This window comes from Allobosea lupini (assembly GCF_900109525.1).
Classification (GTDB): Bacteria; Pseudomonadota; Alphaproteobacteria; order Rhizobiales; family Beijerinckiaceae; genus Allobosea; species Allobosea lupini.
In genome coordinates this window covers 55,485-164,711 of sequence record NZ_FOAN01000009.1, presented here as the reverse complement: position 1 = coordinate 164,711, position 109,227 = coordinate 55,485, and the positions used below count along the sequence as shown (strand labels likewise).

Sequence of the window (109,227 nt, the reverse complement as noted above, 5' to 3'; positions counted from 1 at the left end):
GGTTCGCGTGAAGAAAATGCGATAAAGCAAGGACTTAGAGCAATTTCGCGATTCAAAGAATTGCGGAAATGCTCTAACGGAAGATGCGGCTCGCATAGAGCGCGATGGCGAAGCTGGCGAGCGCGACGCCGAGCAGGATCCAGTTCGTTCCCGTCGGGTTTTCCAAAGCCGCGTTGGATGGGTCCTGCGGATCGTAATGCACCTCGACCGGCGAGCCGGCCGGATAGCGATCGGCGATGCCCTGCGCAAAACTCGCCGAGCCCGAGACCTCAAGGCCGAGCTTGACCTGCCGGCTGTGCAGGCGGTTGCCCTCGACGATGTAGGCGAATTCGACGACAGGGAGATAGGTCGTGTGCGTCTTGCCGTTCTGCGTCGAGCGGCGCTGCTCTACGGTGCTGGAGACGACCTCCCCGGCAGTGACCGGCCAGGCATTGGCGCGGGCGAGATAGCGCCGGTGGCCGACGAAGAACAGCAGCGCCGCGCCGCCGAACAGGCCGGCGAACAGCATCACCGGGACATCCGCATCCGGCATGCGCGCCTTGAGGACTTCGGCCCCCTCGGTCGCCACCCAGTAAAGCCCCCAGACGAGGAGCAAGACGACGAGCAGCGCGAGGCCGCAACCCTTGACCGCGCCCTTCGGCGCCTCGCGCTCCAGAACGGAGTCGCTGGGATCGGCCGGGTCGTAATGGACTGTCACGTTCCTGCCCGCCGGATAGCGCGCCAGCGCCTCCTGCGCATATTTGCCGCTGATGTCGCCAAGGCTGACCCGCGTGCCCTGATAGGTCACTCCGCCGACCGAGAAGGAGTAGGTCACGGCGGGAACGTTGACGACGGTCCCGATCTCGTTGCCCTCGGGCGGGCGCCGCACGGCCATCTGAGAGCGGATGATGCGCCCCGGCGCCTGCGACCAGCTGCTGGCACGCCGCACCTTGAGCATCGCATTGACGATCATGGCGGCGACCATCACCACCATCGGCAGCGCGATCAGCGCGATATTGCCCATGGTCGTTCCGGCGAAAGGCAGCCGTTCGACCCAGCTCTCCGGCAGCACCTCCACGATCACGAAGATCAGCGCCAGCGAGGCGACGACGGCTATCACCGCCCAGGTCGGCGGCTCGCCTCTAGCCTCGGCCGCCTTGGCAGGCGAGACCTTGGGCTGCCAAGCCAGCTTGCCCCGCCAGGTCTTGTCGCCGCCGAGATAGGCGACGAGTATCCGCTTCAGCGTCGGGGCATCGACCGTCTCGGCCGCATCGAACCGCGCCTTGCCCGAGTGGTAGGCCAACCGGAACCGACCTCTCCCTTCCAGCCCCGCTTCGACATAGCCGTCATCGTCGGAGAGGGTGATGAACCAGTCGGGATCGTTGCCGCGCTGGTCGACGGCGCGGGTTATGTCCTCGGCCGTCGGATCGGTCGTTATGCGATCGCAGACATCGAGTTCCATGATCGCCCCCGATGATGGAAGGGCGAGCATGGCGCTCGTTAAGGCCTTAAATCAAGTCACGCTGACCCTACGTCGTGGTGGTCGAGCTCTGGCCCGGCCGCCAGACCAGAAGCCGGTTCTCGACCAGCGTCACGATCGAATCGATCAGGATCACGAAGATCGCCAGGATGAGCATGCCCGAGAACACGCCGGTGACGTCGAAGACGCTCTCGGCCTCGTGGATCTTGTAGCCCAGTCCGGCCGAGGACCCGAGATATTCGCCGACCACCGCGCCGACCAGCGCGAAGCCGACCGAAGTGTGCAGCGAGGAGAACATCCAGGTCAGCGCCGAGGGCCAGTAGACATGGCGGAAGAGCTGGCGCTCGTTCATCCCCAGCATGCGGGCATTGGCCAGCACGGTCGGCGAGACCTCGCGCACGCCCTGGTAGACGTTGAAGAAGACGATGAAGAACACCAGCGTGAAGCCGAGCGCCACCTTCGACCAGATGCCGAGGCCGAACCAGAGCGCGAAGATCGGCGCCAGCACGACGCGCGGCAGTGCGTTCGCCGCCTTGATATAGGGATCGAACACCGCCGCCAGCAGTTCGTTCCGGGCGAAGGCGAAGCCGAAGAAGATGCCGGCCGCCGAGCCGATGACGAAAGCGAGCACCGTCTCGGTCAGGGTGATGCCGAGATGGTAGTAGATATCTGCCCCGGTCAGCTGCTTCCAGGTCCGGGCCAGCACGTCGGCCGGGGTCGAGAAGAAGAACTGCGTCGTCTTGATGTCGCCGAACAGGCTGGTGGTGGTGACGATGTGCCAGATCGTCAGGAAGACGATCATGACCAGGATCTGGAGCGAGAGGAGCTTGACGCGGTTCATGACGAGGCCCCCTCGACCAGTTCTTTGCCTTCGCCCATCGCATAGGCCTTCTGGACCTCGACCCTGAGCGAGGCCCAGATGTCGCGATGGATCTCGTGGAAGGCCTTCTCCAGCCTGATCTCGGCGATGTCGCGCGGCCGCGCCAGCGGCACGCGATAGTCGGCGACGATGCCGGCGGCGGGGCCGGCCGTCATCACCACGACCCGGTCGGAGAGCGCGATCGCCTCCTCCAGATCATGCGTCACGAAGATCAGCGCCTTCCGGTCCTTCGACCAGAGATCGAGCAGGAGATTGCCCATGATCTGCCGGGTCTGCGCGTCGAGCGGCCCGAAGGGCTCGTCCATCAGGAGGATCTCGGGATCGCGGATCAGCATCTGCGCGAGGGCCACGCGCTTGCGCTGGCCGCCGGAGAGCATGTGCGGATAGCGCTCGACGAAGGCGCGCAGGCCGACGCGCCCGAGCCAGTCGCGCGCCCGCTTGTCGGCTTCGGCATCCGAAACGCCCATCGGCTCCAGCGCGACCTTGACGTTGTCGAGCGCCGTCTTCCACGGCATCAGCGCGTCCTGCTGGAAGAGATAGCCGGCGCGGCGGTTGAGGCCGGACAGCGGCTGGCCGAAGATCGAAACCTTGCCGGCGGACGGCGTCAGCAGACCGGCGGCGGCATTGAGCAGGGTCGACTTGCCGCAGCCGGTCGGTCCGACCACCGAGACGAACTCGCCCGGCGCGACGGACAGGTCGATGCCCTTCACCGCCTGGTAGCGGCTGCCGCCCTTGAGATGGAAGGTGATGTCGATGCCGGCGAGCTTGACCGCCGGCTGTTCCGCTGCCGCGCCCCTATCGCCGGGCGGGCTGACCTTGGACTCCATGGATATCCCATCCCCTGCCGTCGCCAGCCTTCCGGCGCGCGGCTTATTTCCGTTCGTCGCGAACACTAGGCAATCAACCCGCGAAGGCAACCCGCCCCGCCAGCCTGCTAACTGGTAGCGAAAAAGCGACGCTTCTGCTCTATCGCTCCCGGTATCGTTCGCGCCGGCTTCAGGAGAATCGCCAGCCCATGCCCCAGCTTGAGCAATGGATGCACGAGCTTGTCGCGTTCATGCGCGTCAACCAGTACTGGGCGGCGCCGATCGTCTTCTTCATCGCCTTCGCCGAATGCGTCGCGATCCTGTCCTGGCTGGTGCCGGCGACAGTGTTCTTCACCGCTTTCGGCGCGATCGCCGGCGCCTCCGGCCTCAACCTCGTGCCGCTCTCGCTTGCGGCAGCGCTCGGCGCGGCCTCGGGCTTCTGGATTTCTTACTGGGTCGGCCTCGTCCTCGGCCCGCGCGTCAATGACCACTGGCCGATCCGCAACAACCCGGCCCTGCTTCAGCGTGGCCACGACTTCTTCGAGAAATGGGGCGTGCTCGGCGTCGCCATCGGCCATTTCTTCGGACCCATCCGGGCGGTGATCGCGCTCGTCGCCGGCATCGTGAAGATGCCGTTCTGGCCCTTCCAGATCGCGAACTTCGCTGCGTCCTTCGCCTGGGGCTTCGGCCTGATCTACGGCGCCGGTCGCTTCTCCGAATACATGATGCAATTCACTGGCAAATAAGGCCGCGCCAATCGCGGCGAAAACCCGGCGAGGAGCATAACGCCAGCTGAACGCTCGCCTCAGATCGCGTTCAGCCGCCCCGGCCGAAAGTCCAGCCATCGCGCCTGGACCGGATCCTCCGGTCCGTAACCGGCGCGGCGGCGCGGACGGCCCGGCATCCGCGCAGCTCCAGCTTCCCCGGGCAGGGCTTACAGGAGTCCACGCCATGACGATGTCTCGTTTCGCTATCGGCCTCGCCGCGCTCGCGCTCGCCGCCGGCCCGGCCCTCGCACAGACCGCGACCCAGCCCACCACCCCGGCCAAGCCGGCTGCGCCCGTGACGACGCCCGCCACACCGGCCGCCCCCGCGGCGAAACCGGCCGCGCCGACCACCCAGGCCCAGACCAAGAAGGTCAATATCAACACCGCCAGCGCCGCCGAGCTCGAGCAGCTCAAGGGCATCGGCGAGGCCCGCTCCAAGAAGATCGTCGAGGAGCGCGGCAAGGCGAAGTTCAAGAACTTCGACGATCTGGTGAAGCGCAGCGTGCTGCCCTCGAACGTCGAGGCCGAGATCAAGGATCACGTCACCTTCTGATCCCCCTCAAGCAAAAAAAGAGCCGGCCGCTCTCGCGGCCGGCTCTGCCGTTTCCGGGCGGGCTAGATGCCATCGCCCTGCGCCTGCGAGGCATCAGCCTCCCGCAGGGCCTGGGCACAGTCGTCGCAGCAGACCTCGACGGTATTGCCGCTGATCGTGACCTTGATCGGGGTTTCGTCGAGTTCGCAATCGCAGGCTGCGCAGGTTCCGCTCATGGCCTTCCTCCTTCTCGGGGGCCGCTCATTCGGCCGCCCTGAGAAGGACCATCCGGCCGCCCTCCGCGCTGTCGGATTCTTTAGCGATCCGCTCGGGTGAAACCGAGGTTCCGGCGCTCAGGCCGCGCAGCGCCTGATCCACGCTTTCCCCACCCGCAAGACCGCGCCGCTCCTCGACGCGCAGCGAGATGATGCCGGTCGGGTTGCCGAAGAACGGCGCCGCCGTGGCGTCGCGCAGATCGCTGTCGCGCAGTCCGAGATCGCGCAGATCGCGTTCGCTCATGTCGCAGAGGGTGCGGTAGTCGCGGCGCGACTGCAGCCAATTGTCGAGCGCGCCGAGAATGCGGCCAAGCACGTCGAACATCGCGAGCACAGGCTTGGCCGATCCGATGATGAAGCTGATCATGACCTGTCTCCGTCGTTGTGAGACGGAACAGGACACCCTCTGGCTGTCAGCCGCTGTCAGAATCTTTCGCGATCAGTGACAGCGTCTGTCAGCGGAGATTGAGGGAGCGCTGGAACTCCGCCGGCGTGCGGCCATAGGCCTGCCGGAACGCGGCGCTGAAATGGCTGTGGCTGGAGAAACCGAGCTCGAGCCCGAGCTGGGTCAGGTCGTCAGAACCGCCGAGCAGGTCGAGCGCCCGCGCCAGCCGCAGGCGCAAGTGGTAGCGATAGAGCGGCACGGCCTCGACCTGGGCGAAGACCTGCGTGAGATAGACCGGGGAGACCCCGACCTCCGAGGCGATCTCGGCCAATGTCCAGCGCCGAGCGAGATCGGAGGCCATTACCACCTTGGCCCGGTCGACGAGCTTGCGCCGCCCGGCAGAAGCGCCGGCAGTATGCGAGGTCCGTTCGCCCAAGGCACGCCGCACCAGCGTCAACGCCAGCGTCTCCGCTTCGAGCGGCTCGGAAATGCCGCGCTGCAGGCTGTGCCGCAGCAGGGCGACGAGCACCTGTGCGCGCGGGTCGATCCGGCGGCGCTGTATCAGGAAGGAGGCCGCCCCCTTGCGCAACAGCTCTGCCGGCGCGAGTTCGTCCAGAATGCCTTGGCTGAGGCGCAAATCGAGGCAGGCATCGCCGCCAGCAACGGGGTGGCTGACCTGGTAGCCCTCATGCGGATTGAAGAGCAGGACCTGATTGCTCTCCGCGACCGCGTCGTCACGCCCGACATGGCGGACGAAGATGCCGCGATAGGGGAAGACGAGATGGGTGGCGTGCGCACATTCCTCGCCGCTGCGATGCCGGCACTCGCCGGAGCAGACGACGTCGCGCACAAGCACGATCTCGCTGTCGAGAAGCCTGCTCACCGAGAACTGCGACATGCCTGCCTTCCGCGGTGCGCTCAAGACGAGCCAGCCGGGCCAGGCTGAGTTGGCTTAGCCCTGCCGACTCTAGCGCCATCGCGAACTACAACACGCCGAAGACGATCATTGTCAGCAGTGCGAACGAGGCGCCCAGCGCCAGATGTGCGAGCTTGAACTGAAACCCCTGGGACGCAGGCATCGACCGGATCGGTGTCATCATCGCCTCCATCTGTTCAGCTTGGTCTGTTTCGTCAGTGAATGCTTTCGCCGAAATTGGCGCTCGCTCTGTTAGGCCCACACCCCCGCGACGATCCAGCCGACCACCGCGAGCGCCAGGCCTGCGACCAGGACAACCAGCACTGGCCGGTCGAGGAAGCCCTGCCTCGCCTCCACCGGGGTCTCGACCGCCGGGTCGGCGCTGGAATGGACATCCGCCCGCATCGGCGGAATCGGATCGCCACCCTGCTCAGGAATGCGCGCTTCGCGCGCCTTGACGTCGTCTTGCATGACCGCCTCCATTTGCTCCTTCGCCATCAGCCTCCGACGGCGCGGATGAGCACGCTCGCCAGCAGCGTGACGGCGAGAAATCCACCCAGGAGCAGGATCGGCAGCTGATCCTCCCACGAGACAGGCTTGGCGACATCGGCCAGCCCGTGCCGGGCATGGCGTTGATGCAGCCGTTCGATCGCCCTCTCTCTCAGTTCGTCCTGGCCGGTCATCGCACGCTCCTGCATGTATTGACTGGAGCATCAACGTCTAGCGCGGGGGCCGGTTCCCAAGCCGGGTTCCCTCAACGCGAAACGGGCGCCCGTCGAGGCGCCCGTTCCCTTTCAATTTCAAGCGACTGCAAGCTTTTCCGGAATCAGCTTGCCATCGCGTTGAATCGCGATGCGAAGTCCAGCGCTCGCCTCAGTTCTTGGTCTTGTCGACCTGAGCCTTGGCCTTGATCCCAAAGGCCCGGCGGCAGCCGGGCCGTCGCGAAATCAGGAAGCGTGGATCAACCCTCAGTTCTTGGTCTTGTCGACCAGGGCCTTGGCCTTGATCCACGGCATCATGTCGCGCAGCTTGGCGCCAACTTCCTCGATCGGATGGGCGGCGTAGCGCGCGCGGGTCGCCTTGAACGAGGTCTGGTTGACCTTGTTCTCCAGCATCCAGTCGCGGGTGAACTTGCCCGACTGGATGTCGCTGAGCACGCGCTTCATCTCGGCCTTGGTCTCGGCGGTGATGATGCGCGGGCCGGTGACGTACTCGCCATATTCGGCCGTGTTCGAGATCGAGTAGTTCATGTTGGCGATGCCGCCCTCATAGATGAGGTCGACGATCAGCTTCACTTCGTGCAGGCACTCGAAATAGGCCATCTCGGGAGCGTAGCCGGCCTCGGTCAGCGTCTCGTAGCCGGCCTTGATCAGCTCGACCAGGCCGCCGCAGAGCACGACCTGCTCGCCGAACAGGTCGGTCTCGCACTCTTCCTTGAAGGTGGTCTCGATGATGCCGGCGCGGCCGCCGCCATTGGCCGAAGCGTAGGACAGGCCGAGGTCATGGGCGTTGCCGGTCGCGTCCTGATGGATCGCGATCAGGGTCGGCACGCCGCCGCCGCGCTGATACTCGGAGCGGACGGTGTGGCCCGGGCCCTTCGGCGCGACCATCAGCACGTCGAGGTCCTTGCGCGGCTCGATCAGGTTGAAATGGACGTTGAGGCCGTGCGCGAACAGGAGGGCGGCGCCCTCCTTCATGTTGGCATGCAGCTCGTCGCGATAGATGTCGCCCTGCAGCTCGTCCGGGGTCAGCATCATCATGATGTCGGAGACCTTGGCGGCCTCGGACGGGGTCATGACCTTGAAGCCGGCTTCTTCGGCCTTCTTGCGGGTGGCCGAGCCGGCCTTCAGTGCGATGATGACGTCCTTGACGCCTGAATCGCGCAGGTTGAGCGCATGGGCATGGCCTTGGCTGCCGTAGCCGACGATGCAGACCTTCTTGCCCTTGATCAGGTTGATGTCGGCGTCGCGATCGTAATAAACGCGCATTGGATGCGTCCTTCCTTGGGTTGATCTCTAGGTTTCAGGCTTTCGGTACGGCACCCTGCCGTCCGTGAAGGGCGAGGAACTGGTCGGTGGCCCGGGCCGCGTCGCGCTGGATCTCGGCCTTGCCGGAGGCGAGCGCATCGCCCAGCAGCAGCCTGATCTGGACGTCGCGGCCAACCAGGCCGAAGAAGGTGCGGAACGCCGTTTCCGCGTCATCGAAATCGAGCAGCCCGGCGGCGCGACCGGCTTCCAGAACCGGCTTCAAACGCTCGCCGATGGCGAAGCGCCCGTTCGCCAGCACGATGCCGCCGAGATTGCTCTTGCCCGAGGCGGCATGGCCGATGGCGGCGCGGTTGAGCGCGATCGAGGTCTGGCTTGTGATCACGCTCAGCCAGTTTTCGGCGAAGTCCCGCAGGCTCTTGCGCAGCGTCGCCGCGTCGAGCGCCTGGCGGTCGTAATTGTCGGCGCGGACCTTCGAGGCCTGCCATTGCACGGTCGCGGTCAGCAGCCCGTCGCGGTCACCGAACCATTTGTACAGCGTCTCCTTCGAGCAGCTCGCGCGCCGCGCCACTGCGGTCATGGTCAGCTGGTCGCCCTGCTCCACCATCAGTGCCAGCACGGCGTCGAGCACGGCCTGCTGCCGCTCGCTCAGCGCCTCGCCTTGGCTATGGGTCGCGGTGTCGTTCATCGCTCTGGAGAGTACCGTACGTTACGGTTCTGGCGTCTACCGCACGGCTTGCCGGGGCGCAAGGGCACGCCGGAGAAATTTCATCGCCACTTGTGCTGTCAGGGCACCTATATCTTCCCCGCAAGACAGCCTCGCCGGAGCCTACGATGCCACAGACGACCCCACCTGAAGCCGCCGAGGTCCTCGCCTTCTGGCGGGAGGCCGGCCCGGACAAATGGTTCGCCAAGGACGAGAACTTCGACGCCGAGATCGCCCGGCGCTTCCGGCCTTTGGTCGATGCCGCAGCGCGCGGCAGGCTTTCGGATTGGGAGGACAGCCCGGAGGGCGTCTATGCGTTGCTGATCCTGCTCGACCAGTTCCCGCGCAATCTCAATCGCGGCTCGGCCCACGCCTTCGCCGCAGACCCGCTGGCCCGCGAGGTTGCCAGCCGGGCGATCGCGCGCGGCTTCGACGAGGCCTTCGAGAATCCGGAGCGGCGCTTTTTCTACATGCCGTTCATGCACTCCGAGGACCTTGCGGACCAGGAGCGCTGCGTGGCCCTAAGCAAGGCTTCGGGCGATGACGACTCGGTCAAATACGCGGTCATCCATCGCGACATCATCCGCGATTTCGGCCGCTTCCCGCACCGCAACGCCGTCCTTGGCCGAGAAAGCTCGGCCGAGGAGCAGCGCTTCCTCGATGATGGCGGCTTCAGCGGCTGATCAGTCTCGTGTTGCCCTTCGATGAGCCTCGGCCAGTTCGACCATGCTCTTGAAATGGAAGTCGACCTTCGGCTGGTTCGCGGGGATCTGCGTCGCGCCGCTCCCAGCCATGCCGAAGCGCCGGTCGATCCAGGCACGCGCCAGCCCGGCCCGCTCGGCCGGGACATGATCATGGAACAGGCTCTGCGCGGTGTGCAGGACATCGCCGGGCTTCAGGCCGAGATCGGTGTCCAGATGCGCCAGCAGATGGGCGAAGTTGCGCGGGTCGGGCTTGTAGGAGCCGATATCCTCGGCAGTGTAGATCGCGTCGAAGGTCACGCCGAGCTTGCGGTTGCTGGCCGCGAAGCTCGTCCGATCGACATTGGAGAGGATGACGAGCTTGTAGTGGCGCTTGAGATAGGCGAGCGCCTCGGCGGAATCCGGAAAGGCCGGCCAGTCCGGCACCGAGCCGCCGAAGCGCTCGTTGAGATCGGCGTGGATATGGACGCCCAGATCCTTGGCGAGCCGGGCATGGACGGCGGCGAGCAATGTCGAATAGCGCAGCGACGGCCCCGCCTCCTCCAGCTCAGTCTCAAGCGTGCCGAAACGCGCCAGCGCCTCCTCTCGGTCGAGCTTCAGCTGGCCGGCGCTGATCAATGGCTGCAGCGCGTTCCAGATCCCGGTTTCCCAGTCGATCAGCGTGCCGTAGCAGTCGAAGGTCAGAACCTTGAAATCGGTGAGTTTCATCGCGGGTGATCCTCATGGGTGCGGAGCTGCATCGACCATAGCGAGCGCCCGCACCGCCGTGATGAGGCGAAGCTCCGAACGATTTGACCGAAGCTGCGCTTATCGGCTCCGACCCGCGGCGCGGAACTCCGACGGCGTCAGGCCGAAGCGCCGCCTGAACTGCCGGTTGAAGGACGAGGCGTTCTGGTAGCCGAGACCGTAGGCGATCTCCGAGATCGGCAGCGCTGTCATGACCAGCAGCTCGGCGGCTTCGTCGAACAGCCTGGTCAGTTGCGCCTGCTTTGGCGACTGCCCCGTGGTCGCGCGGAACAGCGCATGGAACCGGCTCTGGCCGAGGCCCGCGGTCCGCGCCATCTCCGCGACGCTCCCTGCCCCGTCAGAGTGCGCGACCTCGATGACCCGGCCCTCCGCCCGCGACAACGGCCGAGGCATGGCACTCGGCGCAACCAGTTGCAGCCCAGCCATGGCCATTTGAGCCGCATCGCTCGGCCGGCAAGTCCCGGCCTCGACCTCGGCGCCCAGCTGGCGGAACATCCGCCACAGCCAGGGCTCGACCCGCGTCAGCGACGGCACGGGGTGGCGCAGCAGCGCCGGCTCGGCCTCGCCGGCGAAGGCTCCCGCCTCGACATCGAGGATGAGCATGCTGCAATCAGCCGTCGGCTCGAAATCGTGCTCGTGCTCGCGCGGGATGATCGCAACACATTGGCTCGACACGACGCTGCGATGCCCCTCGACATCGAGCCGCATCGCGCCCTGCATCGGCAGCAGGATCTGGCTGTAGTCGTGGCGGTGGCGGTCGCCGCCGCGATAGCTGCGGAGTTCGAGGTGGATGGACATCACCTGCTCAGGCGCAAGAGAGCATCATGCAGCCCATTTTGCCGCCGATCGGCGCAGGCGATCAAGAGCCTCAGCCGCCCGCCGCCTGCTGCGCCGCGATCCGCTGCAGAAAGATCGCCGCCACCGTCAGCACGAAGCCGGCCCACCACAGCGGCGAACGCAGGCTCTTGCCCGAGCCGAGCGGCTCGGCCTCGGCCTGGCCGGTCAGGCGCCGGTAGATCGGCCAGGCGAAACAGGCGAAGCCGATGCCGCCAAGGCCGAGCGAGATTTCATTCAGTCCGATCGTCACCGCTCAGCCCTCTCCCCGGCCAGCGCCGGACGATCGCTTTCAGCAGCAATCGCGGGCTCCTTCAACCCCAGCCGCCCCAACGGATCGCCGATCAAGCCGGCGACCAGCAGCGCCAGCATCCGGTCGATGCCGGGCAGCCGCGCCAAAGGCGGAACCACCCTGTCGCGGATCAATGGCAGCACGGTGCTGTCAGACTGGTAGAACGGCGTGAACATCCGGCTCGCGGCCTGATAGAGCCGGACATGCCAGCGGCGAAGTTCGGCATAACGGAGCAGCGCGGCGTCGAGATCGCCGGCCTGGTCGAGCGCCACCGCCAGCGCATGGGCGTCGAGCAGGGCCATGTTCGCCCCCTGCCCCAGCTGCGGGCTGGTCGAATGCGCGGCGTCGCCGATGAAGGCGATCCGCCGGCCACGAGGCAGCGGCAGCGTCTGGTGGCGATAGCTCGCGAAGGTCAGCTGCTCCGGCGCAACGATATGCGCGAGCAGCGGCGCGGTCGCCGGCCAGATCCGCTCGACCTCGGCTTTCCAGGCCGCCAGCCCGGCGCTGCGCCAGGCATCGAGCGCATCGGCCTTCAGGCTCCAGAACAGCGCCGCCTGCGGCTCTAGCTCCTCACCATGCCGTCCGACCGGCAGCACGCCGACCATCACGCTGGCGCAGCGATAGCGCTGTTCGAGCGCGTGACGATCGAAGTCGGTCCCGGCGAGCGGCACATTGGCCCAGAGTGCGCCATAGCTCAGCGGCGTGCGGGTCACAGGGCGAGCGGCATGGGCGAGCAGGGCTGAGCGCGTTCCTGACGCATCGACGACGAGATCGAACGGCCCGAGGCGGCGACCGCCCGCGGCGATCAACGAGACCTTGCCGCCAGGGGAAGCATCAATGTCGCCGACCTCGACCCCGGTCTCGATCGCGACAGTTCGCTTCTGCACGGAAGCGAACAGCGTCTCGAACAGCGCCGCGCGGTGGATGCCGACGCCGAAGCGCTCGCGCTTCAGCGCGGCGTAGCGCACATCGAGCACCACCGAGTCCGTGGTGGCATTCAGACCGAACAACCGATCGATCCGGCTGCCAGTGGCGATCAGCGGCGCGGCCAGGCCGAGTTCGTTCAGAACGGCGAGCCCGCTCGGCTGCAGGATCAGGCCGGAGCCGAGCGGCTGCGGCTCGTTGAAGCGCTCGACCAGCGTGACGGTGTGGCCGACCCGTTCGAGCAGCAGCGCGGCCGCCAACCCGGCGGTTCCGCACCCAATGATCGCGATCGAAAGGCTGCGACTCATGCCGCAACCAATCTAGCGAGCTACATCGCCTCCGCGCCGCGGCTCATCGCCGCGATGCCGGTGCGCGAGACTTCCGTGAGGCCGACCACCGTCATCAGTTTGATGAAGCGCTCGATCTCGTCGGTCGCGCCGGTGAGCTCGAAGACGAAGGAGGTCAGCGTCGCGTCGAGCGTGCGCGCGCCGAAGGACGCAGCGAGTCGCATCGCCTCGACGCGGTAGTCGCCCTTGCCGACGACCTTGACCAGGCAGAGCTCGCGCTCGATCGCCTCGCCCTGCAGGGTGAGATCGACGACGCGATGCACCGGCACCAGCCGGTCGAGATGCGCCTTGATCTGGTCGATCACGTTCGCCGTGCCGGAGGTGACGACGGTGATGCGCGAGAGATGCTTCTCGTGCTCGGTCTCGGAGACGGTGAGGCTCTCGATGTTGTAGCCGCGGCCGGAGAACAGCCCGGCGATGCGCGCGAGAACGCCCGGCTCGTTGTCGACGATCACCGCCAGGGTGTGGCGGGCGATCGGCTGGGCGGTCGGGGCGGTCGGATAATGCGTCGTGTTCATGTCTGGGCTCGGCTTCGGCTGAGATTTGGACGGAAATCGGTGAGGATCGGTTCGTCGAGCTCGTCGACGGCTACGATCCACGGCTCGGCCAGAGCGGCCTCGCGCCAGGCCTGGAAGCCAGCGGTGCCCTGTACCGCCTCGACATAGGCGGCGCTGACCGGATCAAGCGCGATCGAATAAGTGGTGAAGCGGCTCGCCACCGGCGCGAACATCGCATCGGCAGCACTGAATTCCCCGAACAGGAAATCGCCGCCGGCACCGAAACGCTGGCGCGCATCGCGCCAGATCTCGGTGATGCGCGCGATGTCGGCCGCGACCGCCTCACCGCGATCGCGCGCCGGATGCACCCAGGCGAGGTTCATCGGGCAGGCGCCGCGCAAGGCGCCGAAGCTGGAGTGCATCTCGGCGCAGATCGAGCGCGCCAACGCACGCGCCGACCTGTCGCGCGGCCAGATCGGCAATTCCGGATGCGTCTCGGCAATGTATTCGATGATGGCGAGCGAATCCCAGACCGCGATCGCTCCATCGACCAGCGAGGGAACCTTGCGGGCGGGGGTGTACTCGGCGACCGTGCGCTTCCAGCCGGGATCGTCCATGGTCGGCCCGAATGGGATCAGGATCTCCTCGAACGGGATGCCGAACTGCTTGAGGACAAGCCAGGGCCGCAGCGACCAGGACGAGTGAGTCTTGTTGGCGATGATCAGCTTCACGCCGCCTGCTCCATCGCCAGCGTGAAGTCGAGCGCAGCCTCGACATGCAGCGCCGTGGTGTCGAAGGCCGGGAGGTCGAAATCGGCCTGCGAGACCAGGAGTCCGATCTCGGTGCAGCCGAGGATGACGCCATCGGCGCCCTGCTCCCGCACCGCCCGCGCGACGATCTCGCGATAGCGCGCCTTCGAGGCCGGCAGGACCACTCCGCGGCAGAGCTCCTCATAGATGATGCGGTGGACATCGGTCCGCTCGGCATCGTCGGGCACCAGCGTCTCGACGCCAAAGGCGCCGAGCCGGTCGCGATAGAAACGCTGCTCCATGGTGAAGCGCGTCGCCAGCAGCAGCGGACGGCGCGAGGCGGTCTTGCGGATCGCCTTGGCGGTGACGTCGGCGAGATGCAGGAAGGGCAGGTTCGTCGCCTGGGTGATGTGGTCGGCGAGCTTGTGCATGGTGTTGGTTGCCAGAACGATGCAGACGGCCCCGCCCTGCTCGAGCCGGCGGGCGCTCGACGCCATCGCCGCCCCGGCGCGGTCCCAGTCCCCCTTCGCCTGCATTTCGGCGATCGGCGAGAAGTCGACCGAGTGCAGCAGGACATCGGCCGAGTGAAGCCCGCCCTGGCGCGCCCGCACGCCCTCGTTCAGCAGCCGGTAATAGACCGCCGTCGATTCCCAGCTCATCCCGCCGATCAGGCCGATGGTCGCCATGTGGTCTTTCCCTGCCGTTTCGAGAGCCGTCATTCTCGGGCGAAGCGAAGCGCAGACCCGAGAATCTCCTGACGAAGAGGCGCCGGCCGGCGCCTCCTCCTGCTCGAGATGCTCGGGTCAAGCCCGAGCATGACGATGCCCGATCAAACGAGCTGCTTGCCCTTGGCGTCGATGATCTCGCCGGTATCGCCCTCGAAATCGGGCAGGATCATCTCGTTATGCGCCTTGCCCGACGGGATCATCGGGAAGCAGTTCTCTTCCTTCGCCACCAGGCAGTCGAAGATCACCGGCCCGGGCGTCTCGATCATCTGCATGATCGCGGCATCGAGATCGTTCGGATCGGAGCAGCGGATGCCGTGCCCGCCATAGGCCTCCGCCAATTTGACGAAGTCCGGCAGCGAGGCCGAGTAGCTCTCCGAGTAGCGCCCGCCATGCAGCAGTTCCTGCCACTGGCGCACCATGCCCATGTACTCGTTGTTGAGGATGAAGACCTTGACCGGCAGCCGGTACTGCACCGCCGTCGACATCTCCTGCATGTTCATCAGGATGGAGGCCTCGCCGGCGACGTCGATGACGAGCGCGTCGCGATGCTTCATCTGCACGCCGATCGCCGCCGGCAGACCGTAGCCCATGGTGCCGAGCCCGCCTGAGGTCATCCAGCGGTTCGGTTCCTGGAAGCGCAGATACTGCGCCGCCCACATCTGGTGCTGGCCGACTTCGGTGGTGAAATAGGTGTTGCGGTCCTTGGTCAGCTCATGGAGCCGCTCGAGCGCGTATTGCGGCTTGATCACCGAGCCGGACTGCTTGTAGCCGAGGCTGTTGCGCGCTCGCCAGCCGTTGATCTGCGTCCACCAGGCGGTGAGCGCGGTCTTGTCGATCTGCGGCGAGGTCTCGCGCCAGATCCGGACCATGTCCTCGAGCACATGGGCGCAGTCGCCGATGATGCCGATGTCGACCTTGACGTTCTTGTTGATCGACGACGGGTCGATGTCGATGTGGATCTTCTTGGAATGCGGCGAGAAGGCGTCGAGCCTCCCCGTGATCCGGTCGTCGAAGCGCGCGCCGATGTTGATCATGACGTCGCAGTCATGCATGGCGAGGTTCGCCTCGTAGGTGCCGTGCATGCCGAGCATGCCGAGCCACTGCTTGTCGGCGGCCGGGAAGGCGCCCAGTCCCATCAGGGTCGAGGTCACCGGATAGCCGGTCAGCCGGGCCAGCTCGCGCAGCAGCGCCGAGGCGTGCGGGCCGGCATTGATGACGCCGCCACCGGTATAGAAGATCGGCTTCTTCGCCTTGGCGATCAGCTCGACCGCGGCCTTGATCTTGTTCAGGTCGCCCTTCACCACCGGCCGATAGGTCTTGTGCTGGTTGTCGCGCGGGCGGCTGTAGGCGCCGGACGCGAACTGGATGTCCTTGGGGATGTCGATCACGACCGGACCCGGCCGGCCATTGGCCGCGACAAAAAACGCCTCGTGCAGGATGCGCGGCAGGTCCGCGATGCTCTTCACCAGGTAATTGTGCTTGGTGCAGGAGCGGGTGATGCCGACCGTGTCGCATTCCTGGAAGGCGTCCGAGCCGATCAGATGCGTCGGGACCTGGCCGGTGATGACGACGAGCGGGATCGAGTCGAGCAGTGCGTCGGTCAGGCCGGTGACGGCGTTGGTCGCGCCGGGGCCCGAGGTGACGAGCACGCAGCCGACCTTGCCCGGCGCCGAGCGGGCATAGCCCTCGGCGGCGTGGACGGCGCCCTGCTCGTGGCGGACGAGCACGTGCTTGACCTTGTCCTGCTGGAAGATCGCATCGTAGATCGGCAGCACCGCGCCGCCGGGATAGCCGAAGAGATGCTCCACGCCCTGGTCCTGGAGGGCGCGAACGACCATCTCGGCGCCGGTCATCATCTCGCTCATAACGGTCTCCTGCGGAGGTCTGTCTGTCTGTCGGTATCGGTCGGAAAAAGGCAATAAAAAAGGCCCTCGGAGGGGCCTGGGCGTGCGCTGGCGTCGGGGACGCCCGGTTGTTGAACCGGCCCCTACCAGCGCACCTGTACGATAATAAGCTTGCGCATGTCGCAGCCCTGTCGAAACGAAAGTTGCCGGACGCTAAACGAGCAGCGTCGTATGGTCAAGCAGGATTAGAGCCGGCAATCGAGGCGTCGCTGGCCCAAGCCGCGATCGCGACATCGAGCGCTGCCTTCGGCGCGACCGCGGTCCAGCCCTCCATCTGGTGGCGGAACCATGTCACCTGCCGCTTGGCATAGGCGCGGGTATCGGCCTTGCCCCGAGCCACCGCCTCGTCCAGCGAGAGCCTGCCGTCGAGATGGGCGATCAGCCCGGGCACGCCATGGGCGCGCATCACCGGCAGCAGCGGATCGAGCCGGCGCTCGCGCAGGGCCGCGACCTCGTCGAGCGCGCCCTGGTCCATCATCACATCGAAGCGGGCGTCGATCCTGGCACGCACCAGCTCGCGCTCCGGCGCGAGGAAGAGCTTGAGCAGCTCCTGTCTGGCCAGCGGCCCCGGCCGCCTCGAACCCTGGAACGTCGCCAGCGAACGCCCGGTCGCTTCGAACACCTCCAGCGCCCGCATCACCCGCAAACGATCGCTCGGCCGCAGGCGCGCCGCCATTTCCGGATCCCTGCCGGCGAGCTCGGCATGCAGCTCGCCGGTCTCGCGCTGCTCCACCCGGGATCGGAAGGCGATGCGAACCTCGTCAGGCACCGGCGGGATATCCGAGAGGCCCTCGGTCAGCGCCTTGAAATAGAGCCCGGTGCCCCCGACCAGCACGGGCAAAGCGCCCTGCCCGGCCAGTTCCTGCAAGAGCGCACCGACTTCCGCCGCATAGGCCGCTGCCGAATGGTTCACTGCTCCGTCGACATGGCCATAGAGACGGTGCGGTACCTCGCCCATCTCCTCCGGCATCGGCCGTGCAGTGATGACCTGGAGGTCACGATAGACCTGCATCGAGTCGGCGTTGACCACGACGCCGCCGAAGCGCCTGGCGAGTTCGACGGCCAGCGCCGACTTGCCGCTCGCGGTCGGACCTGCGATGAGCACCGCGCTGTATTTCACTTGGTCTCCGGCTCCGTCATGACGCTCGTCGCCACCTTCGTCTCCGCCCATGGTCAGGCCCTGCTCGACGATGGCCTGCTCGCCCGCCTGCTCGCCGCGGCGCCCGCTCCGGCGACGGTCGAGCGCCTCGACGGCGAGATCGCGGCCGACCTCTTCGCGGAAGCGGGCGATGCACGCAAGCTCGAAGCGACATTGCGCGAGGCGCTGGACGGCGCCCCGGTCGACATCATCGTCCAGCCGGCCGCGACCCGCCGCAAGCGCCTGTTCCTCGCCGACATGGATTCCACCATGATCGGCCAGGAATGCATCGACGAGCTTGCCGCCTATGTCGGCCTGAAGGAGAAGGTCTCCGACATCACCGAGCGCGCCATGCGCGGCGAGCTCGAATTCGAGCCGGCGCTGCGCGAGCGCGTCGGCCTGCTGAAGGGCATCGCGCTCGGCGTCGTCGACGAGATCATCGAAAAAAGCATCACGCTGACGCCGGGCGGCAGCGCCCTGGTGCGCACCATGCGCGCCCATGGCGGCCATACCGCGCTGGTCTCGGGCGGCTTCACCGTCTTTACCGGCCCGATCAGCCGCACCATCGGCTTCGACGAGCACCGCTCCAACATCCTGCTGAGCGAGGGCAACCTGCTCGCCGGGCTGGTCGCCGAGCCGATCCTCGGCAAGCAGGCCAAGCTCGACGCGCTGATCGAACTGCGCACCCGTTTCGGCCTACCGGACGAGGCGACGCTCGCCGTCGGCGACGGTGCCAACGATCTTGCCATGCTGGGCGAGGCCGGGCTCGGCGTCGCCTATCGCGCCAAGCCGGCGGTGGCCGCCGCGGCCGATGCCCGCCTCGACCATGCCGACCTCACCGCCCTGCTCTACGCTCAGGGCTATCGCGGCGACGAGATCGTCCGGAACTGAGCCTCAATCCACGATGAACAGCCGCGCCCCGTTCGGCGAGCGCGAGCGATGCGGCTCGGCCTTGTCGGCAACCTGGTAGCTCATCCCGGCTCGCAGCCACATCACCCGGCCATCCGCCAAGGTGGTCTCCAGCTCGCCTTCCAGGCAGAGCAGGATATGCCCCTTCTCGCACCAGTGGTCCGAGACATAGCCGGGCGAGTATTCGACCATCCTGACGCGGATCGGATTGTCCGCCGGCCCGAAGCGACGCGTGCGCCAGGTCGCCTGCCCCTCTTCGCCTGGGAAATGTTCCGGCTCGACTGAGGACCAGTCGGTCGTGCCGAAGGGAATCTCGCTCATGCGCATGGACAGTCGCTCCGAAGCGTGTCCCGGCACCCTGCCGAAGAGGTTATCGCCCGACCAATGCAAAATGCTGATCGCTGCCATCGCCAAGGACAATCACCCGATAAAAAAGGCGGCCCGCAGGCCGCCTTTCGTTGTCTCTGGATCAGGCTGACGCGATCAGCTCATGGTCACCGCGACGAAGCGGACCTCGCCCTGGGCGTTCGAGACCAGCAGCAGGGCCGACTTCTTGCCCTCCTTCTTCAGGGCGTCGAGCCGCTTGGTGACGTCCTCCGGCGAGTTCACCGGCTCCTGGCCGACCTCGACCACCAGCTCGCCGACGAGGATGCGCTTGTCCGCGGCGTTGGAGTTGGCATCGACCTTGGTGATGACGACGCCCTTCAGCCCGTCCTTGATCGAGTAGCGCTTGCGCAGATCGTCGTTCTGCGCCGAGAACTCCAGGCCGAGCGCCGAGGCGGTCACCGGCTTGGCGGGCTCGCCCGCGGGCTTGTTGGCAGCAGCCTGCTGGACCTTCTCGCCATCCTCGAGCCGGGCGAGCTTGACCGTCTTGTTCAGTTCCTTGCCCTTGCGCATCACCTGGATCGGCACGTCCTTGCCGACCGCAGTGCCGGCGACGATGCGCGGCAGCTCGCGCGAATCCTTGACGTCCTTGCCGTCGAACTTGACGATCACGTCACCGACTTCGAGGCCGGCCGGCTTGGCCGGGCCCTTCTCGTCGATGCCGGCGATCAGCGCGCCGCGGGCGGTGCCGAGGCCGAGCGCCTCGGCGGCGGCGTCATCGACGTTCTGGATACGCACGCCGAGCCAGCCGCGGCGGGTCTCGCCGAACTCGCGCAGCTGATCGACGATGTTGGTCGCCAGCGACGACGGCACGGCAAAGCCGATGCCGACCGAGCCGCCGGTCGGCGACAGGATCGCGGTGTTGATGCCGATCACCTCGCCGGCCATGTTGAACAGCGGGCCGCCGGAATTGCCCTTGTTGATGGCCGCGTCGGTCTGGATATAGGTGTCGTAGGGACCCTGGTTGATGTCGCGGTTGCGGGCCGAGACGATGCCCGACGAGACCGAGCCGCCAAGGCCGAACGGGTTACCGATCGCCATCACGGGATCGCCGATCCGCATCTTGTCGGAATCGCCGAACTTGACGAAGGGCAGCGGCTTGTCGTGCTTCACGCGCAGCAGCGCGAGGTCGACCTTGGTGTCCTTGCCGATGACCTCGGCCTTGAGCCGCAGGCCGTCGCTGAACACCACGGTGATCTCGTTGGCATCGCCGATGACGTGGTTGTTGGTGACGACGAGGCCGGACGGATCGACCACGAAGCCCGAACCCGCCGATTGCGAGCGGCGCTGCTGCGGCGGCTGGTTCTGGTTCTGGCCCTGCTCGCCGCCGCGGCCGCGGCGGTTGAAGAATTCCTCGAACAGGTCGCCGAACGGGGTGTCGGGCCCGAGCTGCGGCAGCTGCGGCAGGTTGCGGCCGCGCGTCTCGCTGGTTGTCACCGCCGCGATGTTGACCACGGCCGGCATCACCCGCTCGGCGAGATCGGCCAACGAGATGGTGGTGCCGTGGGCCTGCGGCGTGGCCTGGACGTTGCCAGGCGCCGGCGTCACCTGGGCGAAGGCGGGCACCGTCGCGAACGCCATGCCGGCAACCGTCGCGATGCGCGCCAGGCGGTAGGCGTGGGAATGTTGGAATGCCATCGATGTCCTCATGATCATGATGATGTCGCGCCAAGAGACCGAGGGTGACGGGGTCGCCTTGACGGCATTGCAGCGCAGCCGGAATCCGAACGCAACTTAAGAACGCCAAAATACGGCGGAAGGGCGACGCAAGATTGCGTCATAATGCCGTGATCGCCGGAAAACGGCTCGGAGCCTGGGCAGAACCCGAGCGGCTCCCGTTTGAGGCCCTCAGAGCAGAATCCGCCCGGCTCGCAGCGCAAGCCGGGCGGATCTGGTTTCCATCAACTGCGAGCCAGCCAGACCAGGCCGACACCGACGATCGCCGAGACGATGCCGATCAGGCGCATCCGGTCCGCCGGAGTCTCGGAGGCGCTGCGCAGCGCCTCCTTGGCGATCTCCGGTATCGACGCGAAAAGCAGTCCCTCGATGGCGAAGACCAGGCCGAGCGCCGCGAGGAAATCTGTCATGCGCAACGCTCGGTCATAGGTCAGGGCTGTGGAGCCGCGGGCGTGGCCGGGGCTGCGTTCGTCGCCGCGCCGGCGCGCTTGCCGGACGGGTCGTTGAAGAATCGGAAGAACGGCGAGTCGGGCGTCAGCAGCATCCGCGTATCGCCGGACTTCAGGCTCGCTTCGTAAGCCTGCATCGAGCGGTAGAAGGCGAAGAACTCCGGATCCTTGCCGAAGCCCTCGGCGAAGATGCGGTTGCGCTCGCCCTCGCCCTGGCCGCGGATCTCGTCGGATTTCCGCTGCGCCTCGGCGACGATGATGATCGCGTCGCGTTCGGCTCGCGCCCGGATTTCCTGCGACTGCTGACCGCCGAGAGCGCGCGCTTCCGCCGCCTCGCGCTGGCGCTCGGTCTGCATGCGCTGGAACACGGCCTGCGAGTTGGCGGCCGGCAGGTCGACCCGGCGCAGGCGGACGTCGACCACGGTCATGCCGAAGCGGCCTGCCTCGCGGTTCACGTCGTCCCGGATGCGGTTCATCAGCCGCGAGCGGTCGTTGCGCACCATCGAGGTGAACGTCGCCTCGGCCAGGACCGAACGGACGTTACCGTTGACGATCGAGGCGAGCTGCGAATTGGCGCGCGGGATGTTGTTCACCGCCTGGTAGAAGCGCAGCGGATCGGAGATCCGGTAGCGCGTAAAGGCATCGACCACGAGCCGCTTCTGGTCCGACGCGATGATTTCCTGCGACGGCAGGTCGAGATCGAGGATGCGGTTGTCGAGATAGGTGACCTGCTCAAACGGCGCCGGCAGCTTGAAATAGAGCCCCGGCTGGGTGACGACGGTGCGCACGGCGCCGAAGCGCAGCACGATCGCCGACTGGGTCTGCTGGACGACGAAGGTCGCGGCATAGAAGACGATCGCGACGACGGCGATGACCGCCAGCACGGCGACGCGGAAAAGACCGTTCATCGCGTCGCTCCCTGCTGGGCCTGGCCCTGGGCCTGGCCGGCCGGTCGACGCTGCTGATGCTGGCCGATCTCACCGAGGGGCAGATAGGGCACGACGCCGTTGCCGGTGCCGTTCTGGTCGAGGATCACCTTGTCCATGCCGCCGAAGACGCGCTCCATGGTTTCGAGGAAGAGACGCTCGCGCGTGACCGCGGGGGCGTTCTTGTATTGGTCATAGACCGAGTTGAAACGGCTGATCTGGCCGAGCGCCTCGTTGACCGTCTGGTCCTTGAAGGCTTCGGCCGACTGCAGGAGCTGCGCGGCGCGGCCTCGCGACTCCGGCACGACCTGGTTCGCATAGGTCTCGGCCTGGTTGCGCAGGCGTTCCTGGTCGGCGCGGGCCGCCTGGACGTCGCGGAAGGCGTCGATGACCTGCTGCGGCGGATCGACCTTCTGCAGCTGCACGAGCCGGATCTGCACGCCGGCCCGGTAGGTGTTCAGCGTGTCCTGCATCAGCTGGCGCACTTCGGTCTCGATCGCGGCGCGATCGGTGGTCAGCACCGGCTGAATGTTGCGCCGGCCGATCACCTCGCGCATCGCGCTCTCGGCGACGGCCTTCACCGTGCCCGGCGGATCCTGGATATTGAAAACGAAGGCCTCGGGCGCGCCCGGATCGATCTGCCACTGCACGATCACGTCGATGTCGACGATGTTCTCGTCGCCGGTCAGCATCAGGCTTTCCTCGGCGATGTCGGTCTGGCGCGAGGTGCGCGCCGATTCGACCGTGCGGAAGCCGACTTCGGTGGTGATGACGTTGGTCACCTGCGGCTTGATCACGCTGCCGATCGGATAAGGCAGGTTGTAATTCAGGCCCTCGCCGGTCTTGCCGACATATTTCCCGAAGATCAGGTTGAGGCCCACCTCGTTGGGCCGCACCGTGTAGACGCCGGTTGCGAGCCAGAGCAGCACCAGGCCGAGACCGACGAGCAGGAGCCCGCGCCCGCCGAGATTGCCGCCCGGCATGAAGTTCTTCAGCCGATCCTGGCCGCGCCTGATGATCTCCTCGAGATCGGGCGGAGTGTTGCCGCCGGAAGGACCGCCGCCGCCCCAGGGACCGCCGCCATTGCCGCCGCCGCCGCGCTGGCCCCAGGGACCACCGCCACCGCCGCCGCCACTGCCGCCGCTTCCACCGCTCTGGTTACTCCAAGGCATGCCTCAGCCGTTCCTCATTCTTTGCTTCGACCGTGCATAGCTGAACGGTTGAACGCTGTCAGCGCCATCAGGCGCAATGGGCGTTGAATTGGGCATCGGCCACGGATTCGTCAACGACGCAAGCGCCTTTGGTCGTAGACCCTTCGTCGCAGTCTTTCATTCGACGGCTTGATCAGCTCACTCGGGCAGCGTTCCGCGAGGGCAGAAATCCGCGCTGTCGCCGAACACCCGAGCCAGAATCAGCGCCATTGCGTCAATCACGGTTCTGCAGCCGCCGGCTTGCATTCGATCGTCGGCATCTTCACCCTCGCCGATATTCGGTGGCTGCCGGGCATGCCAAACATGGCCGATCTTGCAGTCCCATGCCACATGCCATATGTAGGTACGTGCCTACATGGAGCTCAGCCATGGCCCGGATTACTCTTTCCAGTCGCGAGCTGAACCACGATGTCAGCAGCGCCAAGAAGGCCGCGCAGGAAGGCCCCGTCGTGATCACGGACCGTGGCAAGCCCTCGCATGTACTGATGACCTATGGCGAATTCCAACGCCTGAGCGGCAAACGCCGCAGTCTGGTGGAGGCGCTCGCCATGCCCGGCCTGGCGAGCATCGAGTTCGATCCGCCGCGCACCGAGATCGCGCCGCGCAAGATCGACCTGTCTTGAGCTATCTGCTCGACACCAACGTCGTCTCTGAGCTCCGCAAGATCGGTGACGGCAAGGCCGACAGCCGTGTCTTGGCCTGGATCGCGGCGGAAGACGCGGCGCGTTTCTTCATCTCGGCCATCACCATCCTCGAACTGGAACGAGGCGTGCTCGGCGTCCAGCGCCGGGACGCCGCGCAGGGCGCGCGCCTGCGAGCCTGGCTCGACAATCATGTCCGCCCGGAATTCGCCGGACGCATTCTGCCCGTCACTGCCGAGATCGCCACGCGCTGCGCACACCTCCACATCCCCGATCGGCGCAACGAAGTGGATGCGCTCATCGCCGCCACGGCGCTGGTCCACGATCTGGCCGTGGTGACGCGCAATGTCCGGGATTTCGAAGGCGCCGGCGTCGTCGTCATCGACCCGTGGCAAGGTTGACCGGATTCCCGACCGAAAACTCAAACCTGCTTGTCAAACGATGCGAAACTGAAGGCATGCTCGTCCTCGGGGCCCGCCGGATGCTCGCTGCGGGCGCTTTCGCGAAAGGCCGAGCGGTCGAAAGCCGGGAAGATCGCATCACCCTCGGGGCTGGCATGGACGAAGGTCAGCTCCAGCCGGTCCGCAAAGGGCAGCGCCTGCGCATAGACCTCGCCGCCGCCGGCGACGATGACGGCGCGCGCGCCCATCGCCTGCCCCAGCCGCTGCGCCGTTTCCAGCGCCTGGTCGAGTGTCGGCACGACGTAGACGCCGTCCGGCCCGAACTGCGGATCGCGCGACAGGACCACGCTCTGGCGCCCGGGCAAGGGTTTGCCGATCGACAGGAAGGTCTTGCGGCCCATGATGATCGGGCAGCCCATGGTCAGTTCGCGGAAGCGGCGCAAATCGGTCCGGAGCCGCCAGATCAGCTGGTTGTCGCGGCCGATCACGCCATTGTCGGCGATCGCGGCGATCAGGACGACGGGAAGCTTGCCCATCCGCTCAGCCCCCGGCGGCGAGCTTGCGCAGCGCTTCGCCGTCGAGCCTCTTCACCGTCCACTCGCTCTGCGCCACCGCGCCGATCGAGCGGTAGAACACCCGCGAGGGCTCGTTCCAGTTCAGCACCCACCAGGCGAAGCGCGACAGCCCCTCGTCGACGCAACGCTTGGCGAGGCGCACCATCAGCGCCTTGCCGATGCCGCGGCCGCGCTGCTCGGGCCTGACATAGAGGTCCTCGAGCCATATCCCGTGCCGGCCGGTGAAGGTCGAATAGGTGTAGAACCAGATCGCGAAACCGGCGGGCGCGCCGTCCCATTCGGCGATGTCGCAGAACACCCTGGGCTCGGGCCCGAACAGGGCGGCGGCCATGTCGGCTTCATCGGCCTCGACTTCGTGGAGCAGCTTCTCGTATTCGGCGAGCTCGCGCACGAAGGAGAGCACCAGCCCCTCTTCGCCCGGCCGGGCGGGACGGATCGTCAGCGTCATACCGCGATCGGGGCCTTGATCGCCGGATGCGGGTCATAGCCCTCGATCGCGATGTCCTCGAAGCGGAAATCCTCGAGCTTGCGCACCGCCTGGTTGAGCCTGAGGGTCGGCAACGCCCGCGGCGTCCGCGAAAGCTGCTCTCGCGTCTGGTCGAGATGGTTGAGATAGAGATGCGTGTCGCCGAAGGAGTGGACGAAATCGCCGACGGCGAGGCCGGTCACCTGCGCTACCATATGGGTCAGCAGCGCATAGCTTGCGATGTTGAAGGGTACGCCGAGGAAGACGTCGGCCGAGCGCTGGTAGAGCTGGCAGGATAGCCGTCCGTCGACGACGAAGAACTGGAAGAGGCAATGGCACGGCGCCAGCGCCATCTTCGGGATGTCGGCCGGGTTCCAGGCCGAGACGATCAGCCGGCGCGAATCGGGATTGCGCCTGATCTCGTCGACGAGCCAGGCGATCTGGTCGATCGTGCCGCCGTCCGGAGCCGGCCAGGAGCGCCATTGCCTGCCGTAGACCGGGCCGAGATCGCCGTTAGCATCGGCCCATTCGTCCCAGATGGTGACGCCGTTCTCCTGAAGATAGCGCACATTGGTGTCGCCGCGCAGGAACCAGATCAGCTCATGGATGATCGATTTCAGGTGCAGCTTCTTGGTCGTGACCAGCGGAAAGCCCTCCGACAGGTCGAAGCGCATCTGGTGGCCGAACAGAGCGAGCGTGCCGGTGCCGGTCCGGTCGTCCTTGCGGACGCCTTCGTCGAGGACGCGCTGCAGAAGGGCGTGATACTGGTGCATTGAACCCGAATTCGAATCTGAAAAGCGCGCGACTTTAGCGCCATCCGCGCCGGCGCGCTCCCCACCCGCCGCAGCTCTCAACCGCTTTTCACGCAGCCCTCGCGGCCAAGTCTCACGGCATCGAAATAAATCGTGATCGCCCAGGATATTGCAATGCCGAAGCGCCATCCCGATGTGAATGTCCGGTGAACAGAAGGGGCGCTTCGGGCCTGCGCTTGGAGCATCGGACGAAGGTGGCTTCCGGTTTACGGAACGACCCGATGCTCCATCAAGAGCCCGGCTGATGAGGATCGTATCATGAGCAGACTATCCATGCTGGCCGCGCTGCTTCTGGCAGTCGGCCTGGCAGGGCATGCTTCGGCGTCGGCTTCGGCTGAAGCCAAGCCTCAAAACCCGGCGACCGCCACCGCGCCGAAGATCACGGAATCGCAGGCGCGCTCGATCGCCTTCCGCCACGGCCTCGTCCACATCGAGGAGATCGCCCTCTCCGATTGGCGCTGGGAGATCGCCGGGCGCGCCCAGGGCGGTGTCGAGGTGACGCTCGATCTCAATGCCTATGATGGCTCGGTGGTCGGTGGTGCTGCAGCGCCCTGAACCCGGCTTCGGCTCCCGAAACAATGCGAAAGCCGCCGGCGTTTTCGGCGGCTTTCGCGCGCCTGCGCAGAAATTAGCCGGGAGGGCCTCCTGCTCTCTTTCCCCGCGCGCGCTCAGTGCCTATATTCGCCTTGCCGTCCGCAAGGCCGGCTATGGCGATAAACGGACTTCGGAATAAGCCTTTCGGACCCGGGGGCGGTACCCGGCGCCTCCACCACAGCCCTGCGGCGCGAGCAGCAGGGGACTTGCAGCCACAAGGTTGCAGGGCTGCGGCGGGGGCGAAATAGGATCGACGAGGGTGTAAAGGTTGTTCTTTTGCTCGGCATGGTACCGCCGTTATCGGGCCTAAAGCATAGTTGCCAACGACAACAATGCTCGGGTTGCTGTCGCCGCGTAAGCGGTGCTGGTTCCCAAACCAAAGCCCTTGCGTTTAGCCGCGTAAGGCGGGGCTCGGAGGCGCCTGGCAACAGAAGCCTCCACTTTTTTATGCGGCTGAGGCAGCCGGTGCGGAGCAGCAGAGGAGGTCTTCCTTTGCATGAGAAGCGCTCTAAACTAATGGAATCGGTCACGTTTTTCGTTTCGAGGAGCTTCCCTCCCGTCGTGGCGTGATCTAGAGGAGCGGAAACGGAACCCGGACCCGATGACCAAGGATATTCTCCGCTACGACCTGATGGTGCAGGACGCGCTCAAGGGCGTCGTCCGCAAGATCCTGGCCGAGGCGGGCCGTGACGGGCTCCCGGGCGAGCATCATTTCTACATCACCTTCCGGACCACCGCGCCGGGCGTGCGGCTGTCGCAGCGCCTGCGCGAGAAGCATCCGGACGAGATGACGATCGTGCTCCAGCACCAGTTCTGGGACCTCAACGTCAGCGACCACGCCTTCGAGGTCGGGCTCTCCTTCTCCGGCGTACCGGAGCGGCTGCTGATCCCCTATGACGCGATCACCACCTTCTTCGACCCGTCGGTCCAGTTCGGCCTGAAATTCGAGACGCAGGACGCCGCCGGCGAAGCGCAGGCGAGCGAGCCCGCCGCCCCGGCGAAGGCGCCGCGCGGCGCGGCCTCCGAGCCCAGCGTCGCCCCGGCCGCGCCCCTCGCCCTTCCGCCCAAGCCGGCGCAGAAGGCGCTGCCGGCGAGCGCGAAGAAGGAAGCAGCCGAAGCGGATGTCGTGGCCAGGCCCGAGACCGAGGAGGATGGCGGCGCCCAGGTCGTCAGCCTCGACGCCTTCCGCAAGAAGACCTGAGACCCAAGGACTTCCATCATGACCGGATTTCGCAGCGAGACCGATTCCTTCGGTCCGATCGACGTCGCCAATGACCGTTACTGGGCGGCGCAGACGCAGCGTTCTCTGCAGAACTTCAAGATCGGCGGCCCGGCCGAGCGCATGCCGCTGCCGGTCGTGCATGCGCTGGTCCTGGTGAAGAAGGCTGCGGCCACCGTCAATGCGAAGCTGGGCCTGCTCGACGGCAAGGTCGAGCAGGCGATCGTCCAGGCCGCCGACGAGGCGCTTGCCGGCAAGTTCGACGAGCATTTCCCACTCGTCGTCTGGCAGACCGGCTCCGGCACCCAGTCGAACATGAACGTCAACGAGGTGCTGGCCAACCGCGCCAACGAGATCTTGGGCGCCGGCCTCGGCAAGAAGAGCCCGGTCCACGCCAACGATCACGTCAACAAGGGCCAGTCCTCCAACGACAGCTTCCCGACCGCGATCCATATCGCCGCCGCGCTCGCCATCTCGAAGGACCTGCTGCCCGCCCTCGGCCGGCTGAAGGATGCCCTCGACGCCAAGGCGAAGGCCTTCGCCGATCTCGTCAAGATCGGCCGCACCCATCTCCAGGACGCGACCCCCGTCACGCTCGGCCAGGAATTCTCCGGCTATGTCGCTCAAGTTCAGCTCGGCATCGCCCGCATCGAGCAGACCCTGCCCGGCCTGCTGGCGCTCGCCCAGGGCGGCACCGCCGTCGGCACCGGCCTCAACGCCCATCCCGACTTCGCCAAGGCGTTCTCGGCCGAGGTCGCCAGGCTGACCGGCCTGCCCTTCCGCACCGCCGACAACCTGTTCGAGGCGCTCGCCAGCCATGGCGCCATCTCCTACAGCCACGGCGCGCTGACCGCGCTCGCCATGGACCTGTTCAAGATCGCCAACGACATCCGGCTGATGGGCTCGGGCCCGCGCTCCGGCCTCGGCGAAATCAGCCTGCCCGAGAACGAGCCGGGCTCCTCGATCATGCCCGGCAAGGTCAACCCGACCCAGGCCGAGGCGCTGACCATGGTCGCGACCCGCGTGCACGGCAACCAGGCGACCGTCACCTTCGCCGCCAGCCAGGGCCATTTCGAGCTCAACGTCTTCAAGCCGGTGATCGCGCAGGCTTTCCTGCAATCGGGTCGCCTCCTTGCGGACGCGGCCGACAGCTTCCGCACCAACTGCGTCGAGGGCATCGAGCCCAATCGCGAGCGCCTGACTGAGTTGCTCTCGCGCTCTCTCATGCTGGTGACGGCGCTGGCTCCCGCGATCGGCTACGACAAGGCGGCAAACATCGCCAAGGCGGCCCATCACAACGGCACGACCCTGCGCGAGGAAGCGCTGAAGGCCGGTGTCGACGGTGAGCTCTTTGACAAGACCGTCGTCGCCGAAGACATGCTCAACCCGGGCTGATCATGGCCGAGATCGTCAATCTCCGCCGCGCCCGCAAGGCCCGTGACCGTGCGAGCGCCGAGGCAAAGGCCGAGCAGAACCGGATCGCGTTCGGCCGGACCAAGGCCGAGCGCAAGCTGACCGAGGCGGAGAAGACGCTGGCCGAGCGGCGCCTTGAAGGCCATCGCCTCTCCGACGATCCCGGCGGCGAGGACAAGGCGTGAGCGGCAGACCATGAGCGGCCTGCGCAAGCGCTCGCTCGCCATCGCCGGCCACCGCACCAGCGTCTCGCTCGAGGAGCCGTTCTGGGATGCACTGAAGGAGATCGCGGCCGCCGAGAAACGGCCCATCGCCAGCCTGGTGGGCGAGGTCGATTCCGGCCGCGGCGAACTCAACCTCTCCTCGGCTCTGCGCCTGCGGGTGCTGGCGCATTATCGCGGGCGCCCCGAGCCCGCCAAGGTCACACCCGCGGACTGAGCAGCAGTCGCCGCGCCGTTTCGACCACGGCGCGCGTCAGATCGGCCAGCCTGTCGGCCGCGACCCGGTTGACCTGCCAGAACAGCGGCGTGTCCAGCACCCTGCCGGGCATCAGCTCGCAGAGCCGGCCGGCATCGAGATGCTCCCGCACCAGCAGTTCCGGATTGGCGCTCCAGCCGATGCCGAGCAGGCACGATTCGACGAAGCCCTGCGTCGACGGCACCCAATGCACGGGATGACTCGGGCTTTCGCCAAACGCGAGCTCCATCCATTGGCTCTGCAGGCGATCCTTCTGGTTGAAGACCAGCGAGGGTGCCTGCGCCAGCGCGGGCAATGTCACCCCGTCGGTAAAATGGCGCGCCATGAACACCGGGCTTGCCGTCGCGAGATAGCGCAGCGAGCCGAGCGGGATCACCCGGCAGCCCTGGATCGGCTTGTCCAGCGCCGTGACGGCGGCAAGCACCCGTCCCTGCCGCAGCCAGTCGGCGGTGTGCTCCTGATCGTCGACGGCGATGTCGAGGAGGTGCGGGCTCCGGTTCGTGAACGCGGCGACCGCGCCCAGAAACCAGGTTCCGAGGCTGTCGGCATTGGCGGCGACCCGCAGCGTGACACGCTGCTGCGGCTGCCCCGGCTCGGCCAGGGCCGGCAGCCGCGTCATCAGCTCGCCCTCGAGCAGGCCGACCTGCTCCATATGGCGGCACAGCCATTCGCCGCGCTCGGTCGCGATACAGGGCTGGCCCCTGATGATCAGCACCGTGCCAAGCCGCTCCTCGAGCTGCTTGACCCGCTGCGAGACGGCCGACGGCGTGACGTTCAGCGCCTGCGCCGCCTTGTCGAAGCTGCCGGTTCTGACAACGAGCGAGACGGCCTGCAGGGCGGGATAATCGAGCACAGAATTAGCTCTGCTTAATCGAGATAACGATGTTTAACTACACTAAGGCGGCGTTGACGCCTAGGCCGAACGGCGAAACGGGACCGCCGCTCATGCCCTTCTCCGTCTACGTCACCGGCTTCACCATGGGCCTCAGCTTGATCGTCGCCATCGGCGCCCAGAACAGCTTCGTGCTGCGGCAGGGCCTGCGTAACGAGCATGTCTTCGCGGTCTGCCTCACCTGCGCCTTGTCGGATGCGGTCCTGATCCTCGCCGGCGTCGTCGGCTTGAAGCAGGCGACGGCGATGCTGCCGATGCTGGAACCGGCCCTGCGCTATGGCGGCGCCGCTTTCCTGATCTGGTATGGGGCGCGCAGCCTGCTCTCGGCCTTGCGCTCATCCGAGGCGCTCGCGGTCGGCACCGCCGGAGGAGCAACACTGTCGGCCAGCCTGATCACCTGCGCGGCGCTGACCTGGCTCAACCCACATGTCTATCTCGACACCGTGCTGCTGATCGGCAGCATCGCCAGCCAGTTCCCCGGGCAGGAACTGGTCTTCGCCACGGGTGCAATGACCGCCTCCTTCCTGTTCTTCTTCGGGCTCGGCTATGGCGCCCGCTGGCTACGCCCGCTCTTCGCCGACCCCAGATCCTGGCGCATCCTCGACGGCATCGTCGCCGCCACCATGTGGGCGATCGCCTTCAAGCTGCTGCGGGGTGGTTGATGACCTCTCGTCCTTGACGCTTCCCTTCAGCCCTCATCCTGAGGAGCAGCCGAAGGTTGCGTCTCGAAGGATGCTTCACGAGGCTCCGGAACCAGCTGGACCATCCTTCGAGACGGCCCTGCGGGCCTCCTCAGGATGAGGCTCGCATGGAGAGCCGACGCCAGGGGCGAGCAAAGAATCTCGCACTCTCAGCGACTTACCAAGAAAGCTTGAATCAACCCCGCACCCGCTTGAATCAATGTCCCAGCGCCTTGAATCAGTTCTGCAGCGGCGAGCGCGACAGCGGCCGCGGCACCGGCTGGATGTCGAGCGGCGGCGGCAGCGGCGGCGCTTCGCCGCGCGGCCTGCCATAGCCCGGCGGATCGCCGGGAATATAGGAAGGCGGCGCGCCCTGCAGGATCATCGGCCCCGGTCGGCCCTCGATCGCGGCCCGGATCGCGGCTTGTCGTGCCCGCTCCTCGGCTTCGGCCTTGCGCCGCTCATCCTCGGCCTTGCGCAGTTCCTCCTGGCGTTTCGCGATCTCGGCCTTGCGCGCCTCCTCGGCGATGCGCGCCTCTTCCAGCCTGCGGGCGATCTCCGCTCGGCGTGCCTCCTCGGCCTGCCTCGCCTCTTCGGCGCGCCGGGCGATCTCGGCCTTGCGGGCTTCTTCGGCGAGTCTCGCCTCCTCCGCCTTGCGTGCCGCTTCCGCCCTGCGGGCCTCTTCGGCCAGCCTGGCCTCCTCGGCCTTGCGCGCCTCCTCGGCCCGCTTCTCCTCGGCGATCCGGCGCTCCTCCTCGGCCTTCAGGAATTCCGCGAGCTTGCGCTCGTTCTCGCGCAGCTCGCGCTCGGCCCGCAGGCGGCGGATATGCATCGCCCGCTCGCGCTGATCCGCCTCGAACGCCTCGACCCGCTCGATCTCGCGCGCCAGCGCCCGCGCCGCCACGACATTGGACAATGCGCCGACATCGGTCTCGCGCCGCGGCGCATCGAGCGGCCCGCGCCAGGCGACGCCGACCTGCGGCAACTGCTCCGGCCAGCCCTTCGGCGCCGCACCGAGCGGGCGCAGGTTGAGGCGCAGGTCGGCGGTCATCGCCCGCCAGTCGACCAGCCCCGTCGCGTCGGCCCTGAGGCCCGCACGCTCGATCGAGACGGGCGAGACCCGCAGCACGCCGGCCGCCTGGGTGAACGGGATGGTGACGTCGCCCAGCGGCCAGCTCCCCTTCTCCAGCGCTTCGCCGATCCGGTCCTGCAGGCGCCCCGTCTCGCTTTCGGACGCGTCATCGCCAGTCGCGGCGATCACTTTGGAGATCGCTGCGGGGTCGAAGCGCGCTATGCCGGCGTCCGCAACGCTGATCGAGCCGGCGCCGCCAAGCGCCGCGATCAGGCGCGCCGGACTCTCGCCCGAGCCGCCGGCCTCGAAGCTCCCCGACAGCTTGCCGGTCAGCGCCCCCTTGGTCAGCGAGGCCAGGTCGAGCCCGGTGAGGCCGAGCCTGCCGGTGATCTGCGCCAGGCCGCCTTCGCGCCGGGCCGTGAGCCGCCCACTGACCTCGCCGCCGGCATGGCTGCCACGGAGATTGTCGAGGACGAGCCCGTCCGGTCCGGCCGCAAGGTCGAGCCGCGCCTTGGCCAGGGCAATGCGATCGGTCAGGTCGAACCGCTCGGCGGAAAGACCCAGCCTGACCTCGCCGAGCCCTGTCGCGCCCTGGAACCGGCTCGGCGACCACTGGCTGCCTGCGACCGGCTGCGCCTGGCCGATCACCGCCGTGAGCGCGGGCTGCAATGCGATATAGGGGAGATCGAGCCGCCCGCCGATCCCGCGCTCGGCCGAGAAGCTCAGCGCGCCGCGTGCGGCCTTGCCGCCGGCATTGACGACGAGATCGTCGAGCCTGGCCTCATCGCCGAAGCTGACGCGCCCGGAGGCATCGAGGACGCCATCCGGAACCAGCCGCGCCAACCCGTCCGGCAGGACCTGATCCGGCCCGTCGGCCTGCAGGCTGAGCCGTGCCCCGCCTCCGGCGCCTTCCAGAACCAGCATCAGCCCAGGCCCGGCGAGCGAACCGACCGGCCCATTCGGCCCGAAGCCGAGCGAAAGCTCGCCCGAGCCGCCGCGTGCCGGGCGCGGCAGGCCGAAGGCGGCGAAGGCGCGGCGCCGGTCGTCGAGCGAGAGCTTCACATCGCCGCCGCTCCACTGCCCGGTCGCATCGAGCTTGCCATTGAGAGAGAGCCGCCCGGCCTGGGCCGATCCATCCGCCACGACGCTGGTCTCGCCATTGGGCGCGCGCGCAAGCCTGAAGCTGGCATCGATGCCGGCGAGCCCGTCCTCGATCCGCGGCAGCACGCGCCGGAAGCCTTCCGGCAGCAGCGGACCGGCCAGCGCCGTCAGCGCGGCGAAACGCGGCGCGCGCACCCGCCCGGCAATCTCGCCGCCGCCCGGCAACAGTGCCCCCTCGCCCTCGACCTTGACGCCACCGAAGCCATCGACCGCGAGACGGCTGAGACGCCAGTCGCTGCCCTGCCGGGTCAGCGCGAGCCGGGCCGAGCCCGGTGGTGTCGAAAGGTAGCGCAACCCGTTCAGTGTCAGATCCAGCGAAAGATCGCGCCGCCCGGCGAGCGCGTTGAGGCTGTCGCCGGCTGGCAGGGTCGAAAGGTCGAGCCCGTTCACCGTCAGTTTGGCATCGAGCCGGCCGGGCGTGATCGCGCCGGAGCCTTCGAGCCGCGGCCCGGAGCCCGCCCGCGCGGTCATGCGGGTGATCGCGAGACGCTCATCGCTCCAGTCCAGCGCAGCCGTGCCGTCGACGCTGCGCAATGCGGCGAAGCTGTCGGCCAGCCCGGCCTCGACGCCGAGCCGCGTCAGCGCCAGCGCCGCCCGGCGTGCATCGGGCGCTTTCGCCTCGACCGTGCCGCGGAAGCCCTGGCCGTCGAGCGCACCGCGCGCCTCGAGGACCGCATTGGCAATCCTGACCGTGGCGCTGCCTGCATCGAGCCCATCGCCATCGAGCTTGCCGCGCAAGGCAAAGCCGCTGAAGTCCTCGCCGCGCCAGACGATCTGGTCGAGATCCAGCGAAAGCTCAACCGGCCCCGGCAGTGCCTGCAAGGCGCGCTGATAGCCCGGCCGCTGCGCCAGCGCCTCGGTCAGCACATCGGCATCGAGCCGGCGCGCCTTGAGCTGGAGGCTGCCTTTGCTGTCCGCCGGATTGAACGAGCCCTCGCCCTCCAACCGCGCGGCTCCGCCGGCGATCTCGATGGCGAGGCTAGAGAAGTCGAGACGCCGGCTATCGCCGCTCACGCGTCCGGCGAGACCGACCGCGCCGCCGGGCGCGATCGTGAAGCCGCCATCCAGTCCCGGCCGAACGCTCTGCTCTGCACCAGCCAGGATCAGCGAACCGTCGAAGCCGAATTGCGTCTGCTCGCCGGTGACCGAGGCCTTGGTCCGCAGCCGCCCATCGGCTTCGATCGCGCCGGTGGCGAAGCGCAGGGACGAGCCGGCGATCTCGCCCTCGACACGCCAGGGGCCGTGCAGGGCGACGGCCGAGACGTCGACGGAGATCGGGGCCAGCGTCTGCGCCGCCTTGCCGGGCTCGCGCCAGATCACGGCCGAGCGGCGGATCGCCAGGCGATCGATGGCCGTCTCGCTCGGAAGGCCCGCACCCTCGCGGGCCGGCAGGGCGATGGCGCCGGTCTCGTCTGCAACCAGATTGAGCGTCAGCCCGTCGGCCTCGGCTTCGACCAGCCTGAACTCGCCGCGTGCCAGCGGCGCCAGGGCGAGCTCGGCCGTCAATGTCTCGATGGTCGCCGCGCTGGCCGCGTTGCCGCTGGAGCCGAGACGCACCTGGCCCAGCACCAGCCGTGGCGATGGCAGGAGCCGCAGCCCGATCTCGCCGGCGACGCGCGTCTCCACGCCGAGCGCAGCGCTGATGCGCCGCTCGAAATGGGGCCTGTACTCGCGCCAGTCGACGAAGCCAGGCCCCAGTAGCGCGGCCAGCAACGCCGCGACGAGCAGCCCGGCCAGTAGGGTCAGGGCCTCACGCACGCTCTTGCATCGATCCTCGATATGTCGACGGGGCGATCATGCACGCAAGTCGCGGCAGGATCACGACATTCTTGCGAATGATCCCCGTTCGGAATGTCACAAGGCGATGATCTTGCCGGGATTGAGGATGTTCTGCGGATCGAGCGCGCGCTTGATCAGCCGCATGGTGGCGAGCGCGGCCGGGCTGTGCTCGATCGTGAGGTACTTCATCTTCTTCTGGCCGACGCCGTGTTCACCGGTGCAGGTCCCCTCCATGGCGAGTGCCCGCTTGACCAGCCGGTCGATGAAGGCCTCGCAGCGCACGATCTCGTCGGGATCGTTAAGGTCGACCAGCGGCTGCGTATGGAAATTGCCGTCGCCGACATGCCCGACAATCGGCGCGATCAGCCCGGACGCCTCGATGTCGCGCTTGGTCTCGTCGACACATTCTGCCAGCCGCGAGATCGGCACGCAGACATCGGTCGCGACCGATTCCGCACCCGGCCGCAGGGCGCGCGCCGCCCAATAGGCGTCGTGCCGTGCCTGCCACAGCTTCGTGCGATCCTCCGGCCTCGTCGCCCAGTCGAACGCCCCGCCGCCGAACTCCGCCGCGATCTCGCCGAAGCGCTCGGCCTGCTCCTTCACACCCTCCTCGGAGCCATGGAACTCGACGAACAGCATCGTCGTTTCCGGCAGCCCGAGCTTGGAGTGCAGGTTGACGCCACGCATCATCACGTCGTCGACCAGCTCGATCCGCGCCACCGGCAGGCCGGACTGGATCGTCATGATGGTCGCATCGCACGCCGCCTTCACCGAGGGGAACGAGCAGACGCCGGCCGACATCGCCTCGGGAATACCATGCAGCTTCAGCGTCACCTCGGTGATGATGCCGAGCGTGCCTTCCGAGCCGACCAGCAGGCGGGTGAGATCGTAGCCGGCCGAGGATTTGCGCGCGCGGCTGGCGGTCTTGACGATCGAACCGTCGGCCATCACCGCGGTCAGTGCGATGACATTGTCCTTCATCGTGCCGTAGCGCACCGCATTGGTGCCGGAGGCGCGCGTCGCCGCCATGCCGCCGATCGAGGCGTCGGCGCCCGGATCGATCGGGAAGAACAGACCCTGGTCACGCAAATGCTCGTTCAGCTCCTTGCGGGTGATGCCGGGCTCGACGGTGCAGTCGAGGTCCTCGGCATGGACCGCGACGACCCGCTTCATCTGCGACATGTCGATGCAGACGCCGCCGAAGGGCGCGTTGACATGGCCCTCCAGCGAAGTGCCCGTGCCGAAGGCGATCGCCGGAACGCCATGCTGGGCGCAGAGCTTCACGATGGAAGCCACCTCCTCGGTGCTCTCAGGGTAGACGACAGCGTCCGGCGGCTGGTTCGGGATCCAGGTCAGGGTATGGCCGTGCTGCTGCCGGACCGCGAGACTGGTCACGAGCCGGTTGCCGAACAGCGCCGCCAGCGCCTGCGTCAGCGCCGCAACGGCCTGCGGCGATGGCGGCAGCTCTGCAGCAGGAGCATGGTGGGGCACGGAAGCTGTAGAAGGCATTGTCATGGCTGGAGAACTTCGCCTAGTCTGGAATGGTTCGGCCTTGAGAGGAGCGGCTCGTGTTGTTTTCACGCGCCGCGACCGAGCCGGCAAGAGCCGGCGGTGCAGAGCCGCCTACGCATCGACGAGAGACGGACCGAAAGGAGGAGCCAATGCCGGACGAAATTCGCACGCCCGCTTTGTTTTTTGCTCCCTTCGTCTCGTCCCCGATGCGGGTCGAGCCGCACTGGATCGACTATAACGGCCATCTCAACATGGCCTATTACCATGTTCTGTTCGACCGCGCAGTGGACGAGGTCTTCTCGCTGGTCGGCCTCAACCAGGACTATGTCGAGAGCCGGCATGCTTCGTTCTTCGCTGCCGAATGCCATGTGCTGTACAAGCGCGAGCTGACGGAAGGCGATCTCGTGCGCGTCACCGCGCAGCTCATCGCCTTCGACGACAAGCGGCTGCATTATTATCTCGAAATGCGCCATGCCAGCGAGGGCTGGCTCGCGGCGACCTCAGAGAACCTCTCTCTGCATGTCGACATGAACGATCGCAGGGTGACGCCCTTCCCACCCGACATCCTCGCCAATCTCGCGATCATGAAGGCGGCGCATGCGCAGATGCCGCGCCCGGCCACGGTCGGCCGGATGATCGGCATGCCGCAGAAGAGCACGATCACCCTCGGCGAACCGGCGCAGGAAGCGGAACGCGAGACGGAGACGCGGCACTAGCTCCGGAACCGGAGCTACTCGTCGTCGTCCGGTATCTTCAGCAGGTGGCCGCAGGCCTTGCAGTGCACTGCGTCTGGTTCATGACGCTGCAGGGCGCATTGCGGACAGGGGAAGGTCACCTTATGCGGCCGGAACACCGCCTGCGCCAGCCGGACGAACAGCGAGATGCCGATGATCATCACCACGATCGAGGTCAGCTTGCCGGCGATGCCCGGCAGGGTGATGTCGCCGAAGCCGGTCGTCGTCACCGTCGTGACGGTGAAATAGAGCGCATCGACATAGCCCTCCAGCCCGGGCCGGCTCATGAAGAAGAAGGTGTAGACGAAGCCGCTGACGACGAAGAGGAAGGTCGCGAGATTGACCAGCGCCTTGGCGACATCCTCCCAGTCGCGGTAGCGCGTTTCGCGCAATTGCGCCCAGATCAGGCCGCGCTGCGACAGCGACCAGAGCCTCAAGATGCGCAGGAAGCCGAAATTCTCCAGCCATTGCGGCGCCAGCAGCGTCGCCAGGATGAAGAGGTCGAGCAGCATGGTCGGCTGGCGCATCAGCCGCAGCATGTTCGACGAGGCGAGGAAGCGCGCCGCGATCTCGGCGGCGACGATGATGGCGACGGCATAGTCGAGCCAAAGAAATTCCGGCCGGTCGCGCAGCATCGGCGTCGCGACGAAGAAGCCGATGATCAGGATATCGACGATCAGCGTTGCGAGCTGGAAGCGTAGCGCCGCCGGCGTCCGGCCGTGGTAGAGCTGCCGGAGCCGGTCACGCAGCCCGGAACTGCCATTGCTGCTGTCATCTGGATCGGCGGCTGCACTCATCCGATCGGCGTAGCAGCGCGGCGGCGACTGCGTCCAGCCCCCGCCGTTTACGCCGGCCTGGTCGCAACCGCCTGCACGCTGTAGCCGCCGAACAGCCGTGTGGTGCTGCCGGTGGTGCCGGCCTCAGCGCAAAGATCGGTCACGACCGCATCGAGATCTTTCCGCGGCGTGACATGGAACAGCGCCAGCCAGCGGTTCAGCAATGCCCTGAACGGCCCGGGCAGATGCGCCTGGTCGCCGAAATCGACGATGTGCAGCGCGCCGCCCGGCGCCACCACTTGCATCGCCTGCGCCAGCGCCGCGCGCCAGGGCGGGATCATCGAGAGCGCATAGGAGATCACCACCCGCTCGAAACCCGCACGGCCGAACAGCGCCTGCGGGTCGAAACTGATCGCATCGGCCTGCGCCAGAACGATGCGCTTGGACAGCCCCGCCTTCGCCACCTGCTCGCGAGCGGTGCGCAGCATCTCCTCCGAGACGTCGAGCCCGTAGCAGCGCGTCAGCGGATAGCGCTGCGCGATCTTGATCAGGTTCCTGCCGGTGCCGCAGCCGATCTCCAGCACCGCCCCGCCGGGCGGTGGCTTCAAGCCGGTGATAAGCCCGTCGCGGCCGAGCAGATAGAACTTGCGGGTCGCGTCGTAGATGTGCCGCTGAAAACGATACATCCGGTCCATCAGACCGGCGGCATCCGCCCTGCCCTCGGCCGCGCTCACGCAGCCGCTCCGCGGACATAGAGATGGAAGGCGCCGTAGATCGAGGAGCGATCGCGCGCTCCGAGCGCGCGGCTGCGCTCCTCCTGATACTGCCATTGCGCCAGGATCGCCTCCGGCACGCGGCCGGGCAGCAGCCGCTCGTCGGCCGCGGTGCGGAAGATCACGCGGGCGCCGGGCGCGGCGCTGCGGGTGATCTGCGTCCACAGCGCCGTCAGATCGGCATCGTTCATCCAGTCCTGGGCATCGAGCAGCACGAAGCCGTTGCAGCTTTCGGCCGGCTGCTTCTCGAGGAAGGCGGTGATCGCGCTCTGATGGTAGGAGACGCGCCCGGCGCGCGCCTTCACCATCTCGAAATTGCCCTGCTCCAGATAGGGCGGCACCGCCGCATCCGGCTCGGTTCCGTAACCGCGGCCGAAGGCCTGCCAGGCGAAGTAGTTGGTCTTCAGGTCGAAGCCGCAGGCCAGCCGCTCCAGCCGGTGGCGCAGGACGGCGCGGATGCCGGCATCGCCATCGGCGGCCAGTGCCTTGTATTGCGCCGGCGGAATGCCGAGCCCGTAGAGCGAGGCCGGCTGGCGCACCAGCCAGCGCACGAGCTTCTTCTCGAAAACCGGCGCCAGATGCCGGTCGAACAGCGCCCGCTGCTCCTGCATCGTCTTGGCCTGCAGCATCACCCGCGGATCGCAGCCGAGCCGGCGGGCGAGGAAGTGCCCGGTGCCGATGAAGCGGCCGAGCAGGCCGTAGCGGTAGAAATTGCGGGCGAAGAGCTCGATCCGGCGCTGGCCGGCGAGGTTGCGCCCCTCCCAATAGGCGCGGCTGACGGCGTCGAGCCGCGGCGCGATCAGCCGGTCATAGGTCTCGACATTGGCCTTGGACTGCGCCTGCCCGAAGAAGCGGCGGAAGACCGCATGATCGTCGATTTCGCGCAGGGCCGCGAGCTTCAGATGCCCGAGCGCGATATGGGCGCCGTTGAGGTCGATCGCGCTGATCTTCGCCGGATCGGCGGTGAGATAGGATAGGATGTTGCAGGAGCCCGAGGCGATCGCGACGAGATGGTCGCCGGGCTGCAGCGCCAGTGCCTCCATGTCGACGACCGGATCCTCCCAGATCTGCGGGTAGACCAGCCCGGAGAAGGCGAGCGTGAACATCCGCTCCAGCAGGCCGGCGCGCGAGAGCGGCTTGCTGCGATGGACGGCGCTGGTCAGCCCGAGGTTCGTCGTGCGCTTCACCGCGCGGATCGTCTGCGTCACGAAGCCCCTCGTTTCCGCCCATGGCGATGGCGAATCCGCCTCTAAATTGATCTGGAGACCGCTTTTCCCCGCCTGCTTGCGGTGCAAGCTGGCGGGAGCGGGCTCTAGAGGAGTCGCGTGACGGTTGGGTGACGCAGAGCGACGCGGGAGGAGAGCGCCGTCGCCATTGAACGCAGACGTGAACGAGCTCGCGTTGCGCCCCCGTGACATCAGGAAGACAAATCCCCATATCTTGCGCGACAATCGAACAAGAGCGCACGGAAAGGAGCCTCGCATGGGCCTGATGGACATGTTCGCCAAAACGGGAAAGCCCGCAGAGCGTGAATTCCCCTTCCAGCTCAGCGACGCCGAATGGCGCGAGAAGCTGACGCCGGAGCAGTACCGGGTGCTGCGCGGCCACGGCACAGAGCGGGCCGGCTCCTGCGCGCTGAACTTCGAGAAGCGCGCCGGCACGTTCTCCTGCGTCGGCTGCGGCCAGCCCTTGTTCAAATCGCACAAGAAGTTCGAGAGCGGCACCGGCTGGCCGAGCTTCGACCAGCCACTCGAAGGCGCGGTCGAGGAGAGCGAGGACTACAGCTACGGCATGCACCGGGTCGAGGTGCACTGCGCCAATTGCGGCGGCCATCTCGGCCATGTCTTCCCCGACGGCCCGCCCCCGACCGGCCTACGCTACTGCATCAACGGCGTGGCGATGGATTTTGCGCCGGAAGTCTGACGGACTGCCGGCGGCGGCTCAGGCTTTCGTCGGCCCGCGCCCGTCGATCAGGTCGCGGACGCGGCGTGCGAAGACCTCCATCTCGAACGGCTTGGTCATGATGTGCATGCCAGGTTCGAGATGGCCGTGGTTGAGCACGGCGTTCTCGGCATAGCCGGTGACGAACAGCACCTCGAGATCCGGGCGGTGCACGCGCGCCGCGTCGGCGAGCTGGCGCCCGTTCATGCCGCGAGGCAGCCCGACATCGGTGACGAGCAGGTCGATCGGCTGCTTGGTCTCGAGGATCTTCAGCGCAGAGGGACCGTCGCCCGCTTCGATCACGGCATATCCCAGCTCTTCCAATTGCTCGACGCAGAGCAGCCTCACCAACGGCTCGTCATCGACGACGAGCACGGTCTCGCCGCCGGCGACCGGCGCAGGCTCAGCGAAATCCGACGCGGCTTCGCCGGCTTCGACGACCTCGCCCATATGGCGCGGCAGATAGATGCAGATCATCGTGCCTTTGCCGGGCTCCGAATAGATCCGCGCCGCTCCACCGGATTGGCCGGCGAAGCCGTAGACCATCGACAGGCCGAGCCCGGTGCCCTGGCCGATCGGCTTGGTCGTGAAGAACGGATCGAAGGCCCGTTCGACCACGTCCGGCGTCATGCCTGTTCCGGTATCGGAGACGCAGAGCGAGACATATTGCCCCGGCTTCAGGTCGCGCGCCTTTGCTGCCCGCTCGTCCATCCAGCGGTTGGAGGTCTCGATCGTCAGCTTGCCACCATCCGGCATGGCGTCGCGCGAATTGATGCTCAGATTGAGCAGCGCATTTTCGAGCTGGCCGGCATCGGCGAAGACCGTCCACAGGCCTGCTGCGCCCACGGCCTCGATCGCGATCGTCGGGCCGACGCTGCGTGCGATCAGGTCGAGCATGCCGTTGACCAGCCCATTCACATCGACCGGCTTCGGGTCGAGCGTCTGGCGCCGCGAGAAGGCGAGCAGGCGCTCGGTCAGGCTGGCGGCGCGGCGCACGGCGCTCTTCGCGCCGGTGAGGAAACGCTCGGTGTCGGCGATCCGGCCCTGTGCGATCCGCGCCTGCGCCATTTCCAGGCTGCCGCCGATGCCGGCGAGAATGTTGTTGAAGTCGTGGGCGATGCCCCCGGTGAGCTGGCCGACGGCCTCCATCTTCTGGCTCTGGCGCAAGGCTTCCTCGGTCTTCATCAACTCCGCCGAGCGCTTCTCGACTTCCTGCTCCAGCGTCGCATTGAGCTCCGCGAGAGCGGTCTCGGCGCGGCGGCGGGCGGTGATGTCCTGGAAGATGACGGCGACCTGCTTGCGGCTCGGCGGCTCGATGCGGACCGCAGCCAGCTCGAGATAACGGCCGGTCGCGACCAGCTCCTGCTGGAAGCGGATCGGCTCGCCGGTGCGCAGCACGGCGCCATAGCGCGCGACCCAGGCGTCCGCCTCGTCCGGCACCATTTCGCGCAGTTTCTGGCCGACGACATTGGAGATGCCGGCATGGCGCTCATAAGCGTCATTGGCCTGGATATGGACGTAGTCGCTGTCGGGACCGTGCGGCCCGTCAAAGAACTCGATGATGCAGAAGCCTTCGTCGATGGCGTCGAACAAGCCCTTGTACAGCGCCTCGCTCTCGCGCTGCGCCCGTTCCGCCAGGGTTCGCTCGGTGACATCGGCCCCCTCGATGAAGATCGCGTTGACCTTGCCATCGCTGTCGCGGAGCGGCTGGTAGACGAAATCGAGGAAGCGCTCCTGCGTCGGCCCGCCGGGCTCGGCCTGGATCACGAAGCGCGCGCCGTTCGCGGTATAGGGCACGCCGGTGCGATAGACGTCGTCGAGGATGCCCACGACACCCTGCGCAACGGCGTCCGGCAGCGCCTCCGCCACGGTTCGGCCGACGACCTCGCGATCGCCGATCAATCTGAGATAGCTCGGATTGGCGAGATCGAAACGGTGTTCCGGCCCGCGCAGCAGCGCCATGAAGGTCGGCGCCTGCTCGAACATCTGCGTCAGAATGGGGGCGATGAGGCCGGCGTCGCTGTGCACGTCGATCGTTCCGCAAATGTCGAGACGGGAATGCTCCGACACGACAGAATGCGCGGCGGCGGCGGCTGGTTCCTTCGCACGCGGGCGCAATCGAGGAAAGATCGATCTGTCCGCCTCCGTCAGACCTCCGGCACCGCCCTTCTGGCCAGCGTCACCGCATCGACCGCCAGCGGCAGGTCGCCGAAATGCCCGGACCAGTGCCCGCCAAGCCGCGTCGCGACGAAGGCGTCCGCCACGGCATGCGGCGCATGGCGGATCAGCAGCGCACCCTGTAGCATCAGCGCCAGACGCTCGGTCAGCAGACGGGCTTGGCCTTCATGCCGGATGAGATCGTGGAGGTCATTGTCCAGCATCTGCAGCGCCGCGTCATAGCGCCGGTCCTGGCCGGAGACCGTGTGCAGTTCCGCTCGCAGCGCCTGCAGCGAGCCCGGCTCACGTTCCAGCGAGCGCAGCACGTCGAGGCAGATGACGTTGCCCGAGCCTTCCCAGACCGAGTTCAGCGGCGCCTCGCGATAATGCCGCGCCATCGGGTTCTCCTCGATGAAGCCGTTGCCGCCATGGCATTCCAGCGCCTCGACGACGACAGCCGGCGTGCGCTTCGCCACCCAGTACTTCGCCAGCGGCGCGCCGATACGCGCCAAGAGCTTCTCGCTTTCCGACCGCTCCTGCCGATCGACCGCGGCGAAGAGCCGGAAGGCGAGCCAGGCCGCTGCCTCCGCCTCGATGGCGAGATCGGCGAGAACGTTCTGCATGATCGGCTGGTCGATCAGCAGGCGCTGGAAGGCGGTGCGATGCTGGGCGTGATGGCCGGCGAGCATCACCGCCTGCCGCATCAGCCCGGCGGACGCCGCGGCGATGTCGAGCCGCGTATTGTGGTTCATCGACAGGCCGGTGCGCAGCCCCCGGCCGGGGTCGCCGAGCATATGGCCGATGGCGCCGCGAAACTCGACCTCGCAGGAGGCGTTCGAGCGGTTGCCGCATTTGTCCTTGAGGCGCTGGATCGCGATGCCGTTGCGTGTCCCATCGGGCCGCCAGCCCGGCACGACGAAGCAGGAGATGCCCTCCTCGTTGCGCGCCAGCGTCAGGAAGACGTCGGAATGCGGCACCGAGAAGAACCACTTGCTGCCGTGCAGCGAATAGGTGCCGTCGCGATTGTCATAGGCGATGGTCTGGGTCTGGCGCAGATCCGAGCCGCCTTGCGTCTCGGTCATCGCCATGCCGACGGTCGCGCCTGCTTTGGCCTGAGCGGGCCCCTGAGTCTTGTCGTAGGTCTTCGACGAGATCAGCCCGCCCCATTGCGCCCAGAGCGCCCGATCCTGCTTCAGCACCGGGATCGCCGAATAGGTCATCGAGATCGGGCAGCAGATGCCGCTCTCGCAACCATACCAGAGATATTGCAGGGCGGCCCGCGCCACCTGCGCGCCCGGCCCCGGCCGGTTCCAGGCCAGCGCATGCGTCTCCTGGCCGATGGCGCGGGCCATCAGCGCGTGCCAGGCCGGGTGGAACTCGATCTGGTCGATGCGGTTGCCGAAGCGGTCATGGCTACGCAGTTCCGGCCCGTGCCGGTTGGCGAGCCGCGCCATCTCGATCGTCTCGGCCGCGCCGACCGTCCGGCCGGCGTCGTGCAAACGCTCATCGGCCCAGCCGGCATCGAAGGCCGCGATCGCCGCCCTGAGCACCGGATCGGCGGCATAGGCGTCGTAATCGGCCAGCGGCGGCACCTGGTTGGTGACCTGATGGGCCTGCCCCGGCGCTGATCCTGCTGACGGCATCGGTCGCTCCTGCGGCTTATCCTGTTCGCGGCTGCATCCTGATCCAGCAATCGCGCGCGCGACACCCTATATTGACCGTAGAACGAATCACGATCGAGCAGCGTCAACTTGTCAGACCACACCACCTCCGCCCCCCTGCCCCGCCCCGGCGGCCTCGCATCGCGCGCGGCCGCGCAGCCGGCGGCCGGCTATCTGCAGGGGCTCAATCCGGAGCAGCGCCTGGCGGTCGAGGCGACCGACGGCCCCGTGCTGGTTCTGGCCGGCGCCGGCACCGGCAAGACCCGCGTCCTCACGACCCGCATCGCTCATCTGATCGCGACCGGCCGCGCCTATCCCTCGCAGATCCTCTCGGTGACCTTCACCAATAAGGCGGCGCGCGAGATGAAGGAGCGCGTCGCGAACCTCGTCGGCCCGGTCGCCGAGGGCATGCCCTGGCTTGGCACCTTCCACTCGATCTCGGCCAAGCTGCTGCGCCGTCATGCCGAGCTGGTCGACCTGCGCTCCGATTTCACCATTCTCGACACCGACGACCAGATCCGCCTGATGAAGCAGGTGATCCAGGCCGAGGGGATCGACGAGAAGCGTTGGCCCGGCCGGATGCTGGCCGGCTTCATCGACTCATGGAAGAATCGCGGCCTCGCGCCCAAGGACGTGCCGCCGGGCGAATCCGGCGTCTTCGCCAACGGCAAGGGCGGCAAGCTCTACGCCGCCTATCAGGACCGGCTGAAGACGCTGAACGCCGTCGATTTCGGCGATCTCCTGCTGCACTGCCTGACGCTGTTCCGCGAGCATCCGGAGCTGCTGGCGAACTATCACGAGCGCTTCCGCTACATCCTCGTCGACGAGTACCAGGACACCAACGTCGCCCAGTATCTCTGGCTGCGGCTGCTGGCCCAGGGCCGGCGCAACATCGCCTGCGTCGGCGACGACGACCAGTCGATCTATGGCTGGCGCGGCGCCGAGGTCGACAACATCCTGCGCTTCGAGCACGACTTCCCGGGCGCGACCGTGGTCCGGCTGGAGCGCAACTACCGCTCGACCGGCCATATCCTCGCCACCGCCGCCAAGCTGATCGCCCGGAACGAGGGTCGCCTCGGCAAGACGCTGCGCACCGAGGACGAGGCCGGCGAGAAGGTCACCATCACCGGCGCCTGGGACAGCCAGGAGGAAGCGCGCCTGATCTCCGACGAGATCGAGGCGATGCAGTCCAAGGGCGAGAACCTCTCCGAAGTGGCGATCCTCGTCCGCATCTCCGCGCAGATGCGCGAGATGGAGGAGCGGCTCATCCATGTTGGCGTGCCCTATCGCGTCATCGGCGGCCCGCGCTTCTACGAGCGCGCCGAGATCCGCGACGCGATGGCCTATCTGCGCTGTGTCGTGAGCCCGACCGACGACCTCGCTTTCGAGCGCATCGTCAACGTGCCCAAGCGCGGCCTCGGCGACGCCACCATCCAGCTGCTGCACAACCATGCCCGCGCCACCGGCTTCTCGCTGATGCAGTCGGCCCGGGCGGTGGTCGAGACCGAGGAACTGAAGCCCAAGGCCCGCACCGCCCTGCGTGAGCTGGTCGAGGCCTTCGCCCGCTGGTCGGGACGCGCCGAGAGCATGCAGCAGGGCGAACTCGCCGAGCTGGTGCTGGAGGAGAGCGGCTACACCGAGATGTGGCAGAAGGACCGCTCGGCCGACGCCGCCGGGCGCCTGGAAAACCTCAAGGAGCTGGTGCGCTCGCTCGACGAGTTCCCCGATTTGCCGTCCTTCCTCGAACACGTCTCGCTGGTGATGGACGCCGACAGCGGCGATGGCGGCGCCCGCGTCTCGATCATGACGCTGCACGCCGCCAAGGGGCTGGAATTCGACACCGTCTTCCTGCCCGGCTGGGAGGAAGGGCTGTTCCCGAGCCAGCGCGCCCTCGACGAGAACGGCCGCGCCGGCCTCGAAGAGGAGCGCCGCCTCGCCCATGTCGGCCTGACCCGCGCCCGCAAGCGCCTCAAGCTCTATTTCGCCTCGAACCGCCGCATCCACGGCCTCTGGCAGTCGAGCCTGCCCTCGCGCTTCATCGACGAATTGCCGGAGGACCATGTCGAGGTCGTCCAGGCGCCCACGGCCTACGGCCAGGGCGGCTACGGCGCCTCGCGCTTCGAGCGCATGGAGAGCTTCGGCTCCTCCTACCAGACGCCGGGCTGGCAGCGCGCCCAGGAGAACAAGGCGAAGTTCGGCTCCGGCGGCAACAGCTCCGGCTTCTCCGAAGCCGGCCAGCGCGGCTTCGGATCAGGCGGCGGCCGCCAGCGTGGCCCGGTGCTGATCGAGGGTGAGCTGACGGCAAAGTCGACGGGAACCTCGGCCTTCGACCCCGGCGCCCGCGTCTTCCACGTCAAGTTCGGCCCCGGCTCGGTCGCCAGCGTCGACGGCAACAAGCTGACCGTCGATTTCGACAAGGCCGGTAGGAAGATGGTGCTGGACTCGTTCGTGCAGAAGGCGGGGTGAGACCCGCAAGCCGATCCCTCAAAAAGCTCAAAAAACTTTTTTCGCTTGAAACTGCAAAATCACTACCGTAACCTCTCCGTATCAACTGGAGAGAGCTCGCATGTGCGCGATGCGGACAATTGAGATCGACTTCGATGTTCATCGCAAAATCGAAACGGAACGAAAGAGCTTCGACGACACACCAAATGACGTCCTCAGACGCCTTCTAAATATTGACCAGCAAATCGTACTCCCCAAGGGATCGACAGGCCGAGGTTGGTCAGGGAAAGGTGTATCGCTGCCTCATGGCACACAAGTCAGCATGTCATATAACGGCAAGCACTATGTTGGATTGATCGATAACGGTTCTTGGCTCGTCGAGAACATTCGTTTTGATAGCCCATCCGGTGCAGCAAGCGGAGTAGCGATCACCAAAAGTGGCCGAAAGACACGTCTTGACGGCTGGGTACTATGGCAAGTGAAGCGCCCCGGTGACGCTGAATTCCAATCGCTTTCGGAGCTGAAGGTAAAAGCGTGACAATTCAGAGCGGCCCCGGCTCCGAGGTGCTCGATGCTGAACAATAGCGCCGACATCATTCGCCGCCTCAAGCGCGAGGGCTTCGTTCTGAAGAGTGTTCGCGGCTCGCATCAGAAATTCGTGCATGAGACGACGAAGCGCATGGTCGTAGTCACCCATCCGCGGCGGGACATTCCCATCGGGACGGTTCATGCGATATACAAGGATGCGGGCTGGGAACGGGATTGAACGAAGGTCGCGATGCAGCATTACATTGCGGTCGTCCATAAGGACGAGACATCCTGCTTCGGTGTGTTCTTTCCGGATGTGAAGGGCGTGTTCACTGCCGGCGACACACTCGACGACGCTTTTCGACAGGCGCGCGAAGTCTTGGAGTTTGCCGCTGAAAGCTGGACCGAGGATACAGCCTCGGAATTCCCGGAACCGCGCACGATCGACGAACTGCGTGATGATCCAGAGTTCATTGAAGCATCTAAGGATGCGATCCTTATGGCGGTTCCTTTTGATCGCGCACGCGCGCCCATGGGCGCCGAGTGAATTGACCTACTACGTCGCCATCATCGAGGACGCCGGTCCCGACCACGCCGTCGGCGTCTGGTTTCCGGATCTGCCCGGCTGCTTCTCGGCCGGCGATACGCTGGACGAGGCCATGGCGAATGCGCCCGAGGCGCTCGCGCTCTGGATCGAGTCGATGGTCGAGGACGGCAAGACGGTCCCGCGCGCTCGCGCACCCAGTGAATTGAAGGCCGATCCCGAGACGGCAGCCGATATGGCGGCTCATGCCATAGCGCTCATTCCAGCACCGAGCATGGCCTTCCAGCCAGCGGCGGAATAGGCGCCAGAACCTCGCCGTCATGCTCGCCCTTGTAGCGAGCATCCACGTCTCGAACACCGCGACACCCGAACGAAGACGTGGATGGTCGGGGCAAGCCCGACCATGACGGAACAGGCGGCATTTGGAGCAAGAGCCCCCTACCCCTCCTCCCGCTCCCGAAAGGCCCGCCGCGCCGCCGAGACTTCGGCATGATAGGTCTCGGCCCAGGTCCAGACTCCGCAGAAGGCTGCGCTGAGCTCGCGGCCGAGCTCGGTCAGCGTGTAGTCGACATGCGGCGGGATCACCGGGTGGACGGTGCGCACCACCAGCCCGTCGCGCTCCATCTCGCGCAGCGTCTTGGTCAGCATCTTCTGGCTGATGCCGCCGACGATGCGCCCGCATTCGGTGAAGCGCAGCGTGCCGTGCTCCTCCAGCGCTTCCAGCACCAGCATCGTCCACTTGTCGGCAACCTGCGCAATCACCTGGCGCACCAGCGACTCCACCGCTTTCGAGACCGGCGGTATCTCCTCGCTGCGCTTGTGCATCGCCGCCATCGCCTCACGGATCGCATGCATTGCGACACTCTCCTTTTGGTGCGTATCGAACTTTCGGGAGCCTTCTTACCGTTGAAGAGTATCGACGCCAGCTGATGTGTCGCAACCAGGAAAGGGATTTGCGATGAACATCACCGGCAACACCATCCTCATCACCGGCGGCGGCTCCGGCATCGGCCGCGCACTGGCCGAGGCCCTGCACAAGGCCGGCAACCAGGTCGTCATCGCCGGCCGGCGCGAGCAGCTCCTTCATGAGGTGACCTCAGCCAATCCGGGCATGGAAGCCCTACTGCTCGACATCCAGGACAAGGACGATGTCGCGGCCTTCGCCGGGCAGGCGGTCGAGAGCTTCCCGGCGCTCAACGTCGTCATCCACAATGCCGGCATCATGCGCAGCGAAAAGGTCGCGGCCGGCGACTTCCTCGCCACCGCCGAGGACACGATCGCGACCAATCTGCTCGGACCGATCCGGCTCACCGCCGCCCTGCTGCCGCATCTGCTGAAGCAGGAGCGGGCGGCGATCCTGACCGTCTCCTCCGGCCTCGCCTTCGTGCCGCTGGCGTCGACGCCGACCTACAGCGCGACAAAGGCTGCGATCCACTCCTGGTCGATGGCGCTGCGCGAGCAGCTCAAGGCGACCTCGGTCGAGGTCATCGAGATCGCTCCGCCCTACGTACAGACCGAACTGCTCGGCCCGCAGCAGGCGGTCGACCCCGCAGCAATGCCGCTGGCCGAGTTCACCAGCGAAGTCATGACGCTGCTCGAAAGTGCCCCAGCCTCCGGCGAGATCATCGTCGAGCGCTGCAAACCGCTGCGCTTTGCCGCCGAGAACGGCCAGCTCGGAGCGATCTTCGCCCAGCTCGCCGCCCAGCACGGCTGAACGCCGGCCACCAACTGCCGGCACAGGCGAAGCGATCCTGAGCCTCTTCGATGCTCCCCGATTGCTTCGCCGTTCGCCTCCCCCGCTATTCTGCCTCGTGACAGCAGACACACAGCTTGTTGCCATCCGGATCGCGAAAATAGGCGCCATAATAGTTGGGATGGTAGTGCGGCCGCAGGCCGGGCGGGCCCTCGCAGCTTCCGCCGCGCGCCAGCGCGGTGGAATAGCAGCGATCGACGCTCGCGCGGTCACCGGCCAGAAGGGCGATCATCTGGCCATTGCCGGCACTCGCGGCCTCACCATCGAAGGGCGCCGACAGAAGGAAGAGCGGCCGGCCGCCGGCCTGCTGCTGCCAGGCGGCCCAGGGCTTCTCGCGATCGCAGAAACGCAGCTTATGGCCGAGCTCGGAAAACAGCGCCTCGTAGAAGGCGAAGGCCGGTTCGAACGCTTTGGTCCCGACGCTGACATGCGACAACATGGCTGACCTTCCCTAACGGCGAAAAAAGTCAGCTTAGGGGAGATCATGTCCCTGCCAAGCAGGTTGCGTCACGGTGCATGACATCGGCCTCGCCCCCTGCTAAGCCGCGCCAATGCGCGAAGGCCTCCTCCCCTCGACGGTCGCGACCGTCCTCGAACTCGAAACCAGCGGCGACAAGGCGCGTGCCTTGACCGAGCTCCTTGGCGAGGTCTTCGACCCCACGGAGACGGCCGTCTCCGCCTTCGAGGTCGAGAGCGGCGTCACCACCCTGTCGCTGAATGCGCCCTGGAAGGTCGAGATCTATTTCGCCACCCATCCGGACGAGGAGGCGGTGCGCGACATGCTCCGCCCCATCGTCGGCGACAGCATCGATGCCACCCCCTTCACCACGGTCAATCAGAAGGATTGGGTCGCGGCCAGCCTGGAGGGCCTGCAGCCGGTGCGCGCCGGCCGCGTCCTCGTCCATGGCTCGCATGACCGCGACGCGGTGAAGGTCAACGATGTCGCGATCGAGATCGCAGCGGCACTCGCCTTCGGCACCGGCCATCACGGCACCACCGCCGGCTGCCTGCTGGCGCTCGACGCCGAGCTGAAGAAGCGCCGGCCCCGCAACGCCATCGATGTCGGCACCGGCACCGGCATCCTGGCGCTGGCGCTCGCCAAGCAGGTCAAGCGCAAGGTCGTCGCCGGCGACATCGACGCGATCGCGATCGAGGTCTCGGCCCACAATGCGAGGGTCAACCACGCCCCGCAGGCGCTCGACCTTTATGTCGCGCCCGGCCTGCGCCACGCCAAGGCGGACCGGCCACGCCATTTCGACCTGATCTTCGCCAACATCCTCGCCGGCCCGCTGCGCAAGCTGGCGCCCACGATCGCCCGCGCTTTGTCCGACGACGGCACTGTGATCCTCTCGGGGCTGCTGGAGATGGACGTCGCCGGCGTGGTCTCGGCTTATCGCCATCAGGGGCTGGCGCTGGCCAGGCGCTCCTCGCGCGAGGGCTGGGCGACGCTGGTCATGAAAAGAGGCGGCGCAGCCCCCAGGCCGCGCCGCCTCTACTAGGCCCTACACTTCGAAGAGACGGCGGCTGGTTTCGCCGCCGTGACTGCTCAGAAGCCGAGGTGGCCGTACTTCTCTTCGGCCTGCGCCTGCATGGCGCGGGCGTCGTGCCAGACCGCGGCGGCGAACTTGGCGGCGTCGACGATCGAGTCGTAGGCATGCTTGATCATGGCGATCATGGTCTTGGTTCCTTGGTTTGAAGCGCGCGGCGCGGTTCGCGGCCAGCGGCGCTTGACGGTCAGCGGTTGAAAGGCAGCTCGGCGTCGCTTGTCAGCGTCGTCGCCGGAAAGCCGCCGAGTACCAGCTCGCTCTCGCGCACCAGATAGCTATGGGCGCGCAGCTCGCGCATGGCAGAACGACGGCGGCTCTCGATCATTGCCGCATAGAGGCGCTGCCAGAAGCCCTGGCCGGCGGTCTTGGTCTCCGTCGTCTCGGCGCGGGTCGCGGCCGGAAGGACGTCAGTGGAATTCAGCACATAGGTCATAGGGTCTCTCCTCGAGATCACGAAGGACAGTCCCGGTCGCTTCCTCGTTCTCTTATGCGACTAAAGTGGGCCGTCTTCGCACTTGCGAGAAGATATGTTCGCATATGCACAACATGCAAAAAACGCATGACGAAAAACGAAATCCGTTAACGACTGCGCAGATCGCATAACCAAACGGCAGATCGCTCAATTTGGAGTCAGTGCGAGCCTGCTGCGAAAGCAGGGTCGAAACGGCAGTTTTGCGCTGGCCTTTCATGCACGAGGAGGCGAATGTGCCGTAAATCCCGCCTTGCCGAGCCAGACATGACCGATTCCCGCGCCGCCTGCCGCTTCCAGTCCTTTTCCGAACCGAGCGATCCGTCGCAGGTTGCCCCCCGCGTCGCGGCCTTGCGCACCGCTTTGGCGAAGCAGGGCCTCGACGGCTTCATCGTCCCGCGTGCCGACGAGCACCAGGGCGAGTACGTCCCCGCCCATATGGCGCGCCTCGCCTGGCTCACCGGCTTCACCGGCTCGGCCGGCAATGCCGTCGTGCTCGCGGACAAGGCGGCGCTCATCGTCGACGGCCGCTACACCATCCAGTCCGCTGACCAGACCGACACGAATGTCGTGACCCCGACGAAGATGGAGGAGAACCCTCTCGACAAATGGGTCGAGGCCAATCTGCCGGCCGGCGGCAAGCTCGGCTACGATCCCTGGCTCCACACCGTCGACGGCGTCGCGAAACTGGAGAAGGCGGTCGCAGGCGCTGGCGGCACGCTGGTCGCGGTGACGCCGAACCCGATCGACGCGCTCTGGAGCGACCGCCCGGCCCCGCCGACCGCCCCGGTCAAGGCGCATCCGGCCGCCTATGCCGGCGAAAGTGCTGCCAGCAAGCTCGCCCGCATCCAGGAGGAGCTCGCCAAGGCCAAGGTCGACGCGCTCGTGCTGTCTGATCCGCACGCGCTGGCCTGGACGTTCAACATCCGCGGCGGCGATGTCGAGCACACGCCGTTGCCGCTCGGCTACGCCATCGTGCCGCGCGAGGGCCGTCCGACTGTCTTCCTGGCGCCGGAGAAGATCACCAACGAGGCCGGCGACGCCATCGGCGCGCTCGGCGAGATCGCCCCGCCGCAGGCGCTGGAACAGCAGCTCAGGGCGCTCGGCTCCGCCAAGGCGAAGGTGCGGCTCGATTCGAGCACGGCGGCGTATGCCCTCGCCACGCTGATCCGGGATTCCGGCGGCACGCCGGACGCCGGCGCCGATCCGATCGCCCTGATGAAGGCGAAAAAGAACGAGGCGGAGCTGAACGGCAGCCGCCGGGCCCATCTGCGCGACGGCGCCGCCATCGTCCGCTTCCTGTCCTGGCTGGCGCGCGAAGCGCCCAAGGGCGGCCTGACCGAGATCGATGCCGTCGCTGCGCTGGAGGCCGAGCGGCTGAAGACCGGCGAACTGCGCGATGTCTCCTTCACCACCATCGCCGGCGCCGGCCCAAACGCGGCGCTGCCGCATTACCGCGTCACCGAATCGAGCAATCGCAGGATCGAGCCCGGCATCTTCCTGGTCGATTCCGGCGGTCAGTACGAGGACGGCACCACCGACATCACCCGCACGCTTGTCGTCGGGGAGCCGAGCGCCGAGATGCGCGACCGCTACACACGCGTGCTCAAGGGCCATCTCGCCATCTCACGGGCCGTCTTCCCGAAGGGCACCTCGGGCGCCCAGCTCGACGCCTTCGCCCGCGCCCCGCTCTGGCAGGCCGGGCTCGATTTCGACCACGGCACCGGCCATGGCGTCGGCAGCTATCTCTCGGTGCATGAGGGGCCGCAGCGCCTCTCCAAGCTCGGCACCACCCCGCTCGAACCCGGCATGATCCTCTCGAACGAGCCCGGCTACTACAAGGAAGGCGCCTACGGCATCCGCATCGAGAACCTGATCGTGGTCGAGGAGCGCCAGATCCCCGGCGCCGAGCGCACCATGTACGGCTTCGAGACGGTGACCTGGTGCCCCTACGAGCAGGCGCTGATCGACCTCTCGCTGCTCGACGAGGGCGAGATCGCCTGGATCAACGCCTATCACGCCCAGGTCTGGAGCAATCTCGCGCCACTGGTCGAGGGCGAGGCTAAGGCCTGGCTGGAGCAGGCGTGTTTGCCGCTGTGAGGAGAGCCTCCTTCTCCCCTCGGGGGAGAAGGTCCGGCAGGGGAAGAGGGCGGCACGACCGGGCGAGAGGCTGATAGCTTGCCCTGCATGACGGGCCCTCATCCGTCAGCGCTTCGCGCTGCCACCTTCTCCCCCAAGGGGAGAAGGAAGGCCTTTCACCCCCACAAATCCGTCGAGAGATACTTCAATCCCGAGTCGCAGACGATGACGGCGACCGTCTTCCCAGCCTCAGCCCCACGCAGCAGCTGAACCGCCGCCGCGACATTCGCCCCGGCCGAGAACCCACCAAAGACCCCCTCGAACCGCGCCAGCAGCCGCGTCGTCTCGCGCGCGTCCTCGCCCGTCACCTGCAGATAGCCGTCGACCGTTACGTCCTTCAAAAAGGCGAGATCCGCCATAGCATAGCCACCGCCCTGGATCGGATGATCGGGCCTCGTCACCGCCTCCCCCGCCGCAGCCGCGGCACCGGCCGGCTCGACGACATAGCAGCGCAATGTCGGGCTGCGCTCTTTCAGCGCCTTGGTCACGCCGGCATAGCTGCCGCCCGAGCCGATGAAGTCGACGAAGGCGTCGACCGTCCCGCCGCTCTGCTCCCAGAGCTCCGGCCCGGTCGTGCGGTAATGCGCCAGCCAGTTGCCGTCGCGATGGAACTGGTCGGCGCGGAAAGCGCTGCGTTCCCTCGTGATCCGCTTCGCCTCACGATCGACGAGTTCGAGGTCGCCGCCCGAAACCTGCCCGGGCACGGAGCCGGGAAGCTGGTCGACCAGCACGACCTCGGCGCCGAGCGCCCGCATCATCCGGGCGCGCTCCTCCGAATTGCCCTTCGACATCACGGCGATGAAGGGATAGCCCCTGATCCCGCAGACGATGGCGAGCCCGGTGCCCATATTGCCGGAGGTCAGCTCGACCACGGTCTGGCCGGGCTGCAGCGCGCCTGACGCTTCCGCCTCCTCGATGATGCCGAGCGCGGCCCGGTCCTTCTTCGAGAAGCCGGGATTGAGGTAGTCGAGCTTGGCGAGGATGGTGCCGCTGACGCCGAGATGCCGCGTCAGCCGGTCGAGCCGGACCAGCGGCGTCTCGCCGATCGCCTCGACCACGGAATCCATCACAGGGCGCATGCGTGTCCTCCCGGTCGGCTTCAGGCCACCATGCGCAAGGCAACCACGGTCGCGACGCCGACGGCAACCACGCCGAGCAGCGGCAACCGCATCGCAGCCAGCCCACACACCAATGCCGCCACCCTCTCCGGCCAGCCGGTCGCCAGCGCGCTCGGCGCGATCACGGCGATCAGCACGGCCGGCGGGATCGCGTCGAAGGCGGCCTGGGCTCTGGGCGAGAGATCGAGCCGGCCGACGAGGGCAAGGCCGGCGATACGGGTGAGATAGGTCACCAGCGCCATGCCGAGGAAGGCAGCGAGATTGATCGGATCGAGGCTCATTCGGCCGGGCTTTCGATGGGCTTCTCGGCGAGGTCGCCGGCGGCGATCCAGGCGGCGGCGAGACCGCAGAGCGCGCCCGCCAGCACATGCCAGGGCGGCCCGGCGAGCTTGTAGGCGAGCGCCGAGGCGACGCCCGCTGCCGCAACTGTCCAGGCGGTGACGCGCCCCTTCCAGAATGCGGCGGTCAGCGCGATGAACAGCGCAGTGAAGGCGAAGTCGGCGCCATAGCGCTTGGGATCGCCGAGCGCTGCGCCGATGATCGCGCCGGTGGTCGAGGTCGTCAGCCAGCCGAGCACGAAGGGCACGATCATGCCGAACCAGTAGGCGGGCGTGACTGGATGGCTGCGCGCCCGCTTCTCGGCCAGTGCCCAGTTCTCGTCGGCCATGTAGTAGAGCCCGCCGAAGAGCTGCGCGTTGGAGAAGCCCTTGAGCTTCGGCGCGATCGAGGCGCTCATCAGGATATGGCGGGCATTGATCAGCGCGGTCGAGAACACCAGCGCGACGATCGGCGCCGGATGCGTCCAGAGCTCCACCGCGGCGAACTGCGCCCCGCCGGCGAAGACGAGCACGCTCATCAGGAAGACCTCGAACGGCGACAGGCCCTTGCCGGCGGCGAGCGCGCCGAAAAGCAGGCCGATCGGCACCGCCGCCAGCGCAGCCGGCCAGATGTCATTGAGCCCTGCCCGGGCTTCGTCTTTCCAACTCATGCTTTGTCCATCAGCCGTGATGGGCGGCGCGGAAGACGCCCGGCGTCACGCCGAGCCTCGCCTTGAAGGCGCGGGTCAGATGCGCCTGGTCGCAGAACCCGGTGGCGGCCGCGACCGCACCGGGAGATTCGCCGCTCCGCAGCCGCTCGCGGGCGCGGCGGACCCGGACATCGACGAGATAGGCATGCGGCGTCAGCCCGGTCTCGCGCCGGAAGGCCCGGATCAGGTGATGCCGCGGCAGGCCCGAGCGCTGGGTGAGATCCGCCAGCGACAGGTCCTCGTCATAACGCTGCTCGAGCAGTTCCCTCGCCTGCGCGATCGGCCCACGCTCACGCCCGACATCGCGGGTCGAGAGATCGGCATGGCGCGACAGGCACCAGCCATAGGCGCGCAGCAGGCCTTCCTCGCCGGCGAGGCCATCTCCGCCCTCTTCCAGGGCCCGATGCGCGTCCGAGAACAGGGCCGAACCCTCCGGATCCTGCACGGTCGGCTCGCGAAAGAACGGCGTGCCGATCGTTTCGTCGCCGGTGAGCGAGATGGCGACCTCGCGCATCAGCTCGATCGTCGGATAGGTCATCCGGTAGCGATAGCCGCCCTCGCTCGGCGCGCCGTCATGAACGTCGAGCGGGTGGTTGAAGACGAGATCGCCGGTGCGGGCGAAGAGCGTGCGGCCGCGCGCATGCCAGAGCTCACAGCCGGAGAGGATGGTGCCGACCGCATAGGTCTCATGGGCGTGCGGCGAATAGGTGTGGGTCGAGAACCGCGCCGACAGGCATTCCAGCCCGGAGAAGCGCGCCGCCGTGAACAGGCGGGCGTGCTCGCCCTCCCGGAGCGGCATCTCCAGCAATGCTTCGCCTTGGCTGATCAGATCCATGGCGCAAGATAGAGCGAAACCGCGCCTTGATGTCTTGAAGAAAAGTGATGGCGACGATCACGCCGGCGCGCTTTCCGTTCGGCTGCTCGCAGCCGAACGATGAGAATTCGCGCCAATGCAAGGTCCGTCGCCACTTGGCAGTGCTCAGGGCCGCGGCGGCTCCTTGCCGGCGACGAGGACCAGCAATGCGCCGGCAAGCGTCGCCACCGCCATGTAGCCGATCGGGCCGAGGCCGCCGACATGGTTGACCAAAAGGCCGCCAAGCACCGCGCCGCCGGCGATCGCGACCAGGAAGGCGGCCGTCACCAGCCCGCTCACCGATTCGGCATGGTCTGCCGCGACGCGCACCATCCAGGTCTGGAAGCCGACCGGCGCGAAACCGAAGGCGAAGCCCCAGAGCGCGACCGCGATCCCCGCCACGATCGACGAGGCTCCGAACTGGAGCAAGACAAGGCCCAGGATGCCGATCGCCAGCGCAAAGGAGACGATCGCGAGCTTGACGCCGCGTCCCGCGACAACGCCACCGGCGAAGTTACCGACGACATTGCCGAGGCCGTAGCCGAGCAGGACGATAGTGATCGCGCCGACGCCGAGCTGCGGCGCTTGCTCGAGGAAGGGCCGGATATAGGTGAAGCCGGTGAACTGCCCTGAGATGATGACGAGCACCGAGATCAGCATCAGCCGGATACTCGGGCGCGCGAACAGGATCCCCAGCGTGCCCAACCGCGGCGCCGCCTGCGGCGGCAGGGGCGGCATCGTCGCCAGCAACGCCAGCAGGGCGACGCCGGCAAGGCCGGCCGAGAGCCCGAACACCATCCGCCAGCCAATCAGGGAATCGAGATAGGCCCCGAGCGGTCCGCCGCCGATGAAGGCGGCCGAGACACCGGCCGAGATCAACGCCAGCGCCCGCGGCACCGACTGCGCCGGCACCAGCCGTAGCGTCAGCGCCGGCGCCATCGACCAGAAGCCGCCGAGCGCGAGACCAAGCAGGAAACGCGCCGCCAACAGCATGACGAAGCCGTTGGCCAGCGCCGTGACCAGGCTCGACAAGGCGAGCAGCGAGAGCAGCGACCAGAGCACCAGCCGCCTGTCGAAGCGGCTGGTGACGATCGGCGTGAAGATCGCCGCGGCGACGCCGACCAGCGAGGTCACCGTGACGGTCTGTCCGGCGGCGCCGACGCTGATCGAGAGATCTGCGGCGATGGAGGTCAGGACGCTGGCGGGCAGGAATTCGGCGCTGACGAGCGCGAACACGCCCATTGCGAGGGCGAAGACCGCTGGCCAGGCGGCCGTGCGCTCTTCGGGGACGATGCCGACGAGCTCGGCATCGGCTGTGGCTGACAAGGAATCCGACATCGGATGCTCCAAAAGGATCGGAGAAGTTCGGACCCCGGAGTTAGGCGTGACCGGCTGGAGCTTCCATGCTAGAAAACCCGCTATGCTTGACCAATCGTCCAGAAGATCGGGACCGGATCCGCTGACGGAGATGCTGCGCGGCCTCCGGCTCGAAGGCGTAGATTACGCTCGCTACCAGATGACGACGCCCTGGTGCTTGCTGTTCCCGGCCCAGCCGGCGGCGCGCCTGCACTTCATGGCGGAGCGGGGCTGCTGGCTGCGCACGCCCGAGGGCGAGTGGTGCCGGCTCGAACAGGGCGACGCCGTGCTGATGCCCCGCGGCGTCGAGCATGCGCTCGCCAGCGAGCCCGGCCTCTCGGCGACGCCGAACGGGCACTGCGCCTTCCAGCACTGCTGCGGCGAGATCGCCGAGGCGCGCGGCGGCGGCTCCGGAGAAGCCGACGGCGAGGCGACCCTGTTCTTCAGCGCCAGCCTCTGCTTCAACGTCGACGCCCAGCATCCGATGTTGCGGATGATGCCGGAGCTGATGTGGGTGCATGAAATGGCGGTGGCCGAGCCGGCCATTCCCGCCTTGCTGACCACCATGGCGTGCGAACTCGCGCTCGATCGCGTCGGCGCCGGCGGCATCCTGACCCGCCTCGCCGATGTCGTCGCCGCCGCCCTGATCCGCTCCTGGGTCGAGCGCGGCTGCGGCACGGCCACCGGCTGGGTGGCCGCCGCGCGCGACCCCGATATCGGCCGTGTCCTCGCCGCGATCCATCTCAGCCCGAGCGAGAACTGGACGGTCGATGCGCTCGCCAGGGTGATGCACGCCTCGCGCTCCGCCTTTGCCGAGCGCTTCGCCAGCGTCGTGGGCGAGACGCCGGCCCGCTACGTCCTGCAGGTCCAGATGCACCAGGCCCGGCAATGGCTGGAGCGGGACCGGATGCGGATCTCGGCGGTGGCGCGCCGTCTCGGCTACGATTCGGAGGCGTCCTTCAGCCGCGCCTTCAAGCGGGTGATCGGAAAGCCGCCAAGCCATTTCCGCAATACCGAGCCGCCGATCCGCGCGACGCGGCCGGTCGACGCCTCCCCTGCCGGCAGCGCCTCGGGGCGCCTTGCCGACCACAGTCCGCCAAGCGTTCGACGGGACGACCATGAGCATCCGCCAGCAGTTGATTGAACGCTTCTTTCGCTATGCCGCGGTTTCCAGCCAGAGCGACATCAAGGTGACGACGCTGCCGAGCACGCCGGGCCAGCAGCGCCTCGCCGAGCTCCTGGCCGACGAATTGCGCGCGCTCGGCCTCGACGACGTCGAGATCGACGATCGCGCCACCGTCACGGCAGTGAAGCGCGGCACCGTGCCGGATGCACCGAGGATCGGCTTCATCGCCCATCTCGACACCTTCGATGCCGGCCTCTCGCCCGATATCCGCCCGCAGTTGCTGCGTTTCGAGGGCGAGGATCTCTGCCTCAACCGCGACCGGGATATCTGGCTGCGCGTCGCCGAGCATCCGCAGCTGCGCGACTGGCTGGGGGCCGAGATCATCGCCAGCGACGGCACCAGCGTGCTCGGCGCCGACAACAAGGCGGCGATCACGGTGATCATGACCTTGCTCGCCAACCTCGGCCCGCAGGACAAGCATGGCGATATCGCCATCGCCTTCGTGCCGGACGAGGAGATCGGCCTGCGCGGCGCCAAGGTCCTCGACCTCGCCCGCTTCCCTTGCGACTTCGCCTATACGATCGACTGCTGCGAGCTCGGCGAGGTGGTGATCGAGAACTTCAACGCGGCGAGCGCCGAGATCACGCTGACCGGCGTCAGCGCCCACCCGATGTCGGCCAAGGGCGTGCTGGTGAACCCGGTGCTGATGGCGCAGGACTTCGTCAGCCGTTTCGATCGCGCCGAGACGCCGGAGAACACCGAAGGTCGCGAAGGCTATGTCTGGTTCAACACCATCACGGCCAATGCCAGCGAGGCGAGGCTCGGCGCCCTGATCCGCGATTTCGACAGGCAGAGCTTCGAAGCGCGCAAGCGCCGCATCGAGGAGGTCGCGAACGAGATCGCCGCGCTCTATCCGACCGGCCGCGTCGCGTGCGTGGTGAGCGACACCTACGGCAACATCCACGACAGCCTGGGCGACGACCAGCGCCCGGTCGAGCTGCTGTTTGGAGCGCTGGAGCGCTTGCAGATCAGGAAGAAGCAGATCCCGATGCGCGGCGGCACCGACGGCGCGGCGCTCTCGGCCCGCGGCCTGCCGACGCCGAACTTCTTCACCGGCGCCTATAATTTCCACTCGCGCTACGAATTCCTGCCCGTGCCGGCCTTCGAGAAGTCTTATGAAGTCGCGCGGATGATCTGCACGCTGGCGGCAGGGCGGAGTTAGGCAATCGGTGGCCGACTCCTTCTCCCCTTGCGGGAGAAGGTGGCCCGGAGGGCCGGATGAGGGGTCGCGCTGCCCTATCCAACGACAGCATATTCCAGGCGCGAAGACTGCGATCGTCGTGAGACCCCTCATCCGTCTCGGCTTCGCCGAGCCACCTTCTCCCGCAAGGGGAGAAGGAAAGGCCTACCCCCCGACCAGCTCGAACCAGCCAGCTTCGTCGATCACCTTGACGCCGTGCTTGGCGGCATCCTTGAGCTTCGAGCCGGCGCCCGGCCCTGCCACCAGCAGGTCCGTCTTCGACGAGACCGAGCCGGCGACCTTGGCGCCCAGCCGCTCGGCCATCGCCTTGGCCTCGTCGCGCGTCATGCGCTCCAGCGCGCCGGTGAAGACGACGATCTGGCCGGCCACCGGGCTGGATGACGCTACCGCCTCAAGCGGCTGCGGCTCGACCTCTCGTAGCAGCCGGGCGAGCATCTGCTGGTTATGCTCCTCGGCGAAGAACTGCAGCAACGCCTCGACCACGGTCGGGCCGACGCCGTCGATCGCGTCGAGCGCCGCACGTTCCTCGCTTTCGGGACTCTCGGCGGCGAGGCAGGCCGTCTGCAAAGACTCGAACGAGCCGTAATGGCGCGCCAGCAGGCGGGCATTGGTCTCGCCGATATGGCGGATGCCGAGCCCGAAGATGAAGCGGTTGAGCGGCGGCTCGCGCCGGTCGTCGATCGCCTCGAACAGCTTCTTGGTGCTGGTCGCGCCGAAGCCTTCCTTGTCTTTCAGCTTCTTGAGGTTCGCGGCATCCCGCTGCGCCAGCGTGAAGATGTCGGCCGGCTCCTTCACCGGCAAATCCGGATCGGCGTGGAAGAACTCGATCTGCTTGTCGCCGAGCCCGTCGATATCGAGCGCGTCGCGCGAGACGAAGTGCTTCAGGCGCTCGACCGCCTGCGCCTCGCAGATCAGCCCGCCGGTGCAGCGGCGCACCGCATCCTCCTTGCCCGAGCGCGGATTGTGCTCTCGCACCGCATCCGAGCCGCAGACCGGGCAGGTCGTCGGGAAGACGTAAGGCTGCGCGTCGGCGGGACGTTTCGTCAGATCGACCGCCTCGACGCGCGGAATCACGTCGCCGGCGCGTTTCACCGTGACGGTATCGCCGATGCGGATGTCGCTGCCGTCGCGGATCGGCAGCCCCTTCGAATCGAAGCCGCGGATATAGTCCTCATTGTGCAGCGTCGCATTGGTGACGACGACGCCGCCGACCGTCACCGGCTTCAGCCGCGCCACCGGCGAGAGCGCCCCGGTGCGACCGACCTGAATATCGATCGCCTCCAGCACGGTGGTCGCGAGCTCGGCCGGAAATTTGTGGGCGATCGCCCAGCGCGGCGCGCGCGCGACGAAGCCGAGCCGGGCCTGCAGTGCTAGATCATCGACCTTGTAGACCACGCCGTCGATATCGTAGCCGAGCGTAGCGCGCTGGGCCTCGATCGACCGGTAATGCGCCAGCAGCGCCTCGACGCTGTCGCAGCGCGCCATCAGCGGGTTGGTCCTGAAGCCCCAGCGCGCGAAGGCCTCGACCACGCCGAACTGCGTCGGCGCCGGCAGGACCGGCATCTCGCCCCAGGCATAGGCGAAGAAGCGCAAGGGCCGGCTGGCGGTGATCGAGACGTCGAGCTGGCGCAGCGAGCCGGCGGCGGCATTGCGCGGATTGGCGAATTCGCGCTCTTGCCTTTCGCGCTGGCGCTGGTTGATCGCGGCGAAATCGGCATGGCCGAGATAGATCTCGCCGCGCACCTCGGCGATCTCGGGGACGTCCTTGCCCTTCAAACGGTGCGGGATTTCGGAGATGGTTCGGGCGTTGGCCGTGACGTCCTCGCCCTCCTCGCCATCACCACGCGTCGCGGCGCTGATGAGCTCGCCCTTCTCATAGCGCAGCGAGAGAGAGAGCCCGTCGATCTTCGGCTCCGCGGTGAAGGCGATCGGCTGGTCGTCCTTGCGGCCGAGGAAGGTGCGCACCCGCGTGACGAAATCGGCGATGTCCTCGTCTGCAAAGGCGTTGTTGAGCGACAGCATCGGCACGCGGTGCCGGATCTTGGCGAACTTGCCGGAGGGCCTGGCGCCGACCTTGTCGGACAGCGCTTCGGTGCCCTTCAGCTCTGGAAAGGCGCTCTCCAGGGCGGTCAGCCGGCGGAACTTCGCGTCGAAAGTCGCGTCGTCCATGATCGGCGCGCTGTCGCTGTGATAGGCCTCGTTCGCCGCGGCGATCTCGGGCGCCAGCAGCTGGTGCTCGGCGCGGGCGGCTTCGGGCGTCAGATCTTCGACGGGAGTGGGAACAGTGTCGGCCATGGCGCAGTTCTAGTTGAGGGGAAGTCCGCTGCGAAGCGCCTGTTTCACGATTTGGGTACGCCGATTTGTGGCAGGAGCGCGCCGGGTGTAGGCTCCCCTCGCTGAAATGGATGCTCGACGCCTCGCAGGTCTTGACCGGAGGATCGCGTCAGGACCGCCTAGGCGAACCGGGCCGCAACCGGGAAGAACGCCATGGCCGATACCCATATCCATCATCACCCGATGGCGGCGAACGACGCTGCGCCTGCCGATGCCCTGCCCGTCAACGAGATCGGCATCGCCGATATCAAGGATGCCCTCAGGCAGGGCTATGCCGACTTCATCGCCCAGCCGAGCCACCTGCTCTTTATCGCGCTCATCTATCCGATTGCCGGCATCCTGCTAGCGCGTCTGACGGTGAGCTACAACATCTTCCCGCTGTTGTTCCCGCTGGCCTCGGGCTTCGCCCTGCTCGGCCCCTTCGCCGCCATCGGCCTCTACGAGATCAGCCGCCGCCGCGAGGCCGGCATGGACACCTCCTGGAAGCACGCGCTCGACGTCGTGCATTCGCCCGGAATCGGCCAGATCGCGACGCTCGGCGCGTTGCTGATGGGCGTATTCCTGGCCTGGCTGTTCAGCGCCTGGATCATCTATCGCTGGCTGATGGGCGATGTCCCGCTCGACTCCTTCGCGGGCTTCATGACGCCGCTGCTGACCACCGCGAACGGCTGGACGATGATCATCCTCGGCAACGCGCTCGGGCTGCTCTTCGCCATCCTTGTGTTCTCGATGACGGTGATCTCCTTCCCGCTGATGCTCGACCGGCATGTCAGCATGGCGACCGCGGTGAAGACCTCGATGGCCGCCGTCGAGAAGAGCCCGCGCGGCATGCTGTACTGGGCGCTGACGATCACCGCCCTGCTGGTGCTCGGCTCGCTGCCGGTGCTGGTCGGCCTGATCATTGTCATGCCGATCCTCGGCCACGCCAGCTGGCACCTCTACCGCAAGGTCGTGCCGCGGTAGGGCATCCACTGGGGTCATGGTCGGCCTTGAGCCGACCATCTCAGGCCGAATGAGGCGCCCTTCCCTTCTCCCCCTGCGGGAGAAGGTGGCCCGAAGGGCCGGATGAGGGGTCGCGCAGAACGAAATCGGTAGCGGCGCCCATCGATGGGCGGAAGCGTCGCGAGACCTCTCACCCTAGCCCTCTCCCGCAAGGGGAGAGGGAATAGCGCCCCTCAATGCTGATCGACGGAGACCTCGCGCGTCAGCCCACGCCGGACCAGCCCGACTGCGAGCAGAACCGGCAGCGAGGCGATCAGTCCCATCGCCGAGAGCCTGCCCCACAGAGTCTCGTCCTCGTTGATCAGCGTCGCGATGAACGCCGGCAACGTGAATTTCGACGGCGTCTGGATGAAGAGCAGCGCGAACAGGAACTCGTTCCAGCTCATGATCGCAACGAACACCGCGGTCGCGACCAGCCCCGGCATCAGCAGCGGCACGACAATCTCCAGCAGCCGCTTCACGAAGCCGGCGCCGTCGAGCATCGCCGCCTCCTCGAAGGAATAGGGCACGTCGCGCACGAAGCCGAGCAGCATCCAGATCGCGAAGGGCAGCGCCAGGATCTGGTTGGCGAGGATCAGTCCGAGATGGGTGTCGAGCAGGCCGAGCGCCCGCAGCACCTGGTAGAGCGGGATGGCGAGCGCGATCGGCGGCGCCAGCTTGATCACCAGGACGAAGCCGAGGAAGACAATGTCGAAGCGCCTGGGCAATTCGAAGCGCGCCAGCGCATAGGCCGCCGGCAAGCCGGCCAGCAACGACAGGGCCACGGTGCCGAGCGCCACCACGACGCTGTTGAGCCCCAGCCGCCACATCCCGCCGTCGAGCAAGACGCGATAATGCGTCAGCGTCGGATTCTGAGGCCAGAGCGCGATCGAGGTCGAGACATATTCGGCCGGCGGCTTGAACGAGGTCGCGACCATCCAGACCAGCGGGATCAGCGACAGCGCGCAGAGCCCGAAGGCGGCGATGATCCGGATCATCGGCCAGCCCCTTTGAGCAGCGAGGCCGCATAGACGACGGCAAGCAGCCCGGCGACGACGATCATCACCACGGCGGCGGCGGAGGCCAGCCCGATGTCGAAGAAGCGGAAGCCCTGCCGGTAGACGAACATCGAGACCGTCTCGGTCGCCTGCCCCGGCCCGCCGCCGGTCATGGCGTAGACCTTGTCGAACAGCTTGAAGCTGTCGACCGAGCGCAGCAGCGCCGCGACGAAGAGATAAGGCGCGAGCAGCGGCAGGGTCATGTCGCGGAAGCGCCGCCACGGCCCGGCGCCGTCGACGCGGGCGGCCTCGTAGACGTCCTGCGGGATCAGCCGCAGGCCCGCGAAGATGATCAGGAAGGCGAAGGGCGCGGTCTGCCAGAGATCGACCAGCACGATCGACCAGAGCGCAAGATTGGGATCGAACAGCCAGGGCACGCCGGGCAGGCCGACGGTGCGCAGGAGGTTGTTGAGGAAGCCGAGATCGAAATGGAACCAGGCCCGCCAGATCGCGGTGACCACCATGGTCGAGAGCACGAAGGGCGCAAGCAGGAGCGTCATCACCAGCGTGCGGCCGGGAAAGGCGCGGTCGAGCAGCAGCGCGAGGCCCAGGCCGGCCGCGACCTCGAGCACGGTCGCGACCACCGTGAACAGCACGGTGTTGGTCACCGCCTGCCGAAAGAAGCGGCTGTCCCAAAGCTCGCGAAAATTCTCGAGGCCGATGAACTTGGCGTTCTCGAAGCCGTAATCGGTGGCGAACAGCGACAGCGCCAGCGTCCGCCCGAGCGGATAGAGCGTCAGCCCGGCGAAGATGATGAGCGCCGGCGTCAGCAGGAGCCAGGGCAGCAGGCGGCGGGGAGCGGTCATGAGATCAAAGGCATTGAACTGAGAATATCCCTCCGAAGTCATCCCGGACGCAGCGAAGCGGAGATCCGGGATTCATGCTGGAACGCCTCCGAAGAAGGTTCAGACATGGGTCCCGGGTCGCGCTATGCGCGCCCGGGACGACCGCGAGAAGTTGGAGGCGCAAGACCGCTCAGCGCGTCAGGGCGCGGGCGATCTGGGCGTTGGCCTCGGTCAGCGCCTGCTTGGGCTGCAGCTGGCCGATCAGGGCGAGCTGGAGATAGTCGCCCAGAATGGTCTCGACGCGGGCCCACTGGCTGATGCGCGGACGGGCCTGGGCGACGTTCAATGCCTCGAGCTGCGCCGGATACCAGCGATACTTGGCGACGAGGTCCTTGTCGTTGAACAGCGCCGTGAGCGTCGGCGGGTTGCCGGTTTCGAGCGCGATCAGCTTCTGGTTCTCCGGCGAAGTGACGAAGCGGATGAAGTCGGCGGCACGCGCCTTGTTCGGCGAATCCGCGGGGATGCCGAGCAGCCAGGCGCCGAGCATCGGCGCCGGTCCCTTGACCTCGCCCGGTGTGGCGACGACTTCGACCTGGCCGGCGACCTTCGAGGCGTTGCCGTCGAGCGTGCCGGCCCAGGACGACCACATCTCGACCGCGATCGCGGCGCGGCCCTGCTGGATCGCATCGCGCAATTCGGTCGCGTTGTAGGTTTCGACGCCCTTCGGCGCGAGCGCCTTGAACGAGAGGAACTGGGCCAGCGCCTTCTCGGCCGCAGGGCTGTCGAGCACGGCCTTGCCGTCGGCGCTCACCACCTCGGCGCCATGCGCCCACAGCACCGGCAGGAACGAGGTGACGATCGGGTTGCCCTTGATGCCGCGGAAGACGAGGCCGGAGACGCCCTGCTCCTTGTCCTGGATCGCCTGCGCCGCCTTGACGACGTCGCTCCAGGTCTTGGGACGCTCGAAGCCGTGCTTGGCAAGCAGGTCCTTGCGATAGGCGAACATGGCGATGTTGCCGACGAAGGGCGCGGCATAGAGCTTGCCGTTGTGCTTGGAGACGTCGATCGCCGACTTGACGAACTCGCCCGGCAGGCCGCCCACGGTGTCGAGGTCGGTGAGCCAGCCGCGCGCCATGAACTCCGGCGCCCAGATGTCGTCGAGCATGGCGACGTCGGTCGCCGCCGTCTTCTCGCGCGCGCCAACCGCGAGGCGCTCATAGAGCGGGCTGCCGCCGAGCTCGAGCCGCTCGATCTTCACGTTCGGATTCTTGGCCTGGTAGAGTTCGACCATCTTGGCCAGCGCCGGCGCGAAGCCGGCATCGCGCCCGGCGATCACCAGCCGGTCCTGCGCGGCGGCGGGCAGAACGAGCCCGGCCAACATCAACACGGCGCCGAGCGCCTTACCCATCGTCCTCATGGCATTCCCCCGTCCGGGTCTCTGCCCGGGCGGGCATTGTGGGAGCGGATGGCGGGAGAGTGCAACAGCTATGCGACGGTTCCGGAACAATCCCGCCATGCATCGCGTTGCGAGAGTGCTGCGGCAAGGTCGCACGCACCGTCAGCCGTGCAGATGCGACGGCACCGCAACCGGAGGGGGCTCCACCATGAACAACATCATCTACATCGTCGGTCTTGTCGTCGTCGTCCTGGCGATCCTGTCTTTCCTCGGCTTGCGCTGATTCAGCTCATCATGCTCGCCATTTGGGGCGAGCATCCATGACTGGAACGGCACATTCGGCGAAAGAAGACAGCCATGGTCGGGGCAAGCCCGACCATGGCGACAAGGCGCGTCAGCGGTCGTCGCGGCGTGGTTTCTTCGCTCCGAAAGGCTTCTTGCCGGTAAAAGGCTTCTTGGCTCCAAACGGCTTTTTGTCGCCGAAGCTTTTGCCCGCAGGCCGTGCATCGCTGGCGGCCGGTCGCTCGCCGCCCTGCGGAGCTCCGAAAGGCTTCTTGCCGCCCTCGAACTTGCCGCCTTTGAACTTGCCGGCAAACGGCTTGCCGCCCTGATCGCTCTTCTTGTCGAAGGAGCGCTCCGGCCGGAGGATCGCGGTTTCCTCATAGGCAGGCTCGCGATCGCGCCGCGTCGGATCATAGGGCTTGGCGCCGAACGGCTTGCCCTTGCCCTCATAGGGCTTCCGCGCCGGGGCTGACGAACGCTCGTCGCGCTCACGCACCGGATGAGCGCTGCGCGGCGCATGGCTCGCCTTCTCGGCGAAGGGCTTGGCCGGGCGACGCTCCTCCTCGCCGGTAACCGGCTCGATGATGATCTTGTCGCGGTCGACAGCCCTGGCGAGCTGAGCGAAGCGCTCCGCGACCTCGGCATCGATCTCGACCTTGGTCTCCTTGTCGAAGATGCGGATCGCGCCGACCTCGTCGCGCGTGATCTTGCCGCGCCGGCACAGCATCGGCAGGAGCTGGCGCGGATCGGCCCCGTCCTTGCGCCCGATATTCAGGCGGAACCAGACGGTATCGCCGCGCGGACCCGACCTCTCGCGGCGCTCCGGTCGCTCGGCTCCGCCATGCTCGCGCGGCCTCGCATAATCTTCATTGCTGCGCGCCGGGCGGCGCTCGTCACGACCGAAGTTGGGGTCGCCGACCTCTTCGGCTGCCGGCAGGCGCGAGCGGTAGACCCGCACCAGCGCCGCTGCGATCTCCTCCGCCGAGCGCCCCGCCAGGAGCGCTGCGACCATCGTCGCATCATCCTCGCTCGCCTCGCCGGAGAGCATGGGGTCGCTCAGCAGGCGCTGCTCGTCGAGCACGCGGATCTCGTCCTGCGTCGGCGGGCCGGCCCAGCTCGCCTCGATCTTGGCTTCGGCGATCAGCATCTCGGCCTTGCGCCGGCGCGAGGCCGGCACCAGCAGCACGCTGGTGCCCTTCTTGCCGGCGCGCCCGGTACGGCCCGAGCGATGCTGCATCACCTCGGGATCGTTCGGCAGCTCGGCATGGATGACCAGGGTCAGGCCCGGCAGGTCGATGCCGCGCGCCGCGACGTCGGTCGCGACGCAGACGCGGGCCCGGCCGTCGCGCAAGGCCTGCAGCGCCGAATTGCGCTCGCTCTGGCTGAGCTCGCCCGAGAGCGCCACGGCCGAGAAGCCGCGCTCCAGCAGGATCGCCTCGAGATGGCGCACCGCGTTGCGGGTGTTGCAGAACACCAGCGCCGTCGGCGAATCGTGGAAACGCAGCAGGTTGACGACAGCGAGCTCGGCCTCCTTCGGGAAGACGCGAATGGCGCGATACTCGATATCGGCATGGCCGCGCTCGCCGCCGGCGACCTCGATGCGCAGGGCATCGCGCTGATAGCTGCGCGCCAGGGCGATGATCGCCTTCGGCAGCGTCGCCGAGAACAGCAGGCTGCGGCGCTCTTCCGGCGCTGACTTCAGGATGAATTCGAGATCGTCACGAAAGCCGAGATCGAGCATCTCGTCGGCTTCGTCGAGCACGACCGCCCGCAGGCCCGAAACATCGAGGCGGCGGCGTTCGATATGGTCGCGCAGACGGCCGGGCGTGCCGACGACGATGTGCGCGCCCTCGTCGAGCAGGGCCGCTTCGCGGCGCGGATCCATGCCGCCGACGCAGGAGATCACGCGGGCATTGGTCTGCTTGTAGAGCCAGCTGAGCTCGCGCTGGACCTGGAGGGCGAGTTCGCGCGTCGGCGCGACGATCAACGCCAGTGGCCGTTCGGCCCGCGGCAGGGCCTCGGCGTCGCCGAGCAGGTCGGCGCCGATGGCGAGGCCATAGGCCACGGTCTTGCCCGAGCCGGTCTGCGAGGAGACCAGCAGGTCGCGGCCGGCGGCCGCCCCTTCCAGCACGGCGGTCTGGACGGGAGTCGGCTCGCTGTAATTACGGTCGGCGAGCGCCCGCGCCAGCGGCGCACTCGTGGAGATGAAGGACATCGATGTCAGGCCTTAGATTGCAGCTGGCGGGTCGGCAGCACGCAGAACGAGGGGCGGCGCCGGACGCGGCACCGCGATATTGCGCTGCACATAGAGGAAATCGCAGGAAAAGGGAATGCAGCATCGGTCCATCCCGTATGCGGCAGCAGATGCCGGCCATGCCGCCCGCTCCGTTGTCGGCGGCGAGAGCTGCATGGTCTAAGCATAACACACTGGAGCGGGGGTCTGTGGAGATGGGCGAGACTTGGCGACGCGTCGGCGCCTACGACGTGCTCACGATCCACGACGGGATCTTCGAGGCGCCGCTCGACGTTCTGATCCATGCCGATGGCGAGGCTGGTCGCGACGAGGCCGTGGCGCGCTGGGGCAAGCCGAAGGTCAGCATACCCGTCAACTGCTTCGTCCTGAAGGGCGCCAGCGGGATCACCCTGATCGACGCCGGTACCGGCCCCTCATGGGGCGAGGCGATGGGCCATGCCCCCGCCGCCATGGCTGGCGCCGGCATTGCACCCGAACAGATCCAACGTGTCCTGATCACGCATCTGCACGGCGACCATGCGCTCGGGCTGTTCGACGGCGATCGCGCCCGCTTCCCGAATGCCGAGATCATCGTGCCCGACGCCGATTTCGGTTTCTTCGGCGAGGAGACCAACCGCGCAACGACGCCACAGAACCGGCAAGGCGGTTTCGCCGTCACGGCAGCGGTGAAGAAGCACTATGCTGGCCGCATCCACCCTGCCCCGGCTGGCATCGTGCAACCCGGGATCACATTGATCCCGCTCCCCGGCCATACCGCCGGCCATAGCGGCTACCTGATCGAAGGCGAGCACAGCCTCCTGCTCTGGGGCGATGCGCTGCATCTCTCCGATCTGCAGGCCACCGATCCGGGGATCGGCTTCGTCTATGATTTCGACGCCGCTACCGCCTTTTCCTCCCGCCGCGCCATCCTTGCTCGCGCAGCGGATGAAAGCTGGCTCGTCTCGGGCGGCCACATCGAAGGGTTCAGACGCGTGGTCGCGACCGGCACGGGATACGAGCTGATCCCGGCCTGAATCGTCATTGCGAGCGAAGCGAAGCAATCCAGGGGCAGTCGAGCGAGCCATCGTGGATTGCTTCGTCGCTGCGCTCCTCGCAATGACGGTTTGCGCGGCCGAACTCGATCAAAAACCGCTGCTAGCGGCGCATCCCGGCCGCATCGAGCAGCTTGCCGGCGGCCGCCCTCGCCTCCTCTGTAATCGAGGCGCCGGCGAGCATGCGGGCGATCTCCTCGCGCCGCGTACCATCCTGCAAGGCCGAGACGCGGGTGACGGTGCGCTCATCGGCGCCCTCCCCGCCATCGGCCGACTTGGCGATCAGGAAATGCTGGCCGGCCTTGGCCGCGACCTGCGGCGCATGCGTCACCGAGATCACCTGGACCCGCGCCGCCAATCGGGCCAGCCGCTCGCCGATCGCATCCGCCACAGCGCCGCCGACGCCGGTGTCGATCTCGTCGAACACCAGGGTCGGGGCCGAGCCGCGCTCGGCCAGCACCACCTTCAGCGCCAGCATGAAACGCGAGAGTTCGCCGCCCGAGGCGACCTTCATCATCGGCCCCGGCCGCGTTCCTGGATTGGTCTCGACCCAGAACTCGACGCGGTCGAGCCCTTCCGGCCCGCGCGCATCGGGGTCGCTGTCGATCTGCGTGATGAAACGCGCCCGCTCCAGCTTGAGCGGCGGCAATTCCGCCTTCACCGCCGCATCAAGCGCCGAAGCGGCCCTGATGCGCCCTGCGGACAAGGCCGTCGCGAGCGCGACATAGGCCGCTTCGGCTTCGGCGAGCTCCGCCTCCAGACGCTTCAGCGAGCCCTCGCTCTCGTCGAGCGCAGCAAGGTCTGCCGCCATGGTCTGCGCCAGCGCCGCCAGCGCATCGACCGGGACATCGAATTTGCGCGCGGCCGCGCGCAGCGCAAACAGCCGCTCCTCGACGCGCTCCAGCACGCGCGGATCGAATTCGGCAGCGCGTACCGCTGCCTGCAGCGTCTCCCCTGCCTCCTCCAGCGCGACCACCGCCGTGGTCAGCGCCGCGATCGAGGGGTCGACCAGCTCCGGCGCCTGGGCGGCACGGCGCTCCAGCCGGCGCAGCACGCCCGACAGGGCGGAAACTGGCGAAGCGGTACCGCCTACCGCCTCATAGGCCTCAATGATGTCGCGAGCGACCTTCTCGGCAGCCATCATGCCCTGACGCTTTGCGGCGAGCGCGTCCTCCTCGCCTGGCTCGGGGGCGAGCTTGCCGAGCTCGGCCACGGCATGGCGCAGGAAATCGGCCTCCTTGCGCGCAGTCTCGACCCGCATGCGCTGGCTCTGCAGGGCCTGGCGCGCCTTTTTGAGCGTCTCGCTGGCACGGGCGACCTCGGCCGACTGCGCGGTCAGTTCGCCAAAGCTGTCGAGGATGGTGCGGTGCTGGGCCGGGTCGGTGAGAGCGCGGTCGTCGTGCTGACCATGGATCTCGACGAGCGCCGCGCCGATCATCCGCAGGATCTGGACGCTGACCGGCTGGTCGTTGACGAAGGCGCGGGTGCGCCCGTCGGCATATTGCACGCGCCGCAGGATCAGGTCGCCGTCGGTGTCGATCTCCTGCGCCTGGGCGAGGGCCCGCGCCGGATGCGCCATCGGCAGGTCGAAGACCGCGCTGACCTGGCCTTGCGTCTCGCCATGGCGCACCAAGCCGCCGTCACCGCGTGCGCCCAGCGCCAGCGCGAAGCCGTCGAGCAGGATCGACTTGCCGGCACCGGTCTCGCCGGTCAGCACGCTGAGCCCGTCCTCGAAGCCCAGGTCGAGCCGGTCGATCAGAACGATGTCGCGGATCGAGAGCTGAGCGAGCATGGCGACTCAGCCCCCTTGTGCCGGCTGCAGATGACCTCGCCGGGACACCGGCCGCCTCAGAGGCGGCCGAGACCGGTCAACCCGACGACAGCGCGCGTGAAGCCGTTGAAGGCCCGGCTGATATAGGATCCGCGATCCTCGCGTGGCTGCAGGCCGCCGCTCTCCAGGAGCGTATAGGCGTCCTTGTACCAGGGGCTGTCAGGGAAGTTGTGACCAAGCACCGCCGCGGCGGTCTGCGCCTCGTTGGTGATGCCGAGGGCCATATAGGCCTCGGTCAGGCGCATCAGCGCCTCCTCGACATGCCGCGTGGTCTGATACTTGGTGATGACGTCGCGGAAGCGGCCGACGGCGCCGGTGTAGTTGCGCTTCTCGAGATAGAAACGCCCGACATTCATCTCCTTGCCGGCGAGCTGGTCGCGCGCGACCAGCATCTTCTCGCGCACGTCGAGCACGTATTCCGACTTCGGATAGCGGTCGAGCAGCTCTTGCATCGCACGCAGCGCCTGATCCGTGCGCTCCTGGTCGCGCGTCGCATCGGGGATCTGGTTGTAATAGGACATCGCCAGGATGTACTGCGCATAGGCCGCGTCCGGGCTCGCCGGGTTCTGCGCCAGGAAGCGCTTCGAGGCCGTGATCGCGTCGTCGTACTTCTGCGCCTCGTAATTCGAGTAGGCGGCCATGATCAGGCCCCTCTTCGAATAGGGCGAGAACGGCGCCTGCTTGTCGATCTCGTCGAACTTCTTGTTCGCGCCTTCGGTGTCGCCGTTCTGGAGACGGGCGAGGCCCTCATTGTAGAGCTTGTCGGCCGGAACCTCAGCCACCACCTCGGGCTTGTAGGTCTCGGGGCGATCGAAGGGGTTGAGCGCGCTCATCGTGTCGCAGCCGCCGAGCGCGGCCGCAAGGGCAAAGGCCAACACAAGGCGCTTGCCGCCGCTGGTCGTTTCGCCGGAGTTGATTGTCTTCAGCCGCATGACGCTCACTTCATCCGTCCTTGTGACGCCCTTCGGTAAGAGCGCGCGAATTGGCTTTAGCTCAGAAGCAGCCTATTCGCCAAGCGTGACGGGCGCTTCATGCAGTGCGTTCGCCGTTTCCAACAGGAAACGGGCGAATGCAAGGCGTGGCGTCGCGTAATACCCTGCTCAGTGCAGGTCGGGCGCGAGCGCAGCAGGCACCGGGCCGGCCGCCATCTGCACCGCATGGTGGGCGAAGGCCGGCTGGGCCTCGACGATCGCGTAATTGGCGCGGTCGGCGAACAGGGCCTCGAGGATCCGGACGTTCATGCGGTGACCGCCGCAATAGGAACGGAACTCGCCGAGGATCGGGTAGCCGGCGAGCGCGAGGTCGCCCACCGCGTCGAGGACCTTGTGGCGCACGAACTCGTCGGCGTAGCGCAGGCCTTCGGGATTGATCACCTTGTCGTCGCCGATCGCGACAGTGTTGTCGAGCGAGGCGCCGAGCGCAAAGCCGGCCTTCCAGAGCTGCTCGACATCGCGCATGAAGCCGAAGGTGCGGGCGCGGGAGATCTCGCGGGCATAAGCCTCCGGGTCGAGATCGAAGATCTTGCGCTGGCGGCCGATCGCCTTGGTGTCGAAGTCGATCTCGACGTCGAGGCGAAAGCCGCTCTCCGACGGCGAAAGCTCGGCGAAGGCGCGACCCTGCTCGATACGGACCGGGCGCAGGACCTTGAGATAGCGGCGGGTCGCGCCGAGGGCGACGAGGCCGGTCGCCTCGATGGCGGTGACGAACTCGGCGGCGCTGCCGTCCATGATCGGCATCTCGGGACCGTCGATCTCGACCAGCACATTGTCGAGGCCGAGGCCGGCGCAGGCCGACATCAGATGCTCGATCGTGGCGACGGAACCGGAAGCTTGGTCACCGATCACGGTGCACAGCTCGGTAGCGCTGACCTTGTTGTGGCGGGCGTGGATCAGCTGCTCATGGCCGCCTTCGAGGCCCTTGCGCAGGAAGACGACGCCGGAATTCGCAGTGGAGGGCCGCAAGGTCAGGCAGGCGGGAGCCCCGGAGTGAACGCCGATGCCTTGGAGGGTCACGGGCGAGCGTAGGGTCGTCTGCCGTTCAGCCATCATCTCAGTATCCGATCTCAAGCGCGACGATCTCTGGGCCGGCGCCTCGCGGCGCAACCTCTTCGACGATCGATGCGGTTCCCTGATGTGCAGCGAACTCGGGACTAATCCCGAATCCCCTTACCCGGTGATGCGCTGCAAGATACGCGCAGGCGCATCGGCTTCAAAATCACGCTTTCTTTCGCTCTGTAACAGACGTTACAAAGCCAGAAAATCTTAACCATCTGCTTGATGTATATGGTTTTTCAGACGTTAAAAAAGACCCGGCGGACAATGCCGCCGGGCCTTTTGTTAAACCGGTTGAACCGGCCAGCAAAGCCGGGTTCGAAAGCTCAGTTCGACTGGCGACGCAGGAAGGCCGGGATCTCGAGCTGGTCCTCTTCCGTGTTGCGAGCCGGAGCGGCGCGGCCGAGCTGGTCGAGCTGGCCCTGGGCCGGCCGGGTCGCAGGCACCGGCGGGCGGCGCATGAACTCGGCATGGGCGGCGCTGGGACCAGCGGCCGGAGCCGGCGGCGCCTGGCGCGGGGCGGGAGCCGGCGGCGCCATCGGCGCCTCGGCATACTCGTCCTCCTTGCGGCCGAAACCGACCGAGGCGAGGCGCTGCATCAGCGACATGCGCTTCTGCTCGACCGAGGCCGGCGCAGGGGCCGGCACCGCGCCGCGGCTCTGCGCGATCTGGTGCTGGGCGGGCAGCGGCAGGTCCTCGACGCGCGGCATGCGGGTCGGGCGGATCACCGCACGCTCGGGCATCGGCGGAATGAAGCTGTCCTCGTGATGCGGCAGGGAGGTTTCCGGCGGCGGCGCCTCGACGACCGGCGGAGCGACCATCGCCGGGCGCGGCTGGGCCGGCTCGATGCGGACATCGGCAGCGAAGCTGACCGGGGCCGGCGCGGGAGCGCGGACCGGCTCCGGCATCATGGTATCGGCGGCGGGAGCCGGCATCGGCGCGGGAGCAGGCACCGAGGCGGAGGTGCGGATGTTCGGGACGGCCGAACGCAGCCGGGCCTCGGCCTTCAGCCGCTCGGCGACCTCGGCGATCCGGGCTTCGGTCGGGTCGAGCTCACCCTGGGCGGACATCGGCTTGTCGATGCCGGTGGCGACCACCGAAACCCGCATCGTGCCTTCGAGCGCCTCGTCGAAGGTGGCGCCGACGATGATGTTGGCCTCGGAGTCGACCTCCTCGCGGATGCGGGTGGCGGCTTCGTCGACCTCGTAGAGCTTCATGTCGCGCCCGCCAGTGATCGAGATCAGCAGGCCGCGCGCGCCCTTCATCGAGACGTCGTCGAGCAGCGGGTTGTTGATCGCGGCCTGGGCCGCCGAGAGCGCGCGCTTCTCGCCCTGGGCCTCGCCGGTGCCCATCATCGCCTTGCCCATGCCGCGCATCACGGCGCGCACGTCGGCGAAGTCGAGGTTGATCAGGCCGGGACGGACCATCAGGTCGGTGATGCAGGCGACGCCGGAATAGAGCACCTGGTCGGCCATGCCGAAGGCGTCGGCGAAGCCGGTGTTCTCGTTGGCGACACGGAACAGGTTCTGGTTCGGGATGACGATCAGCGTGTCGACGGCCTCGTTGAGCTCGCCGATGCCGGCCTCGGCCATGCGCATGCGGCGCTGGCCCTCGAACTGGAACGGCTTGGTCACGACGCCGACGGTGAGGATGCCCATGTCGCGGGCGACGCGGGCGATCGCGGGAGCTGCACCCGTGCCGGTGCCGCCGCCCATGCCGGCGGTGATGAAGACCATGTGGGCGCCGGCGAGATGATCGCGGATCTCGTCGATCACCTCTTCGGCGGCCGCGCGGCCGACTTCCGGCTGCGAGCCTGCGCCCAGGCCCTCGGTGACCTGGAGGCCCATCTGGATGATGCGCGGGGCGCGGGCGAGTGCGAGCGCCTGCGCGTCGGTGTTGGCGCAGACGAAATCGACGCCGTCGAGGCCGGCCTCGATCATGTTGTTCACGGCATTGCCGCCGGCGCCACCGACACCGAACACGGTGATCCGGGGCTTCAGTTCCCGGATGTCCGGGGCTTGCAGGTTCATCGCCATGATTGCCTCTTTCACTGTCTTGTCCGGCTCCTGGCGGGCCGTCCCGTCTTCCACGCCAGGGGCCTTAAGCCCCGCTCTGCTCGTACTCACCCCGGTCCGCGCCGCCTTTCGGCCGCGCGGGCCGCAACTCTAGAAGCTCTCGCGCAGCCAGCGGCCGACGCGGGAGAAGTAGCCATCGGTCGCATGGGCGAAGAAGGACGCCCCCGCCCGCGGTTCGAAATGCTCGACATGCGCGACCTGCGGGTAGACCAGCAGGCCGACTGCCGCCGCGAAGGACGGGCCCTTGCCCGCTTCCGGCAGACCCTTGATCCCGAGCGGGCGGCCGGTGCGGACCTGGCCGCCCAGCACGCGCCGCGCAACTTCCGGCATGCCGGTGAGCTGGCAGGCACCGCCGGTCAGGACGACGCGCCGCCCGGCCTCGGCCGAGAAGCCGGAGGCCTTCAGCCGGTCGCGCACCAGTTCGAGGATCTCCTCGACGCGCGGCTTGATGATCCGGACCAGATGCGACTTCGACAGATGGTTCGGCGTGTCTCGCTCGTCGTCGTCGACCTGCGGCACCGCGATCATGTCGCGCTCGTCGGACGGGCTGGCGATCGCCGAGCCGTGCAGCGTCTTCAGCCGCTCGGCCGCGGAGACGCGAGTCGAGAGCCCGCGCGCCACGTCCATGGTGATGTGGTTGCCGCCGACGGCGATCGCGTCGGCATGGGTCAGGTGCCCGCCGGAGAAGACGCCGAGCGAGGTGGTGCCGCCGCCCATGTCGACCACGACGACGCCCATCTCGGCCTCGTCGTCGACCAGGACGGAGAGGCCCGCCGCATAGGGGCTCGCCACGACCGCCTCGACCTCGAGATGGCAGCGCTCGACCGCGAGCATGACATTGCGCGCCGCCGCCGCTTCCGCCGCGACGACATGCATGTCGACCGAGAGCGCTCCGCCGATAAGCCCGCGCGGATCGAGCACGCCGGGCGAACCGTCGAGCGCGTACCCGGTAGGCAGCGCATGCAGCACCGCCTTACCCGGCCGGATCGCATGGGTCGCCGCCGCGGCGAGCACGCGCTTCACGTCGGAGTCGCCAACCGAGCCGCCGCGCAGATCGACGCTGGCCTGATAGTGCTGTGAGTTCAGCCGGCCCCCGGTCAGGTTGACGATGACCGACTGGACCTCGACCTTGGCCATGCGCTCGGCCGCGTCGACGGCGGCGCGGATGGCGCGCTCGGCGCTTTCCAGGTCGATGATCGCCCCGCCCTTGAGGCCGAGCGAGCGCTGGTGGCCGATGCCGATGATGCGCGCGACATGGGTGCGCCCACGCAGGCGCTCGTTCGCCTCGGCCGGGTTCAATTCGGCGATCAGGCAGACGACCTTGCTCGTGCCGATGTCCAGAATCGACAAGGTCGCGCTCTTGCGCGACGAGAGCGGACGCATCCGCGGGGTCAGGCCTTGCGAGGTCAAGCTCATGCCTCGCCGCCCTTCTTCTTGGTCTTGCTCTTGAGCTGCTCGAACCGCGTCGTCGCGGCCTCTTCGGTCAGGCGCATGGTCACCCGGTCAGGCTGGCGCATGTCGATGGCGATCAGGTCCTTCTCGCTGATTCGGAAGTCCTGTTCGAGGCTGGCCAGGCGCTTCAGGGCGGCGCCGGCGCCCTGCTCCGGCAGCCTGATGTCGGCACCGGTGTCGAGCTTCAGGTTCCAGCGCCGGCCGGCGACGAGGCTGCCGGCGCGGATGCGCGAGCCGAAGGAGCCGGCTTCGCCAAGCAGCGCGATGTAATCCTTTGCCCGCTTGTTGGCGTCGGGTCCGACGACGAGCGGCAGATAGGCGAAGCGGCCATCGTCCATCTTGTCGATCACCGTGCCGTCCTGCGCGATCAGGAAGAGATCGCCTTTGACCTGCCAGAGCGCATAAGGCTCGCGCTCGGTGAGGTTGATGGCAATCTCGCCGGGATAGAGCTTGCGGACCGAGGCCTCGCGGATCATCGGCGTCGCCTCGAGCCGCTTGCGCGCTTCGTCGGCGTCGAAGAAGGCGAGCGAGATCTTCGGGTCGATGCCGGCGGCGACCAGGACCTCGATCTCGGAGAGGCCGCTGAGGCCGGAGATGGTGATGCGGTCGATGCCGAGGCCCACGAACCGTGCGATGGCATGCTTTGGCTCGCCATAGTTCTCGCGGAAGCTCTCGTAATGGCCGCCCAGGATGGCGCCGCTCACGCCCGTGAGCACGAGGAAGCCGATCGCCAGGAAGGAGCCGAGGCCGCTCGGTAGCCGCTCGGCCAGCGGCACCGCAACGGCGCTGCGCCGCGAGCCGCGGAACCAGCGGCGCGAGCGCTCGCCGACGAGGAGCTGCGGCCCCGTCACGCGCATCGGCAGGTTGGACCCGGTGAACACCGGTTCCACCTTCACCGATTCAAGGAGGCGTCCTCGACGATCCATTTGACGAGCTCACCGAAGTTCATGCCCGCATGGGCGGCTAATTCAGGCACAAGGCTGGTTTCAGTCATGCCGGGCTGCGTGTTGACCTCCAGCCAGACGAGCGTGTCGCTCTCGTCGTCGTAGCGGAAGTCTGAACGGCTGACGCCGCGGCACCCGATTGCTTGATGCGCCGTTAACGCACACTCTTCGATTTGGCGGTAAAGATTCGGTAAAATTTGCGCCGGGCAGATGTGGATTGAACCGCCTTTGGCATATTTGGCGTCGTAGTCGTAGAACTCGCCCGTCGCCGCCCGAATCTCCGTTACCCCCAAGGACTTGCCGTCCATCACCGCGCAGGTCAGTTCGCGCCCGGCGATGAAGGTTTCGGCCAGCATGGTCTCGCCGCAGGGCCAGTCCGGCCGGGCGATCTCCTGAGGCGGATGCTCGCGGCCTTTCTTAACGATCACCACCCCGACGGAGGAGCCTTCGTCGATCGGCTTGATCACATAGGGCGGCGGCAGGGCATGGCGCTTGGCCGCCTCGAAGCGCGAGACGGTGACACCCTTCGCCACCGGCACGCCGGCAGCGGCGACGACCATCTTGGCCTTGTCCTTGCGGATGGCGAGCGAGGAGGCGAGCACGCCGGAATGGGTATAGGGGATGCCGAGGATCTCGAGCACGCCCTGGATGGTGCCGTCCTCTCCATAGCGGCCATGCAGGGCATTGAAGGCGACGTCGGGCTTCAGCTTCGCCAGCACCTCGGCGACGTCGCGGCCGACCTCGACGCGCGTGACGCGATAGCCGACGCCTTCCAGCGCCCGAGCACAGGCCGCACCGCTGCTGAGGCTGACCTCACGCTCGACGGACCACCCGCCCATCAGCACTGCGACATGCTTGCTCATCAAGGTTCCTGACACCGAACTCCTGGGTCCGAACCTGAGCCGAGATGGTTAACGGCGCGTTAACGATGCGCCCCGCCGGTTAATGACGAGCCGGCTGTTGCGCGCCGGACTCACTCCCCCTCACGGGCCGCGACCTTGGCCAGCAAGACCTTGAGCTGTTCATGTTCGGCCGGGCTGAGCGCCGATATCAGCGCCGCTTCCGTCGCCACATGCGAGACCACCAGCCGCTCGATCAGTGCAAAACCGTCCGCGGTAAGCACGATGCGAAGGCTGCGCCGATCCTGTGGGTCGGCCTGCCGCGCGATCAGCCCGCGCTTCTCCAGCTTGTCGAGCCGATTCGTCATCGCCGAGGTCGACAGCATCATGTCCTTGGCGAGCTCGGACGGAGTCAGCGAGCCGCCCTGCTCGCCCTGGCGGCGCAGGGTCATCAGCACGTCGAAGCCGGCGAAATCGAGATCCTCCCCGACGAGGTTGCGCCCGACGCCAAGGCGAACCCGCTCGGCCGCCCGCCAGATCGCGCCGCACACCGCCATCGGGCCGGGATCGATGTCCGGCCGCGCCCGTCGCCATTGCGAGAGGATCGAATCGAGCGGGCCGCCCTGCCCGGCTTCGTCAGCTTGACTCATGAAAATCCCGCGCCTAATTATCCTGCATCAGATAATTCTATATCGAATTATATTTTGTCGAACAATCCTACGCGACACACCCGTCGATGCAAAGGGAGGCCGCCATGGCCGACAGCAAGACCCGCATCCTGCTCGCGACGATCCTGGCGCCCATCCTCTGGGGCTCGACCTATGTCGTCTTCACCCAGACGCTTCCGGTCGAGCACCCGCTGCTCGTCGGAGCCCTGCGCGCTCTGCCCGCCGGCATCCTGCTGATGCTGCTCGGCCCCGGCCTGCCGCCGCGCGACAAGCTCCTGCCGCTCGCCGTCATCGGCTTCGCCAATATCGGCCTGTTCTTCGGCATGCTCTTTCTCAGCGCCTCCCGCCTGCCCGGTGGGCTCGCCGCGACGCTCGGTTCGATGCAGCCACTGCTCGTCGCCTTCCTCGCCTGGCCGTTGTTGTTGCGCAGGCCGCGTCTCGGGCAAATCATCGCCGCGCTCGCCGGCACGGTCGGCGTCGGCCTGCTGGTGATCGACAAGAGTGTGAAGCTCGATGCAATCGGCGTCGTCGCCGCGCTGATCGGCGCCGCCTCGATGGCGACCGGCACGGTGCTGATCGAGCGCTGGGGCAACGTCGGGACGCCGCTCGCGCTCGCGGCCTGGCAGCTTGCCCTCGGCGGGCTCCTGCTCCTGCCGGTCGCGCTTCTCGTCGAGGGGCTGCCGCCCGTGCCGACCCTGCGCAACCTCGCCGGCCTGAGCTATCTCGTCGTGATCGGCACAGCCTTCGCCTATTGGCTCTGGGTCCGCGGCATCGCCGCGATCGGCACGGGCGTCGCGTTCCTCAGCCTGCTCAGCCCCCTGGTCGCGACCTTCCTCGGCGCCGCGCTGCTGGGCGAATGGTTCAACGCCCAGCAATGGCTCGGCATCGCCATCATCTTCGGCTCGACCGTCGCCGGCATCATGCTGTCACGGCGCAAGCCGGCGGCGCAGGAAACCTATCCTGAGCTTGACACTCGAATGTATCACAATTAGATACACAACCGCGGTCGGAGCCTGTGATGATCCTCAGTTTTCGCGACAAGCGAACCGAGCTGATCTTCTCCGGCCGCTGCCCAAAGGGGTTTCCGCCGGATGTGTTTCCTGCGGCAAGACGAAAGCTGGAAGCGATCAACGCTGCGCATGTGCTCGCCGACCTGCAGAGCCCGCCGGGCAACAGGCTACACGCGCTGAGCCGCGATCGTGCCGGCCAACACGCGATCCGGATCAACGACCAGTTCCGGATCTGCTTTCGATGGACGGATGCCGGCCCTGCCGGTGTCGAGATCGTCGACTACCATTGAAGGAGAACATCATGGCGGCCGAGACCGAGATCATCGCGACGCTGCCGCCCATGCATCCTGGCGAGATGCTCCGGGAGGAGTTCCTGAAGCCGCTGGGTCTTTCGCCGGGGCGTGTCGCCCGGGCATGCGGCATCCCGAGAACCCGCATCGAGCGGATCGCAGCGGAGAAAATCGGAGTCACTGGCGATAGCGCGCTACGCCTCGCTCGCTTCTTTGGAACCTCGCCAGAGTTCTGGATGAACCTGCAGTCTCGCTACGAAATCGAGACGGCGCGGCTCAACGCAGCCGACGAGATCGCTGCAATCCGGCAGCTCGAGCAGGCGGCTTAGTCCTGCGCCCACTCAGGCCGCAACGCCTAAGCGCTTGATCTCCCAGTGCAGCTCGTAGCCTGAATTGTCCTTGACCCGGCGGCGGACCTCTTCGCCCAGCCCTTCGATATCGGCAGCGGTGGCGCCGCCGGTGTTGATCAGGAAGTTGCAGTGCATCTCGGAGACCTGCGCCCCGCCGATGCGCAGCCCGCGGCAACCGGCGGCATCGATCAACTGCCAGGCCTTGCCGCCCTCAGGGTTCTTGAATGTCGAGCCCCCGGTGCGCTCCTTGATCGGCTGGGCCGCTTCGCGCGCCGAGGTCACGCGCTCCATCTCGGCCAGGATCGCGGCCTGGTCGCCCGGCCGGCCCTGGAACAGCGCCGAGGTGAAGATGATGTCGGCGGGCGCCGTCGAACTGCGGTAGCTGAAGCCCATATCGGCATGCGACAGCGTCAGGATCTCACCCTTGCGGGTGACGCCACGCGCCTCGACCAGGACGTCGGTCGTCTCGCCGCCATGCGCGCCGGCGTTCATCCGCAGCGCCCCGCCGATGCAGCCGGGAATGCCGCGATAGAAGGCGAGCCCGGCGAGCGACGCGTCGGCCGCAGCCCGCGCCACTTTCACATCGGGAACGGCCGTGCCGGCCCGCAGCCGGTCACCATCCTCCCGGGCGATCTCGCCGAAGGCCTTGCCGGCAAGGCGGATCACCACGCCGGGAATGCCGCCGTCGCGCACGATCAGGTTCGAGCCGAGCCCGACCACGGTGACCGGGATCTCCGCCGGCAGCTTGCCGAGCAGATAGGCGAGATCCGCCTCGTCGGCCGGGGTGAACAGAATTTGCGCCGGCCCGCCGACGCGAAACCAGGTTAGCCCCGCCATCTCCTGATTGGCGAGCAGCCGCCCGCGCAGTTCGGGCGCGGCAGCGCGGATGTCGGGGGTGATATCTTGGAAAGGCATGAGCTTACCCGCGCGTCTCCTTCTCCCCTCGGGGGAGAAGGTGGCCCGGCGAAGCCGGGTCGGATGAGGGCCGCCCGGCGAAGCCGACATGTTCGGCGATCTCGCGCAGGACGAATTCGAGGTTTCCTAGAACCCGCTCGTTCGAAAAGCGCAAGACCCGATAGCCTTCATCTCTGAGAAACGCATCGCGCCGCCGATCCCCCGCGCGCGCTTCGTCGGTTTCGTGAGGCTCGCCATCGAGTTCGACGATCAGCCGATGCTCGTGACAGCAGAAATCCGCGATGAACGGGCCGATCGCCATCTGGCGCTTGAACTTGAGGTTACCGAAGCGACGGTTACGGACCGCCTGCCAGAAGGCGGCCTCAGCGCGCGTTGGCTCTCGGCGCTGGTCGCGAGCGAAGGAGAGAGTACCGGTCGTGTTCTTTCGCTCCACCACCGGCCCTCATCCGTCAGCGCTTCGCGCTGCCACCTTCTCCCCCGAGGGGAGAAGGAAGGGCGGCCAACTCCCCCGGCAAGGCATAAGCCCACTGCGTGATGTTGCCCGCCCCGAGGCAAACGACATAGTCGCCCGGCCCAGCCAGCTCGGCGACCATGCCGGCGAGCTTGTCCGACGATTCCAGCGGCAGCGTGTGACGATGGCCGCGCGCCTTGATCGCCGCCACCAGCGAATCGCGATCGGCACCCGCGATAGGCTGCTCACCGGCCGCATAGGTGTCGGCGATGATCACCGTGTCGGCATCGTTGAAGCAGGCGGCGAAGTCGGCGAACAGGCTCGACAGGCGGCTGTAGCGATGCGGCTGCATCACCGCGATGACTTTGCCCTTGGTCGAGGCTCGCGCCGCCTTGAGCACGGCGGCGATCTCGACCGGATGGTGGCCGTAATCGTCGAAGATCAGCGCGCCGTTCCACTCGCCGGTCTTGGTGAAGCGGCGCTTCACCCCGCCGAAGCCGGCGAGCGCGGCGCGGATCTGCTCGACCGGCACGCCCAGATCATAGGCGACGGCGATCGCGGCGGTGGCGTTGAGGGCATTGTGATGGCCGGGCATCGGCATGACGAGATCGCGGACGACCTCGTCGCGGCCGGTCTTGCGGTCGCGGATCAGCAGCGTGAACTTCGCCTGGCCACCGGTGAGATCGATGTCGATCAGGCGGAAATCGGCCTGCGGGTTCTCGCCATAGGTGACGACGCGGCGATCCTCGATCTGGCCGACGAGGCCCTGCACTGTCGGATGATCGATGCACATCACGGCGAAGCCGTAAAAGGGCAGATTCTCGACGAAGGAGCGGAACGCCGCCTTGATCGCGTCGAAGGTGCCGAAATGGTCGAGATGCTCGGGATCGATGTTGGTGATGATCGCGACGTCGGCCGGCAGCTTCAGGAAGGTGCCGTCGGATTCGTCGGCCTCGACCACCATCCAATCGCTCTCGCCCATGCGGGCATTGGTGCCGTAGGCGTTGATGATGCCGCCATTGATCACGGTCGGGTCGAGCCCGCCCTTCTCGAGCAGGGTCGCGACCAGAGAGGTCGTCGTCGTCTTGCCATGGGTGCCGGCGATGGCGACGCAGCTCTTCAGCCGCATCAGCTCGGCCAGCATCTCGGCGCGGCGCACCACCGGCAGGCGCTTCTCGCGCGCTGCCATCAGTTCGGGATTGTCGCGCTTGATCGCGGTCGAGACTACGACCACCTCGGCCTCGCCGATATTCTCGGCCTTGTGGCCGACGAAGGTCTTGATGCCCTTCTCGGCCAGGCGCTTGACGTTGGCGCCGTCGGAAGCATCCGAGCCCTGCACCTTGTAGCCAAGATTGTGCAGGACTTCGGCGATGCCGGACATGCCGATGCCGCCAATGCCGACGAAATGGATGGAGCCGAGCTTCGGCGGCAGCTTCATGATGGATACGTCCTGAAAGGTTCAGTCTTGGGCGGTCTGCAGCACGAGCCGCGCCAGGCGGTCGGCCGCATCCGGTATGCCCGCGCTCTTGGCCGCCTGAGCCATCGCCGTCAAGCGCTGCGGCTCGGCGAGCAACGTGGAAAGCTCGGCGGCGAGGCGCCGCGGCGAGAAATCGCTCTGCAGGATCATCATCGCCCCGCCGGCCCTGGCGAGCACGCCGGCATTGGCGGCCTGGTCCTGGTCGAGCGAGCCGGGCAGCGGCACCAATAGCGATGGCCGACCGATCACCGTGAGCTCGGCGACGGTCGAAGCGCCGGAGCGCCCGATCACCAGATGAGACGCCGCCATCCGGGCAGGCAGGTCCTTGAAAAAGGGCGCGAGCTCGAACTTGATGCCGAGCGAGGAATAAATCGTCCTGACACGCTCGTCGTCCTCGGTCCGGGCCTGCTGGACGATCGACAGGCGGCTGCGCTCCTCCGCCGAGAGCAGCTGGATCGCCGGCGGCACGATGTCGGCCATCACCCGCGCGCCCTGGCTGCCGCCGAAGACGAGGAGATTGAGCTTCCCTGCCGGCTCGGCATAGGGCGAGGCTGCATCGATCACCGCCGGCCGCACGGGATTGCCGACCTGCGTGCACTTCTTCGCCTGCTCAGGCGTCAGCCCGCCGACCTCGGCGAAGCCGGTGGCGATCGCCTTGACCCGGCTGGCGAGGAAGCGATTGGCCCGGCCGATCACCGCGTTCTGCTCGTGCAGAAGCGTCGGCACGCCCATCAGCGCCGCGGCGAAGACCGGCGGCACTGTCGGATAGCCGCCGAAGCCGACAACGATGGCGGGCTTCAGCTGCTTGATCGCCTGGCGCGCCGCGAGCCCGCCCTTCAGCACCACCAGCGCCGCCTTCGCCATCGCGATCGGCGACTTGCCCGAGGGCGTCGCCGCCGGCACGGCATGGATCGATTCGGCCGGGAAATTGCCGGCGTATTCGGCAGCCCGCGTGTCGGTGATCAGCGCGACCCGGGCGCCGGCGCGGTGCAAGGCGTGGCTTAGCGCCTCCGCCGGGAAGAGGTGCCCGCCCGTGCCGCCGGCGGCGAGCACGACGAGCGGCGCCTGCGCTCCTGCGCTCACGAGCGCCGTCCCGTCTCGCCGAAGCTTTCGGCGCGCGGCCGTTTGCGGGTCAGCGCCAGCAGGAAGCCGGTGCCGAGCGCCAGCGAGATCAGCGAGGAGCCGCCATAGGAGATGAACGGCAAGGTCATGCCCTTGGCCGGCATCATGTGCAGGTTGACCATCATGTTGATCGCCGCCTGGATGCCGAAGAGCAAAGCGAGGCCGGTCACGCCGAGGCGCACGAACGGATCCTCGGCCCGCTGCGCCACGAACAGCGCCCGCAGCACGATGAGGGCGAAGAGCAGCACCAGCACCATGCAGACGACGATGCCGAATTCCTCGGCCGTCACCGCGAAGATGAAGTCGGTATGGGCGTCCGGCAGGATGCGCTTCACCGTGCCCTCGCCGGGGCCTTTGCCGAACCAGCCGCCCTGCGCGAAGCTCTCCAGCGCCGTGTCGACCTGGAAGGTGTCGCCCGAGCCCTTGTCCATGAAGCGCTCGATACGGGCGCGCACATGCGGCACGAGCTCATAGGCGATGAACAGGCCGACGGCGCCGATGCCGCCGAGCCCCAGGACCCAGAACCAGTGCAGGCCGGCGACGAAGAACAGCCCGGCCCAGACCAGGGTGATCAGGATGGTCTGGCCGAAATCGGGTTGCAGCACCAGCGGCACGATGGTGATCGGCAGCAGCAGGAAGGCGATGATCGTGCCCGGCAACTCGGGCCGGCGATGGCCCTCGGCGAAGGCCCAGGCCGCGAGCACGACGAAGGCCGGCTTGATGAATTCGGAGGGCTGGATCGAGCCGAGCGGCCCGAGCGTCAGCCAGCGCTTGGCGCCCTTGACCTCGACGCCGAAGAACAGCGTGCCCACCACGCCGGCGAGCGAGAACAGGAAGATGATCAGCGCGATGCGGCGCACATGGCGCGGCGCCAGCAGCGAGGTCGAGAGGAAGATCGCCAGCGCCACCAGCAGATAGACCACCTGACGGTTGACGAAATGGAAGGTCGAGAGGCCGAGCCGCTCGGCGACCGGAGGGCCGCCTGCCATCAGCAGCACGACGCCGGAGACCATCAGCGCCACCAGCGTCGTCAGGATGATGCGGTCGATCGACCACCACCAGCGGCCGCTCAGGCTCGGTTCTGCGCGCGAGACCATCGTGTACAAGGCTCCGTCGACGAGCAGGCAGATCGAGGGCGCCCGCTCCGGCGAATCACTCTGTCAATGAATGGTTAACCGATTGATTCCGATCCTCGGTTTACCGCCGGGCTGGATGCACCAGCCAACAGGCTTCTCAGCCGTCGGGATAGGGCGTGCCGTCCTTGTGCAGGAAGCGCCCGTCTCGGCTCGGGCTGATCATGTCGATGTCGGAGCAAGTGATCACGTCGTCGGGAGAGCGGCTGCCGACCTCGAGATAGACGGCAACCTTATTCGAGCGGTTGATCATGTGGTGGCCGTTGCCGCTGTTCTTGGCGAAGGCGGCGCAATCGCCGGCGCGAAGCACGGTCTCGCCCCCATCCTCGACCAGGACCAGTTCGCCTTCGAGCAGATAGACGAACTCGTCCTCATGCGAATGCCAGTGCCGCTGGCTCGACCACCCGCCCGGCGGCAACCGCATCAGGTTGACGCCGAAATCGCTCAGGCCGCCGACATTGCCGAGGCGCTTGCGGATACGCTCGGCGCAAGGAGCGTCGAAGGGCTTCGGATAGCCCGACCCCTTGCGCTCCGGTACGGCTCCGACATCGATCTTGGGCATGAATAACTCCCAGGCCAAGGCGCTCCGTCGCAGAGCGAGCCGCTACGCCAGCGCCGCGACGCGCTCCACCTTGATCTCGTCCTCATGGGCGCGGGCCTCGACCAGATCATAGGCCGCCTGCATCCGCAGCATCGTCTCGGCCCGGACGCCGAAAGCCTTTTCGAAGCGGATCGCCATCTCGGCCGACAAGGCCGCCTTGCCGTTGAGGAGATTGCTCATAGCCTGCCGCGTCACGCCCAGTTTCTCGGCGGCGATCGTGACGCTCAACCCATAGGGCTCGACGATCTCGGTCCGTAGCCACGCGCCGGGATGAACGGCGAAGCTCGGATGAAGCTTGATGGCCATCAGTGATAATCCTCCAGATCGACATCCTCGATCGCGAGCGCCTGATTGATGCGAAACGTCATGCGCCAGTTCTTCGTCAAGACAAGTGACCATTCGCCGGCCCTGTCGCCGGTGAGTTGATGGGCTCCGTAATTGGGCGGAACTTTGAGTTCGTCGGCAGCATCGATCGCAGCCAGATAGGCGAGCATGTTCCGCAGCCGATCGACGAGATTTCCGGGCAGGCCTTTGATTTTCCCCGTTTCCGCGAACTGTCGGAGCGCTTTGTGCCTGATACTCACGATCTCCATGAGAGAGATTAGCGCTCGGCTCGTCGCGTGTCAATTGTCACTTGACAGATAAGCTCAAGGCAGACTTGTGGTCTATCGCTCGACCGCCTCGAACCCCGGCAGCGCCTTGACCAGCGCCCGGAAGGCATCGCCGCGCACCTCGAAATTCGGGAACTGGTCGTAGGACGCACAGGCCGGCGAGAGCAGCACAGCGATCTCGCCTGTCCCCTGCTGCGCCAGCGCCGCCTTGGTCGCGGCGGCGACCGCGACGTCGAGCATGCCGCTGCGCTCGTAAGTCACGCGGCCGTCATCATCGAAGGTCGCGGCAAAGGTGTCGCTCGCCGCGCCGATCAGGTAGGCGCGGGCGATGTTGGGGAAATAGCGCCGCAGCGACTCGATCCCACCTTCCTTGGCCTTGCCGCCGAGGATCCAGAAGATCTCGCGGAAAGAGGTCAGCGCTTTCTCGGTCGAATCTGCATTCGTCGCCTTGGAGTCGTTGATGAAGACGACGCGGCCGATGCGGCCGAGCTCCTCCATGCGATGCTTCAGCCCGGGATAGCTTTTGAACCCTGCAGCGATTTGTTCCGCCGTCAGGCCGAGCGCCGCGCAGGCAGCGAAGGCGGCGGCCGCATTCTGGGCATTATGGCTGCCGCGCAAGGAACCGATGCCGGCGAGGTTGGCGACGACCCTCGGCTTGCCGTCCTTGACCTCGACGATCCGCGTATCGAGCTGGCCGGCATTGGCGGTGACGCCTGCGAAGACGCCTTCGTCGAGCGGCTGCTCGCCGCTGATCTTGACCAAGGGCTTGCCCGAGGCCGCGCGCCGCCGCGCCATCTGCTTCGACGGCTCATCGTCGACGCCGATCACCGCGATGTCGGAGGCGGCGACCAGCCGTTCCTTGATCGCGCCATAGGCTTCGAAGGTGCCATGCCGGTCAAGATGATCCGGCGTCAGGTTCATCTGGATGCCGACCGTCGGCTTGATGGAAGGAGCCAGATCGATCTGAAACGTGGAGCACTCGACGACATGGATGCGATCGAGAGCCGGCGGCTCCAGCGCCAGCACGGCGGTGCCGATATTGCCGCCCATCTGCACGTCTCGCCCGGCCGCCTCGAGCACATGCGCGATCAGCGCCGTGGTGGTCGACTTGCCATTGGTGCCGGTGATGCAGACCACCGGCGCGGCGGGCGCGATCTTCGCCCGCTCGAGGAAGAACAGTTCGATGTCGCCGATCACCGGCACATTCGCCGCCCTTGCCTTCTCCACCGTCCAGTGCGGCGCGGGATGGGTCAGCGGCACGCCGGGCGAGAGCACGAAAGCGGCAAAGCCGACCCAATCAGCGCTCGCAAGATCGACGACGGACAGCCCTTCCGCCGCCGCCTTGTCGCGGCTCGCCTGATTATCGTCCCAGCAGGCGACCTTGGCCCCACCGGCGACGAGCGCGCGCGCCGTCGCGAGGCCCGAGCCGCCGAGGCCGAACAGCGCGAGCGTCTTTCCGGCAAAAACGGTGACGGGGGTCATCAACGCAGCTTCAGCGTGGCGAGGCCGACCAGCGCCAGCACCACCGAGATGATCCAGAAGCGGATCACCACCTGCGGCTCGGTCCAGCCCAGCTTCTCGAAATGGTGGTGGATCGGCGCCATCAGGAAGACGCGCTTGCCGGTGCGCTTGAACACCGCGACCTGGATGATCACCGAGAGCGCCTCGACCACGAAGAGGCCACCGACGATCGCCAGGACGATCTCGTGCTTGATCGCGACCGCGATGGTGCCGAGCATGCCGCCAAGGCCGAGCGAGCCGGTGTCGCCCATGAAGATCTGGGCCGGCGGCGCGTTGAACCAGAGGAAGCCGAGCCCCGCCCCCATCATCGCGCCGCAGATCACGGCAAGCTCGCCGACGCCCGGCACATGGTGGATCTGCAGGTAGTTGGCGAAGATGGCATTACCCGCGAGATAGGCGATGAAGCCGAAGGTGCCGGCTGCGATCATCACCGGCACGATGGCGAGGCCGTCGAGCCCGTCCGTCAGGTTCACCGAGTTGCCGGCACCGACCACGACGAAGGCGGTGACGACCGGGAACAGGATGCCGAGCGGAATCATCCATTCCTTCAGGAACGGCAATGCGAAGCCGCTCGCGATCGAAGGCGGGCTGACCTGCATGATCGCCGTGCAGGCGGCGAGCGCGATGACGATCTCGAGGCCGAGGCGCGCCTTGCTGGAGAAGCCCTTGTGCGACTGCTTCGTCACCTTGAGGAAGTCGTCATAGAACCCGATCGCGCCATAGGTCGCGGTGACGCCGAGCACGATCCAGACGTACGGGTTGCGCAGGTTGCCCCAGAGCAGCGTCGCGACGAACAGTCCGGTCAGGATCATCAGGCCGCCCATGGTCGGCGTGCCGCGCTTGGCGAGATGCGATTCCGGCCCGTCGGTGCGGATCGGCTGGCCCTTCCCCTGCTTGATCCTGAGCCAGGAGATCGCCGCCGGCCCGAAGAAGAAGACGAAGAGCAGCGCCGTCGCGGTCGCCCCGCCGGCGCGGAAGGTGATGTAGCGGAAGACGTTGAGGATCGGGAACGATCCCGCGAATTCGGCAAGCCAGACCAGCATCGAACCGGGTTCCTTACTCAGTCGTCGGCCTGGACGACCGGGAAGCGAGCCATCATCGCCTTGACGATCGGGCCCATGCGCGTACCCAGCGAGCCCTTCACCGTGACGACGTCGCCGGCGCGGACGGCATCGAGCACATAAGGCTCGAGGCTGCTCGCCTGTGCGGCATAAGCGCCGCGGCGGTGCGAAGGCAAGGCGTCGTAGAGGGTTCTCATCAGCGGACCGCAGGCGAAAACGAGGTCGATGCCGTTGCCGGTGACCGCGTCGGCGAGCCCCTTGTGTAGCTCCGGCGCGGTTTCGCCGAGCTCCAGCATGTCGCCGAGCACGGCGATACGCCGCCCACGACCCACCACCGGCATGCGCCCGAGATTCTCGATCGCAGCCCGCATCGAGGCCGGGTTGCCGTTATAGCTCTCGTCGATCAGCGTGAACGGACCGGCCGGCGCATGCAGCACCTGCCGCGCGCCGCGGCCCGATGGCGGCGTCAGGTCGGCAAGCGCCAGCGCGGCCAGAGCGAGATCGGCGCCGAGCGCCTCGGCCGCCGCCAGCACGGCGAGCGAATTCAGGACGATATGCCTGCCCGGGCTGCCGAGCTTGTAGGTCACCGCCCGCCCCATGACGCTGGCATTGGCGGTCGAGACGTCCGGCTTCAGCGCGCAGCCGAGCAGCCGCACATCAGCGGCCTCGCTCTCACCGAACGAGATCACGCGCCCTGCCCCGGCTGCCAGCGCCAAGTCGCGCAAGAGGCCGGTCTGCGGGATGTCGGCATTGATGATCGCGGTGCCGCCCGGCTTCAACCCCTCGAAGATAGCCGCCTTCTCGCGGGCGATCCCCTCCAGCGACTCGAAGGCGGCCAGATGCACCGGCTGGATCGTGGTGATCACGGCGACATCGGGCTGAACCATCTTCGCCAGCGGCAGGATCTCGCCGGGCGCGTTCATGCCGATCTCGTAGACGCCGTAGCGCACGTCGCGCGGCGTCCGGGTCAGCGTCAGCGGCACGCCCCAATGGTTGTTGTAGGAAGCGACCGGCGCATGCGTCTTGCCCTGGCGCGAGAGCACGAGGCGCAGCGCCTCCTTGGTGCCGGTCTTGCCGACCGAGCCGGTCACGGCGACGACCCTGGCGGAGAGTTCCGCTCTGCGCGCCATGCCGGCCTTTTCCATGCCGCGGAGCACGTCAGGGACGATGGCGAGCGGGGCATAGGCCGGGAAGGTGCCGGCATGCGCCTCGTCGACCACCGCCAGCGCCGCGCCGTTGTCGAGCGCCGCCGCGACGAAGTCATGCCCGTTGCGCGCCTCGCCGGTGATCGCGAAGAATGCGTCTCCCGGCTCCAGCGTGCGGGTGTCGATCGAGGCGCCGGTGACATCGGCGGGCACGGGCCCTTGCGAACGGGCGCCCATCGCCTCGATCAGGCGCGCGCCGGTCCACAGCGGTTCGGTGGTCATCCCTGTCTTCCCCCAGCCAAGGCTGCGATCGCCTCGCGGACCACCTCATGGTCCGAGAACGGCAGCGTCCGATCGCCGATGATCTGGCCGCTTTCATGGCCTTTTCCGGCGACGACAAGGACATCCCCAGGCTGCAGCATGGCGACACCGGCCTCGATCGCCTCAGCCCGGTCGCCGATCTCCCGCAGACGCTCGGGCGCGGCGGCCAGCACCTCGGCGCGGATCGCGGCGGGATCCTCGCTGCGCGGATTATCGTCGGTGACGATGGCGATATCGGCGCCATCGGCCGCGATGCCGCCCATCAGCGGGCGCTTGCCGCGGTCACGGTCGCCGCCGCAGCCGAAGACGCAGATCAGCCGGCCGCTGGCATAGGGCCGCAAGGTCTTCAGCACCGCTGCGAGCGCATCGGGCTTGTGGGCATAATCGACCACGACAAGCCCGCCATTGTGCTCGGCCACGCGATCGAGCCGACCGGGAACCCCCTTGAGGCCGGCAACGGCTTGGACGCTCGCCATCGGGTCTTCGCCGGTCGCGATCGCCAGTCCTGCGGCGACCAGCGCGTTGCCGGCCATGTAATCGCCGACCATCGGCAGCACGACCTCCGTCGCCACTCCGTCGACTTCGACGGTCAGGCGCTGCAAGAAGCCCTCGCGGGCCACTCCGAGCAGCTTCAGGCGGTCGCCGCCGCGACCAATGCCGATCACGGGATGGCCGCCGGCCTTCGCCGCGGCCTCGGCCTTGTCGGCATAGGGCTCGTCGCGATTGATGACCACCGGCGCGCCGGCGGGCAGCAAGGTCCAAAGCCGCAGCTTGGCCGCAAGATAGTCCTCGACGCTCGGATGATAGTCGAGATGGTCGCGGCCGAGATTGAGGAAGGCGCCGGCGGACAGCCTGACGCCGTCGAGGCGATGCTGGTCGAGCCCGTGCGAGGAGGCTTCCATCGCAAGATGCGTGACGCCCTCCCCCGCCAGCCTGTCGAGCGACGCGTGCAGCGAAAGCGGGTCCGGCGTGGTCAGCGAGCCGTAATCGGCGCCCGCCTCGGTGACGATGCCGATCGTGCCGACGCTCGCCGCCTTGCGCCCGAGCGCCATGAAGATCTGGCGGGTGAACTCGGCGACCGAGGATTTGCCGCTGGTGCCGGTGACGGCGACGACCGTGCCAGGCTGGCGCGGATGCACCCTGGCAGCAGCCAGCGCGAGGGCAAGCCGAGGGTCCGCGACCTGAGCATAGGCGATCCCGGGCGGCAGATCGGCCGGACGCGGTCCGCCCGCGACGATCGCAGTCGCCCCACGTTGAACTGCATCGCTGATGAAGCGGGCGCCGTCGGCCTTGGCACCGGCAAGCGCGACGAAGGCAGCGCCGGGTAGGACCTTGCGGCTGTCGAAGGCCACGCTGCTGACGCGGCGCTCGCCTGCTTCGGAAAAAGCTCCGGGAAAGAGCTGGTCGAGGCTGAAGCCGGTGTCAGTCACAAGTGCAAATCCTTGCTGGGCGCGAGCCCACGCGCGTCATTCTCGGGCGAAGCGGAGCGTAGACCCGGGAAGCTCATGCAGGATCAAGCTCCCTTCCGTCCAGAGATGCCCGGGTCAAGCCCGAGCACGACGCCTCCTACCCCCCTTACCGCGAGCCCCACGCCCCGAGCCTGGCCATCAGCGGGAACGGCGCCACCGGCGGGTCGAAGCGCGGCGCCATGCCGAGGATCGGCGCTGCCCGCTCGATCAGCTTGCCGGTGGTCTTGCCCGCATTCCAGGCCGCGGTCGAGTAGCCGCCGCTCTCGGCATAGCCCTTCGGCTCGTCATAGATGGCGAGGAAGACATAACGCGGCTTGTCCGAGGGCGCGATCGCCGTGAAGGTGGTGAAGTTCTTGTTCTTGGCGTAGCGACCGTTGATGACCTTCTCGGCCGTGCCGGTCTTGCCGCCGACGAAGTAGCCGGGAATGTCGGCGAACCGGGCCGAGCCCTTCTCGCCGTTGATGCGCATGATGAAGCGCATCGCCTCGGAGGTCTCCGGCTTGATCACCCGAATCGCATCCTTTTTGGCCTCCTCCTCGGAGCGCTTCAGGAAGGTCGGCCTGATCAGGTAGCCGCCGTTGACCAGCGCCCCGACCGCGGCCAGCGCCTGGATCGGCGCAACCGCAAGACCGTGGCCGAAGGCGATCGTCGCCGTGTTGATCTCGCCCCAGCGCTGCGGGACGATCGGCGAGGCGCTTTCCGGCAGCTCGGTCGTCATGCGGTCGAGCTGCATCATCTTCCTGAGGAAGGCCTTGTGACCCTCGACGCCGACCGCGAGCGCCATCTTGATGGAACCCATGTTCGACGAATGCAGGAACACTTCCGGCACGGTCAGGGTGCGGCCGGTGCCGTGGTATTCCTTGATGACCTGGCGGCCGAACCGCATCATGCCGCCGGCGGTCGAATAGCTCGAATTGATGTTGGCCTTGCCGGAATCGAGCGCCATCGCGATGGTCAGCGCCTTGAAGGTCGAGCCCATCTCGTAGACGCCGACATTCATCCGGTTGATCCGGTCCTTCTCCAGCGCGTCGACCGGGTTGCCGGGGTCGAAATCGGGCAGCGAGACCAGCGCGATCATCTCGCCGGTATTGACGTCCATGACGGCGCCGGCCGCCGCGATCGCCCGGTATTTCTCGAGGCCCTTGACCAGCTCGTCGCGCAGCAGGTGCTGGACGCGCATGTCGATCGAGAGCTGCACCGGCTTGAGGTCGGAGGCCTGCACCGCGAACCCCGCGCCGTTCAGGTCCTGAAGCCCTTGCGAGTCGATGTACTTCTCGATGCCGGCGATGCCGATATTGTCGACATTGGCAAAGCCGAGCACATGGGCGGCGACGTTGCCGTTCGGGTAGACGCGCTTGTTTTCCGGCACGAAGCCGACACCGGGGATGCCGAGCCTGTGCACTTCCGCCTGCTGGCGCGGCGTGATCTCGCGCTTGATCCAGACGAAGCCCTTCTTGGTGCCGAGCTTGTCGCGCAGTTCCTTGGCGTTGAGGTCGGGCAGAACAGCGGTCAGAAGTTCGGTCGCCTCGTCCTTGTCGAGGATGTTGCGCGGCTCGGCGAAGACCGAAACGGTACGGATGTCGGTGGCGAGCTGGATGCCGTTGCGGTCGAGGATGTCGGGCCGCGCCGCCGAGATCGCGTTCGAGGTCGCACGGCGCAGGCCGACCTGGTCGCTCGGGAAGGCGCCGAGCATGACGAGCCGGCCGACGATCGCCAGGAACAGGCAGCTGAAGCCGAGGATGACGAGGCCGACGCGCGGCTCGCTCTTCTCGCCGCTCATCCGGAAGATGTCGCGCAGCCACTCCGTGCGGAAGCGCCATTTGCGCTTCGCGGCTTCGGGCCTGGCGACTGCCGCGGCGGCGATCTCGGGCGCTGCGCCCTGCTGGTCGAGCTCCTGGCTCATGGGCGGGCTCCCGGCGTCGTCGCGGTATTGCTCTTGCGGTCCCTGGGGGTCTCGGTCGGCAGGCCGAGACCGAGATCCTCGAGCTTGCGGCCGATCGAATCGACCTTCGGCCCGCGATTGGGGATGTCGGACAGCCGCACGATCTGTGTGATCGCCAGCGTCTGCAGATCGAGATGCTTGTCGGCCAGGGCCTGCAGCCGCTCCGGACGGTTGAGGAACTGCCATTCGGCCTTCAGCACCGCGATCGCCTCGCGCTCGCGCTGGGCCTTGGCCTTCAGCTTCTGCAACTGCTCGGCCTGCAGCGTCGTTTCGTATTTGATCGAGTAGGCATAGAGCGCCGAGGAGACCAGCGCGCCGATGGCGATGATGTGCAAGAGCTTGATCACGCTCAGCTCCTCCGGCGGGTTTGCGGCGCAGGGACGACGGCGAGGCCGACGAGATCGGGATCGGGCGCGCGTGGCGGAATGTCGGTTCGCTCCGCGGCGCGCAACTTGGCCGAGCGAGCCCGCGGATTGGCCCTGCTCTCGGCCTCGGACGGCGCCACTGGCCCCTTGGTGACGAGGCTGAACGTTGCCTGCGGCTGTGCCACGGCCGGAGCATGGCGCGAGCCGGTCGGCGCCCTGCCCGAGCGCTCGGCGAAGAACTGCTTGACGATGCGGTCCTCGAGCGAATGGAACGTGACGACGGAGAGCCGCCCGCCCGGCTTCAGCACGGCCTCGGCACCATGCAGCGCCCTGACCAGCTCGCCGAGCTCGTCATTCACCGCGATGCGCAGGCCCTGGAAAGTCCGCGTCGCCGGATGCGGGCCACCGGGCTCGCCCCGGACGATGCCGGCGACGAGATCGGCGAGCTGCTTCGTCGTCGTGATCGGCGCCTTGCGTCTTGCCTCGATGATGGCGCGCGCCACGGCGCGGGAACGCCGCTCCTCGCCGTAATGGTAGATGATGTTGGCGAGCACGCCCTCGTCCGCATCGTTGACGAGCTCGGCGGCGCTCTGGCCGCTCGCGCCCATGCGCATGTCGAGCGGGCCGTCGAAACGGAAGGAAAAGCCGCGCTGCGCCTGATCCAGCTGCATGGAGGAGACACCGATATCGAGCACGACGCCGTCGAGCGGCGCCATATCGAAGCGCTCGGCCTCTTCCGCCAGGGCGCCGAAGCGCGCTTCGGCCAGGGTCAGCCGCCCGCTCATCGCCGCGACGAGGCCAGCACCGCCGACGATCGCGCTCGGGTCGCGGTCGAGCGCGAGCAGCGTCGCCTTCGGCTCGCGCTCCAGCAGCGCGCGCGAATAGCCGCCGGCGCCGAAGGTGCCGTCGAGATAGCGGCCTCCGGGCTTCAGGGCGAGCGCATCGAGCGCTTCTTGCATCAGGACGGGGATATGCGGCTCGCTGGTCATGCCGGCCTCGCGCCCAATGTCCGCCGGACGTCGCGCAGCTTCGCCCTGGCCTCCTCGAGATGCGCCTTGAAGCGCTCCGGCTCCCAGATCTGGAACTTGTGTCCCTGGCCGACGAAGGTGACGGTATCGCCGATGCCGGCATGCGCCTTCAGCGCCTCGCTCAGCATGATCCGCCCTTCCGGATCGACCTTCAACACCTCCGAGGTGCCGTTTAGCGCCGTCGAGAGCGACTCCCATTCCTCGGAGAAGGGCGAGAAGCGCGACAGGATCTCGTCGATCGTCGCGCGCAGGGCATGGCCGCCGCAATCGAGACTGAACTGATCGAGCGCCGGATAGACGTAAAGCCCCTCGTAGCCGTCCTTCGCCAGCACGGCCCGGAACGGAGCCGGGATCGAGACCCGCCCCTTGGCATCGAGCTTGTTGGTGAAATGGGAGACGAAGCGGTCCGTCAACGCCGCCTCCGGGTCGGACTTCCAACCGCGCCGCGATGGCGCGAAGCGAGCCGGCGAGCGCCGGCAATCGATACTCCCGCCGAGCCCGACATGGCAGGGCCGTCAGCCAGAATCCGCGCGGCACACGGGCTCTGACTTGTTGCTTGCCTGTCGATCTCGACGGGATGATTTGGGATAACATGGGACAATATGGGCGTCAACGGATCCAACGCTGTGGACGCGGGTCTACCCGAGCCTGCGGACATCACAGCCCGTTAAGGTTAACTATCCGTAAAGGCGAGGATTTTGGCACGGGGAAGCCGGCGCACGCCGGTGCCCTGATTGGGTCGACAGGCGGGGTTGCGCAGAAATATTTTTGGTGCCGCCCTGCCCGGTCAGAACGCTGTTCGGATTGACACCATCGTCATTCCGGGGCGGCGCATCAGCGCCGAGCCCGGAACCCATGAACTCGACGATGCCGGAGGGCCATCGCGGCTGCCGGAGCGCCCTATTTCTGAGCCTCGTGGTCATGGGTTCCGGGCTCAGCCCTACGGGCTGCCCCGGAACGACGGCCCGAGCTGAACGTTAGATGCACAACGCTCAGTCCTCGTCCGTGGCCCGGCGCAGGAGCGCCTCGCGCAGAGCCTGGACATCGCCGAGCAGGCGAGCCGGCGGGACACCGCTATCCTCGATTGCACATGGCACCGGGTTGGGCACATTGCCGGCCTTCGCGCGCAGGGCATGGCCAGCTTCGCTCAACTCGACAAGCACCTGGCGCTCATCCTCGCGGCCGCGCTTGCGCAGGATCAGGCCATTGCCTTCGAGGCGCTTCAGCAGCGGCGTGAGCGTGCCGGAATCGAGCATCAACCTGTCGCCGATCGCCTTCACGCTCTGGCCGTCCTGCTCCCACAGCACCAGCATGACCAGATATTGCGGATAGGTCAGCCCGAGTCCGGCCAGGAACGGCCGATAGGCACGATTGAAGGCATGGGCTGCCGAGTAGACCGCAAAGCAGATCTGCTCGTCGAGCCCGCGTACCGCCCTCGCCTTCGGATCCTTCGTCATGGCCTCGCCGCTTGTCGCCTCTATCGTGAATGCCGGTCCGAACGGATCGAACTGGAACAATCGGCCGGGTCAATCCGTCTCCCCTGCGATGAAGCCAAGATATCCTCTTATCGCGCTGCGCGCCGCTACGTTCACGGATATGTGAATTGCAGACAATTCAATTGTGCACAATCTAAATCACATCGATCACGGCGGATGGACCGCCCAGCAAGGAGAGCAGCGATGAAGATCCTCTACACCGCCCATGGTTCCGCCACCGGTGGCCGCGAAGGCCAGGCCGCGACCGACACCGGCAACGTCAAGCTCGTGCTGAACACGCCGAAGGAGCTCGGCGGCGGCGGTGGCGAGGGCACCAATCCCGAGCAGCTCTTCGCCATGGGCTATTCGGCCTGCTTCCTCGGCGCGCTCAAGTTCGCCGCCGGCAAGGAGGGCGTGAAGATCCCGGACGACGCCCGCGTCAGCGCCGATATCGGCATTGGCCCGCGCGATGACGGCAAGGGCTTTGGCATCGCCGCAAAGCTGACGATTTCGGCGCCGGGCATCGACAAGGCCAAGCTCGAGGACCTCGTCCAGAAGGCCCATATCGTCTGCCCGTATTCCGATGCGACCCGGGGCAACATCGACGTCCAGCTGACGGTTGCAGGCTGACCTTACGCCACCCATCTGATCCTCACGGCCGGGCATCCCTCCGGCCGTGAGACGATTTGGCCTGCCTTGAGCAGGCATCGTTTCCGGAGCCGCAATCTCAGCTTCTGGAACATCCCCATGATCGATCGCCGCCATGTCCTTGCAGCGGCCGCGGCCACTGCGCTTGCGCCCGTCCTGCCCGCCGCAGCCCGCGCCCCCCTCGCCGGCAACCAGGTGCCGGGCATCTATCGCCGCAAGCTCGGCGACCTCGAGATCACCGCGATCCTCGACGGTTACATCCCCTTCGATACCAAGGTCTTCAGCGGCAGCGACCCCGCCGCGATCCGCCAGAGCCTCGCCAATGCCGGCCAGGGCGAACGCCTGCCCACCGCGGTCAACACCTTTGTCATCAACACCAAGGAAAAGACCTATCTGCTCGATACCGGCGCCGGCGCTTGGAACGCGATGGGCGACACCATGGGGCGGGCCGAGAGCAATCTGCGCACCGCCGGCATCACGCCGGAACAGATCGACGCGATCATCCTGACCCATGCCCATCCTGATCACCACGAGGGCCTGCTCACTGCCGAGAAGACGGCGCGCTTCCCGAATGCCGAGCTGGTCATCAACGAGACCGAACATGCCTTCTGGCACGATGACGGCATCCTCAACCAGGCGCCGGCCGAAGTGAAACCCTTCTTCGCCTCGGCCCGGAATGCGCTCGCGCCCTATGCGAGCCGGACCCGAAAGGTGAAGGCCGGAGAGGTCGCCCCCGGCCTTGCGCTCGAGCATGCGCCCGGTCATACCCCCGGCCACAGCATCCTGCGCGTCGCGTCGGGCAACGAGCAGCTCCTCCTCGTTGGCGACAGCATCCACAACGTCGTGATCCAGACCGCGCAGCCGGAGGTGACCTTCGTCTTCGACGCCGACGGCAAGCAGGCGGCAGCCTCGCGCCGGCGGGTGCTCGACATGGCCGCCGCCGACGGATTGCTGATCAGCGGGGCGCACATGCCCTTCCCCGGCTTCGGCAAGGTGCTGAAGGACGGCTCGGCCTTCCGCTTCGTTCCCGCCGATTGGAGCTACGCACTCTGATCGCAGCCGCGGCGAACACGAAAGGGCCGGGAGCGATCCCGGCCCTTTTCGATATCGGAAGGGGTGCCAGCCGGCCTGTAAGCCGGGTTTTGGATGGCCGGGAGATCGCTCTCCCGACGTGACGGCCATTCCTCTGGGACGCGCATTGCTGCGCGCCTCGAGCAACCAACCCGGACGACTGGGCCTGGAAACCGGCCCCTCCTCCCTTGCGGGCGAGCATCGTCCCTATTCGGTCTTGCTCCCGGTGGGGCTTGCCATGCCGTCCCCGTTGCCGGGTCCGCGGTGCGCTCTTACCGCACCTTTTCACCCTTACCGCATGCGCAAGCATGCGGCGGTTCGATCTCTGTGGCGCTTTCCCTGGGGTCGCCCCCGCCGGACGTTATCCGGCACCGTGTTTCCGTGGAGCCCGGACTTTCCTCCCCCGCCGGAGCAGGAGCGGCCGTCCGGCCGACTGGCGGGCTCCCTCTGCGCTCGAAAGGCCCGAGCCGTCAAGCAGGGAGCGCTGCGAAGGTCAGTTGCTCGCGGAAATGGTGTGCGCGCTGCCAGAGATGCTGCGCACCTTGGCGCAATAAGTGCGGTTGGCGCCGCTCATGCGGTTGGCCATATGGCCGCTCTGATATTTCATCACGGTGCGGCAGGTGTCGCCGCCGGCGAGGCGATAGGCCTGGCCAAGATATTTCATGCCGTAACGGGCATTGGTCTCTGCATCGAGCAGGCCGGAAGCGCCGCCGGCATAGCCGACGCCGCGCGCCGTCTGGTGGCGGATCTGCATCAGGCCGAAATTGCCGGCATGGGCCGCGCGCGGATTGTAACGGCTCTCGACGCGGATCACCGCGTCAGCCAGCGCGAACGGAACGCCATTGGCGGCGGCATGGCGGGCGACCATGGCGCGAAGCCCTTCCGAACCGGCCGGCGCCGCGAGGGGTTTGCGCCCTTCCGGGCTCGCCTTGGCAGTCTTGGCGCGCGCCTTGCGCTCGCCCTTGGTCTCGGCGGCTTCGGAAGCCACCTCGCGCGAATCCTGGCCCTGCTCGGCAGCGGCAGCCTGACGCTTGATTTCGGCCTCTCGCACGATGAAGGCGCGGGCGTCGGTCTCGGCGTTCACCTGGGCGGAAGCGGGTTGAAGAAAGGCCAGGCAAATCGCGAAGGCGGCGCAGCCGCTACCAGAGATCTTCATCATGCAGGAGGAGCCTCATCTATCGACAGGAGCGAAGAACGGTGCGGCGACATGATAGATGAATGTGACGACAATCCGGACGATACGATCAAATTTCGATCGACCCCAAAGGAAGAGTGATTACTTTAGCCTCGGATTGAAAGCAGTAATCATCATGTATTAAACGTTGGAACGATTCATCATCGCCGGCGTTGACGCAGTCATGGCAGCGGGTCAAATCATCGCCGCATTGCCACCGCAATTGCCGGTCGCAATGCAAAAAGTCGGCTCCCGCCGAAACCGTTCTGCTGGATACGACCCGAGAAGGGGGAACGTGATGAGGAAGTTGATCGCAATGGCGGCCGTCGCGCTGGCGCTGGGCGCCTGCACGCCGCATGAGGAACGCGTCGGCGGCGGCGCCCTGGTCGGTGCCGCGACCGGTGCCGTGATCGGCGGGCTGGCCACCGGCCGCGCGGGCGGGGCGCTCGCCGGCGCCGCGATCGGCGGCGTGGGTGGCGCCATCGTCGGCTCGGCTACCTCGCCTTATCGCCGCGGCGGCTACTATTATGACGACGGCTACGGCGGCTGCCCCTACGGCTACTACCGCGACTATTACGGCCGGCTCTATTGCCGCTGAGCCGTTCGCATTCTACGCAGGAGCCGCGGCCGATCCGGCCGTGGCTGGATGAACGATGACCTCGTCTTTCTGGGGGCTTCTGGGCGGCGGCGGCCTCGGCTTCGCGCTGGGCGGGCCACTCGGCGCCCTCGTCGGCGCACTCGCGGGCCACGTCCTGGTCGACCGCGACGGCGCGCTCTTCGGCCCCGCACCCAAGCAATTGATCTTCACCACCGGCCTGGTCGCGCTCGCTGCCAAGATGGCGCGCGCCGACGGGGTTGTGACACGTGAGGAGATCGCCGCCTTCGAGCGCATCGTCGAGGTGCCGCAGGAGCAGAGGGCGCATGTCGAGCGCCTGTTCGACCTCGCAAAGCAGACCAGCGCCGGCTTCGAGGCCTATGCCCAGCAGATCGCAGAGGCCTTCCGCGAAGAGCCGGCCCTGCTGGAGGACGTGCTCGACGGCCTCTTCCTGATCGCCGCGGCCGATGGCGCGATCCATGAACGCGAGCATGCCTATCTGCATGATGTCGCGATGATCTTCGCCATCGACGAGGCCGGCTTCGCCCGCATTGAGGCGCGGCATCTGCGCCGCCGCGACGATCCCTATCTCGTGCTCGGCGCCAGCCGCGAGATGAGCGATGGCGAGCTGAAGCAGCTGCATCGCCGCCTCGTGCTGGAAAACCACCCGGATCGCGAGATCGCCCGCGGCCTGCCGGAAGAGGCGGTCTGCATCGCGACGCGCCGGCTCGCCGCCATCAACGCCGCCTGGGACGCGATCGAGAAGGAACGCGGCATCGGCCGCAGGGAACCGGAGCCGGCGTGAGCGTCACTCTCGCACCCGACAGCCGCTTCGCCGCCAAGGTCTTCCCCTCGCCCAACCATGGCGAGCGCAAGTTCAGCGATGGCTCGACCGAGCGCCGACCCGACACGCTGATCCTGCACTACACCGGCATGCCCGATGCCGGCGAAGCGCTGCAGTGGCTGTGCAATCCGGCTTCGCAGGTCTCCTCGCATTATTTCGTCTTCGAGAACGGCCACATCCTCCAGCTCGTGCCCGAGGAGCGCCGCGCCTGGCATGCCGGCGCCTCGCACTGGGCTGGCGAGACCGACCTGAACTCCGCCTCGATCGGCATCGAGATCGCCAATCCCGGCCACCCTGCCGGCCTGCCCGACTTTCCCGAGGCGCAGATCGCCGCGACGCTGAACCTCTGCCGCGACATCTGCGAGCGCTGGCGGATCCCGCCCGAGCGTGTGCTCGCCCATTCCGACATCGCGCCGGGCCGCAAGATCGATCCCGGCGAGAAATTCCCCTGGCGCCGCTTCGCCGAGGGCGGCGTCGGCCTCTGGATCGAGCCCGCTCCGATCAAGGGCGGGCGCTTCTTCGCCCGCGGCGATGCCGGCCCGCCGGTCGAGGCGCTGCAGGCGATGTTCGCCATGCTCGGCTACGGTGTTGCGGTCGACGGTACCTATGACGAGCGCTTCGAGGCGGTTGTCGCCGCCTTCCAGCGCCATTGGCGCCCGGAAAAGGTCGATGGCGTCGCCGATGGCTCGACCATCACGACGCTGCGCGACCTGCTCGGGCTGACGCAGGAAGCCCGGACCGGCTGATCGTCAGGACTGCGGCGATCCCGCCCGGATGGCGGCAAGCTTCATTAACTCTTCGGCCCTAGCGTCGCGGACGATGCTCACATCACCGACGCAGGGCTAAGGGCCGCCGTATGCCGCTCTCGGACGCCGAAGCCAGACGCCTCTACGATCAAGCAGCGCTGATGGCCTGCATCGGCGCCTGGGAATGTCGGCTCGCCGATACGCGCCTGAGCTGGACCGACGGCATCTACGACCTGTTCGGCCTGCAACGCGGCTGCGCGATCAATCGCCGCTCGATCGTCGAGCTTTACCATGACGAGTCCCGCGCCGAGATGGAACGCCTGCGCAGCCGGCTGATCACCAGCGGCCAGGGCTTCGTCATGGACGCCCGCATCTGCACCACTGCCGGCGCCGAGCGCTGGATGCGTCTCTCCGCTTCCGTCACGCATGAGCACGGACGGGCGGCCCGCATCCACGGCGCCAAGCAGGACATCACCGGCGAGAAGGACATGTGGCTGGGCCTGCGCCGGCTCGCCTATAGCGACCCGCTGACCGGGCTCGCCAACCGCCGCGCCTTCGAGATGCAGCTCTCGGACCTGCGCCGCCACACCGGCGATTCCAGCGCGCTCGGCCTGCTCGCCATCGTCGACCTCGACAACCTCAAGCCGATCAACGACCGCCTCGGCCATGCCGCGGGCGACGAATGCCTGCGCCAGATCGCCATGCGGCTGGAAAGCGCGCTCAGCGATGCCGCGATCATCGCACGCATCGGCGGCGACGAATTCGGCCTGCTTCTCTGCTCGGCCGCCGGACGTCCCTATCTCCTCCACCGGCTGGAACAGGCGCAAGCGGCGCTATCGCGCCCGGTCGCCTGGCGCGGCACGACCATCGAGGTCAGCGCCTCGATCGGCGCCACCATCCTGCGGCCGGGCCTGCTGCACGATCCCGAGCGGCGCTTCGCCGAGGCGGATTCGGCGCTCTACGTCGCCAAGGCCGCCGGCCGCAATTGCCTTCGCCTGTTCGGCGATCCCGTCGAGGTCGCGGGCGACGTGGCGATGGTCAGCGCCGGCGAGATGCGTGTGGTCTGAGCGAGGGGTCGGCTGCAGGATCGCTAGCGTCGGCTGCCGATCTCGAGCAGGCCTCAGTCGGCATGCCGCCATACCTTCGCTGCCGAGATTATGAGGATCATAGCGAGCAGCGGCAGCCAAGTTGCGGCGGATGCAGATCATCCAGGACAATCTCGACCGCCAGCGCTACGGACGCAGCGGCAGTTACGGTCGCGGCTATGGGCGTGGTTATGGCCGCCATGGGGAGGCTTACGGCTATCGGCGCGGATATGGCGACGGCTACCGCCGCCCCCGCTACGACCGCTGGTGAATCGAGCAGCGGCCTCGCCGGAAAGCGGCGCCGCTCTCCCTGCCAACTACCCCTTCACAAAAAAGCGTGGCCTCTGTCGGAACCCTCGCCCCTCCTGCGTCCTTGAGGCGACAGACCGCCATCCGGTCTGGTGAGAGAGCAAGGAGCATGGCGATGAAGGTCACCCAGAATCTCTGGTTCGACAAGGACATGGAAGCTGCGATCAGCCTCTACACCTCGCTGATCCCGGACTCGGCCCTGGAATGGACCAGCGCCCTCCCGGCCGAATCCCCGAGCGGGCCGGCCGACAGCGTCAAGATCGCCGCCTTCACCATCGGCGGCCAGCGCTACCAGGCCTTCGAGGCCTGGCGCTCCGACGCCTTCAACCACACCTTCTCGATCTTCGTGGAATGCGAGACGCAGGCCGAGATCGACCGTCTCTGGGAGGCACTCGGCGAGGGCGGCAAGTTCGAGCAGTGCGGCTGGCTCCAGGATCGCTGGGGCGTATCCTGGCAGATCGTACCCAAGCGCCTGGGCGAGCTCACTCGCGATCCCGACCGCGCCAAGGCCGGGCGCGTCGCCGAGGCGATGCTGAAGATGGTCAAGCTCGACATCGCCGGGCTGGAAGCGGCGGCGAAGGGTTAGGATTCGACCTTCCAATCGCCCTCATCCTGAGGAAGCCGCGTAGCGGCTTTCGCGAAGGAAGCTCCGGCAGGCTCCGGAACCAGCCGGAGCATCTTCCGTGACGCACTCCTACGGAGCGCTCTTCAGGATGAGAGCTCCACTAGGCCCGGAAGATGCGTAAATCAGGCCGCTTGCGCCCGTGCCGCGGCCAGTGTCTTCAGCTTTGCCCCGACCTCGGCGATCGCCAGGATCGCCGGCACGTATTCCTGCCCGAGCTCGGTCAAGGCGTACTCGGTCGAGGGCGGCGTGGTCGGCACCACCTTGCGCTGAACGACGCCCTTCTCCTCCAGCGCGCGCAGCCGCGCGCTCAGCATCTTCGCCGAGATCACCGGCATGTCGCGCCTGAGTTCGCCGAAGCGGCGCGGCCCGCCTGACAGGAACCAGATCACGTTCGGCGTCCAGGCTCCGCCGAGCACCTGCATGCAGGCGCCGACATTGCAGGTCTCCGGCTGCGCCGCGGCGCGATTCTTCCTGAGTTTCAAAGCCATTGCGATCAGGTCTCCGGTTACCGGGAGGATACCGGAAAACGCAGTTACAACAAGTTACCCCGTATACAGGGGTAACTGCGTCGGCCTAGCTCTCCGCCATTCGTCAACGCGGATGAGGACATTGCCGTGAAGCTCTACTATGCCCCGGGCGCCTGCTCGCTCTCGCCCCACATCGCCCTGCGCGAAGCCGGCCTGCCCGTAACGCTTGAGAAGGTCGATCTCCTTGCTGGCCGGACCGAGACCGGCGCCGACTATACCGCCGTCAATCCGAAGGGATATGTTCCGGCGCTGCAATTCGACGACGGCACCGTCCTCACCGAGGGCGCGGTCATCGCCCGCTATATCGCCGATCTCGCCCCGCACGCCGCTCTCGCTCCCAAGCCCGGCAGCTTCGAGCGTATCCGGCTCGAGGAGATCATGAACTTCATCGGCAGCGAGCTGCACAAAGCCTACACGCCGCTCTTCCTCCCCGACACCAGCGACGAGGGCAAGACGATCGCACGCGCCCGCGTTGCCAGGAAGCTCGGCTATATCGAGACCATCTTCGCCGGCGGCCGTGAGCATCTCCTCGGCGAAGCGTTCAGCGTTGCCGACGGCTATCTCTTCACCATCGTCAACTGGTCTGAAAGCCGCGGCGTGCCGCTCGACGCCTTCCCGAAGCTGCGCGCCTTCATGGAGCGGATCGGCGCCCGCTCCAGCGTGCAGGAGGCGATGCGGGCCGAGGGCCTGCTCCAATGAGCGCCGATCCGCGTTTCGCAGAGATCGTCGCTGTGCTCGGCGACTATTTCGACGGCCTCCATCACAGCGATGCCGACAAGCTCGGCCGGCTTTTCCACCCGCAGGCGATCTATGCCTGCGGGACGGAAGGCAGCCTGATCCATCTCACCATGGATCAGTACCTGCCCATGGTGGCCAAGCGCCCTTCGCCGGCCAGCCGCGGCGAGCCCCGGCGCGACCGCATCCTCTCGATCGAATTCGCCGGCCCGGTCACCGCGCTGGCCCGCGTCGAATGCGCCATCGGTCCAAAGCGCTTCACCGACCTCCTCAGCTTCATCAGGCTCGACGGGCGCTGGCGCCTGATCGCCAAGGTCTTCCATTTCGACCTCGACGAGGCGGTCGCCTGAACGGCCGAGAGACACGGGCCGCCGGCGGATGTCGACGCCGGCGGCCAGTCGATCGCTCGCCGGCCTCGTGACGCACAGTCACCCCAATGTCGTACGACCTGCCTAAGGACTCCGCTGGCCAGGTGGGGAGACAGGCACGGAAAAAGCGCGCGCGTCCATTGCCGGGCCCGCGTGTAGAGCTGTGCCGTGACGTCTCGACCCGGGCGCAGACGCGACCGCGCACACTTGTCGGAGTCGAGAGCATGCAAGTCGATATCTTCACGCAGGTGATCGTGCCTGTGATCGGCGGCCTGGGCATCTTCATGCTCGGCCTCGAATTCATGAGCAACGGCATCCAGAATCTCGCCGTCAACAAGATGCGGGCGTTGCTCGCCAGAATCGCCGGCACGCCGGCCAAGGGCGTCCTCGCCGGCACCTTCATCACCGGCATCATCCAGTCCTCGACCGCGATGACCGTCATGGTCGTCGGCCTCGTCAATGCCGGCGTGATCGGCCTGCGGCCTGCGATCAGCGTGATCATGGGCGCCAATATCGGCACGACGCTCGGCAACGGCCTGATCGCGCTGCCCCTCGGCCCGCTCGGCCTGCTGCTCGCCGGCATCTTCGCGCTGGTCCACATCTTCGCCAAGACCGACAAGGTCAAGAACATCGCGCTCGCCTGCATGGGCTTCGCGCTGATCTTCTACGGCCTCAATCTGATGACCGGCGGCCTGCGCCCGCTTCGCAACATGCCGGAGGTGATGGGCGTCATCTCCTCGCTGAAGGCCGACACCTATCTCGGCCTGCTCTACTGCGTGCTGATCGCCGCCGGCATCACCGCGATGATCCACTCCTCCTCGGCGACGATCGGCATCGTCATGGGCCTCGGCGCCGCCGGCATCCTCGACTGGAAGACCGCCGTCGCCTTCTCGCTCGGCGCCGATCTCGGCACGACCATCACCTCGTGGATGGCCTCGCTCAACCTGACCAAAAACGCCAAGCGCGCGGCTTATGCCCATATCTCCTTCAACATCATCGGCGTCGCCATCACGATACCGCTGTTCTTCGTTTCCATGGACGTGCTGACCTGGGCGATGCAGTGGTTCGGCGGCGATCCGGGCGTGGCGGTCGTCAAGGACGGCAAGGAAACCTTCCCGCTCATCCCGGTCGCGATCGGCCTCTATTCGACCTTCTTCAACATCTTCAACACCGTCCTGCTCTTCCCCTTCGTCGGCGTCTTC

General features: G+C 67.1%; 116 protein-coding genes and 2 other RNA genes (1 of these 118 cut by a window edge). 41 read left to right on the top strand and 77 right to left on the bottom strand.

Annotated elements, in window-relative coordinates; translation table 11 throughout:
* Positions 1–73: 73 nt before the first annotated feature.
* The 3 genes from BMZ21_RS23920 to BMZ21_RS23910 are packed head-to-tail and all read right to left on the bottom strand — an operon-like array spanning position 74 to position 3,166.
* Positions 74–1,471 carry a DUF3592 domain-containing protein gene (locus BMZ21_RS23920; RefSeq protein ID WP_091840629.1) on the bottom strand — a complete coding sequence of 466 codons (1,398 nt, stop codon included), beginning with the start codon at positions 1,469–1,471 and terminating at the stop codon, positions 74–76.
* Between the two features lie 37 nt (positions 1,472–1,508).
* Complete coding sequence (locus BMZ21_RS23915; RefSeq protein ID WP_091840627.1) at positions 1,509–2,300, bottom strand: ABC transporter permease; 792 nt, start codon at positions 2,298–2,300, stop codon at positions 1,509–1,511.
* Positions 2,297–3,166: an ABC transporter ATP-binding protein gene (locus tag BMZ21_RS23910; RefSeq protein WP_091840624.1), complete on the bottom strand. Its 870-nt coding sequence runs from the start codon at positions 3,164–3,166 to the stop codon at positions 2,297–2,299. Before BMZ21_RS23910 ends, BMZ21_RS23915 begins: the two co-directional genes overlap by 4 nt.
* Positions 3,167–3,354: 188 nt before the next feature.
* Between BMZ21_RS23910 and BMZ21_RS23905 the strand changes: the two genes are divergently transcribed.
* Together BMZ21_RS23905 and BMZ21_RS23900 are read left to right on the top strand one after the other, a co-directional pair.
* Complete coding sequence (locus tag BMZ21_RS23905; RefSeq protein WP_091840621.1) at positions 3,355–3,891, top strand: DedA family protein; 537 nt, start codon at positions 3,355–3,357, stop codon at positions 3,889–3,891.
* A 205-nt stretch (positions 3,892–4,096) separates the two neighbouring features.
* Complete coding sequence (locus tag BMZ21_RS23900; RefSeq protein WP_091840619.1) at positions 4,097–4,465, top strand: ComEA family DNA-binding protein; 369 nt, start codon at positions 4,097–4,099, stop codon at positions 4,463–4,465.
* Between the two features lie 62 nt (positions 4,466–4,527).
* Here BMZ21_RS23900 and BMZ21_RS30475 read toward each other — a convergent pair whose 3' ends face one another.
* From BMZ21_RS30475 to BMZ21_RS23870, 7 genes are all read right to left on the bottom strand, one after another.
* On the bottom strand, positions 4,528–4,680 hold the full coding sequence (locus BMZ21_RS30475) for a hypothetical protein (RefSeq protein ID WP_167561728.1): 153 nt from the start codon (positions 4,678–4,680) through the stop codon (positions 4,528–4,530).
* A gap of 25 nt (positions 4,681–4,705) precedes the next feature.
* Complete coding sequence (locus BMZ21_RS23895; protein ID WP_091840617.1) at positions 4,706–5,086, bottom strand: DUF1127 domain-containing protein; 381 nt, start codon at positions 5,084–5,086, stop codon at positions 4,706–4,708.
* 88 nt (positions 5,087–5,174) lie between these two features.
* Positions 5,175–6,002: a helix-turn-helix transcriptional regulator gene (locus tag BMZ21_RS23890; RefSeq protein ID WP_091840615.1), complete on the bottom strand. Its 828-nt coding sequence runs from the start codon at positions 6,000–6,002 to the stop codon at positions 5,175–5,177.
* 270 nt (positions 6,003–6,272) lie between these two features.
* On the bottom strand, positions 6,273–6,491 hold the full coding sequence (locus BMZ21_RS23885; RefSeq protein ID WP_143079780.1) for a hypothetical protein: 219 nt from the start codon (positions 6,489–6,491) through the stop codon (positions 6,273–6,275).
* A 26-nt stretch (positions 6,492–6,517) separates the two neighbouring features.
* Entirely contained in the window at positions 6,518–6,703 is a 186-nt protein-coding gene (locus BMZ21_RS23880) for a hypothetical protein (RefSeq protein WP_091840610.1), read from the bottom strand.
* Between the two features lie 285 nt (positions 6,704–6,988).
* The gene (gene ilvC, locus BMZ21_RS23875; protein ID WP_091840607.1) at positions 6,989–8,008 is read right to left on the bottom strand and encodes a ketol-acid reductoisomerase; all 1,020 of its coding nucleotides are present in this window, start codon (positions 8,006–8,008) and stop codon (positions 6,989–6,991) included.
* A 34-nt stretch (positions 8,009–8,042) separates the two neighbouring features.
* Entirely contained in the window at positions 8,043–8,693 is a 651-nt protein-coding gene (locus tag BMZ21_RS23870) for a TetR/AcrR family transcriptional regulator C-terminal domain-containing protein (protein ID WP_091840605.1), read from the bottom strand.
* Between the two features lie 146 nt (positions 8,694–8,839).
* On the opposite strand from BMZ21_RS23870, the gene BMZ21_RS23865 reads away from it, so the two are divergent.
* Positions 8,840–9,394, top strand: coding sequence for a DUF924 family protein (locus BMZ21_RS23865; RefSeq protein ID WP_091840602.1), 555 nt, complete (start codon positions 8,840–8,842; stop codon positions 9,392–9,394).
* On the opposite strand, the gene BMZ21_RS23860 is transcribed toward BMZ21_RS23865, so the two are convergent.
* The 9 genes from BMZ21_RS23860 to miaA form a co-directional block, all read right to left on the bottom strand.
* A complete protein-coding gene (locus tag BMZ21_RS23860) occupies positions 9,395–10,120 on the bottom strand; it encodes a haloacid dehalogenase type II (RefSeq protein WP_091840601.1) in 726 nt (241 codons plus the stop codon).
* A gap of 99 nt (positions 10,121–10,219) precedes the next feature.
* Positions 10,220–10,957: a helix-turn-helix domain-containing protein gene (locus BMZ21_RS23855; protein ID WP_091840598.1), complete on the bottom strand. Its 738-nt coding sequence runs from the start codon at positions 10,955–10,957 to the stop codon at positions 10,220–10,222.
* Positions 10,958–11,027: 70 nt separating this feature from the next.
* Complete coding sequence (locus BMZ21_RS23850; protein ID WP_091840596.1) at positions 11,028–11,246, bottom strand: hypothetical protein; 219 nt, start codon at positions 11,244–11,246, stop codon at positions 11,028–11,030.
* Positions 11,243–12,517: an FAD-dependent oxidoreductase gene (locus tag BMZ21_RS23845; protein WP_091840593.1), complete on the bottom strand. Its 1,275-nt coding sequence runs from the start codon at positions 12,515–12,517 to the stop codon at positions 11,243–11,245. The genes BMZ21_RS23850 and BMZ21_RS23845 overlap by 4 nt, the downstream gene beginning before the upstream one ends.
* A gap of 20 nt (positions 12,518–12,537) precedes the next feature.
* Positions 12,538–13,074 carry an acetolactate synthase small subunit gene (ilvN, locus tag BMZ21_RS23840; protein WP_091840591.1) on the bottom strand — a complete coding sequence of 179 codons (537 nt, stop codon included), beginning with the start codon at positions 13,072–13,074 and terminating at the stop codon, positions 12,538–12,540.
* Positions 13,071–13,784 carry a glutathione S-transferase family protein gene (locus BMZ21_RS23835; RefSeq protein ID WP_091840588.1) on the bottom strand — a complete coding sequence of 238 codons (714 nt, stop codon included), beginning with the start codon at positions 13,782–13,784 and terminating at the stop codon, positions 13,071–13,073. The genes ilvN and BMZ21_RS23835 overlap by 4 nt, the downstream gene beginning before the upstream one ends.
* Positions 13,781–14,488, bottom strand: coding sequence for an aspartate/glutamate racemase family protein (locus BMZ21_RS23830; RefSeq protein WP_091840584.1), 708 nt, complete (start codon positions 14,486–14,488; stop codon positions 13,781–13,783). Before BMZ21_RS23830 ends, BMZ21_RS23835 begins: the two co-directional genes overlap by 4 nt.
* 143 nt (positions 14,489–14,631) lie before the next feature.
* The gene (locus tag BMZ21_RS23825; RefSeq protein ID WP_091840581.1) at positions 14,632–16,395 is read right to left on the bottom strand and encodes an acetolactate synthase 3 large subunit; all 1,764 of its coding nucleotides are present in this window, start codon (positions 16,393–16,395) and stop codon (positions 14,632–14,634) included.
* 214 nt (positions 16,396–16,609) lie between these two features.
* A complete protein-coding gene (gene miaA, locus BMZ21_RS23820; protein WP_091840769.1) occupies positions 16,610–17,605 on the bottom strand; it encodes a tRNA (adenosine(37)-N6)-dimethylallyltransferase MiaA in 996 nt (331 codons plus the stop codon).
* On the opposite strand from miaA, the gene serB reads away from it, so the two are divergent.
* Positions 17,573–18,463, top strand: a complete 891-nt coding sequence (serB, locus tag BMZ21_RS23815; RefSeq protein ID WP_091840767.1) for a phosphoserine phosphatase SerB — start codon at positions 17,573–17,575, stop codon at positions 18,461–18,463. The genes miaA and serB overlap by 33 nt on opposite strands.
* A gap of 3 nt (positions 18,464–18,466) precedes the next feature.
* Here serB and BMZ21_RS23810 read toward each other — a convergent pair whose 3' ends face one another.
* From BMZ21_RS23810 to hflK, 5 genes are all read right to left on the bottom strand, one after another.
* A complete protein-coding gene (locus tag BMZ21_RS23810) occupies positions 18,467–18,808 on the bottom strand; it encodes a DHCW motif cupin fold protein (RefSeq protein WP_091840579.1) in 342 nt (113 codons plus the stop codon).
* Between the two features lie 156 nt (positions 18,809–18,964).
* On the bottom strand, positions 18,965–20,503 hold the full coding sequence (locus BMZ21_RS23805; RefSeq protein WP_244543982.1) for a Do family serine endopeptidase: 1,539 nt from the start codon (positions 20,501–20,503) through the stop codon (positions 18,965–18,967).
* A gap of 263 nt (positions 20,504–20,766) precedes the next feature.
* The gene (locus tag BMZ21_RS23800) at positions 20,767–20,952 is read right to left on the bottom strand and encodes a DUF2065 domain-containing protein (protein ID WP_091840576.1); all 186 of its coding nucleotides are present in this window, start codon (positions 20,950–20,952) and stop codon (positions 20,767–20,769) included.
* A gap of 20 nt (positions 20,953–20,972) precedes the next feature.
* On the bottom strand, positions 20,973–21,899 hold the full coding sequence (gene hflC, locus BMZ21_RS23795) for a protease modulator HflC (RefSeq protein WP_091840573.1): 927 nt from the start codon (positions 21,897–21,899) through the stop codon (positions 20,973–20,975).
* A complete protein-coding gene (gene hflK / locus BMZ21_RS23790) occupies positions 21,896–23,089 on the bottom strand; it encodes an FtsH protease activity modulator HflK (protein WP_091840571.1) in 1,194 nt (397 codons plus the stop codon). Before hflK ends, hflC begins: the two co-directional genes overlap by 4 nt.
* Before the next feature lie 407 nt (positions 23,090–23,496).
* On the opposite strand from hflK, the gene BMZ21_RS23785 reads away from it, so the two are divergent.
* Positions 23,497–23,751, top strand: coding sequence for a type II toxin-antitoxin system Phd/YefM family antitoxin (locus BMZ21_RS23785; protein WP_091840569.1), 255 nt, complete (start codon positions 23,497–23,499; stop codon positions 23,749–23,751).
* Positions 23,748–24,170, top strand: coding sequence for a type II toxin-antitoxin system VapC family toxin (locus BMZ21_RS23780; protein ID WP_091840566.1), 423 nt, complete (start codon positions 23,748–23,750; stop codon positions 24,168–24,170). Before BMZ21_RS23785 ends, BMZ21_RS23780 begins: the two co-directional genes overlap by 4 nt.
* Positions 24,171–24,190: 20 nt before the next feature.
* On the opposite strand, the gene BMZ21_RS23775 is transcribed toward BMZ21_RS23780, so the two are convergent.
* Genes BMZ21_RS23775 through BMZ21_RS23765 form a run of 3 tightly spaced genes read right to left on the bottom strand, consistent with a single transcriptional unit; the run spans position 24,191 to position 25,984 of the window.
* The gene (locus BMZ21_RS23775) at positions 24,191–24,706 is read right to left on the bottom strand and encodes a dihydrofolate reductase (RefSeq protein WP_091840564.1); all 516 of its coding nucleotides are present in this window, start codon (positions 24,704–24,706) and stop codon (positions 24,191–24,193) included.
* Between the two features lie 4 nt (positions 24,707–24,710).
* Positions 24,711–25,193: a GNAT family N-acetyltransferase gene (locus BMZ21_RS23770; RefSeq protein ID WP_091840563.1), complete on the bottom strand. Its 483-nt coding sequence runs from the start codon at positions 25,191–25,193 to the stop codon at positions 24,711–24,713.
* The gene (locus tag BMZ21_RS23765) at positions 25,190–25,984 is read right to left on the bottom strand and encodes a thymidylate synthase (RefSeq protein ID WP_091840560.1); all 795 of its coding nucleotides are present in this window, start codon (positions 25,982–25,984) and stop codon (positions 25,190–25,192) included. Before BMZ21_RS23765 ends, BMZ21_RS23770 begins: the two co-directional genes overlap by 4 nt.
* A 297-nt stretch (positions 25,985–26,281) precedes the next feature.
* Between BMZ21_RS23765 and BMZ21_RS23760 the strand changes: the two genes are divergently transcribed.
* The 6 genes from BMZ21_RS23760 (at position 26,282) to BMZ21_RS23735 (ending at position 29,687) form a co-directional block, all read left to right on the top strand.
* Positions 26,282–26,578 carry a PepSY domain-containing protein gene (locus BMZ21_RS23760; protein ID WP_091840557.1) on the top strand — a complete coding sequence of 99 codons (297 nt, stop codon included), beginning with the start codon at positions 26,282–26,284 and terminating at the stop codon, positions 26,576–26,578.
* 94 nt (positions 26,579–26,672) lie between these two features.
* Positions 26,673–27,059, top strand: a transfer-messenger RNA (tmRNA) gene (ssrA, locus tag BMZ21_RS23755).
* A 159-nt stretch (positions 27,060–27,218) separates the two neighbouring features.
* Positions 27,219–27,818: an SspB family protein gene (locus tag BMZ21_RS23750; RefSeq protein WP_091840555.1), complete on the top strand. Its 600-nt coding sequence runs from the start codon at positions 27,219–27,221 to the stop codon at positions 27,816–27,818.
* Positions 27,819–27,836: 18 nt separating this feature from the next.
* Complete coding sequence (fumC, locus tag BMZ21_RS23745) at positions 27,837–29,231, top strand: class II fumarate hydratase (protein WP_091840552.1); 1,395 nt, start codon at positions 27,837–27,839, stop codon at positions 29,229–29,231.
* 2 nt (positions 29,232–29,233) lie between these two features.
* Positions 29,234–29,434 (top strand): DUF4169 family protein, encoded by a 201-nt coding sequence (locus tag BMZ21_RS23740; RefSeq protein WP_091840549.1) that lies wholly within the window; start codon positions 29,234–29,236, stop codon positions 29,432–29,434.
* A 10-nt stretch (positions 29,435–29,444) separates the two neighbouring features.
* On the top strand, positions 29,445–29,687 hold the full coding sequence (locus BMZ21_RS23735; RefSeq protein ID WP_091840547.1) for a ribbon-helix-helix domain-containing protein: 243 nt from the start codon (positions 29,445–29,447) through the stop codon (positions 29,685–29,687).
* Here the strand turns inward: BMZ21_RS23735 and BMZ21_RS23730 are convergent.
* Positions 29,671–30,579 carry a LysR family transcriptional regulator ArgP gene (locus BMZ21_RS23730; RefSeq protein ID WP_091840544.1) on the bottom strand — a complete coding sequence of 303 codons (909 nt, stop codon included), beginning with the start codon at positions 30,577–30,579 and terminating at the stop codon, positions 29,671–29,673. The genes BMZ21_RS23735 and BMZ21_RS23730 overlap by 17 nt on opposite strands.
* 92 nt (positions 30,580–30,671) lie before the next feature.
* Here BMZ21_RS23730 and BMZ21_RS23725 point away from each other — a divergent pair, with 92 nt between their 5' ends.
* Entirely contained in the window at positions 30,672–31,280 is a 609-nt protein-coding gene (locus BMZ21_RS23725) for a LysE/ArgO family amino acid transporter (RefSeq protein ID WP_091840542.1), read from the top strand.
* A gap of 256 nt (positions 31,281–31,536) precedes the next feature.
* Here the strand turns inward: BMZ21_RS23725 and BMZ21_RS23720 are convergent, their stop codons facing one another.
* Both BMZ21_RS23720 and BMZ21_RS23715 read right to left on the bottom strand, forming a co-directional pair.
* Positions 31,537–35,289 (bottom strand): AsmA family protein, encoded by a 3,753-nt coding sequence (locus BMZ21_RS23720; protein WP_091840539.1) that lies wholly within the window; start codon positions 35,287–35,289, stop codon positions 31,537–31,539.
* A 96-nt stretch (positions 35,290–35,385) separates the two neighbouring features.
* Entirely contained in the window at positions 35,386–36,825 is a 1,440-nt protein-coding gene (locus BMZ21_RS23715; protein ID WP_244543981.1) for an FAD-linked oxidase C-terminal domain-containing protein, read from the bottom strand.
* Positions 36,826–36,971: 146 nt separating this feature from the next.
* Between BMZ21_RS23715 and BMZ21_RS23710 the strand changes: the two genes are divergently transcribed.
* A complete protein-coding gene (locus BMZ21_RS23710) occupies positions 36,972–37,538 on the top strand; it encodes a thioesterase family protein (protein WP_091840537.1) in 567 nt (188 codons plus the stop codon).
* A gap of 14 nt (positions 37,539–37,552) precedes the next feature.
* On the opposite strand, the gene BMZ21_RS23705 is transcribed toward BMZ21_RS23710, so the two are convergent.
* From BMZ21_RS23705 to BMZ21_RS23695, 3 genes are read right to left on the bottom strand one after another with little or no spacing between them, the layout of a single operon-like run.
* Positions 37,553–38,353, bottom strand: a complete 801-nt coding sequence (locus BMZ21_RS23705; protein ID WP_091840534.1) for an ion channel — start codon at positions 38,351–38,353, stop codon at positions 37,553–37,555.
* Positions 38,354–38,400: 47 nt separating this feature from the next.
* On the bottom strand, positions 38,401–39,066 hold the full coding sequence (locus BMZ21_RS23700) for a class I SAM-dependent methyltransferase (protein WP_425285470.1): 666 nt from the start codon (positions 39,064–39,066) through the stop codon (positions 38,401–38,403).
* Positions 39,063–40,313: a BtaA family protein gene (locus tag BMZ21_RS23695; protein ID WP_208862361.1), complete on the bottom strand. Its 1,251-nt coding sequence runs from the start codon at positions 40,311–40,313 to the stop codon at positions 39,063–39,065. Before BMZ21_RS23695 ends, BMZ21_RS23700 begins: the two co-directional genes overlap by 4 nt.
* A 283-nt stretch (positions 40,314–40,596) precedes the next feature.
* Here BMZ21_RS23695 and msrB point away from each other — a divergent pair, with 283 nt between their 5' ends.
* Entirely contained in the window at positions 40,597–41,028 is a 432-nt protein-coding gene (msrB, locus tag BMZ21_RS23690) for a peptide-methionine (R)-S-oxide reductase MsrB (protein WP_244543987.1), read from the top strand.
* A gap of 18 nt (positions 41,029–41,046) precedes the next feature.
* Here msrB and BMZ21_RS23685 read toward each other — a convergent pair whose 3' ends face one another.
* Together BMZ21_RS23685 and BMZ21_RS23680 are read right to left on the bottom strand one after the other, a co-directional pair.
* Entirely contained in the window at positions 41,047–43,116 is a 2,070-nt protein-coding gene (locus BMZ21_RS23685; RefSeq protein ID WP_244543980.1) for a PAS domain-containing protein, read from the bottom strand.
* Positions 43,117–43,193: 77 nt separating this feature from the next.
* Positions 43,194–44,846, bottom strand: coding sequence for an acyl-CoA dehydrogenase family protein (locus BMZ21_RS23680; protein ID WP_091840529.1), 1,653 nt, complete (start codon positions 44,844–44,846; stop codon positions 43,194–43,196).
* A gap of 108 nt (positions 44,847–44,954) precedes the next feature.
* Here BMZ21_RS23680 and BMZ21_RS23675 point away from each other — a divergent pair, with 108 nt between their 5' ends.
* The 5 genes from BMZ21_RS23675 (at position 44,955) to BMZ21_RS23660 (ending at position 48,682) form a co-directional block, all read left to right on the top strand.
* On the top strand, positions 44,955–47,330 hold the full coding sequence (locus BMZ21_RS23675) for a UvrD-helicase domain-containing protein (protein ID WP_091840526.1): 2,376 nt from the start codon (positions 44,955–44,957) through the stop codon (positions 47,328–47,330).
* A gap of 100 nt (positions 47,331–47,430) precedes the next feature.
* Positions 47,431–47,847, top strand: a complete 417-nt coding sequence (locus tag BMZ21_RS30055; RefSeq protein ID WP_143079779.1) for a hypothetical protein — start codon at positions 47,431–47,433, stop codon at positions 47,845–47,847.
* 33 nt (positions 47,848–47,880) lie between these two features.
* Positions 47,881–48,075 carry a type II toxin-antitoxin system HicA family toxin gene (locus tag BMZ21_RS23670; RefSeq protein ID WP_091840523.1) on the top strand — a complete coding sequence of 65 codons (195 nt, stop codon included), beginning with the start codon at positions 47,881–47,883 and terminating at the stop codon, positions 48,073–48,075.
* Positions 48,076–48,087: 12 nt separating this feature from the next.
* Positions 48,088–48,384, top strand: coding sequence for a type II toxin-antitoxin system HicB family antitoxin (locus tag BMZ21_RS23665; RefSeq protein WP_091840520.1), 297 nt, complete (start codon positions 48,088–48,090; stop codon positions 48,382–48,384).
* A gap of 1 nt (position 48,385) precedes the next feature.
* Entirely contained in the window at positions 48,386–48,682 is a 297-nt protein-coding gene (locus tag BMZ21_RS23660) for a type II toxin-antitoxin system HicB family antitoxin (RefSeq protein ID WP_091840517.1), read from the top strand.
* A 137-nt stretch (positions 48,683–48,819) separates the two neighbouring features.
* On the opposite strand, the gene BMZ21_RS23655 is transcribed toward BMZ21_RS23660, so the two are convergent.
* On the bottom strand, positions 48,820–49,215 hold the full coding sequence (locus tag BMZ21_RS23655; RefSeq protein WP_244543479.1) for a winged helix-turn-helix transcriptional regulator: 396 nt from the start codon (positions 49,213–49,215) through the stop codon (positions 48,820–48,822).
* 124 nt (positions 49,216–49,339) lie between these two features.
* On the opposite strand from BMZ21_RS23655, the gene BMZ21_RS23650 reads away from it, so the two are divergent.
* Complete coding sequence (locus tag BMZ21_RS23650) at positions 49,340–50,095, top strand: SDR family oxidoreductase (RefSeq protein WP_091840512.1); 756 nt, start codon at positions 49,340–49,342, stop codon at positions 50,093–50,095.
* An 85-nt stretch (positions 50,096–50,180) separates the two neighbouring features.
* Here BMZ21_RS23650 and BMZ21_RS23645 read toward each other — a convergent pair whose 3' ends face one another.
* On the bottom strand, positions 50,181–50,573 hold the full coding sequence (locus tag BMZ21_RS23645) for a VOC family protein (RefSeq protein ID WP_091840509.1): 393 nt from the start codon (positions 50,571–50,573) through the stop codon (positions 50,181–50,183).
* 112 nt (positions 50,574–50,685) lie between these two features.
* Between BMZ21_RS23645 and BMZ21_RS23640 the strand changes: the two genes are divergently transcribed.
* On the top strand, positions 50,686–51,633 hold the full coding sequence (locus tag BMZ21_RS23640) for a 50S ribosomal protein L11 methyltransferase (RefSeq protein ID WP_091840506.1): 948 nt from the start codon (positions 50,686–50,688) through the stop codon (positions 51,631–51,633).
* Between the two features lie 47 nt (positions 51,634–51,680).
* Here BMZ21_RS23640 and BMZ21_RS31020 read toward each other — a convergent pair whose 3' ends face one another.
* The gene (locus tag BMZ21_RS31020) at positions 51,681–51,809 is read right to left on the bottom strand and encodes a hypothetical protein (protein WP_280141490.1); all 129 of its coding nucleotides are present in this window, start codon (positions 51,807–51,809) and stop codon (positions 51,681–51,683) included.
* 59 nt (positions 51,810–51,868) lie between these two features.
* A complete protein-coding gene (locus BMZ21_RS23635; protein ID WP_091840503.1) occupies positions 51,869–52,114 on the bottom strand; it encodes a hypothetical protein in 246 nt (81 codons plus the stop codon).
* Positions 52,115–52,417: 303 nt separating this feature from the next.
* On the opposite strand from BMZ21_RS23635, the gene BMZ21_RS23630 reads away from it, so the two are divergent.
* Positions 52,418–54,250 carry an aminopeptidase P family protein gene (locus tag BMZ21_RS23630; RefSeq protein ID WP_091840501.1) on the top strand — a complete coding sequence of 611 codons (1,833 nt, stop codon included), beginning with the start codon at positions 52,418–52,420 and terminating at the stop codon, positions 54,248–54,250.
* Between the two features lie 155 nt (positions 54,251–54,405).
* Here BMZ21_RS23630 and BMZ21_RS23625 read toward each other — a convergent pair whose 3' ends face one another.
* The 5 genes from BMZ21_RS23625 to BMZ21_RS23605 form a co-directional block, all read right to left on the bottom strand.
* Positions 54,406–55,368, bottom strand: coding sequence for a PLP-dependent cysteine synthase family protein (locus BMZ21_RS23625; RefSeq protein WP_091840499.1), 963 nt, complete (start codon positions 55,366–55,368; stop codon positions 54,406–54,408).
* A 20-nt stretch (positions 55,369–55,388) separates the two neighbouring features.
* Positions 55,389–55,688, bottom strand: a complete 300-nt coding sequence (locus BMZ21_RS23620) for an AzlD family protein (RefSeq protein ID WP_091840497.1) — start codon at positions 55,686–55,688, stop codon at positions 55,389–55,391.
* The gene (locus BMZ21_RS23615) at positions 55,685–56,395 is read right to left on the bottom strand and encodes an AzlC family ABC transporter permease (RefSeq protein ID WP_091840495.1); all 711 of its coding nucleotides are present in this window, start codon (positions 56,393–56,395) and stop codon (positions 55,685–55,687) included. Before BMZ21_RS23615 ends, BMZ21_RS23620 begins: the two co-directional genes overlap by 4 nt.
* 10 nt (positions 56,396–56,405) lie before the next feature.
* Complete coding sequence (locus tag BMZ21_RS23610; RefSeq protein WP_091840492.1) at positions 56,406–57,269, bottom strand: AraC family transcriptional regulator; 864 nt, start codon at positions 57,267–57,269, stop codon at positions 56,406–56,408.
* Between the two features lie 144 nt (positions 57,270–57,413).
* Positions 57,414–58,625, bottom strand: coding sequence for an MFS transporter (locus BMZ21_RS23605; protein WP_091840490.1), 1,212 nt, complete (start codon positions 58,623–58,625; stop codon positions 57,414–57,416).
* 82 nt (positions 58,626–58,707) lie between these two features.
* Here BMZ21_RS23605 and BMZ21_RS23600 point away from each other — a divergent pair, with 82 nt between their 5' ends.
* Both BMZ21_RS23600 and pepT read left to right on the top strand, forming a co-directional pair.
* On the top strand, positions 58,708–59,787 hold the full coding sequence (locus BMZ21_RS23600) for an AraC family transcriptional regulator (RefSeq protein WP_091840488.1): 1,080 nt from the start codon (positions 58,708–58,710) through the stop codon (positions 59,785–59,787).
* Complete coding sequence (gene pepT, locus BMZ21_RS23595; protein WP_091840486.1) at positions 59,762–60,991, top strand: peptidase T; 1,230 nt, start codon at positions 59,762–59,764, stop codon at positions 60,989–60,991. The genes BMZ21_RS23600 and pepT overlap by 26 nt, the downstream gene beginning before the upstream one ends.
* 183 nt (positions 60,992–61,174) lie before the next feature.
* On the opposite strand, the gene ligA is transcribed toward pepT, so the two are convergent.
* Positions 61,175–63,325, bottom strand: coding sequence for an NAD-dependent DNA ligase LigA (gene ligA / locus BMZ21_RS23590; protein ID WP_091840484.1), 2,151 nt, complete (start codon positions 63,323–63,325; stop codon positions 61,175–61,177).
* 222 nt (positions 63,326–63,547) lie between these two features.
* Between ligA and BMZ21_RS23585 the strand changes: the two genes are divergently transcribed.
* Positions 63,548–64,327: a DUF2189 domain-containing protein gene (locus BMZ21_RS23585; RefSeq protein ID WP_425285471.1), complete on the top strand. Its 780-nt coding sequence runs from the start codon at positions 63,548–63,550 to the stop codon at positions 64,325–64,327.
* Positions 64,328–64,539: 212 nt separating this feature from the next.
* On the opposite strand, the gene BMZ21_RS23580 is transcribed toward BMZ21_RS23585, so the two are convergent.
* The 4 genes from BMZ21_RS23580 to BMZ21_RS23565 form a co-directional block, all read right to left on the bottom strand.
* Positions 64,540–65,343, bottom strand: a complete 804-nt coding sequence (locus BMZ21_RS23580; RefSeq protein ID WP_091840479.1) for a carbohydrate ABC transporter permease — start codon at positions 65,341–65,343, stop codon at positions 64,540–64,542.
* Positions 65,340–66,209 (bottom strand): carbohydrate ABC transporter permease, encoded by an 870-nt coding sequence (locus BMZ21_RS23575; RefSeq protein WP_091840751.1) that lies wholly within the window; start codon positions 66,207–66,209, stop codon positions 65,340–65,342. Before BMZ21_RS23575 ends, BMZ21_RS23580 begins: the two co-directional genes overlap by 4 nt.
* Before the next feature lie 169 nt (positions 66,210–66,378).
* Positions 66,379–67,605 carry an ABC transporter substrate-binding protein gene (locus BMZ21_RS23570; RefSeq protein WP_167561727.1) on the bottom strand — a complete coding sequence of 409 codons (1,227 nt, stop codon included), beginning with the start codon at positions 67,603–67,605 and terminating at the stop codon, positions 66,379–66,381.
* Between the two features lie 373 nt (positions 67,606–67,978).
* Entirely contained in the window at positions 67,979–70,081 is a 2,103-nt protein-coding gene (locus BMZ21_RS23565) for a DEAD/DEAH box helicase (RefSeq protein WP_091840473.1), read from the bottom strand.
* A gap of 233 nt (positions 70,082–70,314) precedes the next feature.
* On the opposite strand from BMZ21_RS23565, the gene aidB reads away from it, so the two are divergent.
* Positions 70,315–71,133, top strand: coding sequence for an AidB family quorum-quenching N-acyl homoserine lactonase (gene aidB / locus BMZ21_RS23560; protein ID WP_091840471.1), 819 nt, complete (start codon positions 70,315–70,317; stop codon positions 71,131–71,133).
* A gap of 121 nt (positions 71,134–71,254) precedes the next feature.
* Here aidB and recN read toward each other — a convergent pair whose 3' ends face one another.
* The 8 genes from recN to BMZ21_RS23520 all read right to left on the bottom strand — a co-directional run bounded on the left by recN (position 71,255) and on the right by BMZ21_RS23520 (position 80,993).
* A complete protein-coding gene (gene recN, locus BMZ21_RS23555; RefSeq protein ID WP_091840468.1) occupies positions 71,255–72,943 on the bottom strand; it encodes a DNA repair protein RecN in 1,689 nt (562 codons plus the stop codon).
* Between the two features lie 56 nt (positions 72,944–72,999).
* The gene (locus BMZ21_RS23550; protein ID WP_091840466.1) at positions 73,000–73,914 is read right to left on the bottom strand and encodes an outer membrane protein assembly factor BamD; all 915 of its coding nucleotides are present in this window, start codon (positions 73,912–73,914) and stop codon (positions 73,000–73,002) included.
* Between the two features lie 168 nt (positions 73,915–74,082).
* Positions 74,083–75,030 carry a UDP-3-O-acyl-N-acetylglucosamine deacetylase gene (lpxC, locus tag BMZ21_RS23545; protein WP_091840464.1) on the bottom strand — a complete coding sequence of 316 codons (948 nt, stop codon included), beginning with the start codon at positions 75,028–75,030 and terminating at the stop codon, positions 74,083–74,085.
* Between the two features lie 329 nt (positions 75,031–75,359).
* Positions 75,360–77,069 (bottom strand): cell division protein FtsZ, encoded by a 1,710-nt coding sequence (gene ftsZ / locus BMZ21_RS23540; protein ID WP_091840462.1) that lies wholly within the window; start codon positions 77,067–77,069, stop codon positions 75,360–75,362.
* Between the two features lie 129 nt (positions 77,070–77,198).
* Positions 77,199–78,524 carry a cell division protein FtsA gene (gene ftsA / locus BMZ21_RS23535; RefSeq protein WP_091840459.1) on the bottom strand — a complete coding sequence of 442 codons (1,326 nt, stop codon included), beginning with the start codon at positions 78,522–78,524 and terminating at the stop codon, positions 77,199–77,201.
* Positions 78,521–79,441, bottom strand: a complete 921-nt coding sequence (locus BMZ21_RS23530) for a cell division protein FtsQ/DivIB (protein ID WP_244543979.1) — start codon at positions 79,439–79,441, stop codon at positions 78,521–78,523. The genes ftsA and BMZ21_RS23530 overlap by 4 nt, the downstream gene beginning before the upstream one ends.
* Positions 79,442–79,452: 11 nt before the next feature.
* On the bottom strand, positions 79,453–80,367 hold the full coding sequence (locus tag BMZ21_RS23525) for a D-alanine--D-alanine ligase (RefSeq protein ID WP_091840456.1): 915 nt from the start codon (positions 80,365–80,367) through the stop codon (positions 79,453–79,455).
* A 110-nt stretch (positions 80,368–80,477) separates the two neighbouring features.
* A complete protein-coding gene (locus BMZ21_RS23520) occupies positions 80,478–80,993 on the bottom strand; it encodes a MarR family winged helix-turn-helix transcriptional regulator (RefSeq protein WP_091840453.1) in 516 nt (171 codons plus the stop codon).
* Positions 80,994–81,097: 104 nt separating this feature from the next.
* Between BMZ21_RS23520 and BMZ21_RS23515 the strand changes: the two genes are divergently transcribed.
* From BMZ21_RS23515 to BMZ21_RS23505, 3 genes are read left to right on the top strand one after another with little or no spacing between them, the layout of a single operon-like run.
* Positions 81,098–82,003, top strand: a complete 906-nt coding sequence (locus BMZ21_RS23515) for a DMT family transporter (RefSeq protein WP_091840451.1) — start codon at positions 81,098–81,100, stop codon at positions 82,001–82,003.
* A gap of 26 nt (positions 82,004–82,029) precedes the next feature.
* A complete protein-coding gene (locus BMZ21_RS23510) occupies positions 82,030–82,311 on the top strand; it encodes a type II toxin-antitoxin system RelE/ParE family toxin (RefSeq protein WP_091840449.1) in 282 nt (93 codons plus the stop codon).
* Between the two features lie 11 nt (positions 82,312–82,322).
* Entirely contained in the window at positions 82,323–82,640 is a 318-nt protein-coding gene (locus tag BMZ21_RS23505) for a HigA family addiction module antitoxin (protein WP_091840447.1), read from the top strand.
* Between the two features lie 12 nt (positions 82,641–82,652).
* Here BMZ21_RS23505 and murB read toward each other — a convergent pair whose 3' ends face one another.
* The 17 genes from murB to BMZ21_RS23420 form a co-directional block, all read right to left on the bottom strand.
* Positions 82,653–83,576 carry a UDP-N-acetylmuramate dehydrogenase gene (gene murB, locus BMZ21_RS23500; RefSeq protein ID WP_091840444.1) on the bottom strand — a complete coding sequence of 308 codons (924 nt, stop codon included), beginning with the start codon at positions 83,574–83,576 and terminating at the stop codon, positions 82,653–82,655.
* A gap of 4 nt (positions 83,577–83,580) precedes the next feature.
* A complete protein-coding gene (locus BMZ21_RS23495; protein WP_244543978.1) occupies positions 83,581–84,012 on the bottom strand; it encodes an endonuclease domain-containing protein in 432 nt (143 codons plus the stop codon).
* Between the two features lie 13 nt (positions 84,013–84,025).
* Positions 84,026–85,465, bottom strand: a complete 1,440-nt coding sequence (murC, locus tag BMZ21_RS23490; RefSeq protein WP_091840439.1) for a UDP-N-acetylmuramate--L-alanine ligase — start codon at positions 85,463–85,465, stop codon at positions 84,026–84,028.
* Between the two features lie 21 nt (positions 85,466–85,486).
* Positions 85,487–86,587 carry an undecaprenyldiphospho-muramoylpentapeptide beta-N-acetylglucosaminyltransferase gene (gene murG / locus BMZ21_RS23485; RefSeq protein WP_091840436.1) on the bottom strand — a complete coding sequence of 367 codons (1,101 nt, stop codon included), beginning with the start codon at positions 86,585–86,587 and terminating at the stop codon, positions 85,487–85,489.
* Positions 86,584–87,723, bottom strand: a complete 1,140-nt coding sequence (locus BMZ21_RS23480; protein ID WP_091840433.1) for an FtsW/RodA/SpoVE family cell cycle protein — start codon at positions 87,721–87,723, stop codon at positions 86,584–86,586. The genes murG and BMZ21_RS23480 overlap by 4 nt, the downstream gene beginning before the upstream one ends.
* 136 nt (positions 87,724–87,859) lie before the next feature.
* Positions 87,860–88,321 (bottom strand): cupin domain-containing protein, encoded by a 462-nt coding sequence (locus BMZ21_RS23475; RefSeq protein ID WP_091840430.1) that lies wholly within the window; start codon positions 88,319–88,321, stop codon positions 87,860–87,862.
* A gap of 42 nt (positions 88,322–88,363) precedes the next feature.
* Entirely contained in the window at positions 88,364–88,666 is a 303-nt protein-coding gene (locus tag BMZ21_RS23470; protein WP_091840427.1) for a HigA family addiction module antitoxin, read from the bottom strand.
* Positions 88,666–88,953, bottom strand: a complete 288-nt coding sequence (locus BMZ21_RS23465; protein WP_091840424.1) for a type II toxin-antitoxin system RelE/ParE family toxin — start codon at positions 88,951–88,953, stop codon at positions 88,666–88,668. The genes BMZ21_RS23470 and BMZ21_RS23465 overlap by 1 nt, the downstream gene beginning before the upstream one ends.
* 72 nt (positions 88,954–89,025) lie before the next feature.
* Positions 89,026–90,453 (bottom strand): UDP-N-acetylmuramoyl-L-alanine--D-glutamate ligase, encoded by a 1,428-nt coding sequence (gene murD, locus BMZ21_RS23460; RefSeq protein ID WP_091840420.1) that lies wholly within the window; start codon positions 90,451–90,453, stop codon positions 89,026–89,028.
* Entirely contained in the window at positions 90,453–91,535 is a 1,083-nt protein-coding gene (mraY, locus tag BMZ21_RS23455) for a phospho-N-acetylmuramoyl-pentapeptide-transferase (RefSeq protein WP_091840417.1), read from the bottom strand. The genes murD and mraY overlap by 1 nt, the downstream gene beginning before the upstream one ends.
* 17 nt (positions 91,536–91,552) lie before the next feature.
* Entirely contained in the window at positions 91,553–92,980 is a 1,428-nt protein-coding gene (locus tag BMZ21_RS23450; RefSeq protein ID WP_091840414.1) for a UDP-N-acetylmuramoylalanyl-D-glutamyl-2,6-diaminopimelate--D-alanyl-D-alanine ligase, read from the bottom strand.
* Positions 92,977–94,449, bottom strand: a complete 1,473-nt coding sequence (locus BMZ21_RS23445; RefSeq protein WP_091840412.1) for a UDP-N-acetylmuramoyl-L-alanyl-D-glutamate--2,6-diaminopimelate ligase — start codon at positions 94,447–94,449, stop codon at positions 92,977–92,979. The genes BMZ21_RS23450 and BMZ21_RS23445 overlap by 4 nt, the downstream gene beginning before the upstream one ends.
* Positions 94,450–94,594: 145 nt before the next feature.
* Positions 94,595–96,391, bottom strand: coding sequence for a peptidoglycan D,D-transpeptidase FtsI family protein (locus tag BMZ21_RS23440; RefSeq protein WP_091840409.1), 1,797 nt, complete (start codon positions 96,389–96,391; stop codon positions 94,595–94,597).
* Positions 96,388–96,777: a cell division protein FtsL gene (gene ftsL / locus BMZ21_RS23435; RefSeq protein ID WP_091840406.1), complete on the bottom strand. Its 390-nt coding sequence runs from the start codon at positions 96,775–96,777 to the stop codon at positions 96,388–96,390. Before ftsL ends, BMZ21_RS23440 begins: the two co-directional genes overlap by 4 nt.
* A gap of 2 nt (positions 96,778–96,779) precedes the next feature.
* Positions 96,780–97,784, bottom strand: coding sequence for a 16S rRNA (cytosine(1402)-N(4))-methyltransferase RsmH (gene rsmH / locus BMZ21_RS23430; protein WP_091840403.1), 1,005 nt, complete (start codon positions 97,782–97,784; stop codon positions 96,780–96,782).
* Positions 97,781–98,236, bottom strand: a complete 456-nt coding sequence (locus tag BMZ21_RS23425) for a division/cell wall cluster transcriptional repressor MraZ (RefSeq protein ID WP_091840401.1) — start codon at positions 98,234–98,236, stop codon at positions 97,781–97,783. The genes rsmH and BMZ21_RS23425 overlap by 4 nt, the downstream gene beginning before the upstream one ends.
* 579 nt (positions 98,237–98,815) lie before the next feature.
* Entirely contained in the window at positions 98,816–99,280 is a 465-nt protein-coding gene (locus tag BMZ21_RS23420; protein WP_091840747.1) for a MarR family winged helix-turn-helix transcriptional regulator, read from the bottom strand.
* A gap of 222 nt (positions 99,281–99,502) precedes the next feature.
* Between BMZ21_RS23420 and BMZ21_RS23415 the strand changes: the two genes are divergently transcribed.
* Positions 99,503–99,928: an organic hydroperoxide resistance protein gene (locus tag BMZ21_RS23415; protein ID WP_091840398.1), complete on the top strand. Its 426-nt coding sequence runs from the start codon at positions 99,503–99,505 to the stop codon at positions 99,926–99,928.
* Between the two features lie 117 nt (positions 99,929–100,045).
* On the top strand, positions 100,046–100,999 hold the full coding sequence (locus BMZ21_RS23410) for an MBL fold metallo-hydrolase (RefSeq protein WP_091840395.1): 954 nt from the start codon (positions 100,046–100,048) through the stop codon (positions 100,997–100,999).
* Between the two features lie 62 nt (positions 101,000–101,061).
* Here the strand turns inward: BMZ21_RS23410 and rnpB are convergent.
* Together rnpB and BMZ21_RS30875 are read right to left on the bottom strand one after the other, a co-directional pair.
* Positions 101,062–101,454: RNase P RNA component class A (rnpB, locus tag BMZ21_RS23405), an RNA gene on the bottom strand.
* 56 nt (positions 101,455–101,510) lie between these two features.
* Positions 101,511–102,176: a lytic transglycosylase domain-containing protein gene (locus BMZ21_RS30875; protein WP_244543977.1), complete on the bottom strand. Its 666-nt coding sequence runs from the start codon at positions 102,174–102,176 to the stop codon at positions 101,511–101,513.
* A 313-nt stretch (positions 102,177–102,489) separates the two neighbouring features.
* Between BMZ21_RS30875 and BMZ21_RS23395 the strand changes: the two genes are divergently transcribed.
* The 6 genes from BMZ21_RS23395 (at position 102,490) to BMZ21_RS23375 (ending at position 106,356) form a co-directional block, all read left to right on the top strand.
* On the top strand, positions 102,490–102,789 hold the full coding sequence (locus BMZ21_RS23395) for a glycine zipper domain-containing protein (protein WP_091840392.1): 300 nt from the start codon (positions 102,490–102,492) through the stop codon (positions 102,787–102,789).
* Between the two features lie 55 nt (positions 102,790–102,844).
* Positions 102,845–103,591: a TerB family tellurite resistance protein gene (locus BMZ21_RS23390; RefSeq protein ID WP_091840389.1), complete on the top strand. Its 747-nt coding sequence runs from the start codon at positions 102,845–102,847 to the stop codon at positions 103,589–103,591.
* Positions 103,588–104,376: an N-acetylmuramoyl-L-alanine amidase gene (locus BMZ21_RS23385; RefSeq protein ID WP_091840387.1), complete on the top strand. Its 789-nt coding sequence runs from the start codon at positions 103,588–103,590 to the stop codon at positions 104,374–104,376. Before BMZ21_RS23390 ends, BMZ21_RS23385 begins: the two co-directional genes overlap by 4 nt.
* Before the next feature lie 110 nt (positions 104,377–104,486).
* Positions 104,487–105,443 (top strand): sensor domain-containing diguanylate cyclase, encoded by a 957-nt coding sequence (locus tag BMZ21_RS23380; protein WP_091840384.1) that lies wholly within the window; start codon positions 104,487–104,489, stop codon positions 105,441–105,443.
* Positions 105,444–105,573: 130 nt separating this feature from the next.
* On the top strand, positions 105,574–105,732 hold the full coding sequence (locus BMZ21_RS30470; RefSeq protein WP_167561726.1) for a hypothetical protein: 159 nt from the start codon (positions 105,574–105,576) through the stop codon (positions 105,730–105,732).
* 153 nt (positions 105,733–105,885) lie between these two features.
* On the top strand, positions 105,886–106,356 hold the full coding sequence (locus tag BMZ21_RS23375) for a VOC family protein (RefSeq protein WP_091840381.1): 471 nt from the start codon (positions 105,886–105,888) through the stop codon (positions 106,354–106,356).
* 161 nt (positions 106,357–106,517) lie between these two features.
* Here BMZ21_RS23375 and BMZ21_RS23370 read toward each other — a convergent pair whose 3' ends face one another.
* Positions 106,518–106,883: a winged helix-turn-helix transcriptional regulator gene (locus BMZ21_RS23370; RefSeq protein WP_091840378.1), complete on the bottom strand. Its 366-nt coding sequence runs from the start codon at positions 106,881–106,883 to the stop codon at positions 106,518–106,520.
* A gap of 126 nt (positions 106,884–107,009) precedes the next feature.
* Here BMZ21_RS23370 and gstA point away from each other — a divergent pair, with 126 nt between their 5' ends.
* The 3 genes from gstA to BMZ21_RS23355 form a co-directional block, all read left to right on the top strand.
* Positions 107,010–107,621, top strand: coding sequence for a glutathione transferase GstA (gene gstA, locus BMZ21_RS23365; RefSeq protein ID WP_091840375.1), 612 nt, complete (start codon positions 107,010–107,012; stop codon positions 107,619–107,621).
* A complete protein-coding gene (locus tag BMZ21_RS23360; protein WP_091840371.1) occupies positions 107,618–108,007 on the top strand; it encodes a nuclear transport factor 2 family protein in 390 nt (129 codons plus the stop codon). Before gstA ends, BMZ21_RS23360 begins: the two co-directional genes overlap by 4 nt.
* Positions 108,008–108,249: 242 nt before the next feature.
* Positions 108,250–109,227, top strand: the 5' portion of a protein-coding gene (locus BMZ21_RS23355) for a Na/Pi cotransporter family protein (RefSeq protein ID WP_091840369.1). Its footprint extends 732 nt past the window's final position; the window shows 978 of its 1,710 coding nt (coding positions 1–978); its start codon is at positions 108,250–108,252; its stop codon lies beyond the right edge, outside the window.

Excerpts from the sequence above, each read along its gene's own strand:
- BMZ21_RS23920 (WP_091840629.1), bottom strand. The coding sequence starts at position 1,471 with ATGCTCGCCCTTCCATCATCGGGGGCGATCATGGAACTCGATGTCTGC.
- BMZ21_RS23915 (WP_091840627.1), bottom strand. The coding sequence starts at position 2,300 with ATGAACCGCGTCAAGCTCCTCTCGCTCCAGATCCTGGTCATGATCGTC.
- BMZ21_RS23910 (WP_091840624.1), bottom strand. The coding sequence starts at position 3,166 with ATGGAGTCCAAGGTCAGCCCGCCCGGCGATAGGGGCGCGGCAGCGGAA.
- BMZ21_RS23905 (WP_091840621.1), top strand. The coding sequence starts at position 3,355 with ATGCCCCAGCTTGAGCAATGGATGCACGAGCTTGTCGCGTTCATGCGC.
- BMZ21_RS23900 (WP_091840619.1), top strand. The coding sequence starts at position 4,097 with ATGACGATGTCTCGTTTCGCTATCGGCCTCGCCGCGCTCGCGCTCGCC.
- BMZ21_RS30475 (WP_167561728.1), bottom strand. The coding sequence starts at position 4,680 with ATGAGCGGAACCTGCGCAGCCTGCGATTGCGAACTCGACGAAACCCCG.
- BMZ21_RS23895 (WP_091840617.1), bottom strand. The coding sequence starts at position 5,086 with ATGATCAGCTTCATCATCGGATCGGCCAAGCCTGTGCTCGCGATGTTC.
- BMZ21_RS23890 (WP_091840615.1), bottom strand. The coding sequence starts at position 6,002 with ATGTCGCAGTTCTCGGTGAGCAGGCTTCTCGACAGCGAGATCGTGCTT.
- BMZ21_RS23885 (WP_143079780.1), bottom strand. The coding sequence starts at position 6,491 with ATGCAAGACGACGTCAAGGCGCGCGAAGCGCGCATTCCTGAGCAGGGT.
- BMZ21_RS23880 (WP_091840610.1), bottom strand. The coding sequence starts at position 6,703 with ATGACCGGCCAGGACGAACTGAGAGAGAGGGCGATCGAACGGCTGCAT.
- ilvC (WP_091840607.1), bottom strand. The coding sequence starts at position 8,008 with ATGCGCGTTTATTACGATCGCGACGCCGACATCAACCTGATCAAGGGC.
- BMZ21_RS23870 (WP_091840605.1), bottom strand. The coding sequence starts at position 8,693 with ATGAACGACACCGCGACCCATAGCCAAGGCGAGGCGCTGAGCGAGCGG.
- BMZ21_RS23865 (WP_091840602.1), top strand. The coding sequence starts at position 8,840 with ATGCCACAGACGACCCCACCTGAAGCCGCCGAGGTCCTCGCCTTCTGG.
- BMZ21_RS23860 (WP_091840601.1), bottom strand. The coding sequence starts at position 10,120 with ATGAAACTCACCGATTTCAAGGTTCTGACCTTCGACTGCTACGGCACG.
- BMZ21_RS23855 (WP_091840598.1), bottom strand. The coding sequence starts at position 10,957 with ATGTCCATCCACCTCGAACTCCGCAGCTATCGCGGCGGCGACCGCCAC.
- BMZ21_RS23845 (WP_091840593.1), bottom strand. The coding sequence starts at position 12,517 with ATGAGTCGCAGCCTTTCGATCGCGATCATTGGGTGCGGAACCGCCGGG.
- ilvN (WP_091840591.1), bottom strand. The coding sequence starts at position 13,074 with ATGAACACGACGCATTATCCGACCGCCCCGACCGCCCAGCCGATCGCC.
- BMZ21_RS23830 (WP_091840584.1), bottom strand. The coding sequence starts at position 14,488 with ATGGCGACCATCGGCCTGATCGGCGGGATGAGCTGGGAATCGACGGCG.
- BMZ21_RS23825 (WP_091840581.1), bottom strand. The coding sequence starts at position 16,395 with ATGAGCGAGATGATGACCGGCGCCGAGATGGTCGTTCGCGCCCTCCAG.
- serB (WP_091840767.1), top strand. The coding sequence starts at position 17,573 with ATGACGCTCGTCGCCACCTTCGTCTCCGCCCATGGTCAGGCCCTGCTC.
- miaA (WP_091840769.1), bottom strand. The coding sequence starts at position 17,605 with ATGGGCGGAGACGAAGGTGGCGACGAGCGTCATGACGGAGCCGGAGAC.
- BMZ21_RS23810 (WP_091840579.1), bottom strand. The coding sequence starts at position 18,808 with ATGCGCATGAGCGAGATTCCCTTCGGCACGACCGACTGGTCCTCAGTC.
- BMZ21_RS23805 (WP_244543982.1), bottom strand. The coding sequence starts at position 20,503 with ATGGCATTCCAACATTCCCACGCCTACCGCCTGGCGCGCATCGCGACG.
- BMZ21_RS23800 (WP_091840576.1), bottom strand. The coding sequence starts at position 20,952 with ATGACAGATTTCCTCGCGGCGCTCGGCCTGGTCTTCGCCATCGAGGGA.
- hflC (WP_091840573.1), bottom strand. The coding sequence starts at position 21,899 with ATGAACGGTCTTTTCCGCGTCGCCGTGCTGGCGGTCATCGCCGTCGTC.
- hflK (WP_091840571.1), bottom strand. The coding sequence starts at position 23,089 with ATGCCTTGGAGTAACCAGAGCGGTGGAAGCGGCGGCAGTGGCGGCGGC.
- BMZ21_RS23785 (WP_091840569.1), top strand. The coding sequence starts at position 23,497 with ATGGCCCGGATTACTCTTTCCAGTCGCGAGCTGAACCACGATGTCAGC.
- BMZ21_RS23775 (WP_091840564.1), bottom strand. The coding sequence starts at position 24,706 with ATGGGCAAGCTTCCCGTCGTCCTGATCGCCGCGATCGCCGACAATGGC.
- BMZ21_RS23770 (WP_091840563.1), bottom strand. The coding sequence starts at position 25,193 with ATGACGCTGACGATCCGTCCCGCCCGGCCGGGCGAAGAGGGGCTGGTG.
- BMZ21_RS23765 (WP_091840560.1), bottom strand. The coding sequence starts at position 25,984 with ATGCACCAGTATCACGCCCTTCTGCAGCGCGTCCTCGACGAAGGCGTC.
- BMZ21_RS23760 (WP_091840557.1), top strand. The coding sequence starts at position 26,282 with ATGAGCAGACTATCCATGCTGGCCGCGCTGCTTCTGGCAGTCGGCCTG.
- BMZ21_RS23750 (WP_091840555.1), top strand. The coding sequence starts at position 27,219 with ATGACCAAGGATATTCTCCGCTACGACCTGATGGTGCAGGACGCGCTC.
- fumC (WP_091840552.1), top strand. The coding sequence starts at position 27,837 with ATGACCGGATTTCGCAGCGAGACCGATTCCTTCGGTCCGATCGACGTC.
- BMZ21_RS23740 (WP_091840549.1), top strand. The coding sequence starts at position 29,234 with ATGGCCGAGATCGTCAATCTCCGCCGCGCCCGCAAGGCCCGTGACCGT.
- BMZ21_RS23735 (WP_091840547.1), top strand. The coding sequence starts at position 29,445 with ATGAGCGGCCTGCGCAAGCGCTCGCTCGCCATCGCCGGCCACCGCACC.
- BMZ21_RS23725 (WP_091840542.1), top strand. The coding sequence starts at position 30,672 with ATGCCCTTCTCCGTCTACGTCACCGGCTTCACCATGGGCCTCAGCTTG.
- BMZ21_RS23715 (WP_244543981.1), bottom strand. The coding sequence starts at position 36,825 with ATGACAATGCCTTCTACAGCTTCCGTGCCCCACCATGCTCCTGCTGCA.
- BMZ21_RS23710 (WP_091840537.1), top strand. The coding sequence starts at position 36,972 with ATGCCGGACGAAATTCGCACGCCCGCTTTGTTTTTTGCTCCCTTCGTC.
- BMZ21_RS23705 (WP_091840534.1), bottom strand. The coding sequence starts at position 38,353 with ATGAGTGCAGCCGCCGATCCAGATGACAGCAGCAATGGCAGTTCCGGG.
- msrB (WP_244543987.1), top strand. The coding sequence starts at position 40,597 with ATGGACATGTTCGCCAAAACGGGAAAGCCCGCAGAGCGTGAATTCCCC.
- BMZ21_RS23680 (WP_091840529.1), bottom strand. The coding sequence starts at position 44,846 with ATGCCGTCAGCAGGATCAGCGCCGGGGCAGGCCCATCAGGTCACCAAC.
- BMZ21_RS30055 (WP_143079779.1), top strand. The coding sequence starts at position 47,431 with ATGTGCGCGATGCGGACAATTGAGATCGACTTCGATGTTCATCGCAAA.
- BMZ21_RS23670 (WP_091840523.1), top strand. The coding sequence starts at position 47,881 with ATGCTGAACAATAGCGCCGACATCATTCGCCGCCTCAAGCGCGAGGGC.
- BMZ21_RS23665 (WP_091840520.1), top strand. The coding sequence starts at position 48,088 with ATGCAGCATTACATTGCGGTCGTCCATAAGGACGAGACATCCTGCTTC.
- BMZ21_RS23655 (WP_244543479.1), bottom strand. The coding sequence starts at position 49,215 with ATGGCGGCGATGCACAAGCGCAGCGAGGAGATACCGCCGGTCTCGAAA.
- BMZ21_RS23650 (WP_091840512.1), top strand. The coding sequence starts at position 49,340 with ATGAACATCACCGGCAACACCATCCTCATCACCGGCGGCGGCTCCGGC.
- BMZ21_RS23645 (WP_091840509.1), bottom strand. The coding sequence starts at position 50,573 with ATGTTGTCGCATGTCAGCGTCGGGACCAAAGCGTTCGAACCGGCCTTC.
- BMZ21_RS23640 (WP_091840506.1), top strand. The coding sequence starts at position 50,686 with ATGCGCGAAGGCCTCCTCCCCTCGACGGTCGCGACCGTCCTCGAACTC.
- BMZ21_RS31020 (WP_280141490.1), bottom strand. The coding sequence starts at position 51,809 with ATGATCGCCATGATCAAGCATGCCTACGACTCGATCGTCGACGCCGCC.
- BMZ21_RS23635 (WP_091840503.1), bottom strand. The coding sequence starts at position 52,114 with ATGACCTATGTGCTGAATTCCACTGACGTCCTTCCGGCCGCGACCCGC.
- BMZ21_RS23630 (WP_091840501.1), top strand. The coding sequence starts at position 52,418 with ATGACCGATTCCCGCGCCGCCTGCCGCTTCCAGTCCTTTTCCGAACCG.
- BMZ21_RS23625 (WP_091840499.1), bottom strand. The coding sequence starts at position 55,368 with ATGCGCCCTGTGATGGATTCCGTGGTCGAGGCGATCGGCGAGACGCCG.
- BMZ21_RS23620 (WP_091840497.1), bottom strand. The coding sequence starts at position 55,688 with ATGAGCCTCGATCCGATCAATCTCGCTGCCTTCCTCGGCATGGCGCTG.
- BMZ21_RS23615 (WP_091840495.1), bottom strand. The coding sequence starts at position 56,395 with ATGAGTTGGAAAGACGAAGCCCGGGCAGGGCTCAATGACATCTGGCCG.
- BMZ21_RS23610 (WP_091840492.1), bottom strand. The coding sequence starts at position 57,269 with ATGGATCTGATCAGCCAAGGCGAAGCATTGCTGGAGATGCCGCTCCGG.
- BMZ21_RS23605 (WP_091840490.1), bottom strand. The coding sequence starts at position 58,625 with ATGTCGGATTCCTTGTCAGCCACAGCCGATGCCGAGCTCGTCGGCATC.
- BMZ21_RS23600 (WP_091840488.1), top strand. The coding sequence starts at position 58,708 with ATGCTTGACCAATCGTCCAGAAGATCGGGACCGGATCCGCTGACGGAG.
- pepT (WP_091840486.1), top strand. The coding sequence starts at position 59,762 with ATGAGCATCCGCCAGCAGTTGATTGAACGCTTCTTTCGCTATGCCGCG.
- ligA (WP_091840484.1), bottom strand. The coding sequence starts at position 63,325 with ATGGCCGACACTGTTCCCACTCCCGTCGAAGATCTGACGCCCGAAGCC.
- BMZ21_RS23585 (WP_425285471.1), top strand. The coding sequence starts at position 63,548 with ATGGCGGCGAACGACGCTGCGCCTGCCGATGCCCTGCCCGTCAACGAG.
- BMZ21_RS23580 (WP_091840479.1), bottom strand. The coding sequence starts at position 65,343 with ATGATCCGGATCATCGCCGCCTTCGGGCTCTGCGCGCTGTCGCTGATC.
- BMZ21_RS23575 (WP_091840751.1), bottom strand. The coding sequence starts at position 66,209 with ATGACCGCTCCCCGCCGCCTGCTGCCCTGGCTCCTGCTGACGCCGGCG.
- BMZ21_RS23570 (WP_167561727.1), bottom strand. The coding sequence starts at position 67,605 with ATGAGGACGATGGGTAAGGCGCTCGGCGCCGTGTTGATGTTGGCCGGG.
- BMZ21_RS23565 (WP_091840473.1), bottom strand. The coding sequence starts at position 70,081 with ATGTCCTTCATCTCCACGAGTGCGCCGCTGGCGCGGGCGCTCGCCGAC.
- aidB (WP_091840471.1), top strand. The coding sequence starts at position 70,315 with ATGGGCGAGACTTGGCGACGCGTCGGCGCCTACGACGTGCTCACGATC.
- recN (WP_091840468.1), bottom strand. The coding sequence starts at position 72,943 with ATGCTCGCTCAGCTCTCGATCCGCGACATCGTTCTGATCGACCGGCTC.
- BMZ21_RS23550 (WP_091840466.1), bottom strand. The coding sequence starts at position 73,914 with ATGCGGCTGAAGACAATCAACTCCGGCGAAACGACCAGCGGCGGCAAG.
- lpxC (WP_091840464.1), bottom strand. The coding sequence starts at position 75,030 with ATGATGGCTGAACGGCAGACGACCCTACGCTCGCCCGTGACCCTCCAA.
- ftsZ (WP_091840462.1), bottom strand. The coding sequence starts at position 77,069 with ATGGCGATGAACCTGCAAGCCCCGGACATCCGGGAACTGAAGCCCCGG.
- ftsA (WP_091840459.1), bottom strand. The coding sequence starts at position 78,524 with ATGAGCTTGACCTCGCAAGGCCTGACCCCGCGGATGCGTCCGCTCTCG.
- BMZ21_RS23525 (WP_091840456.1), bottom strand. The coding sequence starts at position 80,367 with ATGAGCAAGCATGTCGCAGTGCTGATGGGCGGGTGGTCCGTCGAGCGT.
- BMZ21_RS23520 (WP_091840453.1), bottom strand. The coding sequence starts at position 80,993 with ATGAGTCAAGCTGACGAAGCCGGGCAGGGCGGCCCGCTCGATTCGATC.
- BMZ21_RS23515 (WP_091840451.1), top strand. The coding sequence starts at position 81,098 with ATGGCCGACAGCAAGACCCGCATCCTGCTCGCGACGATCCTGGCGCCC.
- BMZ21_RS23510 (WP_091840449.1), top strand. The coding sequence starts at position 82,030 with ATGATCCTCAGTTTTCGCGACAAGCGAACCGAGCTGATCTTCTCCGGC.
- BMZ21_RS23505 (WP_091840447.1), top strand. The coding sequence starts at position 82,323 with ATGGCGGCCGAGACCGAGATCATCGCGACGCTGCCGCCCATGCATCCT.
- murB (WP_091840444.1), bottom strand. The coding sequence starts at position 83,576 with ATGCCTTTCCAAGATATCACCCCCGACATCCGCGCTGCCGCGCCCGAA.
- murC (WP_091840439.1), bottom strand. The coding sequence starts at position 85,465 with ATGAAGCTGCCGCCGAAGCTCGGCTCCATCCATTTCGTCGGCATTGGC.
- BMZ21_RS23480 (WP_091840433.1), bottom strand. The coding sequence starts at position 87,723 with ATGGTCTCGCGCGCAGAACCGAGCCTGAGCGGCCGCTGGTGGTGGTCG.
- BMZ21_RS23475 (WP_091840430.1), bottom strand. The coding sequence starts at position 88,321 with ATGCCCAAGATCGATGTCGGAGCCGTACCGGAGCGCAAGGGGTCGGGC.
- BMZ21_RS23470 (WP_091840427.1), bottom strand. The coding sequence starts at position 88,666 with ATGGCCATCAAGCTTCATCCGAGCTTCGCCGTTCATCCCGGCGCGTGG.
- BMZ21_RS23465 (WP_091840424.1), bottom strand. The coding sequence starts at position 88,953 with ATGGAGATCGTGAGTATCAGGCACAAAGCGCTCCGACAGTTCGCGGAA.
- murD (WP_091840420.1), bottom strand. The coding sequence starts at position 90,453 with ATGACCCCCGTCACCGTTTTTGCCGGAAAGACGCTCGCGCTGTTCGGC.
- mraY (WP_091840417.1), bottom strand. The coding sequence starts at position 91,535 with ATGCTGGTCTGGCTTGCCGAATTCGCGGGATCGTTCCCGATCCTCAAC.
- BMZ21_RS23450 (WP_091840414.1), bottom strand. The coding sequence starts at position 92,980 with ATGACCACCGAACCGCTGTGGACCGGCGCGCGCCTGATCGAGGCGATG.
- BMZ21_RS23440 (WP_091840409.1), bottom strand. The coding sequence starts at position 96,391 with ATGAGCCAGGAGCTCGACCAGCAGGGCGCAGCGCCCGAGATCGCCGCC.
- rsmH (WP_091840403.1), bottom strand. The coding sequence starts at position 97,784 with ATGACCAGCGAGCCGCATATCCCCGTCCTGATGCAAGAAGCGCTCGAT.
- BMZ21_RS23420 (WP_091840747.1), bottom strand. The coding sequence starts at position 99,280 with ATGACGAAGGATCCGAAGGCGAGGGCGGTACGCGGGCTCGACGAGCAG.
- BMZ21_RS23415 (WP_091840398.1), top strand. The coding sequence starts at position 99,503 with ATGAAGATCCTCTACACCGCCCATGGTTCCGCCACCGGTGGCCGCGAA.
- BMZ21_RS23410 (WP_091840395.1), top strand. The coding sequence starts at position 100,046 with ATGATCGATCGCCGCCATGTCCTTGCAGCGGCCGCGGCCACTGCGCTT.
- BMZ21_RS30875 (WP_244543977.1), bottom strand. The coding sequence starts at position 102,176 with ATGATGAAGATCTCTGGTAGCGGCTGCGCCGCCTTCGCGATTTGCCTG.
- BMZ21_RS23395 (WP_091840392.1), top strand. The coding sequence starts at position 102,490 with ATGAGGAAGTTGATCGCAATGGCGGCCGTCGCGCTGGCGCTGGGCGCC.
- BMZ21_RS23390 (WP_091840389.1), top strand. The coding sequence starts at position 102,845 with ATGACCTCGTCTTTCTGGGGGCTTCTGGGCGGCGGCGGCCTCGGCTTC.
- BMZ21_RS23380 (WP_091840384.1), top strand. The coding sequence starts at position 104,487 with ATGCCGCTCTCGGACGCCGAAGCCAGACGCCTCTACGATCAAGCAGCG.
- BMZ21_RS30470 (WP_167561726.1), top strand. The coding sequence starts at position 105,574 with ATGCAGATCATCCAGGACAATCTCGACCGCCAGCGCTACGGACGCAGC.
- BMZ21_RS23375 (WP_091840381.1), top strand. The coding sequence starts at position 105,886 with ATGAAGGTCACCCAGAATCTCTGGTTCGACAAGGACATGGAAGCTGCG.
- BMZ21_RS23370 (WP_091840378.1), bottom strand. The coding sequence starts at position 106,883 with ATGGCTTTGAAACTCAGGAAGAATCGCGCCGCGGCGCAGCCGGAGACC.
- BMZ21_RS23360 (WP_091840371.1), top strand. The coding sequence starts at position 107,618 with ATGAGCGCCGATCCGCGTTTCGCAGAGATCGTCGCTGTGCTCGGCGAC.